Below are 115343 nucleotides of genomic sequence, written 5' to 3' on the forward strand. Positions count from 1 at the left end.
ATTATCGTAAACATTACTCATTATTTGTTATTTTCAATAAAAATCTGACTGCAAAAATACAAAAAAATAAATAATTACTAAACTTTTGTTTGATTTCTAGGGCTTAGTTCCGTAAAAAAATATTTTCCTGTTTACAGTATTAGCACGAGTTTAATCGCAAATTTTGCGCCAAATTTTTAAATTTTGTTAAAAACAATATAAAATAATATAAAAGCCTTATTTTCGCATAATTGATTTAATACTATGAAAAATTGGACTTTTAGGCAATGGAACACCGTTTTAGGATGGGTGATTTTCGTCATTGCGTTTTTCACGTACTTGTCCACCATAGAACCCAATTTCAGTTTTTGGGATTGTGGCGAGTACATTTCTTCTGCAGTAAAACTTGAAGTAACGCATGCTCCCGGAGCAGCTTTATTCCAGATTGTGGGCGCCGTGGCGGCCATGTTTGCATTAGGGAAAGGCGAAAATTACTCCATCGTAATTAACGCGATGTCTGCATTGTTCAGCGCGCTGACTATTTTATTTTTGTTTTGGACGATCACTCATTTTGTGAGAAGATTGCTGAACAAAGATTTTGAAGAAATTACAAAACATCAGGAAATCTCTATTTTATTTGCCGGAGCGGTAGGAGCATTGTGTTTCACTTTCTCAGATACGTTCTGGTTCTCAGCAGTAGAAGGAGAGGTTTATTCAATGGCTTCTATGTTTATCGCGCTTTTGGTCTGGTTGATTACGAAATGGGAAAATGAGTATCAGGCAGCAGACAGTGAGAGATGGATTATTCTTATTTTCTTCGTTTTAGGACTTTCTGTTGGGGTACACATGATGTGTATGCTGGCAACTCCTATGGTATGTCTTGTATATTATGCAAGAAACTATAAGTTTACCTGGAAAAACTTTATCTGGGCAAATCTTATTACGCTGTTAATTCTAAGTTTGGTCTTCAAAATTATCTTCCCGCTAATTATGACGATGTTCGGAAGATTGGAGATTTTCTTTGTAAACGGTCTTGGACTTCCTTTCCACTCCGGAACAATTGCGGCCTTTATTTTGATGGTTGCAATTAGTTATTTCTTAATCAAATATGCCAGAAAAACGAAAAAGAATCTGTATCAGACGATTGCTTTATCTGCAGTATATATGATTATCGGATTCTCTTGCTGGATGGTAATTCCAATCAGAGCGAATGCAAATCCACCAATGAACCTTAACGATCCGGATACGGCAATTGGTATGTTGGATTATTATAACAGAGAACAGTATGGTGACTGGCCAACTATTTACGGACAAAACTATACGGCTTTCCTTGATGCAAATGGGATTGAAAAGAATGAAGACGGAAGTTTTAAGACAAAGAAAACCGGAGAAATTTATGAAAAAGATGAGAAAACGAACACCTACAGAAAGACTGGTGACCGATTCAATTATGTTTTCAATAAATCTCAGGTAAGCTTAATGCCAAGAATGTTTAATGAGGATAAGGACGTCATGTCTAACTATATTTCAATGTATGGGGCTCCTGATTTTACATTCAATTATGCGAATGAAGATGTTGCAGATAACCCTCAGGCTAAACAAATTTTTGATGAACTGAGAGCCAAATATGATGATAAATCTATTACGGCTGCAGATTATTTAAAGGTAAAACCTTATAACCTTATTAATGTTCAGAAGCCTTCGTTACTTCAGAATATGGATTATTTCATCTCCTTCCAGAATGGATATTACTTCGTAAGATACCTGTTATGGAACTATGTGGGAAGACAGAATGATCTTGAAGGAAACATGGAAAGCACAAAAGGAAACTGGATTTCCGGAATTCCTTTTATTGATAATGTAAATGTAGGAAATCAGGATAAAATGCCTGCTAAATTTAAGAATGAAAGTACAGTAGCGTTCTTCTTCCTGCCATTAATTTTAGGATTAATCGGGTTCTTTTTTCAACTGAACAGAGATTTTGGAAGATTCTATGCTTTATTATCTTTATTCATTATTACAAGTGTTGGAATTGTTTTCTATACAGGAGTAAAACCTTTTGAACCAAGAGAAAGAGATTATGCAATGGTAGGTTCATTCTATGCATTTGCGATCTGGATCGGTTTGGGAGCGGGAGCTATTTTATGGTTTGTGCAGTCTAAAATCAAGTCTAATGGTGCTAACATTGCATTAGGAGTTGTGTTGCTAGGAGTTCCTTTCATGATGGGCTTTCAGAACTATAATGTACACAACAGAAGCAACAGATATACAGCTTATGATTATGCATATTCCGTATTAAAATCATTACCAAAGAACGATATTTTATTCGTGTATGGTGATAATGATACTTATCCGGTTTGGGCAATCCAGGAAACAGAAAGATTCAGAGATGATGTAAAAGTAGTTAACTTTACGCTGGCTTCAACACCTTGGAATCTTGACCAGATAAAAAGAAGAACTTACAATGCAATGGGACTTCCAAGTGAATTGACTCATGATGATTACAGAGACGGAGTAAACGACCAGATCTATATGATGAAGAAGGAAGATTGGGAAGGAGTTTTCAATATGTTGAAAGAACAGGGAGTTCCGGATACAGAATTCAAGGACTTCAGAAAGTACCTTACACAGGATTCTTTAACCCTGAAAGATGCGATTAAGTTTATCAAATTCAAATCTCCTGAAAAAGATCAGTTACTGAAAATGTACTTCGGAGAAGAGAAATATGAAAAGTATAATATTCTTCCGGTGAACAAATTTATTCTTCCTGTAAATAAAGAAAATGCTTTAAAAGCAGGAATTATCAATCAGGAAGATCTTCCGGATGTAGCCAATCAGATCATGATTACTTACAAAGGAAATACTTTATATAAAAACAACCTGATCTTAATGGATTTATTGGCGAACTTCGATTGGAAACGTCCGATTAACTTCTCTTCAGGGGGTATTTATGACAGTGAAAATATTTTCTACCTTAATGATTATCTTCAGTTTGACGGATTCAGCTACAGATTAATTCCAATCCAGACTTTACCGTCAGCAGATGGAGATATGGGAAGAGTAGATGCCAACAATCTTTATAATGTTGTGAAAAACTTCAGATGGGGGAACTTTAAAGATTTGAGCGCTCACTTTGATGAAACAGCAACTTCCAATATTATCAGCTACAGAATGTCAGCAAGCAGAGCAGCTTCAGCATTGGCATTAAAAGGGCAGAAAGCAAAAGCATTAGAAATCCTGGATCTTGCAGCAAAAGAAATTCCTGCTGAAAAATACAATGATCCACGTTCATTAAGCTCAATTGTAACCGGATATATCATCGCAGGACAGGAACAAAAAGGATTGCAATTGGCAGAAGTACTTAAAAAAGGAATCTTTGACGAGTATGACTATTACTTAAGTCTTTCTAAAGCGGAGCAAAGCTACGTGAGAAGACAGATGAGAACAAAACCAATGGAATATTCTCTTGTAGTAGCAGCGGTTACAGATGCTTATATGAAGATTGGACAAAAAGAAAAAGCATATGCTTATCTGGTAAAATCCATTGAGCCGATTGATAAAAAATTCAATGCTTTTGTGAAGGAACTTCAGCAGATGGGTAAAGAAAAAGCAATGAAACAATCTGAGGATGTTCAAACAATCACTCCATTCTACCAATATTTATTTGATGTAATGGAACCTTTTGACTCAACTTATTCCAAGGAAAAAGAAAATCAGATTACTTCAGCAATCATCAAAGTAACAACACAATAAAACATTTTTAAAAACGGAACTTCGGTTCCGTTTTTTTGTTATTGGCAATCCTGAATTTTAAGATTATATTTGTGGAACTAAAAATGCATAATGGCAGAAACACAGAATAGCAGGTTCCCAATCTACGCCGTAATCGTTACGGTAGTTTTTAAACTTCTTTTTTTATTGACGCATTACATTCAGGAAGATGCTTTTATCACCTGGAGGGTGGCCCAGAATTTACTGGACTACGGAGTAATTGGTTTCAATGGAGATACTAAAATTTCTGCTTCTACCACTCATTTGTATGTTTTTGTGTCCTATATTTTCAACTTTATTTTTGGTAAAGAATATTTTATAGAACCTCTTTTGATTTTTAATTCCATTCTGTTTACAATAGGAACATTATTCTTATCACATTTGGTTCTTAAAAATCCTTGGCATAAGGCCATTTTCATTTTTTTAATCGGAATTTTACCCCCGGCTATTAAGATTTCAATCCTTGGAATGGAGTATGGAATCCTGTTTTTTCTTGAAATGGTCTTGTTATATTATGGTTTCAATAAAGGGAAAAAATGGGTGTTGACGCTTCTTCCAATCCTGATTATGTTTACAAGGGTTGATACTGTTATCTTCCTTGGAGTAGTATTTCTTGTTGACCTTTTCTGGAGCAGAAAAATCAGATGGAACTATATTTTTGGCGGAATTCTAGGGGCTTTATCTACTGTTGCTTTTAACTGGTTCTATTTTGGAGAAGTAGTGAATAACACCATTACAGCAAAAAAATTACTTTACGAACAACAATTTACTTTCGGAGAACACCTTGACTATTTTCTGATTAGCTTTGGGAATTTCTGGGGAATGCTAAAGGTTCCGGGAGCTTTCAATCCTATCACGGTTATTGTTCTTATTTTTGAATTACTTTGCTTTATTTACCTTATCCGACAAAGAGAAAAGAGAAATTATTTCCTGTGGATGATCTTTATTTTCGGATGGGTAAAGCAGATTATTTTTATCTCTCAAAAAAGCTTATTCGACTGGTACTACTGGGTACCGCAACTTTTGCTTTTTGTTCCGGTTCTTATTTTTATATTAGAGCAGAAAGAGAGAAGAAACTTATGGTTATCACTGCTTATTGTATTTTATATTGTTCCGATGCTAGCTTTCCAAACCATTCATTCTATAGCAACCGGAAATGGAGAATGGAATTATAGAAGAACAATCGGTACATTTCTGAACCAATATGAGAAAGATAAAAATCAGTGGATTTTATTGGAGCCTGCGGGGTATGTGCCTTATTTTTCGGGATTAAAAACCATTGATGAAGTTGGGTTGGTAGACAAACAGATTCAGGAAGAAATCAAAAAAGATAAAACAGATTATTGGATCAACACGGTTAAAAACAGAAAACCAAAATACTTGCTTTCATATCAGAATTTATACGAAGGTAAAAATGCAGCATATTATCAAGCCCACTATAAATTATTGAAGGAATTCAGAGTAAAAGATCACCTGAAAAGTGATCATAAAATACTGGAAAAGATCTACAATCTGAAACCTTCCGGAACAGACTATAACTTATATATCAGAGTAGATTAAAATAGTTTGAAAGTATAATTTCGAGCTTTTAAACTTGGCCTCATGCAACTTATTGTCTAAAACCTAATACCTAAACTTATGAAATATTGTGCTTTTCTCCGCGGTGTCAATGTAAAAGGAACCAATATGAAAATGGCAGATGTCTGTCAGGTTTTCAAGGATGCAGGAATGAAAGATGTAGTTTCTATATTAGCTTCCGGAAATATTGTGTTTTCTTCTGACAAAAATGCTGTTGAATTAAAAATAATTCTTGAAAAAGCAATGTCAGAGCATTTTTCCTATGAAGCTTTCCTGTTTATAAAATCTCATGAAGAAACAGAGGCTTTCTGGAACAGTGTTCCTTTTGAAAAAAATGAGGACCTTCATATTTATGGTTTTGTCGGAATGTCGGGCGTAGAAAATGTTTTGATGAAAGAGTTTGAAAAAGCTGCTCAGGCGGAAAATGAAAAAGCAGAAATCGTCAATGATATATTTTATTGGCAGGTTCCCAAGGGAAATACATTAGATTCCAACTTTGGAAAAGTTTTAGGAAAGAAAAGCCTGAAGGATCAAATGACCAGTAGAAATATCAATACCTTTGAGAAGATACTGAAAAAGATGGAGTAGTTTTTATCTCCAATATAATAAGAAAATCCAATAGGAACGGGTTTAGTCCGTTTTTTGTTTTATAACAATTGCCTTGGCTTTAGCCAAAACCTATGAGAAAATCTCTGAAAATTATCATTATTGTAGATTTTTCAGATTTTTTTTATTGACCACATCGAATCTCTGATTCTGCAGGAATCTAAACCTTCATATTTAAAATAACTATACGGAGATTCTTCCTTCGTCAGAATGACAAACTGGATGGATAAAAATACTTGGAGAATTTATTGTTTTTTATTCTTACAGGTTTAAAAAAATATCCGCAATTTTTGTCATTCCGCCAGGAATATAGCTTTAAACGTTAATCAACAGTGTTTAGATCAAATTAAGTGTTGAAAAATATGAGAAAATTTTAGCATTGAATTACCATCTGAAATTTTAATTAAAACTTAATCCGAAAAATACATCTGCTTAAAATATCGTCATTACCTTCTATCATCTATCATCTATCATCTATCATCTATCATCTATCATCTATCATCTATCATCTATTATATCCAACCATCTTAAACTCTCTTTCCAAATAATTTCCAAGTCTGAAACTTTCTCAGTATTTTTACTGAACTTTTTAATTACAACAAAATGATTCAGTATTTAGATAATATTCAGCACAAAGATTCAAAGAACTTTTTCCTTATTGCAGGACCTTGTATTATTGAAGGGGAAGATATGGCACTTAGAATTGCTGAAAAAGTAATCAACATTACAGACAAGTATAATATTCCTTATATTTTTAAAGGGAGTTTCAAAAAGGCTAACAGAAGCCGTGTAGACTCTTTCACAACCATTGGAGAAGAGAAATCTCTTGAAATTCTTAAAAAAGTAGGAGAGACCTTCAACATTCCTACCACTACGGATATTCACGAAAATGAGCATGCTGCATTAGCGGCGCAATATGTGGATGTTCTTCAGATCCCTGCATTCCTTGTACGTCAAACAGACTTATTGGTGGCTGCTGCAAAAACAGGAAAATGTGTGTCTTTGAAAAAAGGACAGTTTCTTTCACCGGAATCGATGAAATTTGCGGTTCAGAAAATTACAGATTCTGATAACCAGAAAGTAGCGATTATTGAAAGAGGAAATTCTTTCGGATATACAGATCTGATCGTAGATTACAGAGGAATTCCTACCATGAGAGAATATGCGCCTGTAATTCTGGATGTTACGCATTCATTACAACAGCCTAACCAAAGCTCGGGAGTAACAGGAGGAAGGCCGGATCTTATTGAAACCATTGCCAAAGCAGGAATTGCAGTAGGAGCAGACGGAATTTTCATTGAAACACATCCAACTCCGGAAACAGCATTATCTGATGGTGCCAATATGTTAAGACTGGATTTATTAGAAGATTTATTACAAAAATTGACAAGAATTAGAGAATCAATTTTGTAATTGTTAAAAAAACATTAATTTTAGAAATTCTAAAATATTTCTTTTGAAAAAACTAGTTTTACCGCTAAGCCTTATGGTCCCTATTCTGATTTTCTCCCAACAAAGAAAAAAGGATACAGCGACCACTAGAGTGACCGATATAGAGGAAGTTGTGTTCCAGAAAAAAACAACAGGAAGAACGAATGACCTTACCAATGTGAAAATTTCTGCAAAAGAAGCGAAAGCAGTAGCTTCTATCAGTGGTGGAATTGAGGGACTTATTAAAACGCTCCCTTCCGTAAACTCCAACACTGAGCTATCTTCTCAGTATATGGTGCGTGGTGGAAACTATGATGAAAATCTTATCTACATCAATGATATTGAGATCTACAGACCTTTTCTGATCAGAAACTCTCAGCAGGAAGGGATGAGTATCATTAACCCAGATATGGTTTCAACAGTGAACTTCTCCGCTGGAGGATTTGAAGCCAAATATGGTGATAAAATGTCTTCTGCTTTAAATATCTATTACCGTGAACCTGAAAAATTTGAGGTTTCCGGTGAAGCAAGTCTAATTGGAGGTAGATTAACCACCGGTTTAGCTTCGAAGAATAAGAAATTTACAGCATTATTTTCTGGAAGATACAGAAATACCAATCTTGTTCTTAACACCTTAAAAGAAGATACAGACTTTAATCCTACCTATTGGGATTTTCAGTCTTATTTGAATTATCATGTTAACGATAAACTCTCCATGTCATTCATAGGATATTATTCCAAGAATGATTATGAGATGATTCCTAAGGCGAAAAGTGTAACTTTTGGAAGTCTTCAGCAGCCTATTACGGTAAATATAGGTTATGCTGGTAAGGAAAATGACCAATATAAAAATATGATGGGTACATTTTCCATGAACTATAAGCCGGCTGATAAATGGAAACTTACCTTGGATGCTTTTGCTTATCAGAACAGGGAAAGAGAATATTATACCATCCGCTCAGAATATGACCTGCAGACATTTGACCCGATAACAAAGGAACCTGTTTCCAGTTATGACGTGGGTGGACAAACGGAACATGCCAGAAATGACCTGTTTGTAAGAACTTACGGAACCCAGTTCAGAGCTAAGTTTTCTCCTAATGTCAATACGGATATTGAGGTTGGTTTCAAATACGAAAAAGAAAATCTTAAAGATCTTACCAATGAATGGAAATTAGTAGATTCTGCGGGATACAGTCTTCCAAGACCGGAAGTGATTGATCCGAGATCAGGAACTACAACAGGAGATCTGAGAATGTTCTATTATATTGCAGGAAAGAATAATATAGAGCCGTCAAGATTATCTGCTTATGCTCAGTATTCTCAGAAGTTTTATTGGGGAGCAAGCAAAGTCTTTTTAAATGCCGGAGTAAGAGTATCTAACTGGAGTTTCAATAAAGAAACAATAGTCTCACCAAGGGTTCAGTTTGCAATAAAACCGGATTGGGATACTGATATGTTGTTCAAACTTTCCGGAGGGATCTATTATCAGTCTCCATTTTATAAGGAAATTAAAGATCTTGACGGAAATTTCAACCCAAACATCAAGTCACAAAGGTCTATTCAGGCCATCCTTTCCAATGACTATGAATTCTATATGTATGACAGACCGTTTAAATTAACAACGGAGCTTTATTACAAAAAAATGGATAACCTGATTCCGTATTATATGGATAATGTGAGAATCCGTTACTCAGGACAGAATAATGCTAAGGGATATGCTTATGGAATTGATACCAGATTATTCGGTGAATTTGTTCCGGGAGTAGATTCTTGGTTATCGGCGAGTTATGCAAGAGTGTATGAAAATATTGATGGAAGAGGAGATATTCCAAGGCCTACAGATCAGAGATTCAGGGTGGCGATGTTCTATCAGGATTATATGCCGCAATTCCCATCTATGAGGGTAAACCTTACCTTAGTGTATGCAATGGGATTACCAACAGGATCTCCTGTCATGTTTAATGATAACGGGCAGCCGGATTTCAATTCAGCATACAGTTATCAGAAAACACTGCCTGCTTACAAAAGGGTAGATATTGGATTAACAAAAGTATTTATTGATCCAAAGGATAAAAATAAAAAATCCGGTTTCTGGGGTAATTTCCAGGAATTATCATTAGGAGTACAGGTTTTCAACGCATTTAATATCAATAATACAGTGGCTAACCAATGGATTACGGATTACAATACCAATTATATGTATCCGGTTCCGGTACGTCTTACAGGACGTTTCTTCAATGTGAAGTTAGAATTTAAACTATAAAATCTGCTCAATCAGTATCACCTGCGAGAGCAATTAAAAATAGAAAAACCTCTGAAAAATAATTCAGAGGTTTTTTATTTACCTGAATTTTATAACAACATTACAAAATTTTATAACAACGGTTTCCTGAATATTTTTAACTTTGTCTCAACAATGAAAAAGATTCTTGCCATACTGTTTTCTATTTTCTACTTCGGATTCTCTTCCGGAGCAGCATTTAGCATTCATTATTGTATGAAGGAATTTGTTTCTGTAAGTCAGAAAGTTGATGATATTTGTGGCAAATGCGGTGTCAAAGATAAAAAAGGATGCTGTAAGACAGAGATCAAAGTTGTAAAAGTTGATGACTCCCAAAAGTCTGATCTGCTTAAAGTTGATTTTTTAGGCCAGATTTCAGAAATTCCAGTGAAGCATCAGTTTGCTTTTGTAGACAGATCCTTTTCGGCTACTAAATTTACTCAAATTCAGATCAATGCACCACCGGGATACCAACCGGTACCTATCTATATTAATCATTGTAATTTTAGAATTTAGAATCCGTCTGTCGTTTTCGGTGTTATGATAACATTGTTACCAATGACATATCTTGACGCATTTCCTGTGCGTTACCCTTATTCTTTATTAAAAAAATTAATTCTAAAATTTAAAACAATGAAAAAGTATATCATTACAGCAGCCTTATCTTTATTCTCAGTTATTTCACTTTCAGCGCAATCTAAAAAAGATGCTCAGGTTTCAAAGCTCTATCAGAACTATATTGCGATTAAGTCGGCTTTAGCTTCTGATGATGCGGATCAAACTTCAAAAGCAGCTACGGAATTCATTAAAACGGCTTCTACCATCGATTATAAATTGGTTTCAGAAGGTAATCTTAATATTCTTAGAAAAGATGCTTCAGCTATTTCAGAAGCGAGAACTGTGGCAGCTCAGAGAGAGACTTTCTTCAATTTATCAGACAATATGATTGGTCTGACGAAGGAGTTCAAACTTTCTGAAAAACCGGTTTATGTACAATATTGCCCAATGGCTGACGGTAGTTGGTTAAGTGATGAAAAACAAATCATGAATCCATACTACGGAAAATCTATGCTTTCATGCGGAAGTGTAAAGTCTGAAATTAAATAATTATTGTATTAATCTCTAAGAAAGCAAGTTGTGGTGTTTAATTTGTCTTAAACTTTAAACTCTGCAACTTCTAAAAAGTTCGGAATATTATGAAAAAACTAATAATGTTTCTGGTGCTTTTGTTCTCTGTTTTTACGTTCGCGCAAACTGCAAAAATCTATTATACCTGCCCCATGCACCCTGAAGTAGTCTCTTCAAAATCCGGAGACTGCCCGAAGTGTAAAATGACATTGGTAAAGAAAACAGTTGTAGTACAGCCAAAGGTTGTGGCAAAGCCAGCGGTAAAACCTGTACCGAAAGTAGAGACAAAAGCAAAATCTGTAGAAACAAAAGTACACCAAACAAAGGTTAATGTTAAAAAGACAAAGAAGGCTGGTGAAGTTAAAAAAGTAAGCGGAGTAAGGAAAGCAGAGCCAGTTCAGATGGCTAAGCCTGCTTTAAAATCAGTTAATCAACCTCAAATTTCATCTCTATCAAAAACTAAATCTCAAACTACTTATACTTGCCCTATGCATCCTGAAATAATTTCAGATAGGCCGGGAAAGTGTCCTAAATGTGGAATGGAGCTGGTAGAAAAAGAAGATCATCAACACACGGTTGTTGAAGCTCCAAAAGAAGAGAAATCTGTTTTAAAAAGAAATTCTGAAAATGGTAAACTTACTTTTGGTGGAAAAAAAGTTCGTTACGATCTGTATGTAAAAGACACGATTGTTAATTTTACAGGGAAAAACAGAAGAGCCCTTGCAATTAACGGTAAACTTCAGGCACCTACACTATACTTTACAGAAGGTGATACTGCTGAAATTTACCTGCACAATATGCTTAAAGAAAATACAGGACTTCACTGGCATGGGGTGATTCTGCCTAATGAACATGATGGTGTTCCCTATCTTACTACAAAACCTGTAAAACCGGGTGAAACCCATTTATACAAATTTAAAATCTCTCAAAACGGAACCTATTGGTACCATTCCCATGAAGCATTACAGGAGCAGATAGGAATGAATGGTATTTTAGTCTTTAAAAAGAGAGAAGGCGAGCCCAGAACAGAATATAATGCGGAAATCCCTGTATTATTAGGAGATTGGAGTGATGATGATCCTATGCAGATCGCCCGCAGATTGCACATGGCCAATACAGATTGGTACGCAGTAAAGAAAAATGCAGTGCAGAGTTATTGGGAAGCTATTAAATCTGGAAATTTCGGAACAAAAGCACTGAACGAATGGAAAAGGATGGAAGCCATGGATGTAAGTGATGTATATTACGATAAATTCTTGATTAACGGAACTCCAAGTTCTGATTATTCTAACCTGAAAGCAGGAGATAAAGTAAGACTAAGGGTAGCTAATGGAGGGTCATCCACTTATTTTTGGCTGAATTATGGTGGCGGAAAAATAAAAGTAGTGGGAAATGATGGAAATGATGTAGTTCCGGTAGAAGTAGACCGATTGATTGTCGGAGTTTCTGAAACCTATGATATTGAAGTGACCATTCCTGAGAATAAAAGCTTTGAATTCCGTGCGACTTCAGAAGATAGAATAGGACACGCTTCACTTTGGCTGGGATCCGGTGATAAAGTAGAAGCACCTAATTTACCAAGACTGATGCTTTTTGAAGGAATGAAAATGATGAACGGAATGATGGAAATGAGCGGAAACATGAAGCCAATGACTATGACGATGGGAAATCAGATGATGGATATGAATGAAGTAATGTATCCTGAACTTTCGGAAAAGCAAAGAAAAACGACTGCAAAACACATCAATGAGATGATGGGTGTGAAGACGAAAGAAGATAAAAAGAGTGAAGATCATTCTCAACATGCAGGAATGGATATGGTTGAAGAGAAAACCATCAAACGATTATCTTACAATATTTTAAAATCTCCTGAAAAAACAATTCTTCCTACAGACAGTGTTCGTAACATGAAGTTTACGTTGGAAGGGAATATGAACCATTATCTGTGGACATTGGACAACAAAACGGTGACAGAAACAGATAAAATTCTGATTAAAAAAGGTGAGATTTTAAGAATCAAATTGTACAACAACTCTATGATGCGTCACCCGATGCACCTTCACGGACATGATTTCAGATTGATTAATTCAAAAGGAGAATACTCACCATTGAAAAACGTAGTAGACATTATGCCGATGGAAACAGTGACGATCGAATTTGCAGCGAACCAAGATGGAGATTGGTTCTTCCACTGTCATATTCTGTATCACATGATGGCCGGGATGGGAAGAATCTTCAGTTATGAGAATTCAAAACCAAATCCACAACTTCCGAACAGAAAATTGGCCTGGAAAAACTTTTTGAAAGATAATCAAATGGTAAGCTCAATGGCAATGCTGGACGTAGCAAGCAATAAAATCCATACAGAAACCATGACGATGTTTGGACCAAGATGGGCTAATCTGAATGAATTTCATACCAATTGGAACTTTGACCATTTTGAAGGAAGTGCAAAAGTAGGAAGGTTCTTAGGAAAATTCCAGTGGGCATTGCCTTATGCAGGATTCAGAGTTCAGAAAAACCATGAAATTATGGAAAGACAAATGGCAGAAGATATGGGAATGGATTTTCATGGAAAGAAAACCTGGTTCGGACAGCAGAAAGCTTCAAAAAGCAGATATGCCTTTATGGTAGGGATGCAGTATGTATTACCCATGTTGATTACGGCAGATGCAAGTGTAGATCAGAATGGAAAAGTATTGCTGGAACTGAGCAGAGAAGATATTCCACTTTCCAGAAGGCTGAGGGGGAACTTCAGTATCAATTCAGATGGGGAATTTTCAACAGGAATAAGATATATCGTTCAGAAATATTTATCCCTTTCCGGAAACTACGATAACGAAATGGGCTGGGGTGCCGGTGTTATCTTAACCTATTAAAAATAAAAGACCGTCTCATTGAGGCGGTTTTTTCATTGTGATGGATAATATAAAAAAGAATTATCTCTCGCAGATCATAGATTTCGCAAATATTTAATATAAGCAATAATCTGTGAAATCCTTGGTTAAAAGTAAGACCACAGATTATGATAAACACTATCTTTTCAATAGTTAAATAAAGCAAAAAGCCACCTCATTGAAAGGTGGCTTTGTATATTGAATATTACTGTTTATTTGTTAGGTTTAGTTTCCTTGGTCTTTTCTGCCGGAGCATAAGTAACTTTTGTGATATCAACTGTCATTTCTTTCAGACGTTTTGCTACGTTTTCAGGCATGTCTTTCTGGTATCTTCCGCCAATAACTTCGGAAAGGAACTTTTCTGTTTCGGCATACATCGCCATACTGTTTACAGGTTTTCTGAATCCATGTCCTTCATCATCAGCTAAAATATAATTTACTTTTTTACCTTTATCACGAAGAGCTATGACAATTTGATCTGCCTCAGCCTGTTTTACCCTCGGATCATTAGCACCCTGAATAATCAGTAAAGGTTTATTAATTTTATTGACACTGAATAAAGGACTCGCATCATGCATTAGCTTTTTACCTTCTTCAGTTTTTGGATCACCTACCATACCATAAAGGGAAGCACGCGCAGATTCCCAATAGGCAGGAACAGAATCCAATAGAGTGAAAAGGTTGCTAGGGCCCACAATATCAACTCCTGCAGCATATACATCAGGAGTGAATACCAACCCGGCCAGAGTAGCATAACCACCATAGCTGCCTCCCATAATAACTACTTTGTTTTTATCAGCTATTCCTTTGTCAATCAGGTGTTTTACGCCCCATGTGATATCATCCTGCATCAATTTTCCCCATTGCAGATCGCCACCGTTCTGAAATTTTTTACCGTATCCGCCACTTGCTCTGAAATTGGGTTGCAGTACAGCATATCCTCTGTTTGCAAGAAACTGTACAATTGAATTATACCCCCAATAATCCCTTGGGCCTTTTGGTCCTCCATGAACTAAAACCACAATCGGGACATTTTTGCCGGAAGAACCTGCTGGTAAAGTAAGATAAGCCGGAATTTCAAGTCCGTCACTGCTTTTGTAGCGGATTGGGGTCATGGCAGCAAGGTGTTTTTCAACTTTCTTCAGCTCCGGTCTTGGAGTATATTGGAAAATTAATTCTTTTGTTTTGGTATCGAAAAAATAAGACTCAGAAACATATTGGTCACTCCAAACTGAAATTAAAAATTTAGAATAATCTTTTGTGGAGCTTGAAAAATTAATTTCCTTACCAGGGAATTTACTCTGTAGGAATTTATAGTTAGCTTCCCAATTTTTGTCTTTCCAGTAGTATTCAGTTTTATCACCCGTGTAAGAGGTGAAAATAATTTTTCTTGTATTTCTGTCTGCAGATAAGCCGCCAAAATCTACTTTTCCTTTAGGATCGCTTTCTATTTTCGTGATCTGTTTGGTTTTTGGATCCATCAAAAATAATGCAGATTGATCGAGATCTCCTTTATTGGTTACCAGATAAAACTTTGAATTATCTTCGTTCCAGTTTGGAATATAAGCTTCTTCAGTTACTAATGTTTCATAGATGGGAGTCAGCTTATCACCGTCTTTATACAGGAACTGAGTTGTTCCTTTATCATCCGTTCTGTTTAAAATTCTAAGCTTTTCATCCCAGTCGAAATCGTATCCTGTAATACGATCTTTATTTTCGAATACCTTTTTCAGTTCACCGGTAGAGATTTTTAAAGAGTACAAATCATGCCACGCTTTATCACGGTTATTTAATCCAACCATTATCAGATCAGGATCTTTTCTGCTGACCATATAGATTTGAGCAGCCACTTCATTAAGTGGGGTGAGATTTCTCGATTCAGGAACCCCATTGGCTGCCTTAGCCATTGGATCAACTGCAAAAATATTGGTGTTTTCATCGCCATTTTTATCCTTTACATACAATATGTATTTTCCATCTTCCGACCAGAAATATCCATTTAACGGTCGCTTGCTATCTGTTAATGGTTTGGCCTTTTCAAAGGGTTCATCGAATTTTTTTACCCAAATGTTCATGATTCCACCGTATTCTTTCAGGAATGAAATCCATTTTCCATCCGGGCTCAATTGGCCACCGGTAATCTCAGGGTTTCCAAAAAACAGTTTTCTGTCCAATAATTGAACATCCTGTGCCTGAAAGGTTTGGAATCCTATCAGCAGGAGTAATACATAAAATATTTTTTTCATATTTTTTGATTTTGATATTTGTTAATTTAGTTATTAATTTATATAAATCATTGATTATATTACATTAAAGTTGCAAAAAATTAAGTTTACAAGTCCAGTTCAATAATCTTCTTGGCCATCTTTTGATTGATACTTTCAGGAATTAAACTCATCATAAAATTCCGTAATGAGTTTCCGTATTCCCATTGAGAAACTTTGCCTATGGTTCGGCTTGTATTTACAATATAATCTACTTTTCTTCTCCTGATCTTCTGAAATTCTTCAAAAACAGCATTAAAATCTTTATTTTTTTCCAATAGTCTACCGAGCACATAAGCATCTTCAATAGCCTGACAGGCGCCCTGTCCCATATTGGGCGTGGTAGCATGAGCTGCATCTCCAATAAGACATAGGTTTTCGGTATACCATTGAGGAATAGGAGTGAGGTCTGTAATTTCGTTACAGATGATATTTTCTTTTTGGGTAGCCTCAATAAGGTTCAAAACCAAATCATCAAAATCTTTAAATAGGTCTGTAATTTGGGAGTACCTGCTAAAACTTTTCTCATTGATACATGCATACCAATACACTTTTTTCTCAGAGATTTTTACAAACCCAAAACGTTTTCCTTTTCCCCACATCTCAAAAGCTTCGTGATGGTGGTGCTCGGGGAGCTCAAAATCTACTAAACCACGCCAGCATTTCTGTCCGGAGCTTCGGATTAATCCTGTTTTTAGAATTTGGTTCCGAATAGGAGATTTTATACCATCAGCACCAAAAACAATGGTGCTTTCTATCTGATTTCCATTTTCAAAGTCTAAAATATAGTTTTCTTTCTTTTCAATTTTCTGTAAAGAATGATTAAGCTTAATGGAATTTTGATCCAGATTTTCTGCAAGAATTCTTTGAAGTTCCGCCCGGTGGATCGCTACGTTACAGGACTTGTACTGAGCTTCCAGTTCAAGGATTTCCGTCTTTGAAAAAGGTTTCAGAGACTCATTGGACAAGGTAATCCTGTGAATCTTATTTCCAGCATTTTCAATTTTTTCCTTTAAACCTAACTTATCAAAAACTTGCATGGCATTTACAGCCATCATGATTCCGGCCCCAACCGGTTTTATTTCTGGTGCAGATTCGTAGATCGTAAAATTGTATCCATTTTGTTGGAGGACACTTCCTAAGGTAAGTCCGCCTATTCCGGCTCCGATGATTGAAATTGTACTCATTGTTTATTTTGTGATAATATGTTCAGTAAGAAGTTACTTTTATTTTTTGCCACGAATACACGAATAAAATCCTCTATGCCTCTTTGTGCTTTGTCATCCTGAATACAGACGAAGGTCTGCGAACGTAGTTCATAAGTGAAATGAAGAATCTAAGCTATATATGAGATTCTTCCTCGTTAGATAAAATAGATATAGGCTTTAAGCATAATAAAATTATTTGTGTATTCATGGTAATTTTCCAACAAGATTATGAACTTATAATGTCAAAATATAACTTTCAGATACCTTTTTGAAACCATATCTGTTGAAAAACTGATGGGCACCATGATTATTCACTCCGCTTTCCAGCAAAATAAAGCTGATATTCCAGCTTTTAGATTCCTCAATGGCTTTTTCCAACAGCTTACTTCCAAGAGATTGTCCTCTTACAGACTGATCCAAAAGCATATCCTCCAGAATCGCATACTTTTTAAAAGGACTGTTGATAACATTGAAAACCATCATTCCTACAATTTCTTTATTCTCATCTTCTGCGATTAAAATATTCAGTTTGGAACTCCCATCAGAGTTGAAATCTGTAAGGAGCTGTTCCGTTAAAATGACATCAAGATCCGGATTCCAATGATGAGTGTCGATAGCTCTGCCAGACATCATTTCGCCATGAGAAATATAAGTATCTGTTTTATGAGTGATAAAAAAATCTACCAATTCCTTGATGCGAGTCTTATCTGTAAGCCATTGTGTAGTATAGTTCATGAGGTGTTGTTATTTTAGTTTCTTTAATTCTTCCAGTAATTTATTCTGTTTGTTGATAAACTGATCCAGGCTATCCGTTTTTAAAGGATGGGCATTTTGATATTTTTCAATTTCCGGAAGTGTTTTTCTGATTTTAAAGGAAGTGTATACATTGCTCAGATTGACATTGTTTTTATTAATTTGAGCAATGAGGGAAGTGATATTTCCAGTTTTCAAACTGTATTGAGTGGAGCTAGCCAGAATTTCTTTTTCAATTTGCTGCTTAACCAAAGAGTCTGTTATAGATTTTGCAGCATATCCGGCTTCCCGGTAAAAAGCATCAGATTTATTAAGTATTTCATCGTATACTTTTAATAGCTCAGTACTTTCTTTTTGTACTTTAAGTATTTTATCATCAAGTGCCTTAAGGTTCTTATCATTTTTAATCAGTTCAGAATAAGTTTTATCAACCAGATTATCACCACGATAACTTTCAAAAGATCCTGAGACGGAAGACTCTGCATTATCGATAGCATTTTCTATGATAGGAGGATTTTGTTGTTTACTTTCTCTGCAGGAAAGTAGAGATAAAGCGAATGTAGCTGCAAAAAGTATTTTTTTCATTGTGATTGTATTTAATGATTATGTTTTGTTGGTGTGAGCCTTACGTTTTTAGTATTAGTTGAAGGTATTTTAGAAATTGTTACAAATGCTTATTAATAGAATGTAACTCAAAATTTTTATTTTAAAAACTCAGAGTGATAGTAATTCATTATGACAAAAATAAAAAAACGGAGCCTGAAAACAGACTCCGCTTATAAAATTGTTTGTGCTAAAATTATTTACCTAAATAAGATTTAAGGATCTTACTTCTGGTATTGTGTTTTAGTCTCTTAATTGCTTTTTCTTTGATCTGACGAACTCTCTCTCTTGTAAGATCGAAAGTCTCACCAATTTCTTCTAAAGTCATTGGGTGTTTTCCGTTCAATCCGAAGTATAATCTTACCAAATCAGCCTCCCTTGGAGTTAAAGTATTTAATGCTCTTTCAATCTCAATCTGAAGAGATTCAAGCATCAAATCTTTATCAGGACTTGGTGATTCTCCTGAACGTAATACATCATAAAGATTAGAATCTTCACCTTCTACTAAAGGTGCATCCATAGACAGGTGTCTACCGGAGTTTTTCATAGATTCTTTGATATCTTCCTCACTCATGTCAAGAACTTCAGCCAATTCTTCCGGAGAAGGTGGTCTTTCATTTTCCTGCTCAAGGTGAGCGTATGCTTTATTAATTTTATTGATGGAACCAATTTTGTTCAACGGAAGTCTTACAATTCTTGATTGCTCAGCCAACGCCTGTAAAATTGATTGACGGATCCACCATACTGCATAAGAGATAAATTTGAAACCTCTAGTTTCATCGTACCTTTTTGCCGCCTTCATTAATCCTAAGTTACCCTCATTAATTAAATCAGGTAAGGAAAGACCTTGGTTTTGGTATTGCTTAGATACAGAAACTACGAAACGAAGGTTGGCTTTAATTAATTTCTCCAATGCGGCTCTGTCGCCAGCACGTATCCTTTGTGCCAATTCTACTTCCTCGTCCGCAGTAATCAGTTCCACTTTACCAATTTCCTGCAAATACTTGTCTAATGAAGCAGTTTCCCTGTTGGTAACCTGCTTAGTGATTTTTAATTGTCTCATTTATTTTTATCCTCAAAAAAGAGTTACTATATATTATACGTATAGAAATACAAAAAGGTTACACAAGTTTTACTTTTTTATTAAATATTTTAATTGAATATGAGTAGGAGAGGTTAGAACATAGGTTTAGAAGTAAAAAATAAATTAAAAAGTAATCCCTTACCTGACATAATTCTATATAGAATGGTTGCCATTATTCCCCTCCTCGGGGTGTTAAAAATTCAAAGAATTTTTGACAGGGTGGTTCTATACTACATCATATTCATTCAACCTATAGATCACCCAACTTCAAACAAAAAAACGGAACCAAAGTCCCGTTTTATCTATGTCTGTAAGAATTTTATTTCAATTAGAATAGCTCATTCAATACTTTAGCTAATCTCAATCCTCCGTACAATAATTGTCTTTCAAGAGTATCATTGAACTTGTATTGATAGTCGTAAGATAATTTTGAATCATTAGGAGTCTGTGCATAGATTTTGTTGGCGATTTTGTGAGAATCATATAACCAATCTTCCAGAGTTCCGGATTGAATTTGGGCAACTTCTTCTTTAGATTTAATATCCAAAAGCTTAGAATATTCGGTATAGCTGTATTTTTGAGAATCTACTAATTTACCATCCCAAACAGAGTGTAAATTGGTTTTATCCCCGAAATACGTAACATTAATCTTGTTTCCTCCTAAATCCTCTGCTCTTCCTACATGTAATGGTTGTGCAAGATCTCCCATAATATGAATAAGGAAGATTAAGGCAATCTTTCTGTCTTTTGCAGATGTTTTTTCATCTTTAATCTGGCTGGATAGGGTATTAACCTGAGTGTAAAGACTTGGTCCTGCCTGCATTTTTAAGTTTTGGTCAAAAGCCTTAAAGTCAGTTTGCGGATCAATGTTTACGTAGTGCCATGATGAAGCCTGTTTCCAAGCACCTGTAGTATCAGATTTGATAAAGTCTGGCCAGTTAGCCCAATATGCAAGACGTTCCCTGCCCATTATTTTTTTGATTTCTCTCTTAGCCTTTCTGGAAAGGTGATTTTCTGCAATATCTGCAATTACTCTGTGCCCCGTCAATCCCCACGCATAAGAATAAAGTGAAGAGGAAATGAATGCTAAAATCAGAATTTTAGAATAAATACTTTTCATTTTAAATAACAATTTTCAGTCTGCAAAGATACGGTCCTCTTTCCGAATGAGTATACATTATCCCGAATTTATTCCAAAGGATGATGTTAATAAAATTTAATCTGAATACAATAGGGAATTGTGCTAGGTTTGGGACGAGTTACGGGATACGGGATACGAAGTATTTAAGTAATATAATAAGGATATGAACTGAAATTTCAACTATCCAACCTTAAACCTTGAATTCAAAACGTTAAACCCCTGATAGTGAACTTCGAACTTTAAACTTTAAACCTTGAACAAATTCTTCAATTACCGTATTTTTACGGAATTTACTGAAAATTATTCCTTTTAATGTCAATAAATTAGTATTTTTAGAATAAAATTATTGGCAAAATATTTTTTCAAACTTATGAGATATATTATCTTTACCAGTCATAATCACAGGAAACACTATGCATGAGAACAATATAGTAGATATGAACTATAATAAGCTGCAAACTGACTTTAAAGCAGAGGCTGTAGCTGTTAATCTTTTAAAATACCATCGGACGGTAAGCAATATATTTATTGAAAGAGTCGGTGTGAACGATCGTGCTTACTTAAAAGACATTAAAAGCATTTCGAGCAGTTATCTAGGTTTTGATGAGGAAGTATTCACGATAGAAAGTTATAGGGAGGGAATTTATGACTATCTTCCTGAAGGGTTGTTTCACCCACCTTCTCTCGGAGCTTCCAGAAAAAACGTAGATACGGTTGTAAGAGAAATCAGAAAGCAGAAAAGAGTAGAGGATGATGCACGAAAATTTTTCCGCCCATTTGAGCTGGAAGTTTTCTTCACAGAGATCAGTGCGCTGCTTAAAGAGTCAGAATTTGATATAACAAGCAATACGGATGCTTTATTGGAAACAGTAAGTGAACTTTGGCCGCTTATTGATATGCTGGATAAGCAGAGTGCTTATATATTTATGCATATTCTGCCGTTTTTCCATCAGATCCGTGGAGATAAAAGATGGTTTGAAAGATGTATGACTGCTTTTCTTCAGGTTCCGGTTAAGGTAACCTTTTCTCCTAATGTTATTGATGAAATCGAGAAAAATGATGATTCAATGCTGTTGGGAAATTCAAGATTGGGCGTGACTTATATTCCTAGTGGGAGACATATGGATGGACAGCGAAACTGGGTGATAAATATTGGCCCGATTCCTTATGAGGAAATGAAAAAATATATACCGGGAAGCCCATTCAGAAAAGTTCTTCAGACATTGTATGATTATTTTCTTCCTATTACAGTGGATATAGAAGAGAATTTCGTTACAGAAAAGCTGAAATACTCGTTCAGCCTTGAGGATGATGAAAGAAATGCCAGCCGCCTTGGATACTCTACATTCCTCTAAATTATTTTATTATATTTACAACTACCAACAAAGTATAAATTCGAAAAGAAACAAATGGAAATTTCTTCAGTAAAAGGTATTTTTTTAAGGTATATTTTAATGCCTTTAATCGCCATCATCATGATGTTTATCCTGGGAATTATCAGGAGAAACAAACCTGCGATCAAAATTAAAGTAATTATTGTATACGTTCTTCTGTGCAGTTTATGCCTGGCACTACCGGGTTTTTTTGGATTTGCCGGAAATCTTTTTAATCCGTATTGGTATCTCATTGCACAGGTTATTTACCTTATTTTTGGGATTATTCACGTTAATTTATTACACAAATATTTCAAAAAGCATATTGATTCTCTGGCAATGAGTATTTTGTTTGAATCTATACTTTCCTTGACATGTATTGCTTTGGGTGGATTTTTATTTACCCTGTTATTCAACTGGATGAGTAAAGGTACAGGGTATGCTGTAATGGCAGCTACAAGTATGCTGATCTTTGTGGTTCCTATGGTATTTTATTATTGCTATATCCAATTTATCAGTATTCCTTTTGATATTTATAAAACCTGGAGATATTCTCCGGAGCAAAAGCTTCCTGATTTTGAAGGGGCAGATTTTGACCGTTTGATGGTTCTGAATGTTGAATTAAGCAAAAACCTTGAAGATTCAAACCGATTCAGAATTAAAGCTAAAACGCTTCCAACCGGAATTACTTTTGGAGACTGGTTTTACAGAGTGGTTGATGATTATAACCACAAAAATCCGGGATCTATCATTCATCTTTCCGATGAAGTAAGAGAACCTTATTATTGGATCTTTTATACCAAAAAATCGTTTTTCAGCTTTAGAAAATATATAGATTTCGACCAGGACATCACTGCAAACAGCATTTCTGAAAATGAAGTGGTTATTTGTAAGAGAGTCATTCAGCATGAAGAGGAGGGAGTCGCAAGAAAATCATAAACACAAAAAATTAAAAAGTATTAAACATGATACAACCTATTAAACATTTTGCAATCAACTGGGTGGATGGGATGAAAGTTTCCCAAAGACACCTTAATGATCAGGATAATTTCTTAATTGATACCATCAGAGATTCCAATTCACTTGGGATTACTACATATAATTATGGGCTTTTGCCTATTTCTACTGAGTATACAGACCGTACTATTTTTGATGTTCATAACACTGCTACCAATGATGTACAGCTTGTTATCAAAAGATGCAGCGCTGTTACCATGGCAGGTTACCGTATCGAATTAAGTGACAGAAGAATCAGTGTAAAATCACTAGCAAAATCAATGAGTGAAGAGCAGGCAGATGGAGAATATTATATCCTTATTTCTGTAAATCCGTTTGATAAAGTTCCTTTTGGAGATATTGATCCGGAAGAAATTCCACCACGTCACCCAAGTGCACAACCTAATCACCACATTGAACTTCTTCCTGTAACGTCTTTGAACAGCAGCTATTCAGGAGGGAATTATCTGATTATCGGTAAGGTAGATTTAAAAGCGAATATAGCACAGGTAGATTCTAATTTTATTCCACCTTGTACTTCGGTTCAGAGTCATCCGGCTTTAGTAGATTATTACAGCAGTTTTGCAAAATCTATTGGAAACCTACAGCAATATGCTTTCAAAATCATTCAGAAAGCTTCTCACAAGAATCAGAATACTGCCTTAGCACAGAATGTTAAGTTTGTTTGTAATACGATGGTGACTACTTTTGGAGATATGTATTTCCAGTTCAGGAATATTACACCATACCAACCACCGGTATTTTTAATTGAATCTTTTGCAAGACTAGCCCTTCATTTATACAACTCAACGCAACTTCTGGTTCCTGCAGAATTGGAAGAAATGCTGAACTATAGTTTGGAGTGGAGTGAAATTGCACCACATACTTTACTGAACCAACTTTCTATTGTTGCAGAAACAAACTACGATCATCATAATTGCGGAGAACCTTTACTTTATATCCAACAGATGTTAAGAAGTTTAGAAATTATCTTCTCTAAACTGAGCGAGCTGGATTACATTGGTCAGAGAAAAGAAAATATCATTGTTAACGAACAGGAAGTTTCTTCAAACACCAATCCAAAAAGAGGTTGGAGTGTATTAGATTAAAAACTTCTTCCCATTATAAAAAAGATATGAAGCCGTCTCATTTTCCTTGAGGCGGTTTTTGTTTATAAACTGTCAATATTATTTTTCTAGGATGTTTTTTTTTGATTTGGAGTGCCTTTTTATGCCACTTTCTTTCTTAAGTTGTGTGCTAAAGCGTGTAAACCGAACTCAATTTCTACTTTTTTCAACGATTTTAGCATAAATCGCTTAAAATGGTGATTGTGTTTGAGGTTGGCAAACGTAGGCTCTACATCGTAACATCTTTTTTTACGTTTTTCTATCCCTTCTTCACTTTTCAGTCGCTTTCGTGTGAGTTCTTTATGACGTTCCAGATTGTGATTTCTCTCTATGCTTCGGTTTTCTTTGGATTGATGGCACATGCTTCTTAATGGGCACCCTTGGTAGTTTTTGGCCTTGTAATGCGATAAAGTCTGCTCAAAACCGGTCTTGGTAGTTTTGCTGCTTTCGTGGGTTTTCTCCATCCGTTGTCCCATTGGACAAACGTAAAAGTCTTTCTCACGGTTGTAGTGCAAATGCTCTTTGCTAAATGTTTTGTTTTTACTCTGATAGTTTTCGTCCTGCTCTTTATCAAATGTATTGTACTTTACAAAAGCCTCTATTTCAAGTTTCTCTAAAAGCTCATAATTCTCTTCACTTCCGTAACCTGAATCAGCGGTAAGGTATTGATTCTGTATCACAGTAAAATTATCATGGATATTTACTGCAGACATCTTAAATAATGTCCCGATTTTCTATAGATTATATTATTTATCCTACATCATACACCCTACATCATATTTTTTTAAAATTCCATATTCATGAATAGGCACTATGACGATTGAGTTGTAATAGACTGGTAATTAATTATTTATTTTGATAATGTATGTGTGTAGTATATTGTTTTTAACAGTTTTTTTAATTTATGATATAGTTTTGTGATAATCTATTGTCTATCGTTTGTTTTGTTTATAGAATCATCAATGATTGATATAATAAGGTTTCAAAAATAGAATTTTGATTTTTATAAAAGATTAAGTTCTATAACGCATGTGAGATTTACAGAAGAGAAAAATAATTTTAAAATCTGATATAAATATTTAAAATATAAATGAAATAACTCAAAAAAATATCTATGAAAAAAAAATTGTCTAAAATCTTTTGTCTTTGTCTTTTTTCTGCCGGAACAGTAGTGATGGGCCAAAATAAACTCAAGATAAGTCTGGATGCTGGGTATACGTATGGTGTTTTAAATTCAGATCTTTCAAATCTTGTTGATTCAAGGTACACAGGGCGGTATGGTTTCGGGGTCAACCTGTCCGGGGAGTATATGATCTGGAAATCGCTTTTTGTTTCTACAGGGGTGTCCTTTCAGCAAAAGAATTATAAGTTTGAGAGAACAGGAAACCGGGAAGGATGGTATACAGAATATAATAATAATTTTTTAACCCTTCCTTTAATGGTAGGAGGTTATATCCTGAACAATCCACATGAAACTACGGGTGTATGGATCAAAATTGCCGGAGGAATGTACACGGATTACTGGCTTAGTATGAGAAGAGAAGGGCGGTATCCGGTATTTAATGAATTGCAGGAAAATGGAACTTTCAATTATGCGCAAGTATCGGATAAATATGATTTCAAAAAGAATGAAAATCAACTTAACCGTTGGGGATATGGACTGGCAGGCCAGGCGCAGTTAGGATATTCTTTTAATAAGTTTGATGTATATGGGTCTTATAACTACCAGTATGGGCTTTCGGATATCAATATGGCGAATGATGATAAAGACCGTAAATCAACCATTCGGTCATATATGATTTCTTTAGGTATTTCCTATAAGTTTAAGTAAAAAGTTTTCCTATCAATTAAAATATATAAAATGAAAAAAAGCATCATTTATTTAGGGTTAGCACTGTTTTCAGCATCAGTGACATTCAATTCCTGTATGCAGGATAATGATTCCTCTATTACCGAGCCAACAAGATATACAAGCAATGATATAAAATCTTATGCCGATCTTTTTAAAGTATTCTGGACGGTAATGGATCAGCGGTATAATTATTTTTATGAACAGAAAGGAAAAGATGGGATGGATTGGAATGCCGTGTATAAAGAATATTATCCAAAATTTGCCGCTTTAAAATCCTATAGTGGAATTGGAGTGAGCGATGCAGAACTTCAGGCAGATGCTGAAAAAGCAAGAGAATATTTTACAGAAATCATAAATCCCATTATTGACAGACATTTTTACGTTAAAATAAAAGTACCCTTTTCAAATTCAGGAATTAGTAATACGTACACATTTTACGGAGGAATGAACGAAACAAGGGCAAATATTTATCCGTTTGATGCAAAATACGGATACATGAAAGACAGGCTTCAGGATGGAGCTGTGTTAGCGAATAATTTTTTGTTGGCGGGTAATCTAAAGTCTAATCCGGACATTTACTATTTCAGTTTCAAAAGTTTTGCTTTAGCTACAAATTATAAAATTACTCTTATTGATAAATATTTAAGTCCGGATCCGGGAAATTCGCTTGTTCTTACGCCTTCGGCTATTGAAAGCAGCACACAACTCAATGCAATTAGTGATATTAACAAGAGAAATGAAGTTAAAAATTTCACTATAAATCTATTAAACGAATGGAATTCATTTCCGAATTCAAATGAAATGAAATCCTTCAATAGCCAGATCGGAGTGTTTAAAAGTACAGAAGTTTTATCGGATCAGTTTTTAGATTTGACTCAGCAGTTACTCACTAAGTCTAATAATCTTGTGAAATATAATAGTGCTGCTACTTATTCATCAGTGTTAAATAGTGAAACTCTTCCTTATATCCAATGGTTTATCCAGCAGATGGATAATCATGTAAAATATGGATATAACTTGAGCCAGTTCCAAAATGCAGCCAACAAAATACTAACAAATGCCTCTTTTTATAAAAAGTTTCTGAATCCTTTGCACAAAGGAGATATTAAAAAAGTGATTATTGATTTAAGAGGTAATGGTGGTGGTAATATTGTTGATGCCCGTTTTTTTACAGACAGGTTTATTACTAAAAGTACTGTTGCATTTTATCAGAGAACAAAAGAAGGGAACGGACAATTTAATTATACTCCATGGGTTCCGGTACAAACACAGTCTCATCTATTTGGAATTCCTGGGAATATTCCTGTTGTTGTTTTAACGGATAAAGGAAGTGCAAGTATGTCGGAAATGTCTACATTAATGCTCAAAAGCCAGGGAACCCATGCTATTTCTATGGGAGATTACAGTGCGGGAGCTACTGCAGGCCTGGGAGGATCAGATGATTTTAACGGAGGCACCCGGGATGCTATTGCCGGTGGGATTTTAGAGTTTTATATGCCATTGATGGCCACTAAGAATCTCAATGATGAAGTCATTGAGGGGGTTGGTGTGAAACCGGATATTTATGTGACGCCTCCTTCGGATGCTGAAGTTGCACAAATGACCAATACTCCTAAAACATTTGCAGACAGGGTAATGGAAGAAGCCATTAAATATCTTTTAACCAAATAGTATTGCATAAAAAAGACCTGGCTTCTGCCAGGTCTTTTTATATCATATTGATTTATTATTTCTTATTCAGCAGTTCTAAAGTGTGTTCAACGTGTCCACCGCCTTTCCATTCATCATGTCCAGGAATAATTAATGTGGCTTTAGAATACTTGGCTTTCAGTTTGTTCATCGTCTTTGGCCATTCTTCTACATTGGCTTCTTTAATATATCCCAGATCAGTAGCTGAATTACTTTTTACAAGACATCCACCATCTAATACATTGTATTTTGGGAACCATACCACTACATTATCCGCAGTATGACCTTCTCCAAGAAAATCTACTACAAACTCTTCTCCTCCAATGCGGTAAGGTTTTCCAGTTTTGATAATTTCAGTGGATATAGCTTTTCCATCTTTTTTCAAAAACTCATTAGTTTTGGGGGTTGCATACGTTTTAATCCCTTTATTATTGAAAAAGCTAAGGTCTCCTGCACGGTCATCATGAGAGTGTGTTGCAAATACAGCAACAACAGGTAAGTTGTGACGCTTTTGGATAGTATCCATCAAGCTTTGGTATTGTACTTTTTCCCATGGAACATCAAATAAAACAACCCCTTTTTTGGTGACAAGATATACTGAATTGGCAGAATATTCTTTACCTCCAAATACTCCAAAAGTTTTATAAATATGTAAATTGTTTTTAATGGGTGGTTCAATTACAAAATCTTTTACCTGCGCACTTGCAAAAGGACTCAACAACATTGAAACAATAAAAAACTGGATGCTTTTTTTCATAATTTTAAAGGTAATAATTAAAGTTTAGGTATTTGTGAGAAGGGTGAATCTCAACGGTATATTTTGCAAACCTAGTGAAATTAATTTTTGAAGTTTTTGATAGGAAAAAGTTTAACCGTTTTTTAACAGTTGTGAATGTGAGGGAATGTTGATTGTATAATAAAAATCACTCCGTCAAAAACTCTTTAAGTTTTAAGAGCGCTTAGCTTGAAGTATTTTAAATATTATTTATAAAAGCCATGAATACACAAATATCCTTTTATTTGTGGCAAAAAATGCGGCTTCAAAAGTGAACCCGTTTTAGTATTATGATTATTTCTTTACCAGTATTTTTTCCGTAGCTTTTTTACTGAGAATTTCTTTCTTCCCATCAATCTCTATTGTCATCGATTTATCAAAACTTTCAATTTTAATAATATTTACTTTGGTATTCAGGAGGAGCTTTCTGTCATTTAAATAAGTTAAGAAAGCGTCATCAGAAAGGGTAACGGAAGCAAAGACAACGGTTTCTCCTTCTTCACATCCGCTTAGCTTCTGAAGATCCTGAGCGATAATGTTTCCATCTTTATCAGGAATAGGTTCTCCGTGAGGATCAAATTTAGGGTAATTCAGAATTTCGTCCATCTTATCAAAGAAGATTTGGGAATGAACATGTTCTAGCTGTTCAGCAATTTCATGGACATTTTCCCAGCCGAAATTCATTTTTTTTACCAGAAACATTTCAGTCAATCTGTGTTTACGAACTACCAAGGCAGCTTCTCGTTTTCCGTTTTCGGTAACAATCAGAGGTTTGTAGGTTTCATAAATAACCCATTTCTTTTCTGCAAATTTTTTCATCATATTGTTAACGCTCGGCATTTTTACATTTAAAAATTTGCTGAGTTCGTTAATCGTCACCTTTCCTTCATTGTCAACTAAATGAAACAAAGCTTTCAGGTAATTTTCTTCTGTTAGGGTTGTTTTCAAAATGTTAGATGATTTTCAATACAAATCTAACAAAATAATCTTAAAAGATTGTGGTAATGGTTGAATATGTTTGTAAGACTTTTAGCTCGTTTGAATGTGTCTTTTGTAACTAAAAGTATATAAAATTTTATTGATTTGAGTTTATGTTATCTCTTTTTGTGTTGATTTGTATATATTTAAGAAAAAAATAACTATGAAACTAAAACTCACATTCCTTTCCGTTTGTGTCTCTTTTTTTATGAATGCGCAAATATCGAATACGAATGATTTAAATACTGGGCATCTTCCCGGAACCACTTTTAAATTCAATGTGGAGAATTTTAAAAGAAGTGTAGAAGGTAATAGGAAAAAAACTGATAAAATTAGTAATCAGCCTGTTATATTAACACTAATAGATGGAAGCCAGCAGGAATTTATTTTATCCGAAAACAATCTTTTAAGTAAACGGCTTGATAATATTATCACTTTTGATGGATATTCAAAAGACAAGAAATCTAAAATAAAGTTAACATTAGCTGGAGATAAAATGACAGCTATGATTAAATCAGGCAATGGTTACTTTATTATTGAACCCTACAAAACAGGTAAGGGAGAGTATAGAATTTATAACTCTTTTGAAATGTTTGGTGAAAAGTTTAATTGTGAGGTTCATAAAGATGAATTTGAAGAGAGTATTAAAACAGTAGCTAAAAAATTAAATATCCAGAAATCTGTGACAAACTTTCCTTATGGAAATACCATGAGGGTATATAGATTGGCAGTGGCTACCACAGGGGAGTTTACTACGGCTTTCGGAAGCCAGGATACAGCATTGGGAGAAGTGGTCACTATGGTCAATCTGATCAACCAGATTTATGAATCAGAATTATCTATTTCTTTTCAACTGATTGAAAAAACACTCAATAAAACTCTCATCTTTACAGATGGAGCTACAGATCCTTTTACTGTTGATCTTTATTTTGCATCTTCTGCAAATTCACAAAGTGGATTTAACACATTGAATGCGAATGGAACACTGGTTCAAGCCGACTATGACATTGGGCATACTTTCAATATCATGCCGGGAACGATAGGAGGTTCTAGGGGGCAAGCCGGTCCACAGCCTTGTAATACTCCTATTAAAGCAAGAGCATGGAGCGAATGGGTAATTACCGCACCAAAATCAATGACTGCTAACCTGATTGTTCATGAAATGGGACATCAATTTGGAGCGGGGCACACTTTTAATGCTATGGGAGGGTATCCTTCTTACCCTGAGGCCTGTACAGATGAATGGAGTTTTAATTCCGCAGTAGAACCAGGAGCTGGATCTACAATAATGGGATATGGAACTAATTGTTCTACTCCGGTCAGCCAAACGAATTCTGGACGAAATAATCTGGATTATTTCCATGCCAGAAGTTTAGATCAGATACTAAATACATTGCAATTCTATTCAACCTGTTATAATTCAGTTATAATGCCTAATACTCCACCTCTTGCAAGTGCTGGAAATATTGCTATAAACATTCCAAAGAATACTCCTTTTAAATTGAAAGGAATAGGAAGTGATGCTGAAGACTCAGACTTATCATATACTTGGGATCAGACTGATATAGCAACTACTTATGATAAAGGAGCATTTGGAAGTACAATAAACGGGTTGGCAGGATATCCTGCAGTTAACAGTACAACAGCGCCATTATTCAGGTCTGAACAAAGTACCAAAACTACAGAGAGATATTTTCCTAAAATGAGATTTGTACTGGATAATCAGAATATACCTCCAGTAAACGCTGCTGAAGCATTATCTATGGTACCCAGAATCATTAAAATGAGGTTTACAGTGAGAGATAACAGCGTAGTTTCAGGAGGGGTGGATTCTGATCAGGTTTTAGTAACGGTGACTGATCAAGGGCCTTTAGCAGTTATTTATCCTAACTCTAATATTAGCTTAAACTCAGGGGCTAATGTAAATGTAACCTGGAATGTGAATCAGACTGATTCTTTAAAAAATACAGTGAATATTCTACTATCTACTGATGGGGGTATAACTTTTCCTCATTTACTTGCTAGTGGAATTCCTAATAACGGTTCTGCAGCAGTTGTTTTACCATCAGTTATTTATACAGATCGTGCAAGAATTAAGGTTACTGCTGTTCTTAACGAATTTGCAGAGTTTTTTGATGTTTCAGATACTAATTTCACTATTAATTCAGAGTGTAGGGCTTTCCCTTCTGTTATAATAGAAAATGCAAAAGAAGTTACTGCTATTCAGGGAAGTTCAGAGGCTAATCTGAACTTACAGTCGCAGACTCCATCTAATCAGGCTTACAATACAAAATCATTGGATTTTTTTGCGGCTAATATGATCCAGCTACCTCTTTATATTTATAATCAGGCAATAACGGCTCCTTATGCTGTTCTTGCCAGTACGAATCTACTTCCAGTAAGGTTTAAAGTGACAGAAACAGGACCTTATGCATTGAGTTGGGCTGAACCTAAAATTCTTATGCCTACAATATATAAAGGAAATCAGGTTTCAGCTGCTAATTTTATCTCTTCAACAGGTATACATTCTGGTACAGGGACTGGCTTTTCATTCTTGGGACATCTCGCAGTGAACCTTGAAAAAGGTATAGAGTATTATATGACTGTTAAAAATATATATAATGTTCCCATTGGACAAAGCGCAGAGTTAAGTATTGATGGAGTAGGACAATTCTACAATATCATTGATACCCCAACAGGAATGAATTACACATATGTTGCTATCAATACTTCCTCGAATTCTATAGTGAAAACAAGTTCTACTGCTAATTTTACAACTCTACCTGCAGGAAATTATACAATTTACGGAATTTCTTTTACAGGAGTAGAAAGTAACTTAATGAATAAGACTATAGCTGAACTTAATCAGGCAGGAATATGTTATCAATTGAGCCAGAATAGTATTATTTTAAAAATCACTTCAACTTTAGCAGCCAATGAGGTAACAAAAAGACAAATTGGGATTGTACCAAATCCGGTAAAAGATATTCTTAGTATTGAAAGTGATGAAAAAATTACTCATTATGAGATATATGATGTATCCGGAAAGTTGATAGAAAGCAATGTGATGGCGAATTCTAAGATCAGTTTTTCCAGATTAAAAACAGGCGTTTATATGCTGAGATTACTGAATAATAAAGCCTTAATTAATCAATCAAAAATTATTAAGGAATAATCAAAATAAGAGTTAAAAAAAGAGGTCGTCTAAAAAGATGACCTCTTTTGGTTATTATAATTTTTAAATACTAAATTTTAATTGTTTTTGTAAGAGATTTTTGTTTCATTTTTTTACTTTTACACTATGAAATTTTCATTCAAAAACGACTATTCTGAGGGATGTCACCCGAATATTTTACAGGCACTTTTACAATATAATTTTGACCAGCAGGCCGGATATGGTGAAGATGAATTCTCTTTGAAGGCAAAGGAATTAATTAAAACCAAAATTAATAAAGAAGATTCTGATATCTATTTTGTTTCGGGAGGAACACAGGCGAACCTGATTGTGATTTCTTCGATGTTAAAACCTTACCAATGTGCTGTTTCAGCCTCTACAGGGCATATCCTGAATAATGAAACCGGAGCTATTGAAGCAACCGGCCATAAAATCTTAAGTATTGAAACGGAAGATGGAAAGCTAAGACCATCAGACATTATTCCGGTGTTGGAAAATCATAGAAATGTACCCCATCAGGTCATGCCCAAAATGGTTTATATTTCCAATTCTACAGAGCTGGGAACGATTTATCAAGCCAAAGAATTGGAAGAACTTTCCGAATTCTGCAAGCAAAACCGTCTTTATCTGTTCATGGATGGTGCAAGGCTTGGGCATGGGCTCACTTCTGAAATCAGCGATCTTAGTTTAGAAAAAGTAGCTGAACTGACGGACATTTTTTATCTCGGTGGAACAAAAAACGGAGCATTAATAGGAGAGGCTATTGTTATCAACAATCCTGCTGTCCAGGAAGATTTTGCATTTAATATCAAGCAAAAAGGAGCATTACTGGCAAAAGGAAGATTACTGGGAATTCAGTTTTTAGAACTGATGAAGAATGACCTGTACTTTGATTTAGCTAAACATGCGAATCAGCAGGCGATGAAGATCAAACATGCTTTGCAGGAAAAAGGGATCAGTTTTCTTGCAGATACTTATACCAATCAGATTTTTCCAATTCTAAGCAATGAGCTTATTGAGGTTCTATCAGAGAGTTTTGAGTTTTTTGTCTGGAAAAAAGTGGATGAAGAGTTTTCTGCCATTCGTCTTATCACTTCATGGAGCACCGGCGATGATGCTGTGAACCGATTTATTGGATTGATTGAGAAGGAACTGTAATAAATAATCATCCCAAATCTAATCTTTATATCAACCATATGAAAGCCACTTTTCCGGCAGTGTATTCAACACTGTGCCCCACTGCATTGTCATCATTGATTACAGAAAAATACAGATTAGAAAATGTTCAGTGCAGACTTTTGGTTCGGGGAGTAGGTGATACTTACCTTGTTGAATCATCGTCAGCTCGTTTTATACTTCGGGTGTATCGCTCTTCCCATCGAAGCTTGTTGCAAATAGAGGAGGAAGTAAATCTGTTGTTAGCATTGAAAGAAGCACAGGTATCTGTATCTTATCCAATCATTGATATTTTTGGTGAGGCTATTTTAAAGATAAATGCTGCAGAAGGAGAAAGGCATGCAGTGCTGTTTTCTTATGCTCCGGGGCAAATGGTTAGGATGTTGAGTAAAAATCAGCTTTACAGATTAGGAAATGAAATGGCTCGTTTTCATAATGTGTCATCTTCTTTTCAATGGAGTGGTTCTCGATGGAATTTTGATCTTGAAACAACTTTGTTTAAACCCATCGAAAAACTACAGCCTGTTTTTAAAGAAAATCAGGAAGATTATCTTTGGCTGCAGCGTAAAGTAGAGCAGTTAAGAGATAAATTTTCACAAATTGATTCTGCAGGATTCTCAAAAGGGTATTGTCATTTTGATTTTTTGCCCCAAAATTTTCATTTTGAAAATGATTCAGTTACATTTTTCGATTTTGATTTTATGGGATATGGCTGGCTGGTGAATGATGTGATGACTTTCTGGCAACATCTTATGATAGATGTATTTACAAAGAAAATGACTTATGAAGAAGGTCAGGATGCTTACCGTATTTTTTTAGAAGGATATCGGGAATATCGATTGATCAATGAGGAGGAGCTTGAGGCTGTACCTTATCTTACTTTTGGATTCTGGCTTTTTTATATGAACTTTCATACAACACATGACCAGTTTTATGCATTTAGTCAACTTCCACATTTAAAGTCATACATTGGGATTTTAAAAAATATCGCAGAAAATTATTGGGATAAAGAACATCAATTATAAAAATAAAAACAGCTGTTCCTCATGTGAAGAACAGCTGTTTTATTTTTTTATCTAAAGAAGATTTATTTTACGCCTTTAGTAACGATTTTGCAATCTGCAGTACTTAGTTTTTGGCCATCTTTATAGCTGATCTTCTTTTCATCAGCATATTTAGATTGTCCATCTTCTTCTTTATGCTCTCCGATACCTTCCGTTAAAGCATTGTCTTTTTGAAGGAAATAAATATCTCTTTTGCTTTTTTTGCCTTCAGAGGTAAATTCATAGGTCAGCTTTAATGTATCTCCGGATTTGAAACCTGTTACATCACCTTTTGAACTGTCTTTTTCACTGTTTTTGTAAGATAATTTTCCGGTAATGGTTCCCAGATTATCATCAATAGAGGCGAAAACACTGTCTTTTCCAACCACCCCTACATAGCAGAATGATTTTGGCCCTAGTGTATCTACTACAGGTTCTTCTACTGCAATAGTGTCAGTATTGGCTTTCGGAGCAGGCGCTTCAGTTTTTTTATTGCAATTAATCATTACTGCTGAAAGAGCACCCATTAAAATTAATTTCTTCATATCCTTAGTTATTTAAAATCAAATTTTGAAGCGCTAAATTAGTGATACTATTTATATATTAATGAATATTTTTCTAAAGTTTAAAAATATCATTCACTTGGGCACGGAAAATGATTCATATTATTTTATTTTTAAATTCAATATTATGAAACAGGCTATCAGAATGCTGGCATTGGGATTATTATTTTTGGGATTAGATTTTTTGAAAGGTCAAATACCCCAAAACTATATTTATACTTCATCTGGAGATCTGCAGAATATAGAAAAAATGATTGTACGAAAAGATATTGGAGGAGTACAGATTGTCTATAACTGGAGAGCTTTGGAGACTTCAAAAGATGTTTATGATTTTTCAGGTATTGAAAAAGATTTAGAGTATTTGACTTCTTTAGATAAAAAGTTGTTTATACAGCTCCAGGACAGGTTTTTTGAGCCTCAGGCAAGATATGTTCCTGATTATATTTTGAATGGGAAGGAATATACCGGTGGGCTAGTGGCTCAATATGATAATCCAGGAGAAAATAAACCTGTTGGAAGTGGTTGGGTAACCCAGCAATGGAATCCTGCAGTTAGGGAAAGGTATCAAAAGCTGATAGGAGAGCTGGCGAAAAAGTTTGATGGGAGAATTCAGGGAATTAATCTTCCAGAAACTTCCATAGATATTGAAATGAAAAAGGACAAAACCGGATTTAGCTGTGATACATATTTTCAGGCTGAGTTGGATAATTTAAAATTTGCAAGACATGCGTTCAAAAAATCTTATGTATTACAATATGTTAATTTCTTTCCCTGTGAATGGGAAAATGATCATCAGTATATGTCCAGATTATTTGATTTTGCCGATAAAAATAATATAGGGTTGGGAGGACCGGATATTGTTCCTAATAAAAATGCTCAGATGAAAAACTCATATCCCTTTTTTAATCAATATAAAGGAAAATTATCACTGGTCGCTATGGCAGTCCAGGAGCCTACTTTAACATATAAAAATCCAAAAACAAACGAGCCTTTTACAAAAGAAGAATTTGTGAATTATGCACAGGATTTCCTAGGAGTTAATATTATATTCTGGAGTGTAGAATCTCCATGGTTAAGAGACGTTATTAATTAATTCTTATTTTTCGACTGTATTTATTGTGTAAAATAAAAGGAAGTTGATACTATATAAGTAAGATGTTATGTCATTTTTAAATTTGACTTTTTTTGGAATACTTAAAGTTTCCAGCTTTACAGATATAAGGTACACTAAAGTCTAAAAGTGAAAAAATCAAAGATTTTTTCACTTTACCCTAAAACTCTCAAACTTTCAAACTCCCCCTAAATCCTCTGGCTGCATAATAAGAATCTGCACCATTATGATAATAGAAAACCGTGTTGTAGCGTCTGTCGCAGAAAACAGCACCACCATGTTCTCTGATTGCTGAAGGTGTTTGTACCCAACTGGACGTTTTCTGGTCGAACTTTCCAAGCTCCTGAAGCCTGCGATATTGTTCTTCGGTTAAAATTTCAATGCCCATTTCTGAAGCTTTATCTATGGCATTGCTTTCCGGCTTGTTGGCTTTTCGGGATTCCCAAGCAGGATAGTCGTAGCAAAGGCTTCTGCGTTTTGGACTTTCCGGAGAGCAGTCGAAGAAGAGGTATTCGTCTGTTTTTTGGTTGTAATCTACCACATCAGGTTCACCTTCTGTTTCTTCCATTTCGTTTAAAGACCATAGTTTTTCGGGATTAGATTCCAATTTGGTCTGAATTTTTTCCCATTTCAGGCCTTTGTGGCGGTTCATATTTTTTTCAAAACGGGTTTGCAGTACTTTTAAAAGGGCTTCGCTTTGTTCGGGTGTTAATTGTTTCTTTTTCATATCAAATTTTTAAGTGATTGATTTTAGACTAAAGTTACTAAGATTGAGTGGAAATTTTTCTATCAGCAGGTCTGAAATACCATGAAATAATAACCAATACAAACAGTAAAACAGCAGGGAAGGTTCTTCCGGCAGTATCTCCAACAATTAGATGTGAAATAATGGCTCCGGACATCACAAAGAAAAATCCTGCGTAAGCCCATTCTTTTAATAGTAATCGTTTCGGGATAAGGATGGCGATAACCCCCAGCAGTTTCCAGACTCCGATGATGGTCATGAGATAAGCCGGATATCCAAGGTTTGTAAAATTGGCAAGTTCATCTTTATTTTTCATAAGTTGAACAATGGCTGTAGAAACCATGCCTAATGCCATCCAAAGGGTAAAAATCCAATAGATGATCTTTGTTTTTTTTTCTGATCGGTTTGATGTTTCCATATTGATTAAGTTTTGTGATTAGTCGTTAAGCCCTTTTCCGTTTAGGATTTGAGGGATGTATTTTTCAATTCTTGCTTCCCTGGTTTTAGACTGTTTGGCGGATGAGAAATAGAGTAGGTAAGCCCGTTGTCTTCCCTGTGTTAATCCTTCAAACGCTTCCTTTAATGCCAGATTTTCATCTAATCTTTGTTGAAATTCCTCAACCATTTCAAAGTCCTTGGTTTTCTTCATTTCAACTTTTACCCCGGACTCTTCAATTTCTACAGCTTCAAACATATAGGCCTGAAGCTCCTTTTCAAGATCATTAATCTGGTGAATATTTGTAAAACGGACTTGTCTAGCAGCCTGCACATTTTCTGATTGCTGGATTAGAATTTGATCCGGATCTTTCATGAGTGCTCCCTTAAAAAAGAGTAGTGCACAATATTCTTTAAAACCGTGAATTAAGAAAATATTTTTCCCTTCATAGGTATAACAGGGACAGCCCCATTTTAAATCTTCTACCAATTCGGTACTTAAGGCAATTGTTCTTAATTTTTCAAATTCTTCTTTCCATTGTGTGGCTTTATCGAAGAAAAAATCAACTTTTGGATTCATGATTTTTGGTTTGAGGGTTCTTGGGTTTTAGATTGGGAGAGTAAATAGCGTTCAAAGTTTGATGTTTAAAGTTCAAGGTTGTTGTCCTTTCACTGAAGATTGAGCATTCACTTGCGAAGTAAAATTCCCTATTGGCATTCACAATGTAAACTATGGTATTCATGTCTCTCATCTCTTCGTCTATTATCTCTTCGTCTCTCTAAACATTTCCTGTAAACGATTATGCGCCCTATTAATTCCCTGAGCGAATGGCATTTTCAGGTGCTGATCTCTGAAGTCTACGGATTTGTAAACAGTTTGGATGGTAATTTTGCTGGTGGTATCCGTTAGTTTTTCAAATTCTAAAAACTCAATCTGAACCGGAAAAGGCGTGTTTTCCATCTGAAAAGTTCTTATAATTTTCTCATTCTGAACAAGGTTGTGAATAGTTCCATTGGCACTGAAGACCACATCACCTTGAGGATTTAACGTTTCGAAACGGTAACTTCCGTGTTGTTTGTTTTCAAATTTTGTCACTTTGGTTCCCATCCATTGTTCGAAAAGCTCAGCTTCTGTATAAGCTTTGAAGAGCAATTCTACAGGAAGATCAAATTCCCTGATGATGAAGATTTCCTGTTTTCCGTCTTCTGCGTGAATTTTTGTTTTAAGTTCCATATTTTGAGTGTTAGGGTTTAAGGTTGTTATTCTTTCACTGGTGATTGGCGATTCACTTGCGAAGCAAAATTGACTATTGATAGTAACAAGTTAAACTTTGAAGTCATTGTCTATAGTTTCTCTGTCTATTATCTCTTCGTCTATCATCTTTTATCTCTTATTACTCATTTTTCAAGTTCTGATACGCTTTCATCACACTTTCCAGTTTATTGAATTTCTCATCCCACATTTTGCGGAAGGGCTCTATAAAATTGGCTATTTCTTTCATTTTATGGGGATTAAGGTGGTAAATGATTTCACGGCCGTTCTGTTCCGATCTCAATAGTTCACATTCTGTAAGGATCTGAAGATGTTTGGAAACTGTAGGTCTTGCGGTATCGAAATTGGAAGCAATGGCTCCTGCAGTCATGGATTGCGCAGCCACCAGCATCAAAATAGATCTTCTGGTAGGGTCTGCGATTGCCTGAAAAACATCTCTTCTTAAATTCATTGTGTAGTTATTTGACTACAAATATATGTGTAGTTATTTAGCTACGCAAGTTTTTTTTGAGAAATTAAAGCAGCTCTCAAATAAAGGGGTAGTATATACCAATAAATTATAAAATATATTTACATATTTTTGTTCGCCAAATTAAATTAACATATATTTATAAAAAGCCTTTATCTATACAATATGAAATTTACATTTAATCCACGAATACTAAGACATTTAGGATATGAATTGATAACTTCAGATGAGATTGCTATTACAGAGTTGATAAAAAACTCATATGATGCAAGAGCAGAGAATGTTTATGTTCAATTTCTTTCTACAATTGAAAATTTTGATGAAAATAAAAGTAAAGTTAAAATCCCTGAATTTATATATGACTCCGTTAAAAAACTAAACTCAAGCGGAATTATTGTAATAGAGGATGATGGTAAAGGTATGACTTACGATGTTTTAAAAAAAGGTTTTTTTGAAGTAGGTTCTACGTTGAAAAAGAATGAAAAGAATGATTTAGAGGAAAATGATAATAATATAATTTTAGGGGATAAAGGTATTGGAAGACTTGCTGCACAACGAATAGCTCCTATTATAATTGTTGAGAGTGCTGCAAAAGGTACCCATACTACTAATATTGTTGAAGTAGAATGGGATAAATTCATTAATAATATTAATTTTGAGGCCCCTGAATGGACCGGGGACTTGACTGAGGATATAGCATATACCAGGTTATGGCTAATAGGAACGGATGATAATTCAATTGACTTTAATCGATTTTCTGAACTAAAGGAAGATTTTGAAGTAGATTTATTTGGAAATATGGGTCCAAGTCTTGGAACAAGATTAATTATTAAAAGTGAGTTACAAACGGCATTAGGTTTTCTTTACTCTCCATTTGAAACTAATAAAAGCCTCATTAATATTGACATCTCTGTAAATGGAGTACCTATCAGGTTAGATTTTAATTATCAAGCATTAAATGTAGCAGAATCTATACACTCCTTTAAATCCACTTTGATTTTTGACGAATCAGGGAAACCAATTGATATAAAATTTGATTTAAGATTTGATATTCGTCCATGGTTTATTGAAAGAATACATCATAGGGAACTTGGAAATGTATTATATCAAGACTGGAAGCGTTCATCGTTAGATTATTATAAATTATATCAAAAATATAAAGACGAATATGAATTGAATCTTTCTGAAAGTTTTCTTCTATCTACAGAATTAAATAAATGGAAAAAGAAAAATGGGAATAAAAATATTGATAGTCAGCTTTTTATTGAGTCAATATTAAAACTTGCTCCTCTTGAAGGAAAAATTTATTCATTCAAAAGAGATATTTCGCTAATGAATATGGCAAGAAGATCAGCTATAGAAAATGGTTATATTGATCCGTCAACAAAAATTAACTATGATATCAGACCTTTTCTAGCTTCAAATAATGGTATAAAATTGTATCGTAATTCTTTTAGAATTGCAACAATTGGTAATAAAGATAATGATTGGTTAGAATTACAACAAAAAAGAACATCAGGTCAACAGTTTTACAGATTTGAACTAGGTAATGTAGTTGGTTACATAAAAATAAATGATAAAAAGCAAGAGTATATATATGAAACAAGTTCAAGGGAGCATTTAACTGATAATATTTATGCCGAATCATTAAGGATTACCTTAAATGAAATTTTGGAAATATTTTCTCCCAATTTTTCAAAATTAGCTGTTGAATTAACAAAACGTTTCTTGAGCCTGGAGCCGAATTGGATACCCGAAAATACGGAAGAAGAAATTCAACATGAAGTTGATAAAGCTAAGGAAATATTTGAAGCTGCTAAAAGAAATATGGCAGCAATACAAGTAGCAATTACAGCTATAAAAGATAATATTGATCTTGATTCTGAAGAGAAAATAGCATCAGTGAAGAAAGTATTTAAAACATTAGAACCTGTTGCACTCAATTTTGAACAAAATATTGAAGATACAACTCGATCTTTAAAAAGTGCAAATATGTTACTTGAGGTTGCTAAGCAAGAACAGGTCAGAATAAAAACAGAAGCTTATAATAGCTATAAATTGATGGCTAATGGTCTAGTTACAGAAATAATTACGCATGAACTTCATTCTTTACTAAATAATTCAGAGGAAGAAGGTAAAAGGTATGATGAGCATTTTCAGATTATTGAAAAATATTTCCTGGAAAATGAACTTTATGATATTAATAGAATTCACGTTCAACCCGTCAAAAAAAAATTCGAACACTTGTTTAACAAAATGGGCGACCTAGCCCAGTTCTATTCATTTCTAGATAAAACATTTATTAAGAGCGAAGGTAATAGAGCATTACTTCCAACCGATGTTAAGAGTGAATTGGAAATTATAATTGAACGATTTAAATTTAGGTTAGAAAGACATAGAATTAATATTGATGTTTCATCAGTAGATATTGTTTGGGAAGTGCCTAAAGGAGCATTATTACATGTGTTTTATAATCTTATTGATAACTCTATATATTGGATTAAACAACGTCAAAAATTATCAAAATCAAATAAAAAATATGAAAGATCTCAATCTGACTCTATTGTAATTAGATCTACTTCTTCAAATACTCTGCAATTTTATGATACAGGTACTGGAGTATTAGATAAATATCAACATATTTTGTTTAATGAATTAGTATCTGGAAAACAAGATGGTCGTGGTATGGGATTGTATATAGTTAGACAATTTCTTAAATCTTTTGGAGGGAATATTGAATTGCTTCCTTTGAAAAATGAATATGACCATCGTTATATTTTCGAAATTAATTTGAAGTAATTGTTGAAATGATGATTAAATTTAAGGAATTAATTAAAAATTTACGTGCTTTCACAATTCTTATTGTTGAGAATGATTTCACTTATATAGAAAATAGTGAGGAAATAGTTGGAAGATTATGTCTTTCAAAATCTAAAATCCCAATGATATCTGAAAAGTTGAGATTAGGGGGGTATGAAGATGTTGAAAACAAAATAAATGCTTTTTTTGATAGTCTAGATCAAATAGGAGATTCACATGATCTTACATTACTAGATAAAATTGGTCCTAGCTCATTTAACCATTATTTAGATAAAATTAATCAGTCAGGAATAGCTAATGATCTAATGTCAATCATTACGAAAGAAATTAATGACGATAATAGTAATGAATTTAAAAATATCTTTTTCAATAGTGGTATTTTAGATTTTGAATCTTTAGGTGATTATAATGATATAATTAAAACAATAAACTCAATACCTGATTGTCAGATTATTTTCAGAAAAGAATATCCATCTGAAGATAAAATAGATGAACTTTTACAAGAACTTGAAATTACCTTTAAAGAAACAAAAAGTAATTTTTGTCTTTCAATAATTGATAAGCTTTTAGGAAGAGGAGATGATGGAGGTAGAGAATTAATTGAAACAATAGTAAAAGCACATAAAGAGCAGAACGAACTAAAACATATTTGTTGCCTATACACAAGTAAGCCGGGAGAGAACTTGTCTTTGAATTTGTATGAGGAATATTTTATACAAGAAGTTAGAAAGAATTCTAATGCAGAAACTATAAATAAGATTACCAGCATATTAGCACAATGTGCTTATGCAGAGGTTTTCAATTCATTAAGAGTGAAAACAATTGAGAGTGCAGAAAAAACCTTAGAAATTGTACTTAAAAATCAGAAAAATATAAAGTATATAATTGATAAGTCACATGAAGAGGGTATACCGCCATATGATGCCATAAAATATTGGAATACACTATCTATTCAAAATGAATTTGATAGTAGAGAAATCGAAGACTTTAGATTCATTGCAAGTTTAGCCTCTTTATTTAATAAAAAATATTTAGATGACAATCCAAACCTCCCACAAGTTGGAAGAGAATTGAAACTACTTAATACTTACGAACTTTTTGATTATAATGTAAATAAAAAACATTTACCAATTGCTCCAGGTGATATTTGGGAATCTAATGGCAATTATTATATTCTAGTAGGACAGTTATGTGATCTCTTACTTAGAGGAGGAAGTAATAAGAGAAAATCTAAAATTGCGGAGTTGTTTAAAATTGAATTTGGTAGACATTCCGATCAAAAACATAAATATGATATTATAATAGATAGTGGTAAGAAAATTATATACATAGATTATTTTCTAAAAAATGGTTCTGATGTACATGAAACATTAAAAATAGATATTTCAACACCAAATATATGCTTTGCAGATCTAAGTATTTTGGATTTATCAATGTTTAATGAATCAGGAGAATGTTCTATAAATATTGATGAGTGCTTAAACGAAGATGTTAAACTTGTCCTACCTACAGGAAAAGATGTTTATTATGAAGCCTTAAGAGAGAATTATATTGAGATGAAAAAAATATCATTTGAACATATTTTAGGAATGCTAGATATTTTAGAGCCATTGGATTTTTCTAAATTTAAATTTGAAAAAGAAGGATCTATAATTAGCCATAAGATAAAACGTATTTGTAGATTGAAAGGCAGATATTTTGATTCTCTATATAATAATTACTTGAATAATAAGGGGAGAATCGATCTTAATTTAATAGACAATATAGAAGAGGAAGTTGAAGCAATTATATTAAATTTTGAATTAGGTGAAGGTATAGATTCAAAACATGAACTTAGAGATTTTCATCTGTATAAGTCAAAAAAAGATAAATATATAAAGTTGTCTGATTTAAAACTTAGACTTCCTGCATATGAAAAATTATTTTCATATGCTCAGTCTGAAAAATTAACTATGGATTCTAAATTACAATATGAGCTCATAGAAAATAATGAGGGAATTTACACATTGCAATATAAGTATCATTTCAACAATAAAGATTATAGTTCAAAATCTTTATTTAGTTTTAAAGATCTTTTTAGTAAGACTAGACCTGATGCTGAAGGTAAATTTTTAATTGAAGGTAATGATGAAGAGCTAAGCTTTATTGAGGAAGGACACCCAAAACGAAAGATAAGTATTGAAGAATTAAAGAAAGGTATTTTTGTTCCTGATGAAAAGCAAAAATTAAAACTTATAAATGGTGTTTTAGAAAGAGAAGTATATGAAGAATAAAATATTTGACATATTGTCATTGTTTTCAGGAGGAGGTTTTTTAGATATAGGATTTATTAATAATGGCTTTCAGGTATCCGAAGCTGTAGAAATTCAGCCCTTTTTTGTACAAGCTTATAATGAAGGACTTCATAATTATTTTCAAAAATCTGATAATTATTATATCAAAAAAGAACTTGTTAAGCATAACAAAGTATTAAAAACTACAGACGCATCTTGTAACAAAGAACAACAAAGGCTTTTTAAGAGTCATAAAAATATTGCAGGAATTATTGGAGGACCTCCTTGCCAGGATTATTCTGTTGGTGGAAAAAATGGGGGAATAGAAGGAGAAAGAGGGAGACTGATATATAGTTATTTTTCTATTGTTAAGAAGCTAAAACCTGATTTTTTGTTTTTTGAAAATGTAGAAGGACTTTATAGGACAAAAAAACATAGAGTATCATTTGATGCCTTTGTAGAAGATATTAAAAAAGAAGGTTATTATGTTTGGCATGATTTACTTAATGTTCTTGATTATGGATATCCACAGGATCGTCCTAGAATTGCATTAGTAGCTTTTAAAAAAAATATTTGTAATACTTTAAGGAAGGCTGGTTATGTACTAGAATTTGATAATATAATTTTAAAGTATCAGAATTCAGATAAACTAATATTTAAATGGCCGACTCCTTTAATTAAAAATCCTAAATCGTTGAACTGGCCAAAAAAATGGAAATTTGGAAATAATGTAATGCAATATGAGTTAAATGAAAATTATAATCTTTTTGTAGATAGTGTATTTAATGATTTGACAGATGACTTTCCAAATCAGTGTGAGTTTTTTGTACCAAAATCATTAAAATTCACACAAATAGAAGAGGGCGATACAAATAGAAAATCTTTTAAAAGGCTCCATAGATTTAGATATAGTCCTACGGTTGCATATGGGAATAATGAGGTCCATTTGCATCCTACAAAACCAAGACGTTTGACTGTAAGAGAAGGGTTGAGATTACAAACTGTTCCTGATGAATATATATTATCTAGTAAAATACCTTTGACCCATAAGTTCAAGTTAATTAGTAATGGGGTACCAACGGCTAAAGCTGAGTTAATAGCAAAGGAAATACGAAGAACTCTAATTAATTATTATAAAATAAAACAGTAACTCAAAATTAATTAATGTTTTAAAATTTAAATATTAGTATTATATATAAATGTAAAGAAGCTTTCTTATTTTAAGTTTCTTTACGTTTATAACATAAATAAAAGTGTACTTTATATTTATCCATTTTTCTCAATTAATTTTTCCAACTTCTCAATCATCTCCTTTTGTTGCTGAAGCATACGCTCATAAAGCTCAATCATTTTATCAAGAGGATTAAAAGTAGGATGAATATTTACAGCATTTAAAGTTGATGTATCGTTACTTGTAAAAGTATTAGAAATAACATTCACCGCCTGTTCTTCATCAAAATTTTCAATAGCTTCCGCAGGAACTTTCAAAATCTTCGCTACCTGCGCCAGAATATCAGATTCTACGGTTTCTTTCTGTTCTAAAAGGGAAACTTTCTTCTGGTTCCAGTCATCACCCAATTCAAAAGCTAAGGCTTCCTGTTTAATGCCCAGCATTTCACGGAAACGTTTTATATTTCTACCCTGATGTATTTTCTTATTTTGCATATCTGTGTAAGTCATAATAACAAATATAAAGCTTTAAAAGATAAAAGTAAAGCCCCTGTTCAAAATAAATTATCTTCTAAAATATCCATTCTACAGCATAAAATATTCATTTTTAACTGGTATAGCTGTCATGATATTTCTTGCTTTGTTGAAAAACAACAATATGAGAAAAGTAATTATTCGAGGCAAATATAAGATTGTCTCCATTCGTAACCTTACGGTTTCCCATAAATCATTTGAAAGAGCGTATAGAAAGCTGGTTTTCTTCCCGGAAATCCGGCTGGCAGGGAAGTGGTTGCTGGAGTGTGGTTTTGAACCGGGAGATAAAGTGCTGGTGACGGTTCGGAGGAATCAGATTATTTTAGAAAAGGAGATGAACTATGAAGAGATGTAAACAAAACAGGTTTCTGGCTGATATTGCTGAAATTTGTTTTTTTATAATTTCTCGATGATTTTGGAGATTACTCAGATATGTAAAGGATAAAATCTGCGTAATCTGTTTGATTTGCAGGAGAATTATTTTTTAGTTTGACGCAAAGTTTTATGAAGGTGGCTGTTATATTTTTAGGATGCTAAGAATGGACAAGTGAACTTGTCTGATGAAGGTGAGTGGATAGGTTTCGGCGGCCGGAGGCCGCCGAAACCCGTATGAGGATTAAATAAATAAAGTATTACTTATCTTTTAAATAAATGTCATCATACTCCATGATAAAATAATCACTTTTGCTGGGATTCAGATCATAAAGAATACATTTATCATTAGAGTATAAGAATACGGCTTCAGGATGCTTCACTTTGAGCTGATCTTGAAGAACCCTGAAATTATAAATGTGTTCCTCACTTCCTGTACTGATAGTATTAATAAAACCTGAAAAAATAAGAGCCATAGTTATTATATAGCCAATTTTTCCATATTTCTGATTCAGCATTTTCTTCTGATAATGATAGCAAATTATCAATCCAATGTTTAAGAATAAGTAAAATATGAGTTGTAGAATGCTTGGAATGTTATTGGTGATATAAAATAGATATAAATATAATATTATTGCCATAATTGTGAGTAGGAGTATTCCTATTTTATGTTTTTTCCCAGGGAAATTTCTAAATATATAATATAATAATAAGCCCAGAAGCATTAATGGCATATTGAGCAGAACTAAAGTACCATCCAAAACAATTTGAGTAATTGAAAAACAACTGCTTACAAGATTAGGAGAATGTATACTTATCTGAGCAATTTGCTTAATTACCCCTAAAAGTGACGGAATAATTATTAAAAATGGTAAATATTCCTTTACAAATTGTAAAGTCTTAACCTCTTCTAAAAAAATTAAAAAATCTTTCATTTGTTCGTTATTTTAATTGTGCGAATCTAGACCTAAATAGTGGAAGTTTAAATATTAATTATCACTTTTTTGTGATTAATTTTATATTTTTTTTTTCTTACAACCAGATTATTGGGGATGAAAACCAACGATATTTGCTTTATGTGTGCGCATCTTTTTATTAAGCGCAAAGTTTTATGATGCTGGCTGGATATTTTTTAAGGAACTAAGAATAGGTCTGCTTACTTTTTTCATAAGGGATTGTGAAAAAGAAGTACTTATGAAATTACCCTATCTTTGAAAATCCAATGTTTTCTAAGCATTAATCAATACTATTATAGATGAAATTTTTACTAGACTTTTTATTCCGTGTTTTACAGCTTTTTACAGAACCTTATTTTTTAGTATTTCTTGCAATAGTTATCATTGCGCTTTTGAAAAGAAAAAATAAATGTAAAAATCTGAGAATAGGCGTTTTTATATCAGCAGTTGTCATGGTTATTCTTATAGGCAACGGTTTTCTGGGCAAGCTAATCTCCGGATATCTGCAGAAAAGTTATATCAGGACTTCAGAAATAAAGAATACACCTGCTCAAAATCCTATTATTGTAGTATTGGGCGGCGGGATTGTAGATATTGACAATACAGAGAAATTGCATACTATGTCTTATTCCAGGATGGTGACCGCCTATCAACTGTATCATGAATATCAAAAAAATAATCAACCCTGTAAAATATTAATTTCAGGAAAAGGAAGAGGGCATATTAGCGAAGCAGAATTATTTCGTGAAGATTTTAAAAAGATGGGAGTACCGGATTCTGATTTAATTATGGAAGGTAAAAGCATGAATACGTATCAGAACGCAAAATTTTCCCGAGAGATATTGAAAAAGATGGGAACTTCCAACCTCTATCTGGTGACTTCAGGCTTTCACATGAAAAGATCTCTTGCTCTGTTTCATACTTTTGGATTAAAGCCTATTCCCCAGGCCTCAGATTTTATAGATACTGAAATCACTGTATTTCCTAACAGCTATAATGCTGCATTTACATTTGTTATGCTGAAAGAGGTAGTGGGAATATGGCAGGTACAGTTATATAACAGTTTGGGAATGAATAAATAATAATCTATTAAAGGATAAGGAGTTAATTTATGACTATGGAATAATCTGAAGAAATATAAGCCCAGATTTTTTTAACGCAAAGAAAAATTTATTGAATCGTATTATTTTAAGGATGCTAAGAGTTGCGATAAATCGCTGATGAAACTATAGGGCTATACGTTCGCTTATAAAGAATCAATTTCATTGATTCCATCTTTACCCTCTTAGAAATATCCAAGAAGCATTATAAAACTTTGCATTAAAAATTATTAAATCATAAAGACAGTATTTTCTTTAAAAATTCCCACAAAATCTCGCAAAAAGACCTAAAATACAGCAAAGCAATAAGAAGCCCAAATAAGCTCTTTTTTTAATCCAGTACCTATGCTATCTGACTGAAATTACAGGCGATTTATGGATGAAAACGTATTTTAGATTAAAATTTGAAAATTTTTACATTTTAAAGACATTAAACTTATGTCCATCAGGGTCTGCAAAGACAAAACCATAATAATGGTTTCCAAAACTCTCAGGTTCTGAAACAATGGTGCCACCGGCTTTTTCAACTTCTTCAACCCATTGATCTACCTGCTCATTGGTCTCTGCTGAAAGGGTGAATATAATTTCATTGGAGGCTTGGGAATCACCAAATGTTACCTGTTTTAGATTGGTTTCCAGGATGTTTTTCAGAAAGAAATGAATGACAAAATTATTTTCGCCGAAAAAGAAACTTACTAACTCATTAGAAGTGTGAGGATTGTTGGGAGTACATCCTATGGCTTCATAAAACTTTTGGGTGCGTTCCAGATTGGCAACTGCCAAATTGGCCCAGATCATTTTAGGTTTCATATTATTCTATTTTTGGGTTAGATAAAATTAGTTCCTTTTAAAAAGATACAGGTTGCCATGTGGCAAGATTTTGTATTTTTAATGAAGAAAAAACTAATATGAAAGAGGTTTACCGTAGAGTAATTTAACATAATATTTCAATAGATAGTATAACGATGAAATTGAGAGATGAAATAGAACCGGATTTTGAAACTGCTGAAAAACGATATCCGGAAGTCTTAAAGCTTATTTTAGACTATACAGACTGGTGTGATGAACATGGTGATGAAGAATCCGTTGAATATAAAAAACTGGAAGACAAGCTTCATACAATGACTGGAAAAGAGATGTCCAGGTTTAATCTTTGGGAATGGTGGGAAGGAAATGGGGCAGAGCATTTATCTTTTGATATAAGCTTACCGGATCCGCAAATTGTTGAGGATATAACAATGGACGAATTGGCTGAAATTGTAAGACGAATGAGTACTTTTGAGATTCCAGATCCTAATGACCAGTCTTTTAAAGGAATGTTTTATAATTATATATGTTCAGGAAGCGATTATTTTCCGGATTTTTTGAAGATTAATTTTAAGGGTTATCATATTAAGCTGTTTCAGTCTCATAAAGATAAAAACGGTAATTATTTTGAATATAGTCAGGAAGAAATTACAGATGCCATATGGAATGGCGGACTGAACCATCATACAGTAAAAAAATAACAGATGAATGATATTATTATAAAGAAAATCTTAGCCTTAGGTGGAAATACTGAGGCAGTAAGTCCTGATAAAAGTTTTGTTGAAAACTGGCAAAGCATCAGGTTTACTCATTATTTGTATGATAAGGATTGGGATGTTTACGGAATTGACCAATTTTATGAATCCAATAAAGAGCTTTATCATAACCATCAGGAAAAATTCTATGAGAATCTGTTGACACACTATTTTTCAACTCATGATTCTGCATATGGGCAGTATTTTGTAAAAGATTGGATGTTTACACCTTTTAAAGAAGGTTCTGAAGATCGGGAGGAATTTGAAGATTTAATTGACGAAGATTACGTACAGGAAGTTGTAGGGATTTCTAAACCGGACTTTCTGTGTATTTCATATTCCTATGGATATCCGGATCATTATTTCGTATGTACAGCAGATCCTGAGCCATCTAATCCAACAGTATACAGCACAGACCATGAAGTGTATTTTGATGAACTTGAAAATGAAGGGAATTTTGAAGACTTTCTGGATCGGTTTATGACCAAGAATGAGTTCAAAGAAGTAGTTGCAGAATACCTGAAGGGAAATTTGGAAAAGAATTAAGATGAAAGCTGGAAGAGTGAAGTAATGAGGAGCTAAAAAATAAAGTATATCTATTTTTTACATCTTTTTAAATAGCTATTTTTTATAACTAACAATAATAATAGGGCCAAAATTAACTTCCAGCTCCCAACTTATTGTCTTTCAATTTAACATAATATAAAAAAGACCCATGCTTCGCAAAATACTATACATATCGGTTCTTTGTCCCATTGTAATATTGTCCCAAACCATTGAAATGACAACAAAGCAGGTGAGGGAAGATATTGATTTTCTGATAAAAAATATTGATGAAGTAAGTGTAGATCCTTACAGCAGAATTTCCAGGAAAAACTTCCTTCTGGAGATGCATAATGTAGAAAATACAATTGTAAAACAGCCGACCATAAGCCCTGTTGACTTCTACAAGGCATTGCAGCCCGTTATTGTTAAGCTGGAAGATGGCCATACAGAACTAAATATTTCAGATTATGTAGCTAAAACCGATTATCTTATTTTTCCTTTTTCTGTAAGGGTTTCAGAAGATGGAGTTTTCATAAAATCCATTAAATCAACTTATAATGAATCTGTTACAGGAGATCTGATCGGGATGCAGATTACTGATATTAACGGGAAAAATTCATCCGAAATAGTAGAATTATTGCAGCATTATACCAGTGGTGAAAGCAAAAAAAGCAGGCTGGAACTAAGTGAGGATTATTTTAATGATTATTATAATCTTTTCCTGAAAAAAGGAAATGCAGTGGAAATAAGCCTTAATAAAAGCCAGAAGCTCAATATTCCTTTATTGAGAAAATCAGAGAAAAAATCAATAGCTTCTAAAGGTATAGTTACTAAAAGTTACTATTTTGATGTCAAAAAAGATAAAAACTGTGCGGTTTTTACATTCAATCAGTTCGCAGATCCGGAGAAATTCAGATCTTTTTTACAGAATATGTTTGCAGATTTAAAAGCTCATTATATTCAGAATCTTATCATTGACATCCGAAACAATGGCGGCGGAAATTCTGACCTTGGAGATGAACTTTTAAAATACTTAGTGGCAAAGCCATTTTCACAATATGAAAAAACGCTTGTTAAATACAGCGATATCCGTAAAGAATATTTAAAAGCCTCAGAAATCGATTCTACGGAATTAAAAAATTATTTAAGCGGAATATCCGGAACTGTAGGCGTTATAGATCACTCAAAAAATGTTATTGAGCCCAAAAATGAAAATGAACGATTTACAGGAAATGTTTATCTGCTCATCAGTGGCCAGACATTTTCATCGGCTGCAGATTTTGCCAATGCTTTTAAATTTTATAAAGCAGGAAAAATTATAGGCTCAGAAACCGGTGGATTTATAATTTCACCTGGAGAAGTTATAGAAAGACAATTGCCCAATTCAAAATTATTTCTGAACGTATCATCTACAAAAGATTTTAATATTGGTGCCACAGAGAAAGACTGGCATGGTGTAATTCCTGATATACAGGTTCAGAGCGAAGAAGCTCTGAATTATGCGCTGGATAGGCTTATAAAGTGATTAACTTGTTGATATATACTCTTTCCTGTAAATTTATATTTTTCCTATAATTTATATTATGTTAAATTGTTAATAATTGCATATTGGTTCATATTAATTAAAAGCTTAGTCGAAGAACTGCTGTTGAACTTTTCAGTTTCACTCCACTATTGTAAAATCCTTGTTGAAATAAACCTTTAAAAAGCTGAAGCTTCCTTTCAACAAACTTTTCATTGTTGGCTTTGAAAGACCAATGAAAAGTTTGTTACTAGCAATAGTTATTTCATTAGCAATTTATATTTTAAGTGAGCATCATAGTCTTCCGGCTCTTTTTCAAGGTATAACTTTAGATATTCAATCGCTTGTTTTTTTTGACCTGAAACCCTATACGCCTCACTTATATAATAATAGCCATAGGTTGAGTTTGGGAAAAAGTGATTATTTAACTTAAATAGATCTATTGCCTGATTAGCCTTTTTTTCGAACAATAGCTTACAACCATATCTTTCAATGAGATTTTCTCTTAATGAATATTTCTTTGAATTCAATTCTACTTCCTTAATGCCGGCTTCATAACCTTTATCGCATACGGTCTTGATGATATCTTTAGTGTAAAAAAAATTGTCAATGGATGGTACTGAACCTGCTAATTGTTTTTTAATCAGATTACTCGCTTCCCAATAATTTTCGACTTCTCCATTGGTTAGAATTACAACAGTGTAGCCCAAATCTGGATAAATCATTATTTCACAGGCAATACCATCGTGTCCGCCGGTATGTCCAATAATTCGGTGTCCGTTGATTATATTTTCTTCAAACCCATAGCCATACATTCCTTCTCTATACTTCACTTTACCTGATGTACAAAGAGTTACAGACTCTTTACTTAATAAAATATTATATTGTAAAGCATTGGCAAAACTCAACAAATCATCAGCTGTTGAATAGCCACCACCAGCAGGAGTTCCTTTTGCTAAATTTGAGAAAATATTATTTTTCCATTGCCCCGGTTCTTCCAATGACATTGTATAGCCGGTCGCCAAATTTGGAATCGCATTATCCAATTCGTAAACATCAGTATTGGTCATTTTTGCAGGTTTGTATATGTGTTCTTTTACGAAATCAAAATAATTTTGACCCGACACCTTTTCAATAATCAATCCTAAAACCATATATCCGAAATTGCTGTACAGGAAGTCACTGCCTGGAACAAAGGCCAGTTTTTTATCTGCAAACAATGGAAGATAATCAGAAACTGTTTTGAAGTTTACTTTTGCAAGTTTGTTGTATTCCTCCCAAAAACTGGACATTCCTGAAGTGTGCGTCAATAATTGATGGATGGTAACGGAGTCGGCAACACTTTTATTAGGATAATCTGTAAGATATTGGCCTACTTTATCCTGAAACGAAATTTTCCCAGATTCCACCAATTGCATAATGGCTATTGCCGTGAACATCTTATTGATAGAAGCTAAGTTGAACTTCGTGTCCGGTTTATTTTTAACACAGTCCGGCAAATTGGCAAAACCAAAGGCTTCTCTGTAGATTGGTTTGCCATCTTTTGCAATAAGAACAACCCCGCTTAAGTTGTTCTCATTTTCAAGATTTTTTAAGTGAGATCTTATCGGAGCAACGATGCTTTTCAAATTTTGCGCTCTTACCACGATAGGCTGTAAAACAACAATGAAGAAGATGGCTGTAATAAAGTATAATTGACGGGTTGTCATAGGATTGTCTTATATGATTAAGCAGCAAAACTACTTTAAGTATAAAAGGAAAAATTGTATAATTGTAAACCTACCTATAAAAATAGCCAATGAATTTGTTTTTTTTCTAGCATACTCGTTTTGTCAAAGAAAACCTTGGGAGAAAACCCTGTCACTGATTTGAATTCCCTGATCATATGAGACTGGTCAAAATAATCAACACCATATGCAATATCCGTTAAGTTGTTTCTTGCGTTATTTGATGCGTATTTATTAACCGCATTTCTAAACCTTAGAATCTTTTTGAATTGAGATGGTGTTTTACAGATATGTCTGCCAAAGTGTTTGTTTAATGTTGTACGCGAGATATCATTTTTTTTGCACAGTTCTGTAATGGTTACAGCGTCATTTTCATCACCCATCATTTCAGACAAAACATTCTCAAGAAAATTGTGTTTAAACCCAATTAATTTGGATAACCAATACCTTTCAACAGCTTCAATTTTTTCGGTGTCATTTTGCAAAGAAAGAATGTCAATCATCGCTTTTCTATAATCTTCAAAGGGCGAAAATTCAGAAAAGTTTGAACTGTTGTAATGGTTTAATTCGTGTTCTAAAAATGAATTAATAGCCAATGGTTTAAAATAGATCGTGATTTCGTTTATTTTCCCTTCGTACTGAACGTACACTGGCTTATTGAAATTAGACACCAAATTGGTTTCAACCTCATTATCATCACATTGTTCGATGATCAATTGATTTCCTTTAGTGATTGATTTTGATCTTTCACTGTTTGATACAATGGTGAAAATAGATGGGAACGTGATGTATTTGATGGATTCTTCTTCAGAGGTATGGGTGAGTATGTAAATACACTCCATATATTTTTTAAGTAAAGGATTGGAAGGGGTATAAACTTTTATTTTCATAGGTTGCAATTGGGAGCTAGAGCCCAACTAACTATTTGTACACATATTTTGTTAGATCTTAATTCACTTGCTGCCACCGTGCCTTTTAATTATACATGAAAAAGCCTTTCGCCTTTTTCTATTAGTGCAATAAAATGACCACTAACTTTCAAATGGATGCAATGCAATCCTACTCATTAACTTTCGTAAAGCTATATCTGACGCTAATTTAAATTTTATTTTTATTATTTTTCATTAAGAATTTGTTGTAATATTAAAGCGGTTGCCTTAGCATCGTCTAATGCTCTATGAAATTTAAAATCTTCTTTTACATTCATTTTTTCTAAAACTCTTTCTAGGGAGATTCCGGATGTAGAAATGTTTTTCTTTGCCAGCCAATAAACACCCAGTGCTCTGATATCAAAACCTCCGCCAACAAAATACTGATTATAATCTAATCCAAATTCTGTAAATTCTTTTCTCAAAAGTGGTAAATCATAGTACAATCCCCACCCTGCTAACGTTGATTTATTTTTTTCTCCATACCAATCTAAAAACTGGTGAATTGCTTCATCAAAATACTTTTCATTTTCAACCATTTCATTCGTAATGTTTGTAATATCTGTGATTTCAGGTAGAATGGGAAAATGTTTTGGCTTTATTAAAATTGAGAATTCGCTTTTTATTTCAAAAGTCTTCCTATCTAATTTTACAGCCCCTATTTCTATTATATTGGTTTCATTTATTTCATTTTTTCCAAAAGTTTTGCAACTTCCTTCTAAATCATAAATCACCAAATCACTTGAGAACTTCATATCAATGTTTATTAACAATCTCTCAAAGGTATTTTCGTACTGCGCAATCTATTAGCGTATATTGTCGTTTTTTATTTTAATTCAATAATTTCAGAATAATATTTCCTCCATTCGTTTGCTAAATCAACTTTGTCCATCATTTGTAATATACCTTCTAAATCATACTTTTTACGATTCCTTCCATCATTCAACATGCGGTTATCGCGAACTTTTTATCGTCTTCGCTTTGGGATAATAAATGCCAAAGCCATCCGAGAATATAACTATCCAAATTATCTTGATAACTTGAAGTATAAGGATATAACTCAAAATAAAGATCTACATAACATTCAGTAAATTTTTCTTTATTAACATGGAACAGAGGTTTTTCATATTCTGTTAAATTTTGTTGGATCACTACCATTAATTCCCCTTCATAATTATAAAACTCAGTTTTATAGGGAATATTACGCTTTCTGAAATTTCCATTCCTGTAAAAGAAATTATCATTTTTAAGAATAATATTTCCATCCATATCATATTCAAAACTATCACTTTTTCTACCCGGCCATTCTGACTGGGTTTTTCCGTTCAGATGCCAGGTTTTATAACTGATATAATCACCATCATCAAAATAACTTTCATTGGCTATTTGACCGTTGTCATAATATTCTACAGATTTCCCATGAGCATTGCCATTTTTAAATTGAGTTGTCATATTTCCATCGACTAATGTTCCTGTAAAGAGTTCTCCTTTATAAGACATACAAGTATAATAATCCTGAAGATTAGCTTCAAAATCGGTTTCATTATATTCTATAATTGTCTGGGTCATTATTGAATTTATCAAGGTTTACAAGATAGGTTTGCTCAAATGTAAGCACTCTCCTACTAAAATGATTATTAGTTTATTCCATCACATTAATTAAACTCAAGCTCATCAAAATCCTTTATTTCAGATAATTTGATAAGTTTTTCGACCTTGATCATTTCCCAGCTATCTTTGTATTTGACTTCATAATTATCGCCATCATCCTCTTTATTTAAATTATCTTTGGTAAGTTTCTTTTTGGTCAGAAAATTAATACTTACTTCATACTGAGGTACTGGTCCTCTGCTTGAATATGAGTCATAGCCAATGAGCTCCATATCCCCATTCTGATACCTAAAAGTGTAGCCCCAAGATCCATATCTTCCATGCCCATAATCTATATGTAAGTTTCCTTTTTCAATGCTCACACTTAACTCAGGAGCAAAGTATACGCCGCCATCCTCATTTTCAGAGGAAAAACAATTGTAGTTTTTAGAAGCCAACTCATAATAATTGCCTTTATTTAATAGTACAATAATACCTCTCCTGTTTCGGTCTAATTCCCCGCGATTTTCATCTTTTATAACTTTGCTTTTGTCTGTTCCTTTGATGATGAGTACAATGTCTTCCAATCCGTCTTTATTCAGGTCACCTTTTATTTCGTTCCAGCCTTCAGCTGAAACTCCCCCTTCATATTTGTTGATCACATACCCTGCTGGTATAAAGTCACTTGGGTTTTTCTTTTCTTCAATGCTTTGCGAGGAATGATTTACAGTAATGCCATTCTCTTGTACTCCTTGAATTTCAGTGTTTTTAGTTTCTGTTGATTTCTGCTTCTCATTTTTACAAGATGGCAATACAAAAGCAAATGCTAGAAATAGGACTATTTTTTTCATGGTTTTTATGTTGTTCCAGTTAAGATCACTTATTTATTGACGAATATAAATAATTTTGGCAACTGTATATAATTTTACATTAAAGTTATTTCGCGCTGTCATTCTGAAAGTAACAACGTGAATATTATGAGTCTGCATTCAGATTATTATTGAAATTCATAATAAAAAGCCCCAAAGTCTTACTTTGGAGCTGAATTTTGAAAATCTATTATTTCTTAACTATTTTGGTGAAAATTGTATTGCTTTTTAACAGATAATTCCCTGATGGACATTCAGTAAGGTCAACACGGTTGTTTCCTTTATTTAAAATCACATTTTTAATGATTTTACCTGTAATGTCATATAAATAAGCATTTTCATTGGCAGTGGATTCAATAGTAATTACTCCTGTTGTCGGATTTGGATAAGCCGGAGTTTTCATTTGTTTTGAAGTTTCTGCTGTTGATAAGTTAGCGTTGCAACTCGCGTTATAAGAGTCTCCATTAATATTGAAACCTTTGTTCGTCAATTGAGCTCTTGCCATAATAGCTTGCGGTGTAGAATAAGTTAATCCTGTTGCTTCTATGACTCCAATTGCGGATCCTAAGTTTGATAATGTAGGATTATTGCTGAGGGCAATTAGAAATTTATTATAATTAATACATGATAAACCAGAATTATTAAATCCGAAATATACATAGGCTGAAGGAACATTTTGAAAGCTGATATTCCAGGTAGAAATATCCTGATCAAAAAGCGAAGCACCATTGAACATCATAAAACTATCAGCACCCCAAACTTTATTAACATCCCAGTTTCCAATAGGCTGATTAAATGATGATGCATTGGTAAACATTTGGCCAAAACTTACTACTTTACTGGTATTCCAATTATTAAGAGGCTGATTAAAGGATTTAGCATTAGAGAACATATAACGGAAATTCGTTGCATTGCTTGTATTCCATGAATTTAATGGCTGATTGAACGCTACCGCATCCTGGAACATGGAAATGAAATTGGTTCCGGACGAGGTATTCCAGGCAGAAATATTTTGATTAAAAGCTGAAGCTGAAGAAAACATATCCCGAAAATCGGTTACTTTCGCTGTATTCCAGGTTCCAATATTCTGGTTAAACAATTTGGCTTTGTTAAACATACCATTCATATTCGTAATGGTGCTTGTGTTCCAGTTAGAAAATGAATCATTTCCAATCAGAGAAGGGCAATTAGAGAACATTTGTGATACATTGTTTATTTGGCTTAAATTAGGCGTATCTGTAGCCGTTACGTTAAGATTCGGACAATATGCAAAGCCCTGAGTAAATTGCTGAAGCCAAAGGATATCTCCCCATTGACTCACTTCAAAGAGTTCCGGATTTCCGCTGGCATTCATATAAGCACTGCCTTTAAATCCATAAAATAATCCATTGCCATTGGATGCTTTCACTTTGTAGGTTGCCTGGATAGGATTTGGGTTTAAAGAAGCTCCAAAAGAAATAATTGTAAAAATATTGCTATTGGAGGTAACGGAGAGAGTTCCGTTATGTTGAGGGTAGCCTACTTCTTCCCAGCTAATGGTGTAGTTGGTTCCGGTGCCACCAAAAGATATCGCATTATCGATGGTCCCATTTACATTAGGTTTCCATAAAGTAATAAATTCATTCTGTGCATAAGAAATGAAAAATAGAAAAAGAAAAATGATTACTAGTTGTTTTTTGTACATAATTTAAAATAATAATTTAAGGTTAAAATTGGGTTTGATAAGGTTGTAACTTCCCGGGGTTCTGTATCTTATCTCTAATACAAAGATATAGACGCATAGCGACAAAAGGTGTCGTATTATAATAAACTGAGTATTTTTTTTAATATTTTTTCAAATAATATTTAATTTTATTTATCTGAAAATCAATATTTTATATTTATTTATCTTGTATGGACATCTGTGAACATCTGAGCAATCTGTAGGAAAGAATATTTGAAGATTTTTAGAATATTTTAGCTCTAGTTTGGGTTATATTTTAAAATCTATTCGGGAGAAAATGTATCTTGTACTCTCCTATTGTTATTCTGTATTATAATATGCTGTTAGAAAAATTATTCAAGGAATTTGATGTAGATATCAAGACATTCAATTCGGCTGATTCTGAGCTTTTTGACCAATATTTTGAACGTATTTTGGTTAAAAAAAACACTTTCCTTATCCAGGAAGGCGAATTGGAAAAATACAGTTACTTTATTTTCAGAGGTATAGCCCGTTGTTGGACTTTAAATCATAAAGGTGAAGAACAGACGTTCTGGTTTTGCAAGGAAGGTACTTTTTCTTTATCCAACATATCCTTTACCTTGCAGGAACGATCTACTTTTAATGTGCAAACCATTACAGATTGTGAGATATACAGGATTGATTATCAACAGGCAGAAAAACTGTACAAAGCAATTCCTGGCTTAAAACCAGCTTTTGAAGACCTGACTGCCAGATTGTTGAATAAACTTCTCAACCGAAATATAGACCTGATAAAATACAGCTCAGAACAATATTATCTGCAAATGATGGCAGAATATGGCAATGCTTTCAATTATATCCCTTTAAAAGATATTGCTTCTTATTTAGGAATTACTCCTCAGGCGCTCAGTAGAATACGTAAACGCATTTTTTAACTCAGGTTCAGTGGTTGATATGGATAAATACGGATTTTTGCACCACAATATTTATGATTATGATTAGAGAAATTATACAAACAGATTACCCACAATTGATGAATATCTGGGAAAGTGCCGTCCTCAATACCCACGATTTTTTAAAAGAAGAAGATTTTAATTACTATAAAGAACAGATTCCCGGTTATTTTGAGCATGTTACTTTAGTAGGATTTGAAGTAGATAATGTTTTAGTCGGATTTATGGGCATAGCAGAAGGAAATCTTGAGATGCTTTTTATTCATAATGATTACCGTGGTCAAGGAATTGGTAAAAAACTCATCCAATACGGAACAGACCAGTTAAAAGTAAGCAAAGTAGATGTGAATGAACAAAATATACAGGCAGTTGATTTTTACAAACATATCGGATTTCATGTGCTGAGCAGATCAGAGCTAGACGGACAAGGAAAAGAATATCCTATTTTACATATGGGATTGTAATCCTATTGAAATAAATTATTATAGTCAAAAGCATCCCACGGGATGCTTTTGAATTTTTATGATATAGATATATTGTTTACTAAACGATAAATAATGAGGCAATAGCTTGTGCATCACTTCCACTCAAAATTTCATCATAGGCTGCAGAGCCTGCGGCAGCTCCAAATGCAGTTCCAGTGTTGTATCCGGCCTGATTCACGTTATCTTCACCGGCATAGACAGGATTAGTAGCTGATGGCATATTTCCTCCATTAGCAAGTTCAATCCAACCTTTATTAGCTCGCATTCTTCTAACTTGTGAAGCATGTCTTGCTTCCACAGAATGAATCTGCAAGGCCGCTTGAAGAACAACTTTATTGGACATAACATTTCCAGCCTGTCCTTTATAAGCTCTTACTCCTGTATCTTCAAAAGCCTGAGAGAGAATAAGAAATTGATTGTAATCGGTAAATGGTGAAAAATTACCGTTTGCTGTAAAATCAAAAGTTGGTTTGCTACCGGGAGTTACTCCCAGAGATGTAAGGGTGCTTTTCAGAAAACTGACATGGGCAGATTCATGTTTGGAAATTTGCATAAAAACTGCTCTGTCTGCATTGGGAATTAATCCTGAGGTGGATAATCCTATAGCGTAATATTCGTTTTCAAGGTACTCAAGTATCAGAGCAAGTTGTAAAGCGTCTGTTAAAGTACTTTTAAGGGCTGTTCCGGTAATCTTTGTATTTACTGTTTCTGCTTTTACTGACGTTGTCATTAAGGCTCCTAATCCTAGAGGAACAGCGGCTACAGCTGTTTTTTTTCCTAGTAAGGATATATTTGTAATGGTTTCCTGCCGGGATGCTTCCGTGGTGAAGAATTTATCATGAGAAAGCTTATCTAATAATTTAAGAATGTTCATAATACAAATTTTTGAAGATGAATAATTAATTAATACCTCTTTCTTTCCAGGTAAAGCGGGTTTTTATAAATCCTCCTGCTGCCATTACAATATCCTTCGGCTCTTTAGCAAGATCAAGACCATTCGCGTCTATTACATCGTCACCGGAAAAATCAGCGGTTCCGGGATTGATGAGATTTCTGATAGCAGAAGCATGTCTGGCTTCTACGGAAACTATTTTTCCTGCAATGACAAGATAGTCAGCATTAGTTATGTACTTTCCGGCACCATTGTAAGCCGCTACTCCTGTATCTTCCAATGCTTTTGCCGTGGCAAGTACAGAATTTCGGTCATTAAAGTTTACATTGGGATACTGAAAGTCAAGTTTTGGAAGTACATTTTGGGTAGCACCGCTGATTGCTGCTTTAAAAAAATCCCGGTGTATTACCTCATGATGGTAAAGATCAGTGAAGACCTCTTTTTCAATACTGGAAATTCCGGTATAAAAATTATTCACTACTTTGGTGTAAAAATCGGCTTCCAGTTGTTCAAGGGCGTAAGCATAATTTAAAATTCCTACATCTCCGGTTCCTAAATCAAAGATTTTGCTGTTATCCATCATCTGAAAGTCGTCATCATCATTACAGCCTATCATTGTGAGCCCGGCAATTGCCAGTCCCACGCCGCTCAGCTTTAAAAAGTTTCTTCTGCCTGTATCAAGAGTTGCCCCCTGATTAGAAACATGAATCATTTTTTTCATAATATTAATTTTTGAAGTGTTGGTTAAATAATCAAAAGAAAAAACAGCACCCTGAAAATATGCTGTTTAGCGTTATGTATACTATGGCATCAGAACCGTATCTATTACGTGAATAACCCCGTTAGACTGATTCACGTCTGCAATGGTTACTTTAGCACTGTTTCCTTTCGCATCTTTTATATAAAGATCTTTACCTTTCGTCCAGAAAGTAAGCTCCTCGCCCTGTACAGTTTTCATCATGCTTTTTCCGTTTCCAGCTTTCACTGCAGCCCAGATTTCTTTAGCACTGTATCTTCCTGGCAGAACATGATAGGTTAATATGCTTGTAAGCATTGTCTTATTTTCTGGCTTCACCAAGGTTTCTACTGTACCTTTAGGTAGTTTTGAAAATGCTGCATCTGTAGGTGCCAGCACTGTAAAAGGTCCTTTACCCTCCAGTGTTTCTACCAAGCCTGCGGCTTTTACGGCAGCTACTAAAGTTTTATGATCTTTAGAGTTGACGGCATTTTCAATAATGTTTTTAGATGGGTACATAGGAGCTCCTCCTACCATAACTGTTTTTTCTTTCATCATCTGTGCAGTTACCTTCCCACTAAATGCAAATGATAAAGCTACCATTGCTAAAACTGTGATTTTTGATTGTGTGTTCATTGTAATGATTTTTTTTAAATGAATTATGATTAATTTATGTTCTTAATGTCATTTACGAGTTTGGTTTTATTTTGGATTGAAAAAAGATGAAATATATTATAAGTGTCAGTTAAACAGTTACTTATTTTTATTGTCAGGTCTGAAGTCAAGACATATAGAGTTCATGCAGAATCTTTTTCCTGTTGGTTTTGGACCATCATCGAAAATATGGCCAAGGTGAGAATCACATCTTCCACATAAAACTTCTGTTCTTACCATATGATGAGAAGTATCTTTTTTGTATTTCACACTGTTTTTACGGATGGGCTGGTAAAATGAAGGCCAGCCGCAGGTAGTGGCAAATTTTGAAGTGGAAAGAAATAATGGGTTTCCACATACAGCACAATAATAGGTTCCCTTTTCATCAAGTTCATAATATTTTCCTGTAAAGGCTGTTTCTGTGGCTCCTTCTCTCGCTACCTGATACAGTTCAGGCTGTAAAATCTTTTTCCATTCAGAATTATCTACTTTCAGTATGTTTTCTGCTCTGTGTGAGTAGTAAGGATTCCGGATTTTAAAATGATCTGTCTGTGCCTTATATTTCCCGGTAGCTATTGTTATAACACCGATTAAAATAACTTTTGATAGTAAGTTTTTCATATTTAATAATTTTTAAATATTGTCTTAAAATCATTTACGAAATAAAAGATTATTTGGATTTTGTTTGATGTGTGTATTATTTTATTACATTTGAGCAGAAAAATAAAAATTATTAAAACAACCTATTCTGAAGAAGAACTTATCGTTTTACTAAAAGAAAAAAACGAAAACGGTTTTCATTATCTGTATGACCACTATTCCGGTGCGTTGTATGGAATTGTTTTTCGTATTGTTCAGTCTAAAGAATATGCTGAAGAAGTGATTCAGGATGTTTTTGTTAAAATTTGGAATTCTATTCATCAATATGATGCCTCTAAAGGGAGATTTTATACATGGATCATTAATATTGCAAGAAATACAGCTATAGATTACCTGAAGTCTAAAGGATTCCAGAACGAACTTAAAAACCAACCTCTTCCCGATTTCGTATATAATAGTACAGAACTTTCAACAGTCAATCATTCAGTTGATTATATAGGATTTAATAATGTGCTTGAAAATCTTGAAGTTGATAAACAGGAGCTCATCAATCTTTCATATTATCAGGGATATACACAGCATGAGATTTCTGAAAAACTGAAGATACCGCTTGGAACAGTAAAGACAAAAATGCGGAATGCATTAATGAAATTAAAGGACTTGTTAAAAGATTATCAATAAATTGAATACTAAAGAATACATATCATCCGGAATTATAGAATCTTATATTCTAGGTCATGCTTCTCCTGAGGAAGCAGGTATTTTGGAGTGTGTGATAAAGAATAATGCGGAAGTGAGGGCTGCTTTTGAAGAAGCCCAAAAAACATTGGAAAATCTTGCTACAGCGCAGGCTATAGCGCCACCAGATGATTTAAAATCCAAGATCTGGAATAAGATTCAAAAGGAACAGAATTTTGAAGAAGAAAAACCTTTTTCTCCAGAAATTTCTGCTACTCCTTCTCTGGAAGTGTCTGAAGTTAAAAAAAGTATTCCTTGGAAAACGTTGGGTATTGCTGCTTCTGTTTTATTTTTAGCAAGTGTTGCCGGAAATCTTTTTTGGGTCAGTAAGCAATCTGAAGTACAAAAAGAAATTGCAGTAATGAAGGCTGAGAAACAATCTCAGGACTTGGCTATGCAGAAGATGAACCAGAAAATAACCATGTTTTCTAATCCTGAGATGCAAATGGTCATGTTAAAAGGTGTAGAAAATCATAAGGATGCTAAAGCAATGGTTTTCTGGGATAAAAAAACAAAAGAAGTTTACCTTAATGCAGAGAACTTGCCTAAAGCCCCTGCAGGAATGCAGTATCAGCTTTGGGCTATAGAAGACGGAAAACCTGTAAGTGCAGGAATGTATTCAGAAGATAAGGACAGTCAGGTTGCTTTGGCTAGTATACCTAAAGCACAGGCCTTTGCTATCACTCTTGAAAAAGAAGGCGGAAGCCCTGTTCCAACAATGGAAAATATGTTTGTAATGGGAGAAATATAAAGAAATAGATTAAAATTAATAATATTTCCAGTCTCTAAATAATAAAAAAACAAAAGCATCCGATTGGATGCTTTTGTTCTTTATGGAATTGAAAATAATTAAGATGCAAATTCTACAGAAGCTTCTTTAGCAGCAGCAACCATAGCAATTAAAGCCTTTTCAGTTTCTTCCCAATGTCTGGTTTTTAAACCGCAATCCGGATTTACCCAAAGCTGTTTTGCAGGAATTACCTGTTGTGCTTTGATGAGCAATTCTGTCATTTCTTCCTTAGACGGAACTCTTGGTGAGTGAATATCATAAACTCCCGGACCAATCTCATTAGGATATTGGAAGTCTGCAAAAGCATATAAAAGCTCCATTTGCGATCTTGAACATTCTATCGTAATCACATCAGCATCCATATCCGCAATATTCTTAATAATGTCATTAAATTCAGAATAGCACATGTGGGTATGGATTTGGGTAGTGTCTTCTACTCCACTTGCTGATATTTTAAACGCTTCAACAGCCCATGTCAGATAGTTCTGCCAGTCAGTTTTTCGCAATGGAAGTCCTTCACGGATAGCGGGTTCATCAATCTGTATAATTCTGATTCCGGCCTTCTCCAGATCCTGAACTTCATCACGGATGGCCAGAGCAATCTGTTTACAGGTTTCGGAACGAGGTTGATCGTCACGTACAAATGACCATTGTAGAATAGTAACAGGTCCTGTTAACATCCCTTTTACCCATTGATTGGTTTGAGATTGGGCATATTGAGACCAGTAAACCGTCATAGGTTCCGGACGGAAGATATCTCCAAAAATGATCGGAGGTTTTACACAGCGGCTTCCATAGCTCTGTACCCAGCCATTTTTGGTGAAAATAAAACCTTTCAGCTGCTCTCCGAAGTATTCCACCATATCATTACGCTCATATTCTCCATGAACGAGAACATCAATTCCAATGTTTTCCTGCCAACGGATGGTTCTCTGGGTTTCCTCTTTTAATAAAGCATCATATTGTTCAGCTGTTAATTCTCCTTTTTTGAATTTTGATCTCCAGCTTCTTACCTCGGCAGTCTGCGGGAACGATCCGATAGTAGTTGTCGGAAACAACGGAAGCTGTAATGTTTTTTGCTGCGCTTCCTTACGGATATTGAAAGGATTCTTTCTTTGTGAATCTTGTTCTGTAACAGATGCTGCTCTTAATTTTACTTCTTCATTATGGATGAGTGGAGAAGTTTTTCTGTCCGAAATTGCCTTTTTATTATCATCAAAATCCTGTAGAATATGGCTATCTGTTGTTCCTGATGCCAATTCTTTAAGGGTAACCACTTCTTTTACCTTTTGTTTGGCAAAAGCCAGCCAGTTTTTAATTTCAGAATTAAGATTCGTTTCAAAGTCTAAATCACATGGCGAATGCAGCAGGGAACTTGATGGAGCGATAAAAACCCTTTCAGATCCAAGTTTTTCGACTGCTTTTGTAATAAAAGACAACGATGTTTCATAATCATTTTTCCAGATGTTTCTTCCATCTACCACTCCCAGAGATAAACTCAGGCTTTCAGGAATAGCATGAAGAACGTCTTCCAACTGTTCCGGACTTCTTACCAAATCAATATGCAATACATTCACAGGAAGTGAAACAGCAAGAGGTAAATTGTTTTTTAATCCTTCAAAATAAGTGGCTACAATGAATTTAAGTTTTGGAAACAGTCTTCGTAGCTCAGCATACACAAAAGTATAGGTTTCTTTTGCCTTTTCAGTAATATCTAACGCAAGGAATGGTTCGTCAAACTGAATCCATTCTGCCCCTTGAACCTGAAGTTTTGATAGTATCTCAATATAAACAGAGAGTAGATTGTGAGCAAGATCCAGTTTATCAAATCCTTCTTCTTTTTCTTTTCCTAAAAGTAAATATGAAACCAAACCGATAATCACAGGTTTTGCATTGATTCCTGCCTGTTTAGCACCTGCAAATTCATTGAGGATTTTATCTGAACTAAGCTTAAACTGTTGGTTTTTATAAAATTCAGGAACGATATAATGGTAATTGGTATCAAACCATTTGGTCATTTCCATGGCAGTGATATCCAATCCGTCTTTCTGATAGCCTCTTGCCATAGCAAAATAAAGATCCAGTTCAGAATTATTTTTTCTAAGTGCTACTTCATGATAACGTGTCGGAATAGCACCTACCACCAGACTCATATCCAGTACCTGATCGTAATAGGAAAAATCATTACATGGAATAAGATCTATCCCGGCTTCTTTCTGAAGGCTCCAGTTCTGGCTGCAGATAGTTCTTCCTGCTGTAAGAAGTTCTTCCAAAACAATTTTACCTGACCAATACTGTTCGCAGGCTTTCTTAAGTTCTCTTTTGCTACCAATACGCGGATAGCCCAGAATGTGAGTTTGCATTTTTACAAATTTTTAGATTACACTTTATTTTAAAGCTCTTTGAAATGCTTCAGAATGCATTGTAGGATAAGTAAATCTTTGAAGTCAATGATATAGGCAAAGGATACAATTCTCCGGAAGAAAATGTAAGCCAATATCATCTGTATAACTCAAAAGCTTCACACCGCGAAAGCATTGTCAATTCAGTAAAGGCAGGTCTCCTGACTTGTAACGGTTTCCGTCATCCTTCCCGCTTTTGGCAGTGGATATCTAAGGACAGAAACCTTTGATGTGTTACTTACAGTTGCGCGACAGCTCGTGATTCCCACACGATTCCCTATTAATCTACGTTAAGTAAAACCTTTCCTGTTTGATGAAGATCATAAAGAACTCATCTATTATCAATATTAAGTTCGATAATAGATTTTAATTTTGTGTAAAATTATTAAAACAGAATATATTATCAATTAAAAGTGTTTTATTCGGTTAATTTAGCTTTTAATATGCGTTTTTAAAGAATATAATTCTGTAAATTTGAATGATTTTAAACCATAAAAGAATAATATTCTGTGGAACAGCTCGATGATAAGGATATAAAACTGCTGAAACTGCTTCAGAATAATGCAAAACTGACGGTTAAAGAGCTTGCAAAGGAAATTAATCTGTCTCCTTCTCCTGTTTTTGAACGGGTAAAAAGGTTGGAACAGGAAGGTTTTGTGAAAAGATATGCTGCGGTTCTGGACGCCGAAAAGCTTAACCGTGGATTTACGGTATTTTGTCAGATCAAATTAAAGATTCATGATCGTTCGGTAGGCTATGATTTTGTAAAAGAAATTCTGGAAATTCCGGAAGTGGCGGAATGCTACAATATTTCGGGAGATTTTGATTTTCTCTTAAAGGTTCAGGTTCGGGATATGAAGCATTACCAGGATTTTGTTTTCAATAAACTGGGTTCTGTAGATTCTATAGGAAGCACACACAGTACATTTGTAATGGCTGAAGTTAAGAATAACCACGGCCTTACTTTATAGAGAAAATGTAGCTATGAACATGTAACTAATAAATAGTGTTCCGAATCTGAATCCTATTCATTTTCAAGAGATTATTCATTCCACTCTGTTTCATTTCATTGAGAATGACAACGACAAGAACTCTACAACCTGTTTGCTTAAGCTACAAAAGGAAATGTATGAAAAATAAAACCGCTCTTTTCAGAGCGGTATACTTTTTTTAACTTTTAATGGAGCTGCTGATTAGCAAGTAGAACCACACTCTAATAATTTGATGTGGATTACACCATTAACTACACACTGTGTTTGGCATAAAGCGTTTCCAACAACGGTACCTACACCGCCGATAACACCTCCTACTGTAGAACCTACACCGCCGACAACACCGCCAACGATAGTACCTACTCCTCCGATAACGCCACCAACAACGCCACCTAGACCACCTAATAATCCTCCGATTGGATCAAGTAATCCTTCTCCTGAAATAGATTTTAGTTCGTTTCTGTCTAGTTTTTTGAAATTTTTCATGATTAAAATTTTATATGATTAATACATTACAAATATATGATAATTAATAATAAACTAATATTATTTTGAATTAAATAATTAAACAATTTTATTATTTAATATTTCGTTAATATAAATAGATAATTATGTAAATATCATTTTACTTTGTATCTGATTGATTTACTAAATTTTAAAAAACATATTTCAAATTTTAAATGTTAGAGTTAATATTTTCAATGTAAATGAACTTTTTTATGATTAATATTTAAAAAATGTTAAAATGAGGTTTTGGAGGGTAAAAACGAAGGATAAAACAGGAAAAAATAGATGCGTTTTCAACCCATTTTGTCGGCTTTAGTTAATAAATGATAAAATTCTCCAAATTTTATGGTAAAAGCTGTTCCTATTATTGATAACAGCAGGCAAAATTTGTATTTTTGTGGACATACTTCTATCAATGTCAATTTTTTCAAATAATATACGCTCTCTGAGAGCCAAGAGAAAGCTTTCTCAGCAAAATGTGGCTGATGACCTTACGATTTCCCGAGTGAGATATTCTAAATACGAAAACGGAATTTCAGAACCTCCTATTGAGCTTCTTATCCGCATATCCAAGTATTTTCATGTCAGTATAGATCTGTTATTGTCTGTTGATCTTCAAAAATATTCAACAGAGGATATGCTGAAGCTTCCGGACAACAGAATAGTTCTTCCTGTAGCTGTGGATGATCTTGGAAATGATACCATAGAAATCATTCCGCAGAAAGCTTCCATGGGATATCTGGAGGGATACAGTGATGTGGGATATATTGAAAGTCTTCAGCGTATTGCCCTGCCCTTTTTAAATAATGGAAAATACAGAGCATTTCCGGCAGATGGAGATTCAATGCCGCCATTTAGAAACGGGTCGTACATTGTAGGAAAATATGTAGAGGGAATTGATGAGCTGAAAGCTGGAAAAACTTATGTTTTCATTACACAGAATGATGGGATTACCTATAAACGTTTTAAAGAGAATAAAGGAAATGCGATTTGCGTAAGCGCCGATAATTCTTTCTATGAACCCTATGATATTCCGTTTGAGGATATTGTGGAAATCTGGCAGTATGCTTCAGGAATTTTCCCGGAAGATTTTGAACCCGGAGATTATGAAAGCTATAATTTCAAAGAAATGTTCAGGGAATTGAGACAGGATATCAAAGAATTAGATAAAAAAGTTTCTACACGCCGTAGAAAGTCCTCACAATAAACGGATTAACAATTTTCAGAAAAACAAACAGGCTCTTCGATTCATTTTGGAGAGCCTGTTTTAAAACCATCTAAAAATATAAAGTATGATATGAAAATACTTTCAGTTTATATAGGACATGCTTCCAACATTAGATGATGCAGGTCTGTATTTTTAATGTAAGGCTTTAAAAGCTGACTATCTGGTCCGTAGGCAGCTACTTCTACATAATCTCCAGAATGGTCCATACTGATCCAGCCTACTGAATTTCGACTTTTCTGAATTTCTGAATAAAGTTTGAATGGTAATTTCTTATAATTATAAAGTCCTTCTTCTTTTTCGAGTCCATTGTAAAAACTTTGTAAATGTTTGGCTTCATCATCGTTCAGAATAAGTTTGTTGGCTTCATATATCCAATCTTTAATATCCTTAGCAGAATGATCTTTATGAATTTTATTCAGGATATATTCATTGGTATAGTGATAGTTTGAAATACTATTAAAGTTTTTGGTGGCATCAGTCCCATAAATGATTCCGGGATTGGCATTCCCATGATCTGTTGTGATGATTACTAAAGTGTTACCATCTTTTTCAGCAAAATCTATTGCTGTTTTCACAGCTTCATCAAATGCCAACTGATCGTGAATCAATGCAGCTATATCATTGGCGTGAGCTGCCCAGTCTACTTTTCCCCCTTCTATCTGAAGAACAAAACCTTCCGGGTGATCCTTCATCTGATCAATAGCCGTATCTGCCATCTCTGCTAAAGTAGGTGTGTTTTGAAGTTCTTTAAGATTAGCCCTGTCAATGCTGTATGGTAAAGCTCCGGTATTGAAGATTCCTAAAATCTTGTTTCCTTTTTGAATGGTTTTGAGATCTGTACGATTCTTCAAAATTTGATAGTTCTTTTTTTTGTAAACAGAATAGAGGTCTTTCTTATCTTCTCTTTTTAATGGATTAAAAAATTCATCTCCACCTCCAATCAGAATATCTATTCCCAGTTCTGCATACATTTCAGCTATTTGAGGCTCTGCATTTCTTTTGGTGGAATTAACACAAAACCCCGCAGGCGTGGCATGAGTAACGGTAACACTTGTAACACATCCAACTTTTTTTCCTGCTTTTTTATATTTCTGCCATATTGGAATATGGTTTTCCCCATTAACTCCGATATTTAACACCCCATTTTGTACTCTTATCCCACCTCCGAAAGCTGAACTGGCAGCTGCGGAATCTGTTACGATTGAGCTTGCAGAAGCTGTATCCATTAATGCCCGTGAAACTTTTTTCTGATGATATAAGCTGAGCCAATGGCTTTCCTTACCCAAAATGTTTCTAGAATAAAGATCTGCCATTGAAAGGGTTCCAAGACTCATTCCATCACTCACCATGAATATGATGTTTTTTGCTTTTCCGGTTCCTGGAGATTTAGCACTCTTTGTAGAACTCCAAAGTTCAGTGGGTGATAGTGATAATAATCCTGAAAGCAGCACTGAACCTTTTAGAAATTTTCTTCTATCCATATATTGTATAAATAATACGCTAAATTATTTTATATTCTTATTTAACGACACTTAGTTGCATTAATAAATGGTTAATTTTAAATATGTTGAGGAAAAGGATCTTCAAATTTGGCTTTTCGATCAAATAATTCTTTTTCACGACCACTGATAAGACAGCTGGTAAGATCTTGTAAGATTTGTTCTTTGTCCAGATATTGGCCAATAAAAACCAGTTCATTGATTCTGTCGCCCCAATTTTTATCCCATCTACTTTCAATAAATTCCTGATTTTCCATAAAAGAAGTATATTGTACTCTATGGCTCATAGGCATACTGCTCCACCAAACTCCCGCTTTCTCCAGACGAAATGAACCTCCTGCCTGAGAAAAGTTCAAAGCATCATCAGGTCTGGAAGCCAACCAGAAAAGCCCTTTGGCTCTTAATATACCTTCAGGATAATGATTAAGGTATTCCCAAAGCCTGTTGGGATGAAATGGTCTTTTATCTCTGAATACTAAAGAGCCTATTCCGTATTCTTCTGTTTCAGGAGTATGATGATCAGTCTGCAGTTCTTTTTGCCAGCCTGCAGAAGCCTGTGCTCTATCAAAATCAAATAACCTTGTATTTAAAATATTTTGTGGATCAATTTGACCAAATTCTGACTCCAGAATGGTAGCATCCGGATTTAATTTTTTAAGTGCAGATTTCAAAAATCCTAGAGTTTCCGGATCAATTAAATCTGTTTTATTCAAAATAATAACATTGGCAAATTCAATCTGATCGGTAAGAAGGTTAACAATGGTACGGTAATCTTCATCAATATCAGTGAGCTCACGGTCCATCAACCGTTCATTGGAAGCAAAATCTCTCATGAAGTTAAAACCATCCACAACGGTTACCATGGTATCTACATAGCTGAAGCGGGAAAGATCTATTCCACTTTCTTCATCAATATAAGTAAAAGTCTGTGCTACTGGAATAGGTTCGCTGATTCCAGTACTCTCGATTAAAAGATAGTCGAAGCGGTTTTCAAAAGCTAACCGTTCTACTTCAACCATGAGGTCTGCTCTTAATGTACAACATATGCAGCCATTACTCATCTCAACCAGTTTTTCTTCTGTTCTTGAAAGGGTGTTTTGGTTTTCAACAAGCCTTGCATCAATATTAACTTCACTCATATCATTGACTATAACGGCCACTTTTAAACCTTGTTTATTATGTAGAATATGGTTTAATAGAGTTGTTTTTCCGGCTCCTAAAAAGCCACTGAGCACTGTTACCGGGAGTTTTTTTGTCATTTTTTTCTTAATGTTTGTGATTCTTAAAATTGATAAGATGTGCTGTGATAAGTCCTGCTGCTCCTACATAAATCAAAGGAAGGTGGACTTCAAACATAAAGTCTGCAGCTACAGAAACAGCAATAAGACCAATGGATATCCAAAATAAAAACTTCAGTTTGCGATTGGTTATCTGTTTCGTTAATCTATAGACTATCAGTGCTCCAATAGCAAGAAAGCCCAGATCGATATAAGGATTATGTGATATTCCTAAGGGAATGACAAGCAATAAAGGAAAGACAATACAATGAATCAGACATAAAGCTGCTGCTGAGATTCCTACTGCATCAAGAATTTTAGACTTCATAAAAGATCAGGATTTAAATTTCTTATTGTAACTTTGTTGCAAATGTAAATATAAAAAATCAAATAAAGCAACTTTGTTGCATTAAAATATGAAACAAGTTAGAAATACCCACGCCAAAACTGAAATTTTAAACCTTATTAATGCTTCTGAGGTGGCATTGAGCCATTCCGATATTCAAAAGAAACTAGGGGAATTATGCAATAGGGTCACGATTTACAGAGTTTTGGAAAGGCTTGAAAATGAAGGAGCCATTCACAGGGTTGTTAATGTGGATGGTGTGGTCAACTTTGCAAAATGCAGTGGTAAATGCAGTCATGAACAGCATTTTCATAATCATGTTCATTTTAACTGTAAAAAATGTCATTCTGTGACGTGTATTGAGAATGCTATCCCGGAAATTAGTTTACCGGATCATTTTATTGCTGAAGAATATAACTTTATCATCAGTGGAGTGTGCCCGAAATGTACGATGAAAGCATAAATAACTGCCGGATATATATTTTAATTTCCTCTGTATGCAGAAGGTGTCATGCTGGTGTATCTTTTGAAAAACCGACAAAACAGTGATGATTCAGCAAAATGTAGTACATCAGTAATTTCCATTACTGACAGATTGGTTGTTTTCAATAAAGATTTGGCCTGTGCTACAACCGCTTCATTGATCCAAATCAGGATAGACTTTCCTGTCTGTTTACGTATTATTGTAGTAAGGTATTTACTGGTTAGATGCATTTTCTGGGCATAAAAGGAAACACTTCTTTCTTCTTTATGATGATGGTATAATAAATCAAAAAAAACAGCTGTTAATTCTGTTGCTCTTGTATGTTGTTGTCCCTGTTCAGCATTAGTATTATATACATCTTTTATTTCTGCTAAAAGGGCTAACAACAGGAATTGAAGTATATCTGTCTTACTCCTGCTTTCTTCTCTATAATAATGCATAGAAATATTCGTATGATGTTGTCTAAAGATTTCAAAACCTTCATCATTTAACCTGATACATGGTATTTGCCTTATTTCGTGAAAAAACATGTAGTTATTCGAAAGAGAATCTCTGGAAATAAAATCAGGATCGAAAAAGATAGTGTCTATATGCAGATCATCCGATATTTCTATTGGTTCCATCATAGAACCGGGCGGTACAACCATCAGAGTATAGGGTTCCAATAATTTTTTCTGAAAATTTATTTTCAGTTCTGCTTTTCCTTTTATACAGATTGCACAGATAAAACCATTGACAGTATGTGGATAATTTGTTAATCCCTTTCGTACAGAATCTTCTGCTCTGTTTACCACAATTCCTTCCACATTCTGCAACCCTATTTTCTCAGACACATAAGGTATACCGTAATTTTCAACATCTCTCCCTTTTTCCATAACGTAAATTAAATTTCAGGTAAAGAAGATATTTATTTCTCAATAAAACAAACGTATTGCACATTTATTCTTCTTCTGGGATAATATAATTCGATCACTGATCCACTTACTTTGCATCAGCTTTAATAATTAATAAAGATTGAGTTATGAAAACAAAAATGGAAATACCATTGCCTTTATCATTGAAAGAGCGTGATCGTCGTTGGGATATTGCACGCATCATTATGAGAAAAAATGAACTGGACGCTCTTATTATTTACGGAGACAGAGAATCTGCAGCACCTGCCCCGTTTTGTATTGATCATTATTTTACCAATGACAGACTTGGGTCTGTTGTGATATTTCATAAAGAAGAAAAGCCGATTGTTGTAACTTTTGCTTCTATGATGGTGGCAGATCATATGCAGGCTTCCCTTCGTGGAGATCAGCAATGGATTGAGCCTGAACAAATCTATGTTGGTAAAACTGGGTCCAATATTGGAAATATCCTTAAAGAAAAGGGACTTTCAAATACACCCAAGATTGGAATAATCGGTTTGGAGCCTTATCCACCCTTCTATTTTGACGGAGCACTCCCCCATCGTACATGGAAAGGTATCATGGAAGCCTTTCCAAATGCAGAAATAAAGGCCGTTTATATGGATTTTTTCAAACTGACTGCTCCAAAAAGCGATGAAGAACTGACTTTAATCAAACATGCTGCCCACATTGGGGAAGCAATGAGTGAAGCAATGCGCGTTACTGTTAAACCTGGAGTAAGTGAAGCTGAAGTAGCAGCAGCTATTACCTCTGCCTGTATTTCGAAGGGTGGATTTACGGCTGAAATATTAATGGGGTCAGGACCTGAATATATTGGGTGGGGGCCGCCAGCCTGGCAATATCGGTCACAGCCTCCTCGAATCATTAAAGAAGGAGACATTGTTTTATCTGAGATCTTTGCGCTGTATGGGATGTATGAAACTCAGCATCAGGCCGCAGTGGCAGTTGGAAATATACATCCAAATCTTGAACGTGCAGCTCTTGTCTCCCGTGCGTGTTATGAAGCAGGAGTTAATGTTTTGAAATTGGGGAAAACTTTTGGAGAAGTTGTGGATGCCATGGAAAGACCACTTTTAGAAGCTGGCGGATGGCATGTACATCCTTTGATACACAGTATAAACCCTTATGGTCCGATTGGATTTGGAACCGCTCCGGGGATCGAAATATTACCACAAGCAACCCGATACGGAAATGTGGGTAGGTTACCCAATCCTGGAAGAGATTTAGTACTGCAGGAAGGAATGTGCTTTGCCTTTGAACCCAATTGTGCTTTTGGAAATCATCTTGCCAATATTGGAGGAACTGTAATTGTTGGCAGTGACAGAGGGATTGAACTCAATACCAACTCTACTCATCTGATGAGGGCAGAATATTAATAAAAACAGTAAAGCAATTTCCTAAAAAATAATCCTTCCAACTGGAAGGATTATTTCTATATAATTAGAATAGCCACTAATACACTAATTATTTTATCCGTGCATTAATGGCAAAGAATAATTGTGTCCATTTAAACGGAGAAATGTTATAGGAATATATTAGGATATCAATATTAACATAAATAACATGCTTATTAACAATAATAAAGCCTCCTTAAAGTTGTTTTAAAGAGGCTTTGTTTTTTTATTATATCTGTTATAAAGGAGATATATACACTTCTATTTTAGTTCCGTCATAGTTGAAAGTTCCATCAGAATTGATCTTTCCAAGAACCCATTTCATGTCTACCGGAACAGACCATGCAGAACCTAATGCAAATCCATTAACGGATCTGATCTCATTTCCATTTCCTGTTGTAATCGCTGAATGAAACCATGTTTTGTCGATAGGTCTATAGAAACCAATGGCTTTTCCTTTAGGAATCGGAGAATATCCATCCCATTTTTTCCCTCCCGGATAGTTGAAGGTTTCTAACCACTTTTGACCTGCTGATCCTGCCAATTGATCAGGACTGATGCGAGCTCCTCTCATGTACAGGGCATAAGCAACTACATCATGGCATACTCCGCTACTGTACTTTGAAATATTTTCTGCTCCTGAAAGAACGGCATGTGCTACAGGTGCCCTTTCAGATAAAGATAGTTGAGCCTTCCTGGCTCCTTCTGGTGTTACTGACATATTAAGAATATTTTGTTTGGTTACTGTAAAGATAGTCTTTTTTACCCAATCTGGCATTCCCTAATCACCAGGTCCTTACTTGAAAGTATCTGTTATTTAATCTTTTGCCTGTGAAACCCTTGTAATATTGTCAATAATAATGTCCATTGCTGTATCTGATTTAATTTTAATAGTATACCCATTAGTAAAAGAAGAAGGATCTGCGACAGTAGTAAGATAGAAAACAAGATTGCCCGTAGTAACCCCGTTAGGTGCAACGGCTGTCTGATCTATTGAAAATGTATTATTCATATTAGACATATTAACAGTTACAAATGCTACCGAACCATTATTTTTGTTTTCATATTTGGTAATGATTCTCCAGGTGTGAACCTGCCCTGCTACTGAATTGTCAAGAAATTTACCGTTACTCTGGTCATATATATTGGCTACGGCTGGAAAAGCAATGTTTTCGGGCCAGCTTGTTGTAGGGTTTGGTGAGAAGTCTGTTGCAATATTAACCGGAGTCTGATAGATGATATTCTGATAATTGTTTAAAGAAATTCCTCCTGATGTTCTAAAGGCAAAAGATGGTTTTATTCCTGCTCCACTGTTCATTTTTACAACTCCTTCATCGGCTGTTGTAAGGGTTTGTGAAGAAATCATTGTGCTCCATTGCGTTCCATTATAGTAACGTAATGTTTTATTGGATGAGTCGTATATAATCATTCCTGCTACAGGGTTACTAATATTGGCTGGTGGATTGGTATTTCTGGGTAATATAAGTGTTGAATTTGCTGAGCTGATATCAACAATTCCTTGTGGGGCATTGGTTCCAATTCCAACTTTTCCATCTGAATCTATTCTTAGTCTTTCGTTATCATTGGTCTTTAAAACGAAAGGCTGTGCATTGGTACTTCCTATAAAGTCTGTACCAGAAAGATTATTACCTGTTGTTTTCCAACTGGTGGATAGTATTGAGTTTAAAGTAAGGGCATCAATAACTTTAGTCCATGAAGTACCATTACTCAGATAAATCCCTGGTGTTACATCATTGGTTGTAGCGGTGTTATAAAGAAACATTCCTTCACTATATATATTGGATGTGGTGGAGGTAAGCGCTACTTTATTCAAAAGCAAACCTTTATTGGAAGAACCTAAGGTAAGATCAGAATTCAGATCAGGAGTTGTTGTTCCGATCCCTACTTGAGCTAATAAAAAAGCTGAGTAAATAATACTGATAAATAAGCTAATTTTTTTCATGATTATATTTTTAATTGTTAATGGTACTGCAATCCAGCAGTTTTTTCCTATTCTTATGTTTTTTCTGTTTACACACTGAAGCCTTATGAGAGAAGTAAGATCTTCGTAATTATGATTTTCAGGAAGGAAGCGCAGGTATTGCCCTGTTATACAATCATCTCCTATTTCTCCCATCTGGAGAAACCTACCCCAGGATATTCTTGAAAGGCAGAAAAAATGAAGCTGCCTTCCAAGTAACAAATCTTTGCTTTTTCTTGAGAAGAGTACTTTAATACCCTGTAAAAAGCTCCCCTGAATCAGGGTAAACTGCAGAACCATTCGGGAACTCAGATTTTTACCAAACGAGAAAGAGGGATTTCTCCTTTGTAAAATAAACTTTTTCATTGTGTAGTTAGAATCATGTGTATTAATGTTTGGAGTATGATAAGAAGACAAAAAGCGTAATTTTATCATCTTTTCTGATCTGGTACTGGTAAGTATTCTGATACTTAAAGTTTGCTTTATTTTCCGTAGGTTTCTTTTCTTCGAAAAGGCTTTGTGTTTTGCATGAAGAAATAAGAGCAGGAAAAGTAAAATAACTGGCTGGGTATTGATTCTGGTTTCCATAGCTTATTTTTTAGAAAAGCATAGAAAAAAGACGGAAGATGCCGTTGTTTCTGTTGCCTTTATCAATTTCTTCCTGTATCTTTAGAATTCTGTTGATTGTACTCTGCATTTTCTGACATACAGTGTGATCTTTGACCAGATAATCAAAAGCCCCGTATTTCAAAGCGTCTACTGCAGTATTGATTTCCTTTTGTCCGGAAACTATAATGACATAAATATTAGAATTATACCTTTTAATCTTTTTAAGAGTTTCAAAACCATTCATGTCATCCATACTATGATCCAGAAAGATGATATCAGGCTTAAGATCAAGATTATTAAGACATTCGTCTCCGGTCTCGAAATAGATGATGTCAGTATAGTTAAGGTTTTTGAGATACTGTTCATAAGCATTTGCACAGAACAGATCATCATCTACAATAAAGAATTTTAAGGGATTAGGGTTCATTGTGTATCATTTTCAAAAATAAAATCACATACAATGCCTTGATTTATTTGTTTGATTTTCAGTTATTTATGTTTTTATATTTCCATTTTATGGAAAATAAACTGATTTTTGGAAAAATAATGAGAATAAAACGAACAAAAAAGCCTCATGTTTTCAATACATGAGGCTTCTGATTCTTTTGAGTTTATTCTGATAATCTACAGTTCATTTGCTTTTAAAAGCTCTATAACTTCAGAGAGAGTTTTTTCTATTGCGTCAGAAAGGTTTTGCATTTCTAAAAATAATTCAGGGGTTTGTTCCTCCTCTTTTGCTTTTGTTTCGAGTGTTCTGATATTTTCAACAATGGAATTAATACCCATACCTTCTATGCCGGGTCTTATTTTATGCATCAATTTAGCCACTTCATGATAATTTTGCGATTGAAAGCAGGTATGCATCTGTATAATGGCACTTTCTGTCTGACTGATGAATATGGAAATCATTTTTTTTACAAATTCTTCATTACCTCTGCTTAATGTACGGATAGCACCAAGATCATACAGACGGGAACCAGAAGTTTCCGTAGTTTTATTTTTATAACCTGATGTTTTTGAAAGCTTAGTATACTTATAAAGCATATCCAGAAGCATCTCTTCCGAAAAAGGTTTTGTAACATAGTCATTCATACCTGCTGATTTACATTTTTCAATTTCTGTTTTGAACGCATTGGCTGTAAGGGCAATAATGGGAGTGGTTAAGAGGTATTTTTTTCTGAGGATTTTAGTAGTTTCTATTCCATCAAGCTCCGGCATCTGAATATCCATCAGAATAATATCAAACTTTTCTTTCTTTAAGATTTGTATTGCCTGGCTTCCGTTTTCGGCTTCCGTAACGTTACATTTAAAATTCTGAAGGGTATTTTGGGCTACTACTCTGTTCATCTCATTATCTTCTACAAGCAGAACTTTAATTCCGGCAACAGAAGTGGTAGGGTAATTTTCCTTTTTATCAGTATTATGCTCAAGAAATTCTTTATAGAGAGTTAAAGTAATTTGTATGACCGTACCTTTATTTTTTTCACTTTCAATATTGATTTTTCCATGCATTAGCTTTACTAATTCCTGGGTAATAGCCATTCCAAGGCCGGTTCCTCCGAATCTTCTTGCAATACTCTCATCTTCCTGATAGAATTTTTTGAAAATTTTGTCAGCAAAGCCCTTGCTCATTCCAATTCCGGTATCAGAAACAGTCAATCTAATCTTCTGAGTGGATGGGTGATCTTCCAATACACTGCATTCTACTTTGATTTCCCCTTTCTGGGTAAACTTTAATGAGTTCCCGATCAGGTTGAAAAGGATCTGTTCTATTCTGAGCTGATCTCCTTTGAAATCCGAAGCCATATCCGGCGAATATTGTGAGTGGAGTTTTAGCTTTTTTTGTTTTGCTTTGGGACTGAGGATGCTAATGATACTGTTAATAGAGTCTTTTAAAGAAAAACCTTTCACCTCGAGGGACATTTCGCCTGATTCAATTTTAGAAATATCCAGAATATTATTAATAATTGATAGAAGATGCCGGGAAGCCTGAGTACTATTTTCTACCAGGACAGTCTGAGAGGAAGATAGTTTTTGTCTTTCCAGTTCACGTAAAAATCCGATAATGGCATTAAGAGGGGTTCTGATTTCATGGCTCATTGTAGCAAGAAATACTTCTTTAGCTTTTGAGGCTTCCTGAGCTTTCTCTTTTTGCTTTTGTAGGTCTTCTTCCAGCCTTTTCTGATCTGTGATATCCAGATGTATTCCTATGGAACCTATAAGATTGCCTTTATCATCATAATTGGGAGCTCCGCTTATTGCCCACCATCTCAGTTCTCCGGCTTTATTTTTTACGGGAACCTGGTAAACGCTGGAAACTCCGCTTCTCCGCAGCCGGATTTGTTTTTTTACCAATTCCATATCCTTTTCATGATGTATAAAAAGTTCTGCGGGGTTTCTGCCTACAATTTCTTCTACTTCATAACCGGAAACATTACAGAAACTCTGGTTGGCATATTGTATGACCTCATTCATATCCACCTCAAGAAGTCCCAGGTTCATATTGGCAATCATGTTCCGGTATTTCTGTTCCTGTAGTTTCATATTATGTTCGGATCTTTTTCTTTCTGAAATATCCTGAATAAAAGAACAATAGAACTCTTGTTCCTCTTGTTGAAATGAAATGATGGATATTTCCATAGGAAATTCTTCACCGGATTTTTTGATAGCCGGAAGCTGAATCTGCCTGTTAAGAATCGAGTTTTTTTCGTCTGCTACATAGTTTTTATAGTTCTCTATATGTTTTTGCGGAATAATGGTCTCAAAAATATTTCTGCCTATGACTTCATTTTTCTGCCAGCCAAATATTGTTTCTGCACTTTTATTCCAGAATATAATTTCACCGACAGAGTTTATCGTAATAATGGCATTAATGGCAGAATCCATAATCAGCCGGCTTCTTTGTTCGCTCTGCTGTAAAAGGCTCTGGTTGGTTATCTTTTCTGTAACATCTCCAAATTTCCAGATATGACCATCCTGTTTGTTCCTTGTCTCAAAAGTATAATGATCGATTTCTAAAAACCTTCCATCCTTCGTTTCAGCAAGTCTCCCTGTGACCTTCTGACCGTTGCTTTCTGCAATTATTTTTTCCGAAAGATCATTTTCTTTGAAGAGGGCATTTATTTTTATTTCATACAGGTTTTTGCCTATGATCTCTGACGGAGTTCTGTTGATTTTAAATATTTTACAGAAAAGATCGTTGGTGAAAAGAATACGTCCCTGAGGATCTTCCATCAATATTCCATACTGAAGATTAGAGATAAAGGTTTTGAGCAGCTCCACAGTCTGGGTAAGGTTGCTTTTAATTTTAAATCTTTCCTGGGCATTCACCAGAACTTTTGAAAAAAGAGTAAGTAATTCTGTTTCGGTATCACTAAAATGATGGAGTTTTCTTACCCAGTCAAAACCAATGAATCCTGTACATGATTCTTTTGACATCATCGGTATTACCATAAGGCTCTTGATATCCTGTGAAGAAAGAAGTTCTTTAAGATTTCCTTCATTTAAATCCTTTACATGGGGTATCGTAATGCTTTTTCCTGCGCTATTTGCTTCTACCCATTCAGGGATTGCTTCAAGAGGTACATTCTGCAGATCATCCATTTGGGGTATAGTTCCGGAAGAACAGTATTCATAGGTATTGGAACATATTCCTGCTTCAAAATTGTAACTGAATATATAAGCTCTGTCAGCTTTTACAAAGTCTGCCATTTCTTTGAGCGATCTGTTCATGGCAGCATCTATCATTTCGAAAGAAATATTAATATAGTCTGATGAAATATTCATCAACAGCTTTTTCAGTTTATTCTGCTCGTTCAGCGCTGCCATTATTTCTTTTTTTTCCTGTATCTGGCGGGAAATATAATTGATAAGCTGAGAGCTGTTACGTAAAGAAATGGCTTTAATATCTTTATCTAAATGTTCTGTTTCCTTATAAATATATTCAATTGACTCCTTCTGGATATCTTTTTCAATTGCTGAACTATCATCACCCTTATCCTTTTCGAAAGATTGATAAGATAGATTGACAGCCTGTATAAACTGAGTAAGAGCCGGATCTGAAAGATGATCTTGTGTAAGATACTTTTTTATTTGACTTTCAAGTAATTGATGAAATTCCATGACGTCTTTTGGGGATTGGTTATACTGTTAGAAAATCATGATCTTGAATGCAGAGATTATTTGTTCTGTAAAAGATTATAAATAGTTGATTTGCCAATATCTAAAACCTGTGCAGTTTTCATAATATCATTATTATTTTTCTTAAGGTGATAAAGAATAATCTCTGTAGTAAACTGCTTAAGTGTTTTTTCTGCAGAAATGAAAAGGTCTTCTTTATTTCCTATGGGGTTAAAATGTATGTCTTCCGGTTGTATTTCATTGTCATCTGCCATTACACAAGCCAGATCAATAACAGATTTAAGCTCACGGACATTTCCAGGAAACGGATATTTTGTAAGCTTGTCCATTGCTTCGCTACTAAGTGCAAAGGGATTCATTCCGTTTTCTTTAGCAAATAATTTGATGAAATGTCTGGCCAGAATAATAACATCCTGATCTCTGTCACGGAGAGGAGGTAATTCTATAGGCAAACCTACAATTCTATAGTACAGATCCTCGCGAAAGTTTCCTTTTTTTACTTCTTCTGCAAGGTTTTTATGGGTTGCAATAATAAGCCGGGCATCGAATTTTATTTTCTGTGTTCCGCCTATTCTTGTAACTTCTCTTTCCTGTAAAGCTCTTAGTAATTTGCTTTGGAGATTGATATCCAGTTCTGCAATTTCATCGAGGAAAATAGTCCCTCCATCTGCCTGTTCAAATTTTCCGGAACTTTTGGATAAAGCTCCTGTAAAAGCCCCTTTTTCATGGCCAAAAAATTCACTTTCAATAAGTTCTTTCGGAATTGCGGCCATATTGATGGCAACAAAGGGTTTATTTTTACGGTCAGAATTATAATGAATGGTTTTGGCCACTACTTCTTTTCCGGTACCGGTTTCACCTGTAATAGATACGTTGATATTGGTTTTTACAGCTTTACTGATTTTTTTGAAAACCTCCTTTATAGCCTCACTTTGGCCTATTATGTTTTTCTCAAAAGAATATTTTTTTTCAAGCTCTTCTTTCAGTTCCTCCACTTCTTTTTTCAGAGAAATAGTTTCTTTTACCTTGAGGATACTGTTCCATAACATTTCTTTGGTGTGTTCATTTTTCACGATATAATCATGAGCACCTGATTTTAGAAAATTGATTGCCGTCTCTATATCGTCCTGGCCGCTAATAATAATGATTGGGACAGAGGGTTGTGCTTCCTTGAGTTTTTTAAACAGAACATCTCCTTTCATATCAGGCAGACCAAAATCAATACAGATAATATCCGGATTGAGATATAAGCCGGACAAACAATCTTTTGCCGTATCAAATGCAATGATTTCATGATCAGGATTAAGGGAGAGATGATATTTTAACATTTCACTAAAAAACATATCATCTTCCACAATGAATATTTTTGTGTAATTTGGTTTCATAAGTAATTAATAAACAAATTTATCAAATAATATGTCATTTTTTTGTTAGAGACAGTCTTTTATTTAAAAAAATACATTTTCTTATTCCGTGCAATGATTTGTTTATAGCTATTGAATTGATTTTCAGATGATTGATTTGTTTGTTTTAATTCTCTATTTGGAGATTTTTATGAAAATTATCAAATATTCTGAAGAAGTTTTAACACTACCAGAACTTTATTGCATTAATAGATCAAGGCTTATATTTATTCAGCGTATATAAAAATATCAGAAGTTTACACTTCCAGTTGGAAAAGTCCCATCGTAGCATTATGATAATGATCCGGACGGCCTTCTGTATCAGTCATTTTTTTATCTCCAAGATAAGTAAATCCACACTTCACATAGTAGTCTGTTAACCTTTGATTTCCTGCGGTAGTATCCATTCTTACATATCGCTTGTTGTGCTGAGGAGCAAATTGTTTTGCCCATTCCACGATCTGTTCTACAAATTTTTGTCCACGGAAATTGGGATTGGTGGCAATTCTGTGTATATAGATGGAAGGATCTTCATTTTTTTCTTCCCAAACCTGATGATCTTCAAAGGTAATGCTCCATACACAAGCTACTTGCCCATCTACTGTAATTTTAAAATGACGATTTTCGTTGATTTCAGTTTCGATCATATGTCGATCAAATTCTGGCCATTGTATACCAGATACGGTTTTCTTAAAATCAGAAGCCATTTTGTATAAGCCAAGGACCGCCTCCATATCCTGCAAAGAAGTATTCGCTATCATTATTCCTGTTATGGCACGAAGATACGGAAAATGCACGGCACTCTTTCCTTATTGTTATTCAGAATGGGTATAAATACCGTTAGATTCCTAATGTTACGTTGGGAAACGAAAATAAAAATACTATTTTTATCGGCCAAAAAGAAAAGACCAAGTATGCCGACTGATGCTTCTCATAAGCTGATTCCGATGACTACCTTTGTGCTTGAATATTATGCCCACGAAGGATATGCCGATCTTCAAACCCTGAGTTTGATGAATAATTATGCTAATTTTTTAAAACGATCCCTTACCTTGGGAATGTTTGTTCCTGTAGACCCTAATGGAAATGTATTAAAGGAACCAAAAAATTATGCTTCATGGAAATCATTGGAGCATAATGATGGAGAAAGAACGGATATGACTGGTTTTGAAGAATATGGCGAATATCAGAAAGCAGAACAGAAATGTATGTTTGAAGGTTTTAAGGTAGATTATAATGGGTATTCAAAAGTAAGAATTGTGGCTGCCTACGATACCTCTATAGAATTATCCTTCAATAAAAATGACCTTATCCCTACAGGCTTCAATGATGTGGAATCGCTAACTGTTTTTGATGATATCTTTTTAACTTCTAATGCATTAAAATTGATTGGAATAAAGGATAGAAAATAGTCAGTCTATTATTTTTACTTTATAGAATACAATAGTTTTTTGATCTTGCTGACTTCTACTTTTATCACTCCGCAGGAATCTAAATATCATAATCATAAGGATTTTTAAAATACAAAGTTGATGTTTGATTATGTTGAATTTTAAGTGAGCAAAGAGTTCATCGATTTGATGAAGCGTGCTGCTATCATTAGCTTAGCAACGGCTTTGCGACAATCTGAAGTCAAAGATTTATTAAATAAACCTTTGCGTTGCTGTTAAATAGCTTTTTTTACTTAATACTTTTGTCTTGAAACAAAAGTATTCAAAAGTTCAAGACTGGAATCATCCACTAAAAATTTCAATGTACTCCTAAAATTCCCAAACTCGCATGGACCAATCGGTTCTGCTTCGATTCAAAATTGTAGCCATGCTCAGACAGTGGGAATTTTTTAACGGATTACATTGAAATTTTCTTAACGTTCCTGATTCCTAGGTCGATTAAAAGGTTTATTAATTAATATTCTTCGTTTAATCAACCCATTTGGGGTCTATTATTAGCTCACTGTTCCAATAGAATAGCTACTTTGATTTTGCTAACTTTTACTTTTGTCACTCCGCAGGAGTCTAAATATGGTAAACATAAGGATTTTTAAAACGCAAAGTTGATATTTGGTTACGTTAAATTTTAAGTGAGCAAAGAGTTTCATCGATTTTCAATCGATTTGATGAAGCATACTGCTACCATTAGGTTAGTCAACGGCTTTACCGTAACCTTTGCTTCCTAGAATCATAAGCTCAGAAAATAAAATCTTTGCGTTAAATTCAAATTATTATCATCTTACTTTTTATAAAACGCAAAGTTGATGTTTGGTTATGTTAAATTTTAAGTGAGTAAAGAGTTCATCGATTTGATGAAGCGTACTGCTACCATTAGCTTAGTCAACGGCTTTGCCGCAACCTTTGCTTCCTAGAATCATAAGCTTAGAAAATAAAACCTTTGCGTTAAATTCAAATTATTATCATCTTACTTTTTATAAAACACAAAGCTGATGTTTGGTTACGTTAAATTTTAAGTGAGCAGAGAGTTCATCGATTTTCAATTGATTTGATGAAGTGTACCGTTAATTGATGACTATTATAAAAAACCTTTATCAACATTGGATAAAGGTTTCTATTTCAATCATCTGACACATTCACCAGAACGACATTGATATCCTGATGGACACAGCCCGTTAATACAAGGTCCTGCAATATCGGGATAACACTTTTCATCTGCTCTACAATGGGAATTAGGCGGACATAAACTGATAAGATTTCCAATACAGACTCCTACAGGAAGAGGTAAATTAATCTCAATACCTATTGCTCCGGCAATGTTTTTTAATGTTTTTCTGTTTAATTTTTTCATGGTTTTAGTTTTAAGAAGTCATTGTTTTTTAATAAGTTTCATACTTGTTACTTAATATATGAATAGATCAAAGGTAACTATCATTTTATGAGGAGTATACAGTAGTTTTACTGAATTTACAGAAGGTAGTTAAAATGGTTTGAAGCTGGAAGAAGGAGGCTGGAAGATACTGTTCAACTTACTATTTCTGAAAGTTAATCCAAACAAATTTTTGTAAGAAAAAATAGAGCAAGTGCTTTTCTGGCTTTAATAACTTCCCTCTTCCAGCTTCAGACTTCCTTACTTTAGAAATGATTTGAATATGGTTACCAGGCTCATCAGAATAACAACTATTCCTACCACAACAAACATTTTCTTTGTAGGGAGTTTGGAAGTAAGCATAGCAGAAAACGGAGCAGTAAAAACGCCACCTAACAGAAGCCCCAAAACAATATTCCAATGGTGAATCCCAATGGTAAAGATAAAAGTGATGGCGCTTGTTAATGTCAGTAAAAATTTCGCAACGGTTGAACTTCCAACAACATAGCGCGGAATTCTTCCTTCTTTAATTAATGTTCCGGTTACTAATGGCCCCCATCCACCTCCAGCAAAGGAATCTATAAAACCACCAACGAGTCCCAGTACTCTCAGATTGGTTCTTTTTTTGGTTTTGATGCGGTTTTTACTCTTATCCTTAAAGGCATTTCTGAGAATATTTGATCCTAGATATAAGGTGTAGCAGGCAATGATAGGTTTTACAATATGAGCATAATGTTCGCCATAATGAGATAAGGTTAATGCTCCAATGATAGATCCCACGATCGCCAACGGAAACAATACCCAAACCATCTTTTTATTGACATTTCCTAATTTGTAGTGGCTAAATCCTCCTGCTGCTGTTGTAAAAGATTCTGCAGAATGAATACTTGCACTCACAACAGGTGGTGGAACGTTCAGTAATAATAATATGGTGGTACAAATTACACCATATCCCATTCCCATAGATCCGGCAACAATTTCAGCCATAAAACCGGCAAACAACATCCAGTAAAAAATATGTCCATCTTTACTGAGAAAATTCTGAATATCATCAGAAAGATCAAACTGATAAACGACCAGTCCAAATATTCCAAAAAGAAGCATAACCCCTATGATTACGAGATAAATATTGGCTTTTCTCTGTGCCATTTTAGTAATGCTGATGAGCTTTTCTATCTCTAAATCAGCTTTTGCAGGAGCAGCTTTTCCATCAGACAGATATTGTGTGGTGATCTTGTTGAGTTCCGTTACTTTATGATTAAAGTCTCCTTTTAATTGATTGCGTATACTTTGCATATTATCAAGCACAAGATCCATTTCATCCGGAATGGTTTCTGTGAATGTTTCTCTGAGTCTTTTGGCAATTGTTGGCGATTTTCCATTCGTAGAAATCGCGATTTTGAGGCTTCCTTTTTTAACAATGGAACCTAAGTAAAAATCACAAAGTTCGGGCTTGTCTGCAATATTGACCAATACATTCTTTTGATGGGCATCTTCGCGGATTTGTGCAGCTAATTCAATATCATTCACAGCGATAATTGCCACATCGGTATCATTAAAATCATCATCATGATAAGCTCTTTCGTATAATGTGAGATTGATAAACTGATGCTGTAAGGCTCTAACTTCAGGAATAATTTCCTTTGCTATGAGTCTTATGGAAGTTTCAGGAGAATTACCCAATACCGATTCCAGTTTTTCTAGGGCAATTTTTCCGCCCCCAATGATGAGTAACGATAATGTTTCAAGTTTTAAAAATACGGGATATAAGGAATTGCTCATCTTGATTACAGTTTTAAATCATAGGTAAAAGCGAGATAATATAAGCCTCCTATTTCAGGGCCGGCTGCATATTGGAAATAACGTCTGTTCAGTAGATTGGTTGCTCCAATTTTTACATTAGCATGAATCTCAGGAATTTTCCAGGTGGCTTGTGCATCAATAGTATAGTAAGCCGGAATTTGTCCGGATGCTAAAGGACTTTCCCAGGCAAAACTGTTCTGCCACCTAGCCACTACTGTAAATCCAATATTCTTGATAATTTCTCTGTTCCCAACACTTACATTGACCATCCATTTAGGCGTATTAAATGCCGTAATAAACAGGTCCGAAGTATTATTGGAGGCCAGATCGTTATAAGATACATTGGCATTGACATTGTAGTTTTTAATCACATTGTATCGGATCCCAAAGGAAGTTCCATAACTTTTATAAGTACTGTTGCTATTGGTATAAACCCTGTATCGGTCCTGTTTACTTCTGTCCAGCATGGCAAGAACTGCTGTATTGCTTCCTATCTGGCTGTTTTTAGGAACTGCTACTTCCACTTGTCCTAGGAATCCTTCATAGATATTGTAGTAAAAATCCCAGTCCAGCGCCAGTTTATTATTAAAGAAGACCGATTTATAGCCTATTTCAAATGAATTGATCTTTTCCGGCTGTAACTTTTGCAGATTGGCAATGGCTAAAAGCTGTTTATGATCCTGTGCAGCCTGACTTTGGCTTTTTCCACCGTCTACATCAGCATTTACTGCAGCAGTAAATCGGTCAATGGAAGCTAAGGTATAGGAATTTTCCAGGTACCCTAATCCATCATTCACTTTTGTCAATCCGCCTACTCTTCTTACATTTCCGTTATTGACGAAGGAAAGGGCTTCAAATAAGGATGGAAAACGGTACCCGTTTTGAAAAGATGCTCTGAAATTGTGCTGTTTAACAGGAGAATAAACAATGCTGATTCTCGGATTAAGTTTAGCTTCAAACTCAGGGTTTCTGTCGATACGGAGTGCTGCATTAATTTTTAATTTTTCATCAAAGAAAAGTTTGGTAATCTGTGCAAAGGCTCCATATTTCTGATAGATAACATCCTTACCGAAGGTTCCGTCGGATAAAGGAATATTTCTTGCAGCAACAGGTCTGTTGAAATCTACAAAGTTGTTTCCATCAGGAGTGATGCTGTACAAACGGTAATCTATTCCGGCCAAAAGACTAAAAACCTTTACAAACCTTGTGAAATCATAAGTAAGTTCACCCTGATAAAATCTGGATTTTTGTTCCAATTTGGCCCCTCCTGTTGCGGGAGCCCCGGCGACTCCTCCATTGGCTGAATCCCAATTGTTGATTCCGATAATGGTATTTTTTAACTGCTCAAAGGTTGTAGTTCCGGGTACTAGTCTATTTTTATCAGCTTCGCGGCGGGCAAGTATAAGAGCATCATTCAGGTTGGTTCCGGAATTAAGACTATTTTGAAGTGCGGTTTGAAAAATGCTTTTCCAATTATTGTTTGAAAGATTGGTCAGATCAAGATTATCAGCCAAAGGCTTCAGATTATAAGAATCTCCGGTATTTTCTATGGATACATAGGCTCTGAAAGTAAGCTCTTTGCCGGTAAGCTCTATCTTATGGTTTTGAACCGTAGCATTTTGTAAACGGATTTTATTTCCTCTTTGAAAAGTTCCATCTAGTAATCCGTAACGGTAAACGTAAGAAGCTTTCCATTGATCTCCAAAATGATAGTATAATCCTGCATCAAATTTAATATTCTTTACTTCCGGGCTTACCAGGTCTTTTTCCAGATATCCTGTTCTGGAAACATTGAATGTCGTAGGTTTTCCGTTATAATCTACTTTTACCGCTACCCTGTTGTTTCTTTCATCCCCATATTTATTCCAAAGATCTTCTGCCGGATTATTGGCTAAAGAAAAATTAGGATTGGCTGTAATCAATGAATTAGAGTTCTGATCGGTCTGATTGTTTGAAATCCAGTCCGTTCCGGTAAAATAGGAAGCATTTACTTTAACAGCAAAGTTTTTATTGAATACTTTGGCAAATCTGATAGCACTTTCACCTAGAGAACTTATTTTATGATTGTAGTTGTCTACATGATTCATTCCGCCACGAAAATAAACACTTATTCCTTCAGAGGTAAACGGATCTTTGGTCTGGAGACTTGCCAATCCGTTGATGGCATTCATACCATACAATGCGGAAGCGGCTCCCGGAGTTACTTCCATTGACTGAATATCCAGTTCTGTAGGGCCAATCGCATTTCCCAGTGGAACTCCTAAAGTTGCAGACTGCACATCTACTCCATCCACCAGCTGCATAAATCTGAAGTTGTTTGGAGAGTTGAAGCCTCTGGAGTTAGGAATTTTCAAAGTAAGGCTGGACGTTAAAAGCTGTAGTCCTTTTACATTTTCAAGTGTTTCATAAAAAGAGGCTGCTGGGCTTTCTCGGATGGTTTTAATATCAATCTTTTCAATAGCGATTGGTGATTTCAGTATTTTTTCCGGAATACGGGATGCCGAAATAACAACATCATCAATAATGGTATTCTGAGGATTCAACCCAATGGTAAGTTTGTTGGAAAGCGAAAGAATCTCCACGGTTTGGCTGGAAAAGCCGTCTTTATTAATAACCAGTCGAAAAGGGATTGTTACTCTCGTTCTTATTTTGAAATTTCCGAGTTGATCTGTTGATGCGGTGTCCTGTGTATTTTCAATCTGTACTTTTACAGCATCAAGCCCTTTTTGGGTGCCTGTATTTCTGATGATTCCGCTTAATTCTATAAGCTGTTGTGCTTCTGCCAGATTGCAGAATAAAAATGTAAATAATATAACTCCTGTTTTAGGCAGGAAATATCCCTGTCTTTTGTTTTTCATTGTTCTTCTATTTTAGGTGAGTGAGAATGGGGCTGTTTGAATGTGAGAATTACCACAAAAGGGATAAAAGATGTTAACCACCCCGTCAAAAATTATTTGAATTTTTGCCACCCCTCCTCTGGAGGGGAATATTGAGTCCTTCAATTGTAATGCTTGTAAATGTTGGAGGTTCTCACAAAGCTTTAGTGTACTTTTATACGCAAAGTATGTTACTTAAAAAATACTTAAGTGTTTAAAAGCTTTTGTGACTTTTGTGGTTTAAATAGAATTCAAACAACCTGTATATGTTGTCAGTATTGAAAATCAACAACACATACACATTCGTTCACCTGGAAGAAATGGTTGATGTTTTTTTAGTTTTTTCTGGTCATAAAAAAGGCTGGTCATATATTCAGTTTAAGGTTTGCAAGTAACGGTATGAAAAATCACCAAAAGTTTCTTCGGTATGTTTTTCATTAACATAGATTCCGAAAAGTTCATCCAGAGTAGTCAGAATTTCTTCTTCACCAATATTTTCTCTGTATTTTGTATTTAATCGCATTCCCAATCGGTCTCCTCCGATGTGAAGATTGTATTTTCCATAAGCTGTACCTACAAATCCGATTTCAGCATTAGGAGATCTTCCGCATCCATTAGGACATCCGGTCATTCTGATGGTAATATCTTCCTCTAAAAGGCCGTATTTTTCAAGAATAGGTTCTATTTTGGTCACCAAAGATGGTAAATAACGTTGTGCTTCTGCCAAAGCCAGTGAACATGTATTCAAGGCAACACAAGCCACAGAGTTTTTACGTAGGGCACTTGCTTTTTCAGTAGCATCCGAAATTCCATATTTGTGTAAAAGATTTTCTATAGTTGCTTTATCTTCTTCATTGATATCAGCAACAATAAGGTTCTGGTTACAGGTAAATCTGAAATTCACATGTGCTGTCTGAGCAATTTTTAATAATCCGGATTTCAAAGGATATCCTTCAATGTCAAGAACTCTTCCATGCTCTACAAATAAGGTGTAAAACCATTTTCCTTCATGGTTTTGTGTCCATCCGTAACGGTCTTTTCTTTGTTCGAACTTAAATTCTCTGGTAGGTTCAAAACTGAATCCTGTTCTTTGTTCTACTTCGGCCCTGTACTGATCGATGCCAAGTTTATCAATGGTGTATTTTAATCTTGAAAGTTTTCTGTCACTTCTGTTTCCGAAATCACGCTGTACCGTAATGATTTCATACACTGCTTTTAAAGCTTTTTCTTCAGAATCTACAAAGCCAAGAACAGAAGCTAATCTTGCATAAGTGGCCTCATTCCCATGAGTAGCTCCTAAACCTCCTCCGGCAGCGATATTATATCCTACGATCTCATTGTTTTCTACGATGGCGATCAGAGCTATATCATTAATAAATACATCTACATCATTATTAGGCGGAACCGCAATTCCGATCTTCAGCTTTCTGGGAAGATATCTGTCCTGATATAAAGGATCTTCTTCAGTTTTTCGGTCTACAAGCAGTTCATCATCAATCCAGACATCATAATAAGACTTGGTTTTCGGAAGGCACATTTCACTTATTTTACCTGCCAGCTCATACGTTTGCTGATGCAATGGAGATTCTGACGGATTTGCTGTACACGTCACATTTCTGTTCACATCACCACAAGCCGCAATAGAATCAAGATGATTCAGGTTGAAACTCTGAATGGTAGGTTTTAAATGAGATTTTAAAATACCATGCAACTGAAGTGTTTGTCGGGTTGTTATTTTGATGGTTCCCGTAGAATGGTCATTTGCAATATCATTCACGCCAATCCATTGGTCTGAGGTTAAAAATCCACCGGGAAGCCTTAGTCTTATCATATAGGAATACAGCCATTCCAGTTTTTTAGCTACACGCTCTTCCCTTCTGTCCCTGTCATCCTGCTGGTACATTCCATGGAACTTGATTAGGGTTTGATCGTCTTCTCTTATGGCTCCTGTAAAATCATCGGCAAGGCTTTCCTTTAAGGTTCCTCTGAGTCCGTTGCTTTGGGTTTTAATTCTTTCTACAGGGGAAAGGTTATCTTTATGGTTCATCATTATTTTTCTTTTAAGGGTACGGGTATTTTTTAATAGACATCTTTAGCATATCGGCCGTTGAGTTCCATTTCTTCCAGATAATGAGCAGCTTCTTCCTGACTGCGTTTTCCGTGATGCTGAATAATGTTCAACAGTGTGTTTTCTACATCACGGCTCATAGGTTCTTTGGTTCCGCATACGTAAACAGAGGCTCCGTTTTCAAGCCAGTAAAAAACTTCTTGTGCTTTTTGTTCCAGTTTATGCTGAACATATACTTTTTCTGCCGTATCTCTTGAAAAGGCAAGATCTAAATGAGTTAAGCTTCCTGTTTTAAGAAAATCCTGAAGCTCCGCCTGATAAATAAAGTCTGATACAAAGTTTCTGTCTCCGAAGAACAGCCAGTTCTTCCCTTCTGCTCCCACAGCATCACGCTCCCAAAGAAATGATCTGAAAGGGGCAATTCCGGTTCCGGGGCCAATCATGATAATATCTTTATCCGGTTCCGGTAATCTGAAATGGCCTGCATCCTGGATATAGAATTCAACCTCTCCGCCTTCACTGAATTCGCTGAGATAACCGCTGCACAGACCGTTGTGTTTCTGGTGGTCAATAAAGAATTCCGATCTGGCAACGGTAATATGGATCTCATTTTCTCCATGGGCTTCCGGAGAAGACGAGATGGAATACAGACGGGGTGCCTGGGCGGTTAATATCTGGATTACTTCTTCAAATTCTTCCGCGTTTTTCACGGGATAAATTCTTAAAAGATCCAAAAGACTCAAACGCACTTCCGGAATGGAATGCCCTGTAATCTTAGCATATTGAGCGACTACAGTTTTTAGTAAATAGCTGATATTTAGATGCTTTTGCAAAAGTTCTTCTACAGTATCTTTAACTTTTGAGGTTTCGATTCGTTTTCCTGGATCAATTCCCGTTACAGCAATAATTTCATCCACTACGGATTTTGAATTGAAAGGAATGACTCCTAAGGCTGCACCAGGCTTATAGCTTAAAGACTCTTCTGTTTCTATTTCAATATGATAGGTTTCCTTTTCAGACGTGATATCATTCAGATTAATAATGGCTGATACTTTTCCCTGATATTTTTTTCTTCCTGTTGAAGCTTTTTGAACAGGTATATTTTTAACACTGCTGACAGATATTTTATTTACGGCTTCCAAAACATGTTCAATCCAGTTTTGAGCATCCTGTTCATAATCAATATCACATTTTTTTAATGGAATGATTCGTTGTCCACCAAGGATTTCAAAGCGGGAATCTACGTCTTCTCCTGTTTTGCAGAATAGAGGATAGCTGCTGTCTCCCAATGCCAGAACTCCGAATTTCAGAGCACTGAGGTTGATTTCATTCTCATACATATAATCATAGAACTTCTTGGCCAGCACAGGCGGATCGCCTTCGCCCTGGGTACTGATTACCACAAAGAAAAACTCTTCTTTTGAAAGGTCTTTAGGCTTATATTGGGAAAGATCCGTTAATTTAACCTGAATTCCTTTCTTTTTGATGATTCCTGCAAGTGATGTGGCTAATTTTTTACTGTTTCCGGTTTCTGTACCATAGGCTAGTGTGATTTTCTTAACCGTATTTTGTTCCGGTAGCGTTACCTGTAAAGGTGGCTGTGCAGCGGTAAGAGGGGCTCCTGCCAATCCTGCGAGGTATCCGCTTGCCCAGATGGATTCGTCTCTGGAAAAATCACTGGAGATTTGCTTTAGAATATTTAATTTATTTTCAGACAGCATATTCGAAGAAATTTTGAGTTTTTGGTACTAAGCTTCCGTTTTCCACCGATTTAAAATAAAGGCCCTCCTGCTCTGCATTTTCCAGCCAGGAAAACTCTTCATGAAGGTTCACCACCTTTCCTATCACCACCAATGATGGCGAGGCGAAGGCTTTATCACCCAGTATTTTACTGAAATCTTCAAAGGAAGCAGTATATACTTTCTGGTAAGGCGTTGTGGCCTGTTCAATTACCGCAATTTTTTTCTCGCTGGAAACATTCAGCCTGTTGAATTTCTCTACAAGATCGGTCAGATTGCCTTTAGACATATAGAATACAAGGGTATCCTGGGTTGCCGCAAGTTCTGTCCAATAGTCTTCAGTAAGAATTTCAGACTTATAATAAGTAAGAAAACGAACAGATGTTGAATATCCTCTTGCTGTTAAAGGCATTCCCGCATAAGCAGCAGCTCCCAAGGCAGCCGTAATTCCCGGAATAATCTCAAAAGGAATATGGTTTTCTTTCAACGCTTGCAGCTCGTCCAGAATATTGGAGAAAATAGAAACATCTCCGCCTTTAAGTCTTACCACGGTTTTGTTCTGTAAAGCATAGTCTACCATTAAAGTATTGATAAGTGATTGAGGGGTAGACGCATTTTTACTGCATTCTTTGCCTACGTAAATGATCTCTGTGTCTTTATGAACGTAAGTTTCTAAAATTTCAGGGCTTACGAGACGGTCTGCAAGAACAACATCTGCTTTGGCAATGGCTTTTACGGCTTTTACTGTGATTAAATCAGGGTTGCCAGGCCCTGCACCGATAAGGTAAACCTTAGGTGATTTTATAGTTGTATTCATTGAAATCGGTCTTAGTTAAAGGATTTTAGAAGAGTCCCTCAAGAGAAAGATATCGTTCTCCAGTGTCGTAATTGATGGTAAGAATTTTAGCTCCAGTCTGTATTTGTGGTAAATGTTTTGCGATAGCGGCTAAAGCGGCTCCTGTAGAAACTCCTACGAAAAGGCCTTCTCTTTTAGCTGCATTAATGGCATATTCATACGCTTCATCCTTGCCTACTGTAATCACTCCGTTTAAAAGAGTAATGTCTAATATGGAAGGAACAAATCCGGCTCCTAGGCCTTGTAATGGATGTGGTGCAGGACTTCCGCCGCTTAATACCGGTGAAAGTTCCGGCTCTACTGCAATTACTTTAAGGTTAGGATATTTTTCCTTTAATGCTTTAGCAATCCCTGTAATATGTCCGCCGGTTCCTACTCCTGTAATCACATAATCCAACCCATCCGGGAAATCTTTTAAAATTTCCTGAGCCGTAGTTTCCACATGTATTTTTACATTCGCTGGGTTATCAAACTGTCTTGGGATCCATGAATTGGGAGTTTCTTCTGCTAATTCGTTAGCTTTCTCGATAGCCCCTTTCATTCCTTTTTCTCTCGGCGTAAGCACAAATTCAGCACCATAGGCTTCCATGATTTTACGGCGTTCTATACTCATGCTTTCCGGCATTACCAGAATAAGCTTATATCCTTTTACTGCAGCTACCAATGCCAATCCTATTCCTGTGTTTCCACTGGTAGGTTCAATGATGGTGCTGTCTTTATTTAATAACTCTTTGGCTTCAGCATCTTCTATCATCGCTAAGGCAATTCTGTCCTTGATGCTTCCACCAGGGTTGCTTTTTTCCAGTTTAATCCAGATTTCATGATCTGAACTGAATAAGTTATTGATCTTTACGACTGGTGTATTTCCAATGGTTTCTAGTGCATTCTGAAATTTCATATCAATACAATTTTTGTTTTTTCTGTTTTTATATTACAAAGGTTAATGAATCCGGCAAGGGATTGTTATCCTTTATTCTTATTTCGCTTTTGTTATAAACCAGCGAATTGGGCGGTACATCCTGGGTAATCCACACATTTCCTCCGATAACGCTTTCTCTTCCTATGGTTGTATTTCCACCTAAAATGGTTGCTCCTGAATAAATAATGACATGGTCCTCAATATTGGGATGCCTTTTCTGGTTGGCTTTTTCTTTGGAGACATTCAATGCACCGAGGGTTACTCCCTGATATATTTTCACATGATCGCCAATGACGGTAGTTTCTCCAATGACAATTCCGGTTCCGTGATCGATGAAAAAGTATTCTCCGATCACTGCGCCGGGATGAATGTCTATTCCTGTTTTGCTGTGTGCATATTCTGAAATAACACGAGGTAAAACTGGTACTTCCTGATTCCAGAGCTGATGCGAGATTCTGTAAACATACGTTGCAAAATATCCCGGATATGCAAGGTATATTTCTTCTAAAGAGTCTGCTGCCGGATCAAATTCAAGGATGGATTGTGCATCCTGAACGAGATGACTGTAGATCTGTGGCAAAGCATTAAAAAAAGTATTTACCTGTATTTCGGTAAGGTTTTCGTCTTTTGTTACTGTATTAATCAGGGTGAAAAGATGATTGTACAGTTGGGCAAAATCCTGTTTCAGCTGATCGGCAGTATTGATGGGCTGAGGAAGAAACAATACTTTATACAATTCTGTTACAAAAACTTTTACTCTTGCTCTGTCAAAGAATCCATGCGTTTTATCCTGTTTGCTCTGATGAATTCTTTCAATGAATTGGTTTGAAACTGACATTTTCTTTACTGGATTATACAGGCTGCTACTGTTGAATTAGATGTTTCATCTACTAAAATGGCAGAACCTGTTCTTTTGTTATTGATAAAACTATCATAGACCAAAGGTTGTGCCGTTCGTAGAGTTACTTTTACTACTTCATTCAGCTTTATGTCTCCTTCAGCCTTCTCCTGAGTAAGTGTATTGACATCAATCTTGTAATCAATCTCTTTTACTACGGCTCTTATCAGTCTGCTGTTTTGCTGTAGCAAATATTTGTTACCCGGTTGCAGTGATTTCTGATCCAGCCAGCATAACAGAACTTCAAGGTCTTTTTCAATGACAGGGAGCTGCTCTTCGGTAGCGAAAATATCGCCTCTGCTGATATCCACATCATCAGTTACATGAATAACTACTGGTTGTCCTTCAAAAGCTTCTTCCTTCTCAATTCCGTTGATTTCTATTTTAGCAATTTCACTTGTAATTCCAGCCGGAAGAATGTGAATTTTATCTCCTTTTTGAAACGTACCGCTTAAAACCTGTCCTGCATATCCTCTGTAGTCATGCAGCTCTTTAGTCTGAGGACGAATCACATACTGAACCTGAAAACGGCTTCCGGTATTTAATTCTTCGTTCAGTGTTACATTTTCCAGATATTCTAAAAGCGAAGGACCTTGGTACCAATCTGTCTTAGAGGATCCGGAAACGATATTGTCTCCTTTTAATGCAGAGATCGGGAAATAGCTTACATCATTTAGTCCAAGGCTTTCCGCAATTTTAGCATAATCCGCTTTGATGGTTTCAAATACTTCCTGTGAGTAATTCACCATATCCATTTTATTGATGGCTACAGCTACTTTCTTTAGTTTTAATAATGATGCTATGATGGAATGCCTTCTGGTCTGTTCAATCACTCCTTGTCTGGCATCAATCAGGATCACCATCAAATCAGAGTTGGAAGCTCCAGTAATCATGTTTCTTGTATATTGTACATGACCGGGAGCATCAGCAATGATAAATTTTCTCTTGGAGGTTGAAAAATACCTGTACGCAACATCAATGGTGATTCCCTGTTCTCTTTCTGCACGTAATCCGTCTGTCAGAAGAGCAAGGTCTACGCCGTCATCATTTTTATTTTTAGAATGTTTCTCCAGTACTTCTAACTGGTCCTGTAAAATACTTTTACTATCGTATAGCAGTCTTCCGATAAGGGTACTTTTACCATCATCTACGCTACCTGCTGTTATAAATCTTAATATATCCATCCGTTTGTAATTATAAATGATAAGTGATTGTTGATAATTGATAAAAAAACTTTGAATAATCATTCATCAATTATCTTTTATCAATGATTAAAAATAGCCTCCTTTTTTACGGTCTTCCATAGCGGCTTCCGTCACACGGTCATCAATTCTGGTTTCTCCTCGTTCGGAAATTCTGGTGGCAACGATTTCTTCAATTACGGCATCTATGGTAATAGCCTTAGATTCTACTGCAGCGGTACAGGTCATGTCTCCTACCGTTCTGTATCTTATTTTTTTTACGGTAATTACATCATCGGTTTCCAGAGTTGCATGTTGAGAATTGGCAATCCATTGTCCGTTGAGGTCTACCACTTCCCGGTCATGCGAAAAGTAAATGGAAGGAAGTTCTATTTTTTCTTTTCGGATATAATTCCAGATGTCGAGTTCTGTCCAGTTGCTGATGGGGAATACTCTTACATTTTCTCCTTTATGGATTTTTCCGTTGAAAATGCTCCATAATTCAGGGCGTTGCAATTTTGGATCCCACTGCCCGAATTCATCACGAACCGAGAAGATTCTTTCCTTGGCACGAGCCTTTTCTTCATCTCTGCGGGCACCTCCGATACAGGCGTCAAATTCAAATTCTTCAATGGTATCCAATAAAGTGAATGTTTGTAACCAGTTTCTGCTCGGGAATTTTCCTTTAGGTTCCGTTAAACCTTTCTTTTTGATAGTATCTTCTACTTTACGAACTACCAAATCAACTTCTAATTCATTCACAAGTTGGTCTCTAAAGTCCAATACTTCCGGAAAGTTATGCCCTGTATCTACATGAACAAACTTGAAAGGTATTTTCCCATAACGGAAAGCTTTTGAGGCTAAATGAGCCAGTACAATACTGTCCTTTCCACCGCTGAACAAAAGTGCCGGACGTTCAAATTGTCCTGCGACTTCCCTTAAAATGTAAATAGATTCAGCTTCCAACTGATCCAGATAATCTAAATGATATGTTGACATGTTTTCTTTTTTTTATTGATGAATATGTAGACCGCATTCTTTTTTATTGGCATCTTCCCACCACCAACGGCCTGCTCTGAAGTCTTCTCCTTCCTGAATAGCTCTTGTACAGGGTTCACATCCGATGCTTACAAAACCTTTTTTATGGAGATAATTGTAAGGTAACTGATGTTTTTTTACATAATCTGTCACCTGCTCGGTACTCCAGTGAAGAAGCGGATGAAACTTAATGATCTGATTATCTTCATCCCATTCTAATGACGGCATATTCTGTCTGTTTGGGGAATGTTCTGCTCTTAAGCCGGTGATCCAGATTTTATATCCTTTTAAAGCAGATTTCAAAGGATGTACTTTTCTGATGGTACAGCAAGCTTTCCTCTGCTCTACAGATTGATAAAATGAATTGGGTCCGTTTTCTGATACAAATTTTTTCAGTTCTTCAGTGTCCGGATAATAAGCTTTGATTTCTTTTTTGAAGAAGGCTTTTGTAGAAGCCCATGTTTCATAAGTCTGCTCGAAAAGTCTTCCCGTATCCAATGTAAATATGTCTACATTCAGATTTTTTATCAAATGAGTAATCACCTGATCCTCATAGCTGAAGCTGGTTGAAAATACTACTTCATTCGAAAATCTTTCTGTAAGTAATTGTAAAAAGCCAGCTTGAGAAGCCTCTGTGGAGATTTCTTCCTTCAGTTTTTCGAACTCGTTTTTCAGACTGTTTTCCATTTCCATTCAAATTTATTGATGCAAATATATATAAAATTCTATAACTCCTATCAAAATAGTAGAATTTAAATGAAAAAAAATTATTTTTTGTTAATAAACGAGGTCAGAGTGGCCTCCATCATGCTTTTCCTGGTTTTTTCACGAACAATGATTAACTCATTTCTAAGGTAACATTCTGCTTCATCTACACAATCATCACAGGTTTCATAGAAGTTTAAGGATACACAGGGGGTCAATGCAATAGGCCCGTCAAAAATACGGTAGATATCCGCCAATGATACTTCATCAGGGGACTTGAGGAGGTAGTATCCTCCTACTTTACCTTGTTTGCTGTTAACAAGTTTAGTTCTTTTAAGCTCAAGAAGGATTTGCTCCAGAAACTTTTTGGGAATGTTTTCATCCTGTGCAATAATAGAAGTGGACAGATAGCCTTGATTGTAATTTCTTGCTAATCTGACCATTGCTTTCAGCGCATATTTGCAACGTTTGGACATCATAATCTACGCAAGTTATAACAATTTATCTGATAAATGAAATGTTTTTACGGAATGAAAATCACAGCCGTGAAATAATCTTTATGTAAGGAATGGTTTATCAACAGAGCTTTACAATCTTTAGATGGCTTTATTTTCTTTTTTAAAGACAGACGGAGACTTGCTTCTATAAGTTTTGAATATTTTATTGAAATGGCTAACATCATTAAAACCAAGTTTATCAGAAATTTCACTGATGTTGTAATTGCTCTGAAGCAGAAGTTTTTCAGCAGCCTTTATCTTATATTGGATGATGTGTTGTTGAATAGAAAAGCCAGTTTCCTTTTTGATATAGATGCTGATATAATTGGGGGAAAGCAGAAATTCTTTAGCCAGGTTTTCTATTTTCATTTTGTCCGCATCCAGAAAATTGACATTGATGTAGTATAAGATCCTGTCTATTCTGTTAAGATTTTTAGAAACCCATTTTTGATTGGTGGCATTACTCATGGTATTTCTGGTAAGAATGGTAAAAATCGTTGAAAAGAGATCTGTTGCAATTTCTTTATTATATAAGTTTTTATGGCTGAATTCATACAAAAGAATACGGGAAAGCTGAAGAAGGTGCTCTCTGTCAGATTTATTTTTAATCCCTGATTCATACACAAAAGACCGGTCCTCCATCAGTAGCTGGAGAATTTTTTTCAGTTCATTTTTCTTGTTTATCAGAAGATTTTCCCAGATATATTCCTCCGTAAATTTTATATAGATGAAACTGGTTTTGTTTTGAATAGTAAATTCATGAGCATCACTGGGTCTTAAAAGGAATACATCTCCTTTTTGATAGGGAAATGTAATGCCGTTCAGATGATGGGAACCTTTTCCATTTTCTATGATAATCAGCTCATAGAAGTTATGGTTGTGATATTCAATGTCCCAGATTTCCTTTTCGATCCGGAAAACATTGAAGGAATTGAAATTGACAATTCTTTTCATTGATAATGGATTTTTACAAATTTAAGATTAATTTTTACAATAATAACGAACGGTTTAATAGTCAATTTTGCAGTATAAATAAATGTAAAATGAAATATATAAGACAATCAGTAATGGTACTTGCTGCAACGGTATTTTTGGGGTCTGGTTTTAAAGCTAATGACTGTGTTGGAAAAGGAAATCCGGAAGATAAAAATCGTATGGTAACAAAGAAGCATTGGCCTAATGGTGCACAGTTGGTAATTTCCGTATCCATGCAGTTTGAAACGGGAGGTCAGCCTGAAGGAGCGGAAAGTCCTTTCAGTAATACTCCACTTCCTAAAGGGCAGCCGGATCTTCCTGCAGAAAGTTGGTATCGCTACGGTGGAAATGAAGGAATTTACCGTATGCTGGATCTATGGAAAAAGTATGACATAAAAGTAACCTCTCATGTAGTGGGAACCGCTGCCGAGAAATATCCGGACATTGCAAAAGCCATTGCCAATGGTGGTCATGAGATCGCGGCTCATGGGATTTCTTGGGATAATCAATGGAATAAAAGTTATGATGAAGAATTACAGTTTGTAAAACAAGGTGTAGATGTAGTTGCGAAAATTACAGGCCAAAAAGCGGTGGGCTACAATTGCAACTGGCTGAGAAGGAGTCCGAATACCCTGAAAGTATTACAGGAGCTAGGTTTCCTTTATCATATTGATGATCTCAGCCACGATGAACCTTTCATTACCAAGGTAAAAGGAAACAACTTTGTGGTAATTCCTTACACGCTTCGTAATAATGATATTGTGAATATTGAAGGGAAACACTGGAGTCCGGATCAGTTTCTTGCCCAGCTGAAGTTTGAATTTGACAGGCTTTATGAGGAAGGAGCAACCAAAAGAAGAATGATGAGCATTAGTTTTCATGACAGGATTGGCGGAACACCTGCGATGGTTCATGCCATGGAGGAGTTTATTAAATATACCAAAGGAAAGCAGGACGTGGTTTTTATGAGAAAAGATGATATTGCTAAAATGGTCATGAACGATCCTGATACTCCGGTTGATAACAGTGAAGCAAAATTCAATAATTAACAAACTGTTTTCAAATTAAAATAATAATTCAAAAAATACTTTTATGAATAAGAATATAGCTTATTTTTTCCTTCGCTTATCGATGGGGATCAATTTCTTCGGACATGGACTGGTGAGATTAGCCAAACTTAATGATTTTGCTGACGGGATGACGAAAAGCTTTGAAAAAAGCTGGCTTCCTCAATTGTTTGTGCAAATGTTCAGTACAACACTTCCCTTTTTAGAATTCATCATCGGGGTGCTGCTTATCATTGGCTTTAAGACAAGAATTGCGGCTATAGCAGGCGCTTCACTGATTATCCTGCTGTTATTTGGCAGCAGTACAGTTGAAAATTGGGAAGCAATGGGAATTCAAATGATCTATGCAGGACTGTTTTATCTCCTGATCTCAAGAATGGATGATAATCATCTTTCTCTGGATAAAAGATAATTAGTGATAAAAAGCAAAGCAGGTTTAGAGATGATCTCTACCTGCTTTATCTTCTTTGCTTTTGTCTATACTTTTTCTTTTGAATATAAAAAATAAGCCAATTCCCTTTCATCTCTTATCAGATTTTCCTCCCTTTTAAATCCGCTTTTGAGTAATACTTTCTGTGAGCCGATATTATCAAGGTCTGTCAGGGCAACAATTTCTTTTTCCTGATCGGCTGAAAGGCAGTAATTAACAAGTGCTTTACATATCTGGGTTCCGATTCCTTTTCCCCAATAGTTTTCTCCAAGCATATACCCTATTTCTGTCTGGTTAGTATTTTCACCGAAAACTCTGGCTAAACATACTCCCACAAAATCATTATTTTCAGCGTTAAATATTCCCCATCTGCTAAGCGGCCCTTCTTTATAATCTGATAATGCTTTTTCAAACATTTGCTTAAATTCTTCCGGAGATTTGTAAGGCAGATAGCGGGTAACATTTTCATTTGTAAAGAGGTCTAAAAATAAATGGAGTTCCTGAGGAGTAAATTCCCGTATGATGATGGTATCGTTTTTATAGTACATAAGGATCAATTGAGTTTGAAATGGATGAATAAAATTACAGAAATAAACTCATAATAGTTGATAAAACCGGACAATATTCGCTATAAAATAAAAATGGACTTAAAAAATTAAGCCCATCTTGTATTCAACAAGTGAATAACTAACATATCAATACTAAATTATTTTATTAATTGCATCTGTTTAAAAAGCTTTAAACCAGTCTGCAACCGCTTTGAAGTAGTAATGTTTTGATCCTATTTTTTAATGAATTTTTGGGAAGATTTCCCTAAAGAAGTTTCAATATCAATTAAATAAGTTCCGCTTAGGAAGTGTTTAACATCAACCTTATCACCAATAACTTTAGCATTCATTTTTCTTCCAGACATGTCGTAAACAGAAATTGATTTAATTTTCCCTTTTGTTTTAATATTCAATGCATCAGAAACTGGATTTGGATAGATGGATGTTTCTGAGTTTGTTGTATCAACGTCTGAAGTGGATAATAATAATGCACAAGGCGTTGTAATACTGCCATATGGTTGTGTATTGTATGCAAACTCAGTTACAGAATAACCTGAACCATTGGCCCCAACAATCAGTTTGAAATAGCCGTTGATATTGTAGCCTTCGAATTGGTTTCTAAAACCAACATAAGCTGTTTGGCCAGACCAGTTAGTGTATGTAGGGGTGTACACGTCAAGTTGTCCGGGAGTACCAGTTGGATAACCTATATTATTTGCATTACTTATAGTGGTACAAGACGGAATTAAACTAATATTTCTTGTCCCTACCCCACATACTAATCCTTTCCAATAGGTTTCCAATTTTAATTGATTTGCTCCATAGTACCAAGCGCCATACCCTGCATCATCACTAAGCTCCGGGTTAATGATAAAATATTTCCAAGGTGCTCCGGAGTTGGTTGTTACTGTTGTTGGTGTTGGATTGGCATAACTTTCCAGAGGAGTTCCTGTAACTATTTTATAGGGATCTTTGTAAGAAAAAGTTAATGCCAAAGATGTAGTTGATCCTAATGAAGTTACGCCTCCTGTTATAGCCGGATCTAGGAACGTAATTGATGAATTCAGGACCTGACTTTTAGGATGACTGGTTGCCGCACCATTTATGGTAAGTGTAGCAGTAGTAGGGCTTGTAACTGCTATAGTTGCTGTTTGTCCTGCTGGTAATGAAGAAGTGAAATGTGTTCCTGCAATAAGAGTTGTTCCATTCGATACGGCAAATGTTGCTCCGTTTAGGGTAATGGTTGATGTAGGAGCAGATGCTACTGTTCCATCTAATGACACAGCTCCATTATTGTTTAAGTTCTCTGTAAAGGTACTGTTGCTAAGAGTTAATTTAGGTGGAGTATTGGCAACTCCGGTTGCAGCTAAGTTGGCAGGCTGCCATAAATTTATTCTTGACGGGTGATTTAATGCGGCTAACATTCTGTTAACTTGTCCATTGGTAAACATTTTATAACAACCAGCGGAACCGTTGTATCCCATATAGTTTTCAACGTTCACTTTTTGTCCAAGACAATTGTTTCCAGTTGTACATCCTAATCCGGAAGAAGTATTTTCTACAGGAGTGTCAGCAACTCCATCACCATCATTAGTTGGGTTTGCAGTTGAACATGGAATATTAAACGTGTGTTGAAGATTTAACCAATGCCCAAATTCGTGGGTAAATGTATCAGAAAACTCGTTTGAAGCCACTGTTCCTGCAGCATTAAATATATAACGTCCATTATAAACAACTCTGGCTGTATTTACTGAAGTCATGTATGAATCCGGATACCAGGCAACTCCCGATTGATATAAATCTTTATTAGCATATAGATCATTTTGTATATACACATTCATATACTTTGTATTATCCCATGCATCTGCGCCAATTTGTGCATCATATCCGCCTCCATTGCCATATCCACCTTTGAAAGGATGAAATACCACTCCGCTTGTTGCTTTTCCGGTTGGATCAATTTTAGCTAAGCGGAATTCAATACTTAATGTGTTCCTAATAGGCTGGAAGTAAGAATCTATAGTGTTTGAATCGGTATTAGTTCCATTGAAATTTAAGTTGATTTGTTGCAGCAAGTCAACTACTTTTTGGTAATTTACTTTTACATTACTCTGAGATTCTCCATACACATGAAAAACCACAGGTATGATATAGGTGGGAGCGTTGACCTTTTTATTCAATGGAGTTTTGTTTGATTCCATTTTTTTTACAAAACCTTTGGTGAATTTTTCAAAATTTTCATATTCAGCCTTAGATTCAGGGTGCAGTTCAAAATGTTTCTTCATCATTTCATCTGCTTTACACTCATGAGGTCTATGTTCTTGAGCAAAACCTATTATTGGAAATAGGGACATAAATAATAATGATTTAATTTTCATGATTTTTTGGATTTGTGTGTTAATAAATTATTTTAATAATCAAATTGTTTTGGGCTTAATCAACCTATTTAATTGGATCTAGAATGATTTTAACTTGTCTGTAAATTTTGATAGTCAATATCTCCCATGCTTTTGCCTACAACTTTGCCATCCTTTATCATAAAGTTCTGTGTGATAATGCTTATCCCATGATTGCTAATTTTCTGGAAACTCTTTCTTTTAAAAAAAATAAACAGGTTCAAATAATAATTTTGTGTGTTATGTGATGTTTTTTTAACTAAATCTTTCAGGGTTGAATATCTTTATCTCAACCGTTGGCTTTTGGTCATTGGCCAGCTCAGAAACTGTTTTTCCGAAAATAGGTCCGAGACTTAAGCCCATCATTCCACCGCCACCTGCAATAATCAGGTTTTTTAGTTTGGAAGACTGGCCCACGTAAGGAAGTCCATCTGGAGCGCAGGGTCTGTAGCCGAACCATATTTCCGATTCTTTGGGTAATTTAACCTGAAAATCAGGCATATATTTAGGAATAGAATTTACGATTCCCTCTACTCTTTTCATATTCACTTTATCATGGTGAGAAGCCAGTTCCATGGTTCCTCCAAAACGGATCTGTCCGTTCATGGGAGTTACGGCCACTCTTGCTTCCAGTAATAATGCTGCATGTTCCAGTGTATGGACTGGATTTTCAGGGGTATGCATGAAAGAATAGCCTTTTCCGGGCATCAGTTGAATTTTAATGCCTGCTTTTTGAGCCAATTCAGGCAAAAATGAACCTCCGGTCATGATGAAACGATCAGCCGAAAACTTTTTGCCATTGGCAATTACCGCTTTAATGGTATTTCCGGTAATTTCATAGCCTGTTACTTTATGCTGAGTATGGAAAATAACTCCACTATTTTTAAGGTAAGAGATCATTTGTTTCATCAGCTTTACCGGATTCATGTGGCCGTCGCATTTGTAATTAATACCTCCTATGACATCCAGTTGAACGTTTGGTTCCAGCGTCTGAATTTCTTTTTTGTCAAGGATATCAACAGGAAGTCCCAAACTGATGGCTTTATAGGCCAATTCTATTTCTTCTTCGGCTACTTTTTCTGTTTTATAGAGCATCAGAATTCCGTTTTGATTCAATTCAAAATCAAATTCAGGATTTTGGGCAATTTCATTATAAAGACTGCTGCTTGCCAGATTGAGATCCCTGATGGCTGCTGCTGAACGGTCTACATGATTCTGATTGGAATGTTTCAGAAATTTCAGTCCCCAGGATAATAACTGGGTACTGAGTGAGGGTTTCACATAAAACGGACTTTTACTGTCAAACATCCACCGAATACCCTGCGCAACAACTCCAGGTGCGGCTAATGGGGTAAAATGACTGGGTACAATCATTCCTGCATTGCCATAAGAGCAATTGTTGGTAAGATCATTTTGTTCCAGAATTTCTACCTGCCAGCCCTTCTGCAAAAGATAATATGCTGAACTTAACCCTGCGATTCCTGCACCTATAATAAGTGCTTTGCCTTTATTTTGTGTCATAAATTCGTTACAAACTTTACATTACCTGAAATCCCTGCCAATAGGGATCTTCATCATCAATAATAATCTGGTTATAGCCGGTAATTCTTGCCCAGCCTTCTACTGACGGGACAATAGCCGGTTTGCCATCAACAGTAGCGGTTCCTTCAATTCTTCCGATAAATTGTGATCCGATATAGCTTTCGTGGATAAACTCTTCGCCTTCCTTTAGCTTACCCTTTGCATACCATTGAGCCATTCTTGCTGAAGTTCCGGTTCCACAAGGAGAACGGTCTAAAGCATTTTCACCTACCAGTACTGCGTTTCGTCCGCTGGCTTTGGGATCAGTAGGATTTCCCGTCCATTGAATATGGCTTAATCCGGAGATGTGCTCATTTTCAGGATGGATGAACTCATATTTTTCATTGAGCAGCCTTCTGATGATTTTTCCATAGTGAATAAGCTGGCTTGCTGTAAAATCAGAAATATCTCTAAAATTTTCCTGAGGATCAATGATGGCGTAAAAGTTTCCTCCATAGGCCACATCGGCCTTTATCAATCCAAGATCAGGGCATTCAACTTGAAGGTCTGCGGCGTAAAGAAAAGATTTCACGTTGGTCAGTTTTACCGATTTTACTTTTTTCCCTTCCTGCATATAATCTATGAGAATAAGCCCGGCAGGGGTTTCAAGACGTAGTTTTCCGGGAATTTTAGGAACCACCAACCCTTCTTCTATGGCAATGGTAACCGTTCCGATAGTTCCGTGCCCACACATGGGAAGGCAGCCGCTGGTTTCAATGTATAAGACTCCGATATCATTTTCATCATCAACAGGTGGATAAAGAATGCTTCCGCTCATCATATCATGGCCGCGGGGTTCAAACATTAAACCTTTTCGGATCCAGTCATATTCTTTCATGAAGTGAAGCCTGCGCTCCATCATGGAATTTCCTTTTAAAATAGGGCCACCTCCTGCAACAAGACGTACAGGACAGCCACAGGTATGAGAGTCTACGCAAAAAAATGTTCTGTTCATACGGTTTCTAATTTTAATGATCCTGACTTCACTTCTCCATCTACAATTCTGCTGATCTGCAATGGATTTTCATTCTTCAGTTCTTCCGGTAAGAATTCATCCGGCCAGTTCTGAAAAGAAATGGGGCGAACAAACCGCTTAACGGCATCCGGTCCTACAGAAGTAAACCGTGCATCTGTAGTAGATGGAAACGGCCCTCCATGCTGCATGGCATAAACAACTTCTACTCCGGTAGGCATTCCGTTGAATAGTAATCTTCCGCATTTATCTTTCAAAAGATTAATAAGTTCAGTATTCTTGTGTACATCATCTGGAGTTGCTGCAACAGTAATGGTTAGCTGCCCTTTTAAATTTTGAGCAATTTGTATAAGCTCTTCCTGATTTTCACAAGTAACAACGATGCCAAAAGGTCCGAAAACTTCTTCGCTCAAAACAGAATTATTGAGGAAATTTTGAACATTGGTTTTTATAATGGCTGCACTTCCTTTTCCTTCTTCTTTTGCTGTTGAGGCGATTACTTCAATATCAGGCTGTGTTATTGCAGTTGTTTTATGCATCTCAAAGCTTTCATATATCCCATTGTGAAGCATGTGAGCGGGTGTTACCTCCTGAATTTCATTTTTTAATGCTGCGATAAAACGATCCAGAGATTCTCCTTTCACAGCAATAAACACTCCCGGATTGGTACAGAACTGTCCTACTCCTAATGTTAATGAGCTAATATATTCTTTAGCTAAAGCTTCTGCTTTATTTTCAATCAAGTTTTCAAGTGCAAATACCGGATTAATGCTTCCCATTTCTGCAAATACCGGAATAGGATTTTCGCGACGGCTGGCAATATCAAATAAAGCTTTTCCGCCACTGAATGAACCGGTAAAAGCTACTGCCTGAATATCCTGATGTTGGGTTAAATAAGCCCCGATCTCATAGGATATTCCGGTAATATGGTTGAAAATTCCTTCAGGCCATCCGAATTCTTTTATCGTATTTGTGATAGCATCAGCCATCATTTGAGAGGTCTGAGGATGAGCCGGATGTGCCTTTATAATAACAGGACAGCCCGCTCCTATCGCACTTGCAGTATCACCTCCCGCCGTAGAAAAAGCAAACGGAAAATTACTGGCTCCGAAAACAACCACAGGTCCTAACCCTATATTGTACTTTCTGATATCTGCTTTCTGTTTCTCGGGCTGAGCAAGATCAATCCTTGGCTCGGTATATATTCCAGAGGCTACCGCTTTTGCATAGTTTCTCCATTGTCCTACTGTTCTGGCTTTTTCACCTGTAAGTCTTGCCAGAGGTAATGAAGTCTCAGCATGAGCGGTGGTTAAAAGTTCTTCTCCTAAAGCTTCAATCTGATCGGCAACAGCATTCATCAATGCAGCTCTTTCTTTTATAGTTGTATTCTTCAGGAATTGGTACGCTTCGGAAGCCATCTGAATTCTTAACTCAATATTTTCTTTTGATGTTTCTTCAATCATAGCTTTTGTTTTGGTTAATCTAATGTTGGGCGATTGGCTCTGCCTTCTTTAATAATCTTATTGACTCTTTCAGCTTCTTCACCCTGAAGTTCAAGACGTGGTGCTCTTACATACGGATTGCTGATTCCTTCTGCTGTAGCTGCCAGTTTAATATATTGGATAAGCTTAGGATGAATATCAAGTTCCAATAATGGCATAAACCATCGGTAAATGGCTACCGCCTTATCATATTGACCTGTTTTAGCATAGTTGTACATGGCCATGGTCTCATTCGGAAAGGCATCTACAAGTCCTGCTACCAGTCCATCGGCACCCAGTAGTAAGGTTTCAAGGCAAATCGTATCTACTCCACCAAGAATTTTGATTCTTTTCCCAAAACGGTTAACCATTCTGGTTACATTCGCCAGGTCTCTTGTAGATTCTTTAACAGCCTGAATGGTTGGATATTCTATAAGCTCATCAAACATCTCCAACGTTACATAAATTCCATAATCTACCGGGTTATTATAGATAAGAATAGGAAGATCTGTAGCAGAGGCAACCGCTTTAAAATATTCTACCACTTCGCGGCTATCGGCTTTGTAACGCATTGGGGGAAGCAACATTAATCCGTCAGCTCCCAATTCTTTTGCTTTTTGAGCAAAACTGACTGCATTTTTGGTTGTATTTTCAGAAAGGTTAAGGATAACGGGAATTCTGCCCTCTGTAATCTTTTTGGCATATTGAAGAAGTTCAAATTTTTCTTCAGTTTCCAACGCACTGGCTTCTCCTAATGTTCCGGCAAGGATAATTCCATGAACTCCGGCTTTAATCTGGGCTTCTGTATTGACTGCAAACATTTCAAAATCAATCTTTCCCTCTTTTGTAAAAGGAGTTAATACAGCAGGATAAATACCTTCCCAGTTTAGTTTTGTACTCATATCAAATAATATTTATTCAAAACTAAGTGAATTTTAAAACGGTAAATGTTAATATTTTAATGTATTCTAACCGTATTTTAACATGTAGTTATTCGTGGTCAAAAGTAGCTTCTTTATAATGCTTCAGGTATTCTTTGGGAGAGTATTTCATAATGGATTTAAAGACCCGGTTGAAATTGGTTAAACTATTGAATCCGCTGTTAAAAGCAACAGATGAGATGCTGTATATACTGCTGGAGGTTAATAATCTGCAGGCTCTTTGTACCCGTAACTCATTAAGATATTGAATATAGGTAATCCTTGTCCGTTTTTTAAAGGATCTGCAAAAAGCCTGAGGCGTCATACAAGCTTCTTTGGCAATGGCATCAAGAGTAAGTTTATGCTGGGTGAAATTTTTCTTAATATAGTTTTGAGCATCTATTATCCGTTGATCATTATCAGAAATATGATTAGGAAGGTTCTTTTCTGAAGATAGTGGAATATGCAGATGTCTGTTCTGCATCAGGTGGCTTAAAATCTTTATAAAATCTATGATCTGTTCTACCCCTTGTGTCTTTTGCAAGGCTGCCATGCTTTCTCCTACGCTTATTTTTAATTTTGAAGCAACCTGGAATCCTACTTTTGAGTGTTCGATGAAGTTTTTAAGTTCTTCAAATTCCGGTAACTCAAAAAAAGCGGCTATTTTTTTATCAGGATCGAAGAAAATAGAAATGGCATGAACTTTCTGTTTTTCATTTTCATCAAAATCACCCTTGAAGACATGTGACTGGTTGGCTCCCAGATAGAAAATATCTCCGGGTTTAAAGGTGAAAAGGTTTTGTTCTATGGCGAGAGTACCATGTCCCTTAAGGATCCACATGATCTGTGTTTCGGTATGTCGATGGAAGTAAGGATAGAAATTAGGCATAATATCTTCCTGAATACGGATGCTTTTGTTGGTGTCGGCAGGGACTGAAAACTGAAGACTCTTCATACAATCAATACTTTATAAGATCAATGAATGGGTAGGTTAAAATATTGCCGAATTTAAGCAAAATATGAACATTACATATGATATTAAAATACAAACTTTACATCTTCATAATTTTAATGAATAAAGGACTTCAAATAGTACAAAATCGTAACTTTAAACTTTTAAAATAAAAAGTATTCATAATATATGTTTTCAGCACAGACTTATCAAGACAGAAGAGCCGTATTGCAGGGCAATGTGGCAAGTGGAATTCTATTGTTTTTAGGAAATATAGAGAATCCTGTAAATTTTGAGCACAATCCTTATTATTTCCGTCAGGACAGTACTTTCCTGTATTATTTCGGAATTCAGGAGCCTAAGATTGCCGCTATTATTGATATTGATGAAAATAAGACGATTGTTTTCGGAGATGAACTGAGTATTGATGATATTGTATGGATGGGCAGGCAGGAAACGCTGAAAGAGAAGAGCCTGAAATCCGGAGTACAGGAAACATTACCGTATGCAGAGCTTTCTCAATATCTTCTGAAAGCACAAACATCTGGCAGAAAGGTACATTATCTTCCACCCTATCAGCCTTCTAATAAAATTGCACTAACAGATCTTTTAGGGATTAAAATAGCAGAGTTACAGCCTTCTGTGGAAATGATTAAAGCTGTTGTAAAGCAGCGTTCTGTAAAAGAAGCTCAGGAAATAGTACAGATTGAAAAAGCAGTAAACGTATCTAATGAAATGCATTTGTTGGCGATGAGAATGGCCAAACCGGGTGTTAAGGAATATGAGATTGCTAATGCTATTCAATATCTTGCTGCTAACAAAGAATGTCAGATGTCTTATCCACCGATAGTTACTATAAACGGAGGGATCCTTCACAATCATTACCGTCTTAATACCCTGAAAGACGGAGATCTTTTCCTTAATGACTCTGGGGCTGAAACGGCAATGGGATATGCGGGCGACTTAACCAGAACATTTCCTGTAAGCAAAACCTTCAGTACAAAACAAAAGGAAATATATGAAATTGTTCTGAATTCATTTAATAACGCCCATCATCTTTTGAAACCGGGAGTTAAGTTTAAAGATATTTACCTGAAAGCTTCTGAATATCTGGTAGAAGGACTTGTTGACTTGGGATTAATGAAAGGAAGTCCTGAAGACGCAGTGAAAAACAATGCTCATACTCTATTTTTCCAATGTGGATTAGGGCATATGATGGGATTGGATGTACATGATATGGAGGATCTTGGAGAACAATATATCGGTTATACAGAAGAAGAACCAAAAGACACCCAAACATTCGGTCTTAAATCTTTACGTTTAGGAAAAGCTTTAGAATCCGGATATGTAGTGACGGTGGAACCCGGTATTTATATGATTCCGGAGCTGATTGATATCTGGCAGGCTGAAAATAAAAATGCGGAATTTATTAACTATGATAAAGTGAATGAATACCGAAATTTCGGTGGTGTTCGTGTAGAAGATGATTTCCTGATTACAGATGATGGCCACAGACTTCTTGGAAACGGATTGATTACTACCGTTGATGAAATTGAAAGCTACAGAGCAGAATACTTAGCTTAAGAGATATCGTATGAAGAATTTTAAAAAAATTACGGCTATTGCCCTATATTTCCTGTGTCTGTCGCCATTCGCCGCACAAAAAACACAATGGACTCCTGATGGCAATGCGTATTATTCATTTACCCAAAATGGTGTTGGGATTATTGATGTGCTGAATCCCGGAAAAGATCAGGCTTTTTTAAGCAATAATGAGCTGATTCCTTCGGGAAGCTCTACGGCTTTAGAAGTACAGAGTTTTCAGGTGTCACCGGATGGTAAAAGTCTGTTGCTTTTCACCAATACCCAGAAAGTATGGCGCGATAATACCCGTGGAGATTACTGGATCTTTGATAAAAATACCAAGAAGCTTACCCAGCTTGGGAAAGACCTGCCAACAGCATCATTAATGTTTGCCAAGTTCTCTCCTGATGGCAAAAAAGTGGCTTATGTATCTAAGCATAATATTTATATTGAAGACCTTTCCAATAGTCAGCTTACTAAAATTACCAATGATGGTACAGACAGAATGATTAACGGTACTTTCGATTGGGCTTATGAAGAAGAGTTTGGTACTCAGGATGGTTTCAGATGGTCTCCTGACGGAAGTAAAATTGCTTACTGGAAGCTGGATGCAAGGGGTACCAAAAACTTTCTGATGATTAATAATACAGATAGTTTATACTCATTTACCGTTCCTGTAGAATATCCGAAAGTGGGTGAAAATCCTTCAGGATGCAGCATCTGGTTCTATGATCTTGCTTCAAAATCTTCTAAGAAAGCAGATATAGCCGGGGATGAGGTACAACATTATATTCCCAGAATGGAATGGGTACTGGATTCTAAATCTATTATTCTGCAGCAATTAAACAGGAAAC

The 115343-nt window shown here is 35.2% G+C and carries 99 protein-coding genes and 1 riboswitch (2 of these 100 only partly in view); of the genes, 38 read left to right on the top strand and 61 right to left on the bottom strand.

What is annotated here, in order from left to right; translation table 11 throughout:
* Nucleotides 1–21, bottom strand: partial view of a PLP-dependent cysteine synthase family protein gene (locus tag J2772_RS03175; protein WP_209913199.1) — the beginning only. Its footprint begins 1017 nt before the window's first position; the window shows 21 of its 1038 coding nt (coding positions 1–21); its start codon is at nt 19–21; its stop codon lies off the left edge, out of view.
* A 222-nt stretch (nt 22–243) separates the two neighbouring features.
* On the opposite strand from J2772_RS03175, the gene J2772_RS03180 reads away from it, so the two are divergent.
* The 8 genes from J2772_RS03180 (at nt 244) to J2772_RS03215 (ending at nt 13656) form a co-directional block, all read left to right on the top strand.
* On the top strand, nt 244–3732 hold the full coding sequence (locus J2772_RS03180) for a DUF2723 domain-containing protein (protein WP_209913201.1): 3489 nt from the start codon (nt 244–246) through the stop codon (nt 3730–3732).
* Between the two features lie 90 nt (nt 3733–3822).
* On the top strand, nt 3823–5310 hold the full coding sequence (locus tag J2772_RS03185) for a hypothetical protein (protein WP_209913203.1): 1488 nt from the start codon (nt 3823–3825) through the stop codon (nt 5308–5310).
* 78 nt (nt 5311–5388) lie between these two features.
* Nucleotides 5389–5916: a DUF1697 domain-containing protein gene (locus J2772_RS03190; RefSeq protein ID WP_209913205.1), complete on the top strand. Its 528-nt coding sequence runs from the start codon at nt 5389–5391 to the stop codon at nt 5914–5916.
* 621 nt (nt 5917–6537) lie between these two features.
* On the top strand, nt 6538–7347 hold the full coding sequence (gene kdsA, locus J2772_RS03195; RefSeq protein WP_065397984.1) for a 3-deoxy-8-phosphooctulonate synthase: 810 nt from the start codon (nt 6538–6540) through the stop codon (nt 7345–7347).
* A gap of 43 nt (nt 7348–7390) precedes the next feature.
* Nucleotides 7391–9631: a TonB-dependent receptor plug domain-containing protein gene (locus J2772_RS03200; protein WP_209913206.1), complete on the top strand. Its 2241-nt coding sequence runs from the start codon at nt 7391–7393 to the stop codon at nt 9629–9631.
* Nucleotides 9632–9784: 153 nt separating this feature from the next.
* Nucleotides 9785–10165 (top strand): HYC_CC_PP family protein, encoded by a 381-nt coding sequence (locus J2772_RS03205; RefSeq protein ID WP_245365084.1) that lies wholly within the window; start codon nt 9785–9787, stop codon nt 10163–10165.
* A gap of 117 nt (nt 10166–10282) precedes the next feature.
* Entirely contained in the window at nt 10283–10756 is a 474-nt protein-coding gene (locus tag J2772_RS03210; RefSeq protein WP_209913208.1) for a DUF3347 domain-containing protein, read from the top strand.
* Between the two features lie 104 nt (nt 10757–10860).
* Nucleotides 10861–13656: a multicopper oxidase domain-containing protein gene (locus tag J2772_RS03215; protein ID WP_209913478.1), complete on the top strand. Its 2796-nt coding sequence runs from the start codon at nt 10861–10863 to the stop codon at nt 13654–13656.
* A 230-nt stretch (nt 13657–13886) separates the two neighbouring features.
* Here the strand turns inward: J2772_RS03215 and J2772_RS03220 are convergent, their stop codons facing one another.
* The 6 genes from J2772_RS03220 to J2772_RS03245 form a co-directional block, all read right to left on the bottom strand.
* Nucleotides 13887–15920, bottom strand: a complete 2034-nt coding sequence (locus tag J2772_RS03220; protein WP_209913210.1) for an alpha/beta hydrolase family protein — start codon at nt 15918–15920, stop codon at nt 13887–13889.
* A gap of 86 nt (nt 15921–16006) precedes the next feature.
* Nucleotides 16007–17125, bottom strand: coding sequence for an FAD-dependent monooxygenase (locus tag J2772_RS03225; RefSeq protein WP_209913212.1), 1119 nt, complete (start codon nt 17123–17125; stop codon nt 16007–16009).
* A gap of 255 nt (nt 17126–17380) precedes the next feature.
* Complete coding sequence (locus tag J2772_RS03230) at nt 17381–17881, bottom strand: GNAT family N-acetyltransferase (protein WP_209913214.1); 501 nt, start codon at nt 17879–17881, stop codon at nt 17381–17383.
* A gap of 9 nt (nt 17882–17890) precedes the next feature.
* Nucleotides 17891–18484, bottom strand: coding sequence for a hypothetical protein (locus J2772_RS03235; protein ID WP_209913216.1), 594 nt, complete (start codon nt 18482–18484; stop codon nt 17891–17893).
* A gap of 214 nt (nt 18485–18698) precedes the next feature.
* Complete coding sequence (locus J2772_RS03240) at nt 18699–19565, bottom strand: RNA polymerase sigma factor RpoD/SigA (protein ID WP_002979276.1); 867 nt, start codon at nt 19563–19565, stop codon at nt 18699–18701.
* A gap of 349 nt (nt 19566–19914) precedes the next feature.
* Nucleotides 19915–20706, bottom strand: a complete 792-nt coding sequence (locus tag J2772_RS03245; RefSeq protein ID WP_209913218.1) for a S1/P1 nuclease — start codon at nt 20704–20706, stop codon at nt 19915–19917.
* 458 nt (nt 20707–21164) lie between these two features.
* Between J2772_RS03245 and J2772_RS03250 the strand changes: the two genes are divergently transcribed.
* From J2772_RS03250 to J2772_RS03260, 3 genes are read left to right on the top strand one after another with little or no spacing between them, the layout of a single operon-like run.
* On the top strand, nt 21165–22082 hold the full coding sequence (locus J2772_RS03250; protein WP_245365088.1) for a type VI secretion system baseplate subunit TssG: 918 nt from the start codon (nt 21165–21167) through the stop codon (nt 22080–22082).
* Between the two features lie 54 nt (nt 22083–22136).
* Entirely contained in the window at nt 22137–23039 is a 903-nt protein-coding gene (locus J2772_RS03255; RefSeq protein ID WP_045497008.1) for a TssN family type VI secretion system protein, read from the top strand.
* 26 nt (nt 23040–23065) lie between these two features.
* Nucleotides 23066–24205 carry a hypothetical protein gene (locus J2772_RS03260; protein WP_209913222.1) on the top strand — a complete coding sequence of 380 codons (1140 nt, stop codon included), beginning with the start codon at nt 23066–23068 and terminating at the stop codon, nt 24203–24205.
* 119 nt (nt 24206–24324) lie between these two features.
* Here J2772_RS03260 and J2772_RS03265 read toward each other — a convergent pair whose 3' ends face one another.
* Nucleotides 24325–24936 carry a transposase gene (locus J2772_RS03265; RefSeq protein ID WP_209913224.1) on the bottom strand — a complete coding sequence of 204 codons (612 nt, stop codon included), beginning with the start codon at nt 24934–24936 and terminating at the stop codon, nt 24325–24327.
* Nucleotides 24937–25337: 401 nt separating this feature from the next.
* On the opposite strand from J2772_RS03265, the gene J2772_RS03270 reads away from it, so the two are divergent.
* Together J2772_RS03270 and J2772_RS03275 are read left to right on the top strand one after the other, a co-directional pair.
* Nucleotides 25338–26054 carry an outer membrane beta-barrel protein gene (locus J2772_RS03270; protein ID WP_209913226.1) on the top strand — a complete coding sequence of 239 codons (717 nt, stop codon included), beginning with the start codon at nt 25338–25340 and terminating at the stop codon, nt 26052–26054.
* Between the two features lie 30 nt (nt 26055–26084).
* Entirely contained in the window at nt 26085–27746 is a 1662-nt protein-coding gene (locus J2772_RS03275) for a S41 family peptidase (RefSeq protein ID WP_209913228.1), read from the top strand.
* A gap of 55 nt (nt 27747–27801) precedes the next feature.
* Here J2772_RS03275 and blaIND read toward each other — a convergent pair whose 3' ends face one another.
* Together blaIND and J2772_RS03285 are read right to left on the bottom strand one after the other, a co-directional pair.
* The gene (blaIND, locus tag J2772_RS03280) at nt 27802–28521 is read right to left on the bottom strand and encodes an IND family subclass B1 metallo-beta-lactamase (RefSeq protein WP_209913230.1); all 720 of its coding nucleotides are present in this window, start codon (nt 28519–28521) and stop codon (nt 27802–27804) included.
* Nucleotides 28522–28833: 312 nt separating this feature from the next.
* The gene (locus J2772_RS03285; RefSeq protein WP_209913232.1) at nt 28834–29487 is read right to left on the bottom strand and encodes a metal-dependent transcriptional regulator; all 654 of its coding nucleotides are present in this window, start codon (nt 29485–29487) and stop codon (nt 28834–28836) included.
* A gap of 193 nt (nt 29488–29680) precedes the next feature.
* Here J2772_RS03285 and J2772_RS03295 point away from each other — a divergent pair, with 193 nt between their 5' ends.
* The 3 genes from J2772_RS03295 to J2772_RS03305 all read left to right on the top strand — a co-directional run bounded on the left by J2772_RS03295 (nt 29681) and on the right by J2772_RS03305 (nt 34893).
* Nucleotides 29681–32692 carry a reprolysin-like metallopeptidase gene (locus J2772_RS03295; protein ID WP_209913234.1) on the top strand — a complete coding sequence of 1004 codons (3012 nt, stop codon included), beginning with the start codon at nt 29681–29683 and terminating at the stop codon, nt 32690–32692.
* A 126-nt stretch (nt 32693–32818) separates the two neighbouring features.
* Entirely contained in the window at nt 32819–33850 is a 1032-nt protein-coding gene (locus J2772_RS03300) for a threonine aldolase family protein (protein WP_209913236.1), read from the top strand.
* A 38-nt stretch (nt 33851–33888) separates the two neighbouring features.
* A complete protein-coding gene (locus J2772_RS03305) occupies nt 33889–34893 on the top strand; it encodes a phosphotransferase enzyme family protein (protein WP_209913238.1) in 1005 nt (334 codons plus the stop codon).
* A 62-nt stretch (nt 34894–34955) separates the two neighbouring features.
* On the opposite strand, the gene J2772_RS03310 is transcribed toward J2772_RS03305, so the two are convergent.
* A complete protein-coding gene (locus tag J2772_RS03310; RefSeq protein ID WP_209913240.1) occupies nt 34956–35456 on the bottom strand; it encodes a hypothetical protein in 501 nt (166 codons plus the stop codon).
* Between the two features lie 145 nt (nt 35457–35601).
* Here J2772_RS03310 and J2772_RS03315 point away from each other — a divergent pair, with 145 nt between their 5' ends.
* The gene (locus J2772_RS03315; RefSeq protein ID WP_209913242.1) at nt 35602–36567 is read left to right on the top strand and encodes a hypothetical protein; all 966 of its coding nucleotides are present in this window, start codon (nt 35602–35604) and stop codon (nt 36565–36567) included.
* A 187-nt stretch (nt 36568–36754) separates the two neighbouring features.
* Here J2772_RS03315 and J2772_RS03320 read toward each other — a convergent pair whose 3' ends face one another.
* The 5 genes from J2772_RS03320 to J2772_RS03340 form a co-directional block, all read right to left on the bottom strand.
* Complete coding sequence (locus J2772_RS03320; RefSeq protein WP_209913244.1) at nt 36755–37312, bottom strand: DUF4256 domain-containing protein; 558 nt, start codon at nt 37310–37312, stop codon at nt 36755–36757.
* A 37-nt stretch (nt 37313–37349) separates the two neighbouring features.
* Nucleotides 37350–37748 (bottom strand): DoxX family protein, encoded by a 399-nt coding sequence (locus tag J2772_RS03325; protein WP_209913246.1) that lies wholly within the window; start codon nt 37746–37748, stop codon nt 37350–37352.
* A gap of 18 nt (nt 37749–37766) precedes the next feature.
* A complete protein-coding gene (locus J2772_RS03330) occupies nt 37767–38345 on the bottom strand; it encodes a YdeI/OmpD-associated family protein (protein WP_209913248.1) in 579 nt (192 codons plus the stop codon).
* 183 nt (nt 38346–38528) lie between these two features.
* Nucleotides 38529–38999 (bottom strand): SRPBCC domain-containing protein, encoded by a 471-nt coding sequence (locus J2772_RS03335; RefSeq protein WP_209913250.1) that lies wholly within the window; start codon nt 38997–38999, stop codon nt 38529–38531.
* Between the two features lie 160 nt (nt 39000–39159).
* On the bottom strand, nt 39160–39489 hold the full coding sequence (locus J2772_RS03340; protein ID WP_209913252.1) for an ArsR/SmtB family transcription factor: 330 nt from the start codon (nt 39487–39489) through the stop codon (nt 39160–39162).
* 183 nt (nt 39490–39672) lie between these two features.
* On the opposite strand from J2772_RS03340, the gene J2772_RS03345 reads away from it, so the two are divergent.
* The 3 genes from J2772_RS03345 to J2772_RS03355 are packed head-to-tail and all read left to right on the top strand — an operon-like array spanning nt 39673 to nt 45750.
* The gene (locus J2772_RS03345) at nt 39673–42306 is read left to right on the top strand and encodes an ATP-binding protein (RefSeq protein ID WP_209913254.1); all 2634 of its coding nucleotides are present in this window, start codon (nt 39673–39675) and stop codon (nt 42304–42306) included.
* Between the two features lie 8 nt (nt 42307–42314).
* Nucleotides 42315–44600, top strand: coding sequence for a hypothetical protein (locus J2772_RS03350; RefSeq protein WP_209913257.1), 2286 nt, complete (start codon nt 42315–42317; stop codon nt 44598–44600).
* Complete coding sequence (locus J2772_RS03355) at nt 44590–45750, top strand: DNA cytosine methyltransferase (protein ID WP_209913258.1); 1161 nt, start codon at nt 44590–44592, stop codon at nt 45748–45750. The genes J2772_RS03350 and J2772_RS03355 overlap by 11 nt, the downstream gene beginning before the upstream one ends.
* A 116-nt stretch (nt 45751–45866) precedes the next feature.
* Here the strand turns inward: J2772_RS03355 and J2772_RS03360 are convergent, their stop codons facing one another.
* Complete coding sequence (locus J2772_RS03360; RefSeq protein WP_209913261.1) at nt 45867–46280, bottom strand: helix-turn-helix transcriptional regulator; 414 nt, start codon at nt 46278–46280, stop codon at nt 45867–45869.
* Between the two features lie 148 nt (nt 46281–46428).
* On the opposite strand from J2772_RS03360, the gene J2772_RS03365 reads away from it, so the two are divergent.
* Nucleotides 46429–46659: a SymE family type I addiction module toxin gene (locus tag J2772_RS03365; RefSeq protein ID WP_209913263.1), complete on the top strand. Its 231-nt coding sequence runs from the start codon at nt 46429–46431 to the stop codon at nt 46657–46659.
* Between the two features lie 277 nt (nt 46660–46936).
* Here J2772_RS03365 and J2772_RS03370 read toward each other — a convergent pair whose 3' ends face one another.
* Entirely contained in the window at nt 46937–47611 is a 675-nt protein-coding gene (locus J2772_RS03370; RefSeq protein WP_209913266.1) for a hypothetical protein, read from the bottom strand.
* Between the two features lie 320 nt (nt 47612–47931).
* On the opposite strand from J2772_RS03370, the gene J2772_RS03375 reads away from it, so the two are divergent.
* Nucleotides 47932–48714: a YdcF family protein gene (locus J2772_RS03375; protein WP_209913268.1), complete on the top strand. Its 783-nt coding sequence runs from the start codon at nt 47932–47934 to the stop codon at nt 48712–48714.
* Nucleotides 48715–49146: 432 nt separating this feature from the next.
* Here the strand turns inward: J2772_RS03375 and J2772_RS03380 are convergent, their stop codons facing one another.
* Nucleotides 49147–49542, bottom strand: a complete 396-nt coding sequence (locus J2772_RS03380) for a VOC family protein (RefSeq protein ID WP_209913270.1) — start codon at nt 49540–49542, stop codon at nt 49147–49149.
* Between the two features lie 155 nt (nt 49543–49697).
* Here J2772_RS03380 and J2772_RS03385 point away from each other — a divergent pair, with 155 nt between their 5' ends.
* From J2772_RS03385 to J2772_RS03395, 3 genes are all read left to right on the top strand, one after another.
* Nucleotides 49698–50240, top strand: coding sequence for a hypothetical protein (locus J2772_RS03385; protein ID WP_209913272.1), 543 nt, complete (start codon nt 49698–49700; stop codon nt 50238–50240).
* A gap of 3 nt (nt 50241–50243) precedes the next feature.
* Nucleotides 50244–50840 carry a hypothetical protein gene (locus tag J2772_RS03390; protein WP_209913274.1) on the top strand — a complete coding sequence of 199 codons (597 nt, stop codon included), beginning with the start codon at nt 50244–50246 and terminating at the stop codon, nt 50838–50840.
* 235 nt (nt 50841–51075) lie between these two features.
* Complete coding sequence (locus tag J2772_RS03395) at nt 51076–52365, top strand: S41 family peptidase (protein ID WP_209913277.1); 1290 nt, start codon at nt 51076–51078, stop codon at nt 52363–52365.
* Between the two features lie 257 nt (nt 52366–52622).
* Here J2772_RS03395 and J2772_RS03400 read toward each other — a convergent pair whose 3' ends face one another.
* The 6 genes from J2772_RS03400 to J2772_RS03425 all read right to left on the bottom strand — a co-directional run bounded on the left by J2772_RS03400 (nt 52623) and on the right by J2772_RS03425 (nt 59161).
* The gene (locus J2772_RS03400) at nt 52623–54071 is read right to left on the bottom strand and encodes a serine hydrolase domain-containing protein (RefSeq protein ID WP_209913281.1); all 1449 of its coding nucleotides are present in this window, start codon (nt 54069–54071) and stop codon (nt 52623–52625) included.
* Nucleotides 54072–54145: 74 nt separating this feature from the next.
* A complete protein-coding gene (locus tag J2772_RS03405) occupies nt 54146–54979 on the bottom strand; it encodes a helix-turn-helix domain-containing protein (RefSeq protein ID WP_209913283.1) in 834 nt (277 codons plus the stop codon).
* 224 nt (nt 54980–55203) lie between these two features.
* A complete protein-coding gene (locus J2772_RS03410; RefSeq protein WP_209913285.1) occupies nt 55204–55773 on the bottom strand; it encodes a 3'-5' exonuclease in 570 nt (189 codons plus the stop codon).
* 187 nt (nt 55774–55960) lie between these two features.
* Nucleotides 55961–56587 (bottom strand): hypothetical protein, encoded by a 627-nt coding sequence (locus tag J2772_RS03415; RefSeq protein ID WP_209913287.1) that lies wholly within the window; start codon nt 56585–56587, stop codon nt 55961–55963.
* Nucleotides 56588–56673: 86 nt separating this feature from the next.
* Entirely contained in the window at nt 56674–57459 is a 786-nt protein-coding gene (locus J2772_RS03420) for a hypothetical protein (protein ID WP_245365090.1), read from the bottom strand.
* A gap of 208 nt (nt 57460–57667) precedes the next feature.
* On the bottom strand, nt 57668–59161 hold the full coding sequence (locus tag J2772_RS03425; RefSeq protein ID WP_209913288.1) for a BspA family leucine-rich repeat surface protein: 1494 nt from the start codon (nt 59159–59161) through the stop codon (nt 57668–57670).
* 356 nt (nt 59162–59517) lie between these two features.
* Between J2772_RS03425 and J2772_RS03430 the strand changes: the two genes are divergently transcribed.
* Both J2772_RS03430 and J2772_RS03435 read left to right on the top strand, forming a co-directional pair.
* On the top strand, nt 59518–60096 hold the full coding sequence (locus J2772_RS03430) for a Crp/Fnr family transcriptional regulator (RefSeq protein ID WP_209913289.1): 579 nt from the start codon (nt 59518–59520) through the stop codon (nt 60094–60096).
* A gap of 59 nt (nt 60097–60155) precedes the next feature.
* The gene (locus J2772_RS03435; protein WP_209913291.1) at nt 60156–60578 is read left to right on the top strand and encodes a GNAT family N-acetyltransferase; all 423 of its coding nucleotides are present in this window, start codon (nt 60156–60158) and stop codon (nt 60576–60578) included.
* 79 nt (nt 60579–60657) lie between these two features.
* Here J2772_RS03435 and J2772_RS03440 read toward each other — a convergent pair whose 3' ends face one another.
* The 4 genes from J2772_RS03440 to msrB form a co-directional block, all read right to left on the bottom strand.
* Nucleotides 60658–61473, bottom strand: a complete 816-nt coding sequence (locus tag J2772_RS03440) for a ferritin-like domain-containing protein (RefSeq protein WP_209913293.1) — start codon at nt 61471–61473, stop codon at nt 60658–60660.
* Nucleotides 61474–61498: 25 nt separating this feature from the next.
* On the bottom strand, nt 61499–62212 hold the full coding sequence (locus tag J2772_RS03445) for a ferritin-like domain-containing protein (RefSeq protein ID WP_209913295.1): 714 nt from the start codon (nt 62210–62212) through the stop codon (nt 61499–61501).
* Nucleotides 62213–62293: 81 nt separating this feature from the next.
* Nucleotides 62294–62863 carry a fasciclin domain-containing protein gene (locus J2772_RS03450; protein WP_209913297.1) on the bottom strand — a complete coding sequence of 190 codons (570 nt, stop codon included), beginning with the start codon at nt 62861–62863 and terminating at the stop codon, nt 62294–62296.
* Between the two features lie 117 nt (nt 62864–62980).
* The gene (msrB, locus tag J2772_RS03455; RefSeq protein WP_209913300.1) at nt 62981–63502 is read right to left on the bottom strand and encodes a peptide-methionine (R)-S-oxide reductase MsrB; all 522 of its coding nucleotides are present in this window, start codon (nt 63500–63502) and stop codon (nt 62981–62983) included.
* A 90-nt stretch (nt 63503–63592) separates the two neighbouring features.
* On the opposite strand from msrB, the gene J2772_RS03460 reads away from it, so the two are divergent.
* On the top strand, nt 63593–64162 hold the full coding sequence (locus J2772_RS03460) for an RNA polymerase sigma factor (RefSeq protein ID WP_245365093.1): 570 nt from the start codon (nt 63593–63595) through the stop codon (nt 64160–64162).
* A gap of 1 nt (nt 64163) precedes the next feature.
* Nucleotides 64164–64970 carry an anti-sigma factor domain-containing protein gene (locus tag J2772_RS03465; protein WP_209913302.1) on the top strand — a complete coding sequence of 269 codons (807 nt, stop codon included), beginning with the start codon at nt 64164–64166 and terminating at the stop codon, nt 64968–64970.
* A gap of 98 nt (nt 64971–65068) precedes the next feature.
* Here J2772_RS03465 and metE read toward each other — a convergent pair whose 3' ends face one another.
* Nucleotides 65069–67372 carry a 5-methyltetrahydropteroyltriglutamate--homocysteine S-methyltransferase gene (metE, locus tag J2772_RS03470; protein WP_209913304.1) on the bottom strand — a complete coding sequence of 768 codons (2304 nt, stop codon included), beginning with the start codon at nt 67370–67372 and terminating at the stop codon, nt 65069–65071.
* Between the two features lie 172 nt (nt 67373–67544).
* Nucleotides 67545–67731: riboswitch (cobalamin riboswitch) on the bottom strand.
* A 189-nt stretch (nt 67732–67920) separates the two neighbouring features.
* Here metE and J2772_RS03475 point away from each other — a divergent pair.
* The gene (locus J2772_RS03475; RefSeq protein WP_045496937.1) at nt 67921–68382 is read left to right on the top strand and encodes an Lrp/AsnC family transcriptional regulator; all 462 of its coding nucleotides are present in this window, start codon (nt 67921–67923) and stop codon (nt 68380–68382) included.
* Between the two features lie 222 nt (nt 68383–68604).
* Here J2772_RS03475 and J2772_RS03480 read toward each other — a convergent pair whose 3' ends face one another.
* A complete protein-coding gene (locus J2772_RS03480; RefSeq protein ID WP_052480601.1) occupies nt 68605–68889 on the bottom strand; it encodes a bacteriocin-like protein in 285 nt (94 codons plus the stop codon).
* 436 nt (nt 68890–69325) lie between these two features.
* On the opposite strand from J2772_RS03480, the gene J2772_RS03485 reads away from it, so the two are divergent.
* Nucleotides 69326–70117 (top strand): XRE family transcriptional regulator, encoded by a 792-nt coding sequence (locus J2772_RS03485; RefSeq protein ID WP_209913305.1) that lies wholly within the window; start codon nt 69326–69328, stop codon nt 70115–70117.
* Between the two features lie 107 nt (nt 70118–70224).
* Here J2772_RS03485 and J2772_RS03490 read toward each other — a convergent pair whose 3' ends face one another.
* From J2772_RS03490 to J2772_RS03500, 3 genes are all read right to left on the bottom strand, one after another.
* A complete protein-coding gene (locus tag J2772_RS03490) occupies nt 70225–71619 on the bottom strand; it encodes an alkaline phosphatase (protein ID WP_209913307.1) in 1395 nt (464 codons plus the stop codon).
* Between the two features lie 77 nt (nt 71620–71696).
* Nucleotides 71697–72896 carry a GTP-binding protein gene (locus tag J2772_RS03495; protein WP_209913309.1) on the bottom strand — a complete coding sequence of 400 codons (1200 nt, stop codon included), beginning with the start codon at nt 72894–72896 and terminating at the stop codon, nt 71697–71699.
* A 7-nt stretch (nt 72897–72903) separates the two neighbouring features.
* The gene (locus tag J2772_RS03500) at nt 72904–73242 is read right to left on the bottom strand and encodes a MerC domain-containing protein (protein WP_209913311.1); all 339 of its coding nucleotides are present in this window, start codon (nt 73240–73242) and stop codon (nt 72904–72906) included.
* 88 nt (nt 73243–73330) lie between these two features.
* Here J2772_RS03500 and J2772_RS03505 point away from each other — a divergent pair, with 88 nt between their 5' ends.
* Nucleotides 73331–73723 (top strand): Fur family transcriptional regulator, encoded by a 393-nt coding sequence (locus J2772_RS03505; RefSeq protein WP_209913313.1) that lies wholly within the window; start codon nt 73331–73333, stop codon nt 73721–73723.
* 20 nt (nt 73724–73743) lie between these two features.
* Here the strand turns inward: J2772_RS03505 and J2772_RS03510 are convergent, their stop codons facing one another.
* Nucleotides 73744–74619 (bottom strand): helix-turn-helix domain-containing protein, encoded by an 876-nt coding sequence (locus J2772_RS03510; protein ID WP_209913315.1) that lies wholly within the window; start codon nt 74617–74619, stop codon nt 73744–73746.
* 146 nt (nt 74620–74765) lie between these two features.
* Between J2772_RS03510 and J2772_RS03515 the strand changes: the two genes are divergently transcribed.
* Nucleotides 74766–76034 (top strand): M24 family metallopeptidase, encoded by a 1269-nt coding sequence (locus tag J2772_RS03515; protein WP_209913317.1) that lies wholly within the window; start codon nt 74766–74768, stop codon nt 76032–76034.
* Nucleotides 76035–76290: 256 nt separating this feature from the next.
* Here the strand turns inward: J2772_RS03515 and J2772_RS03520 are convergent, their stop codons facing one another.
* From J2772_RS03520 to J2772_RS03545, 6 genes are all read right to left on the bottom strand, one after another.
* On the bottom strand, nt 76291–76773 hold the full coding sequence (locus tag J2772_RS03520) for a hypothetical protein (protein WP_209913319.1): 483 nt from the start codon (nt 76771–76773) through the stop codon (nt 76291–76293).
* A 96-nt stretch (nt 76774–76869) separates the two neighbouring features.
* Nucleotides 76870–78621 (bottom strand): hypothetical protein, encoded by a 1752-nt coding sequence (locus J2772_RS03525; protein WP_209913320.1) that lies wholly within the window; start codon nt 78619–78621, stop codon nt 76870–76872.
* A gap of 10 nt (nt 78622–78631) precedes the next feature.
* Nucleotides 78632–79069, bottom strand: a complete 438-nt coding sequence (locus J2772_RS03530) for a response regulator (protein WP_209913322.1) — start codon at nt 79067–79069, stop codon at nt 78632–78634.
* Between the two features lie 197 nt (nt 79070–79266).
* Entirely contained in the window at nt 79267–82764 is a 3498-nt protein-coding gene (locus J2772_RS03535) for a PAS domain S-box protein (protein WP_209913324.1), read from the bottom strand.
* Nucleotides 82765–82820: 56 nt separating this feature from the next.
* Entirely contained in the window at nt 82821–84167 is a 1347-nt protein-coding gene (locus tag J2772_RS03540; RefSeq protein WP_209913325.1) for a sigma-54-dependent transcriptional regulator, read from the bottom strand.
* 275 nt (nt 84168–84442) lie between these two features.
* Nucleotides 84443–84946, bottom strand: a complete 504-nt coding sequence (locus tag J2772_RS03545) for a GNAT family N-acetyltransferase (protein ID WP_209913327.1) — start codon at nt 84944–84946, stop codon at nt 84443–84445.
* Nucleotides 84947–85036: 90 nt separating this feature from the next.
* Between J2772_RS03545 and J2772_RS03550 the strand changes: the two genes are divergently transcribed.
* Nucleotides 85037–85597, top strand: coding sequence for a hypothetical protein (locus tag J2772_RS03550; RefSeq protein ID WP_209913328.1), 561 nt, complete (start codon nt 85037–85039; stop codon nt 85595–85597).
* A gap of 1159 nt (nt 85598–86756) precedes the next feature.
* On the opposite strand, the gene J2772_RS03555 is transcribed toward J2772_RS03550, so the two are convergent.
* The 13 genes from J2772_RS03555 to J2772_RS03615 form a co-directional block, all read right to left on the bottom strand.
* Entirely contained in the window at nt 86757–86984 is a 228-nt protein-coding gene (locus tag J2772_RS03555) for a hypothetical protein (protein ID WP_209913330.1), read from the bottom strand.
* A gap of 279 nt (nt 86985–87263) precedes the next feature.
* Nucleotides 87264–88784, bottom strand: coding sequence for a TSUP family transporter (locus tag J2772_RS03560; protein ID WP_209913331.1), 1521 nt, complete (start codon nt 88782–88784; stop codon nt 87264–87266).
* A gap of 5 nt (nt 88785–88789) precedes the next feature.
* Nucleotides 88790–91663, bottom strand: a complete 2874-nt coding sequence (locus J2772_RS03565) for a TonB-dependent receptor (RefSeq protein ID WP_209913333.1) — start codon at nt 91661–91663, stop codon at nt 88790–88792.
* Between the two features lie 391 nt (nt 91664–92054).
* On the bottom strand, nt 92055–93728 hold the full coding sequence (gene cysI, locus J2772_RS03570) for an assimilatory sulfite reductase (NADPH) hemoprotein subunit (RefSeq protein ID WP_209913486.1): 1674 nt from the start codon (nt 93726–93728) through the stop codon (nt 92055–92057).
* 32 nt (nt 93729–93760) lie between these two features.
* Nucleotides 93761–95470: a sulfite reductase flavoprotein subunit alpha gene (locus J2772_RS03575; RefSeq protein ID WP_209913335.1), complete on the bottom strand. Its 1710-nt coding sequence runs from the start codon at nt 95468–95470 to the stop codon at nt 93761–93763.
* Entirely contained in the window at nt 95460–96305 is an 846-nt protein-coding gene (gene cobA, locus J2772_RS03580; protein ID WP_209913337.1) for a uroporphyrinogen-III C-methyltransferase, read from the bottom strand. The genes J2772_RS03575 and cobA overlap by 11 nt, the downstream gene beginning before the upstream one ends.
* A gap of 25 nt (nt 96306–96330) precedes the next feature.
* A complete protein-coding gene (cysK, locus tag J2772_RS03585; RefSeq protein ID WP_209913339.1) occupies nt 96331–97242 on the bottom strand; it encodes a cysteine synthase A in 912 nt (303 codons plus the stop codon).
* 28 nt (nt 97243–97270) lie between these two features.
* Nucleotides 97271–98101 carry a serine O-acetyltransferase EpsC gene (gene epsC / locus J2772_RS03590; protein WP_209913341.1) on the bottom strand — a complete coding sequence of 277 codons (831 nt, stop codon included), beginning with the start codon at nt 98099–98101 and terminating at the stop codon, nt 97271–97273.
* Between the two features lie 5 nt (nt 98102–98106).
* The gene (locus J2772_RS03595; RefSeq protein WP_209913343.1) at nt 98107–99345 is read right to left on the bottom strand and encodes a sulfate adenylyltransferase subunit 1; all 1239 of its coding nucleotides are present in this window, start codon (nt 99343–99345) and stop codon (nt 98107–98109) included.
* An 87-nt stretch (nt 99346–99432) separates the two neighbouring features.
* Nucleotides 99433–100341: a sulfate adenylyltransferase subunit CysD gene (gene cysD / locus J2772_RS03600; protein ID WP_209913345.1), complete on the bottom strand. Its 909-nt coding sequence runs from the start codon at nt 100339–100341 to the stop codon at nt 99433–99435.
* A 12-nt stretch (nt 100342–100353) separates the two neighbouring features.
* Nucleotides 100354–101067 (bottom strand): phosphoadenylyl-sulfate reductase, encoded by a 714-nt coding sequence (locus J2772_RS03605; RefSeq protein ID WP_209913347.1) that lies wholly within the window; start codon nt 101065–101067, stop codon nt 100354–100356.
* An 80-nt stretch (nt 101068–101147) separates the two neighbouring features.
* Nucleotides 101148–101564, bottom strand: a complete 417-nt coding sequence (locus J2772_RS03610; protein ID WP_209913349.1) for an RrF2 family transcriptional regulator — start codon at nt 101562–101564, stop codon at nt 101148–101150.
* Nucleotides 101565–101681: 117 nt separating this feature from the next.
* Nucleotides 101682–102536, bottom strand: a complete 855-nt coding sequence (locus J2772_RS03615) for an AraC family transcriptional regulator (RefSeq protein ID WP_209913351.1) — start codon at nt 102534–102536, stop codon at nt 101682–101684.
* An 89-nt stretch (nt 102537–102625) separates the two neighbouring features.
* Between J2772_RS03615 and J2772_RS03620 the strand changes: the two genes are divergently transcribed.
* Nucleotides 102626–103606 carry a polysaccharide deacetylase family protein gene (locus J2772_RS03620; protein WP_209913353.1) on the top strand — a complete coding sequence of 327 codons (981 nt, stop codon included), beginning with the start codon at nt 102626–102628 and terminating at the stop codon, nt 103604–103606.
* 43 nt (nt 103607–103649) lie between these two features.
* Nucleotides 103650–104036 carry a DoxX family protein gene (locus J2772_RS03625; RefSeq protein WP_209913355.1) on the top strand — a complete coding sequence of 129 codons (387 nt, stop codon included), beginning with the start codon at nt 103650–103652 and terminating at the stop codon, nt 104034–104036.
* A gap of 65 nt (nt 104037–104101) precedes the next feature.
* Here the strand turns inward: J2772_RS03625 and J2772_RS03630 are convergent, their stop codons facing one another.
* The 7 genes from J2772_RS03630 to J2772_RS03660 all read right to left on the bottom strand — a co-directional run bounded on the left by J2772_RS03630 (nt 104102) and on the right by J2772_RS03660 (nt 112908).
* Nucleotides 104102–104602, bottom strand: coding sequence for a GNAT family N-acetyltransferase (locus J2772_RS03630; RefSeq protein ID WP_209913357.1), 501 nt, complete (start codon nt 104600–104602; stop codon nt 104102–104104).
* Between the two features lie 233 nt (nt 104603–104835).
* Nucleotides 104836–106980, bottom strand: coding sequence for a M43 family zinc metalloprotease (locus J2772_RS03635; RefSeq protein ID WP_209913360.1), 2145 nt, complete (start codon nt 106978–106980; stop codon nt 104836–104838).
* Nucleotides 106981–107253: 273 nt separating this feature from the next.
* Nucleotides 107254–108519, bottom strand: coding sequence for an NAD(P)/FAD-dependent oxidoreductase (locus J2772_RS03640; protein WP_209913362.1), 1266 nt, complete (start codon nt 108517–108519; stop codon nt 107254–107256).
* 16 nt (nt 108520–108535) lie between these two features.
* Nucleotides 108536–109534, bottom strand: coding sequence for a 4-hydroxyproline epimerase (locus tag J2772_RS03645; protein WP_209913364.1), 999 nt, complete (start codon nt 109532–109534; stop codon nt 108536–108538).
* Nucleotides 109531–111015, bottom strand: a complete 1485-nt coding sequence (locus J2772_RS03650; protein WP_209913366.1) for an aldehyde dehydrogenase (NADP(+)) — start codon at nt 111013–111015, stop codon at nt 109531–109533. The genes J2772_RS03645 and J2772_RS03650 overlap by 4 nt, the downstream gene beginning before the upstream one ends.
* A 14-nt stretch (nt 111016–111029) precedes the next feature.
* Entirely contained in the window at nt 111030–111935 is a 906-nt protein-coding gene (locus tag J2772_RS03655) for a dihydrodipicolinate synthase family protein (protein WP_209913368.1), read from the bottom strand.
* Nucleotides 111936–112023: 88 nt separating this feature from the next.
* Nucleotides 112024–112908, bottom strand: coding sequence for an AraC family transcriptional regulator (locus tag J2772_RS03660; RefSeq protein ID WP_209913370.1), 885 nt, complete (start codon nt 112906–112908; stop codon nt 112024–112026).
* Nucleotides 112909–113094: 186 nt separating this feature from the next.
* Here J2772_RS03660 and J2772_RS03665 point away from each other — a divergent pair, with 186 nt between their 5' ends.
* Both J2772_RS03665 and J2772_RS03670 read left to right on the top strand, forming a co-directional pair.
* On the top strand, nt 113095–114489 hold the full coding sequence (locus J2772_RS03665; protein WP_209913371.1) for an aminopeptidase P family protein: 1395 nt from the start codon (nt 113095–113097) through the stop codon (nt 114487–114489).
* Nucleotides 114490–114499: 10 nt separating this feature from the next.
* A protein-coding gene (locus J2772_RS03670; RefSeq protein ID WP_209913373.1) for a S9 family peptidase crosses the window boundary here: on the top strand, nt 114500–115343 show its beginning. The gene runs 1328 nt beyond the window's last position; the window shows 844 of its 2172 coding nt (coding positions 1–844); it begins with the start codon at nt 114500–114502; its stop codon lies off the right edge, out of view.

Source organism: Chryseobacterium jejuense (assembly GCF_017877355.1).
Classification (GTDB): domain Bacteria; phylum Bacteroidota; class Bacteroidia; order Flavobacteriales; family Weeksellaceae; genus Chryseobacterium; species Chryseobacterium jejuense_A.

Coding starts and splice junctions, on each gene's coding strand:
- J2772_RS03180 (WP_209913201.1), top strand. CDS start 244: ATGAAAAATTGGACTTTTAGGCAATGGAACACCGTTTTAGGATGGGTG.
- J2772_RS03185 (WP_209913203.1), top strand. CDS start 3,823: ATGGCAGAAACACAGAATAGCAGGTTCCCAATCTACGCCGTAATCGTT.
- J2772_RS03190 (WP_209913205.1), top strand. CDS start 5,389: ATGAAATATTGTGCTTTTCTCCGCGGTGTCAATGTAAAAGGAACCAAT.
- kdsA (WP_065397984.1), top strand. CDS start 6,538: ATGATTCAGTATTTAGATAATATTCAGCACAAAGATTCAAAGAACTTT.
- J2772_RS03205 (WP_245365084.1), top strand. CDS start 9,785: ATGAAAAAGATTCTTGCCATACTGTTTTCTATTTTCTACTTCGGATTC.
- J2772_RS03210 (WP_209913208.1), top strand. CDS start 10,283: ATGAAAAAGTATATCATTACAGCAGCCTTATCTTTATTCTCAGTTATT.
- J2772_RS03215 (WP_209913478.1), top strand. CDS start 10,861: ATGTTTCTGGTGCTTTTGTTCTCTGTTTTTACGTTCGCGCAAACTGCA.
- J2772_RS03220 (WP_209913210.1), bottom strand. CDS start 15,920: ATGAAAAAAATATTTTATGTATTACTCCTGCTGATAGGATTCCAAACC.
- J2772_RS03225 (WP_209913212.1), bottom strand. CDS start 17,125: ATGAGTACAATTTCAATCATCGGAGCCGGAATAGGCGGACTTACCTTA.
- J2772_RS03230 (WP_209913214.1), bottom strand. CDS start 17,881: ATGAACTATACTACACAATGGCTTACAGATAAGACTCGCATCAAGGAA.
- J2772_RS03235 (WP_209913216.1), bottom strand. CDS start 18,484: ATGAAAAAAATACTTTTTGCAGCTACATTCGCTTTATCTCTACTTTCC.
- J2772_RS03240 (WP_002979276.1), bottom strand. CDS start 19,565: ATGAGACAATTAAAAATCACTAAGCAGGTTACCAACAGGGAAACTGCT.
- J2772_RS03245 (WP_209913218.1), bottom strand. CDS start 20,706: ATGAAAAGTATTTATTCTAAAATTCTGATTTTAGCATTCATTTCCTCT.
- J2772_RS03250 (WP_245365088.1), top strand. CDS start 21,165: ATGAACTATAATAAGCTGCAAACTGACTTTAAAGCAGAGGCTGTAGCT.
- J2772_RS03255 (WP_045497008.1), top strand. CDS start 22,137: ATGGAAATTTCTTCAGTAAAAGGTATTTTTTTAAGGTATATTTTAATG.
- J2772_RS03260 (WP_209913222.1), top strand. CDS start 23,066: ATGATACAACCTATTAAACATTTTGCAATCAACTGGGTGGATGGGATG.
- J2772_RS03265 (WP_209913224.1), bottom strand. CDS start 24,936: ATGTCTGCAGTAAATATCCATGATAATTTTACTGTGATACAGAATCAA.
- J2772_RS03270 (WP_209913226.1), top strand. CDS start 25,338: ATGAAAAAAAAATTGTCTAAAATCTTTTGTCTTTGTCTTTTTTCTGCC.
- J2772_RS03275 (WP_209913228.1), top strand. CDS start 26,085: ATGAAAAAAAGCATCATTTATTTAGGGTTAGCACTGTTTTCAGCATCA.
- blaIND (WP_209913230.1), bottom strand. CDS start 28,521: ATGAAAAAAAGCATCCAGTTTTTTATTGTTTCAATGTTGTTGAGTCCT.
- J2772_RS03295 (WP_209913234.1), top strand. CDS start 29,681: ATGAAACTAAAACTCACATTCCTTTCCGTTTGTGTCTCTTTTTTTATG.
- J2772_RS03300 (WP_209913236.1), top strand. CDS start 32,819: ATGAAATTTTCATTCAAAAACGACTATTCTGAGGGATGTCACCCGAAT.
- J2772_RS03305 (WP_209913238.1), top strand. CDS start 33,889: ATGAAAGCCACTTTTCCGGCAGTGTATTCAACACTGTGCCCCACTGCA.
- J2772_RS03310 (WP_209913240.1), bottom strand. CDS start 35,456: ATGAAGAAATTAATTTTAATGGGTGCTCTTTCAGCAGTAATGATTAAT.
- J2772_RS03315 (WP_209913242.1), top strand. CDS start 35,602: ATGAAACAGGCTATCAGAATGCTGGCATTGGGATTATTATTTTTGGGA.
- J2772_RS03320 (WP_209913244.1), bottom strand. CDS start 37,312: ATGAAAAAGAAACAATTAACACCCGAACAAAGCGAAGCCCTTTTAAAA.
- J2772_RS03325 (WP_209913246.1), bottom strand. CDS start 37,748: ATGGAAACATCAAACCGATCAGAAAAAAAAACAAAGATCATCTATTGG.
- J2772_RS03330 (WP_209913248.1), bottom strand. CDS start 38,345: ATGAATCCAAAAGTTGATTTTTTCTTCGATAAAGCCACACAATGGAAA.
- J2772_RS03335 (WP_209913250.1), bottom strand. CDS start 38,999: ATGGAACTTAAAACAAAAATTCACGCAGAAGACGGAAAACAGGAAATC.
- J2772_RS03340 (WP_209913252.1), bottom strand. CDS start 39,489: ATGAATTTAAGAAGAGATGTTTTTCAGGCAATCGCAGACCCTACCAGA.
- J2772_RS03345 (WP_209913254.1), top strand. CDS start 39,673: ATGAAATTTACATTTAATCCACGAATACTAAGACATTTAGGATATGAA.
- J2772_RS03350 (WP_209913257.1), top strand. CDS start 42,315: ATGATGATTAAATTTAAGGAATTAATTAAAAATTTACGTGCTTTCACA.
- J2772_RS03355 (WP_209913258.1), top strand. CDS start 44,590: ATGAAGAATAAAATATTTGACATATTGTCATTGTTTTCAGGAGGAGGT.
- J2772_RS03360 (WP_209913261.1), bottom strand. CDS start 46,280: ATGACTTACACAGATATGCAAAATAAGAAAATACATCAGGGTAGAAAT.
- J2772_RS03365 (WP_209913263.1), top strand. CDS start 46,429: ATGAGAAAAGTAATTATTCGAGGCAAATATAAGATTGTCTCCATTCGT.
- J2772_RS03370 (WP_209913266.1), bottom strand. CDS start 47,611: ATGAAAGATTTTTTAATTTTTTTAGAAGAGGTTAAGACTTTACAATTT.
- J2772_RS03375 (WP_209913268.1), top strand. CDS start 47,932: ATGAAATTTTTACTAGACTTTTTATTCCGTGTTTTACAGCTTTTTACA.
- J2772_RS03380 (WP_209913270.1), bottom strand. CDS start 49,542: ATGAAACCTAAAATGATCTGGGCCAATTTGGCAGTTGCCAATCTGGAA.
- J2772_RS03385 (WP_209913272.1), top strand. CDS start 49,698: ATGAAATTGAGAGATGAAATAGAACCGGATTTTGAAACTGCTGAAAAA.
- J2772_RS03390 (WP_209913274.1), top strand. CDS start 50,244: ATGAATGATATTATTATAAAGAAAATCTTAGCCTTAGGTGGAAATACT.
- J2772_RS03395 (WP_209913277.1), top strand. CDS start 51,076: ATGACAACAAAGCAGGTGAGGGAAGATATTGATTTTCTGATAAAAAAT.
- J2772_RS03400 (WP_209913281.1), bottom strand. CDS start 54,071: ATGACAACCCGTCAATTATACTTTATTACAGCCATCTTCTTCATTGTT.
- J2772_RS03405 (WP_209913283.1), bottom strand. CDS start 54,979: ATGAAAATAAAAGTTTATACCCCTTCCAATCCTTTACTTAAAAAATAT.
- J2772_RS03410 (WP_209913285.1), bottom strand. CDS start 55,773: ATGAAGTTCTCAAGTGATTTGGTGATTTATGATTTAGAAGGAAGTTGC.
- J2772_RS03415 (WP_209913287.1), bottom strand. CDS start 56,587: ATGACCCAGACAATTATAGAATATAATGAAACCGATTTTGAAGCTAAT.
- J2772_RS03420 (WP_245365090.1), bottom strand. CDS start 57,459: ATGAAAAAAATAGTCCTATTTCTAGCATTTGCTTTTGTATTGCCATCT.
- J2772_RS03425 (WP_209913288.1), bottom strand. CDS start 59,161: ATGTACAAAAAACAACTAGTAATCATTTTTCTTTTTCTATTTTTCATT.
- J2772_RS03430 (WP_209913289.1), top strand. CDS start 59,518: ATGCTGTTAGAAAAATTATTCAAGGAATTTGATGTAGATATCAAGACA.
- J2772_RS03435 (WP_209913291.1), top strand. CDS start 60,156: ATGATTAGAGAAATTATACAAACAGATTACCCACAATTGATGAATATC.
- J2772_RS03440 (WP_209913293.1), bottom strand. CDS start 61,473: ATGAACATTCTTAAATTATTAGATAAGCTTTCTCATGATAAATTCTTC.
- J2772_RS03445 (WP_209913295.1), bottom strand. CDS start 62,212: ATGAAAAAAATGATTCATGTTTCTAATCAGGGGGCAACTCTTGATACA.
- J2772_RS03450 (WP_209913297.1), bottom strand. CDS start 62,863: ATGAACACACAATCAAAAATCACAGTTTTAGCAATGGTAGCTTTATCA.
- msrB (WP_209913300.1), bottom strand. CDS start 63,502: ATGAAAAACTTACTATCAAAAGTTATTTTAATCGGTGTTATAACAATA.
- metE (WP_209913304.1), bottom strand. CDS start 67,372: ATGCAAACTCACATTCTGGGCTATCCGCGTATTGGTAGCAAAAGAGAA.
- J2772_RS03480 (WP_052480601.1), bottom strand. CDS start 68,889: ATGAAAAATTTCAAAAAACTAGACAGAAACGAACTAAAATCTATTTCA.
- J2772_RS03485 (WP_209913305.1), top strand. CDS start 69,326: ATGTCAATTTTTTCAAATAATATACGCTCTCTGAGAGCCAAGAGAAAG.
- J2772_RS03490 (WP_209913307.1), bottom strand. CDS start 71,619: ATGGATAGAAGAAAATTTCTAAAAGGTTCAGTGCTGCTTTCAGGATTA.
- J2772_RS03495 (WP_209913309.1), bottom strand. CDS start 72,896: ATGACAAAAAAACTCCCGGTAACAGTGCTCAGTGGCTTTTTAGGAGCC.
- J2772_RS03500 (WP_209913311.1), bottom strand. CDS start 73,242: ATGAAGTCTAAAATTCTTGATGCAGTAGGAATCTCAGCAGCAGCTTTA.
- J2772_RS03505 (WP_209913313.1), top strand. CDS start 73,331: ATGAAACAAGTTAGAAATACCCACGCCAAAACTGAAATTTTAAACCTT.
- J2772_RS03510 (WP_209913315.1), bottom strand. CDS start 74,619: ATGGAAAAAGGGAGAGATGTTGAAAATTACGGTATACCTTATGTGTCT.
- J2772_RS03515 (WP_209913317.1), top strand. CDS start 74,766: ATGAAAACAAAAATGGAAATACCATTGCCTTTATCATTGAAAGAGCGT.
- J2772_RS03520 (WP_209913319.1), bottom strand. CDS start 76,773: ATGTCAGTAACACCAGAAGGAGCCAGGAAGGCTCAACTATCTTTATCT.
- J2772_RS03525 (WP_209913320.1), bottom strand. CDS start 78,621: ATGGAAACCAGAATCAATACCCAGCCAGTTATTTTACTTTTCCTGCTC.
- J2772_RS03530 (WP_209913322.1), bottom strand. CDS start 79,069: ATGAACCCTAATCCCTTAAAATTCTTTATTGTAGATGATGATCTGTTC.
- J2772_RS03535 (WP_209913324.1), bottom strand. CDS start 82,764: ATGGAATTTCATCAATTACTTGAAAGTCAAATAAAAAAGTATCTTACA.
- J2772_RS03540 (WP_209913325.1), bottom strand. CDS start 84,167: ATGAAACCAAATTACACAAAAATATTCATTGTGGAAGATGATATGTTT.
- J2772_RS03545 (WP_209913327.1), bottom strand. CDS start 84,946: ATGATAGCGAATACTTCTTTGCAGGATATGGAGGCGGTCCTTGGCTTA.
- J2772_RS03550 (WP_209913328.1), top strand. CDS start 85,037: ATGTTACGTTGGGAAACGAAAATAAAAATACTATTTTTATCGGCCAAA.
- J2772_RS03555 (WP_209913330.1), bottom strand. CDS start 86,984: ATGAAAAAATTAAACAGAAAAACATTAAAAAACATTGCCGGAGCAATA.
- J2772_RS03560 (WP_209913331.1), bottom strand. CDS start 88,784: ATGAGCAATTCCTTATATCCCGTATTTTTAAAACTTGAAACATTATCG.
- J2772_RS03565 (WP_209913333.1), bottom strand. CDS start 91,663: ATGAAAAACAAAAGACAGGGATATTTCCTGCCTAAAACAGGAGTTATA.
- cysI (WP_209913486.1), bottom strand. CDS start 93,728: ATGAACCATAAAGATAACCTTTCCCCTGTAGAAAGAATTAAAACCCAA.
- J2772_RS03575 (WP_209913335.1), bottom strand. CDS start 95,470: ATGCTGTCTGAAAATAAATTAAATATTCTAAAGCAAATCTCCAGTGAT.
- cobA (WP_209913337.1), bottom strand. CDS start 96,305: ATGAATACAACTATAAAATCACCTAAGGTTTACCTTATCGGTGCAGGG.
- cysK (WP_209913339.1), bottom strand. CDS start 97,242: ATGAAATTTCAGAATGCACTAGAAACCATTGGAAATACACCAGTCGTA.
- epsC (WP_209913341.1), bottom strand. CDS start 98,101: ATGTCAGTTTCAAACCAATTCATTGAAAGAATTCATCAGAGCAAACAG.
- J2772_RS03595 (WP_209913343.1), bottom strand. CDS start 99,345: ATGGATATATTAAGATTTATAACAGCAGGTAGCGTAGATGATGGTAAA.
- cysD (WP_209913345.1), bottom strand. CDS start 100,341: ATGTCAACATATCATTTAGATTATCTGGATCAGTTGGAAGCTGAATCT.
- J2772_RS03605 (WP_209913347.1), bottom strand. CDS start 101,067: ATGGAAAACAGTCTGAAAAACGAGTTCGAAAAACTGAAGGAAGAAATC.
- J2772_RS03610 (WP_209913349.1), bottom strand. CDS start 101,564: ATGATGTCCAAACGTTGCAAATATGCGCTGAAAGCAATGGTCAGATTA.
- J2772_RS03615 (WP_209913351.1), bottom strand. CDS start 102,536: ATGAAAAGAATTGTCAATTTCAATTCCTTCAATGTTTTCCGGATCGAA.
- J2772_RS03620 (WP_209913353.1), top strand. CDS start 102,626: ATGAAATATATAAGACAATCAGTAATGGTACTTGCTGCAACGGTATTT.
- J2772_RS03625 (WP_209913355.1), top strand. CDS start 103,650: ATGAATAAGAATATAGCTTATTTTTTCCTTCGCTTATCGATGGGGATC.
- J2772_RS03630 (WP_209913357.1), bottom strand. CDS start 104,602: ATGTACTATAAAAACGATACCATCATCATACGGGAATTTACTCCTCAG.
- J2772_RS03635 (WP_209913360.1), bottom strand. CDS start 106,980: ATGAAAATTAAATCATTATTATTTATGTCCCTATTTCCAATAATAGGT.
- J2772_RS03640 (WP_209913362.1), bottom strand. CDS start 108,519: ATGACACAAAATAAAGGCAAAGCACTTATTATAGGTGCAGGAATCGCA.
- J2772_RS03645 (WP_209913364.1), bottom strand. CDS start 109,534: ATGAACAGAACATTTTTTTGCGTAGACTCTCATACCTGTGGCTGTCCT.
- J2772_RS03650 (WP_209913366.1), bottom strand. CDS start 111,015: ATGATTGAAGAAACATCAAAAGAAAATATTGAGTTAAGAATTCAGATG.
- J2772_RS03655 (WP_209913368.1), bottom strand. CDS start 111,935: ATGAGTACAAAACTAAACTGGGAAGGTATTTATCCTGCTGTATTAACT.
- J2772_RS03660 (WP_209913370.1), bottom strand. CDS start 112,908: ATGAAGAGTCTTCAGTTTTCAGTCCCTGCCGACACCAACAAAAGCATC.
- J2772_RS03665 (WP_209913371.1), top strand. CDS start 113,095: ATGTTTTCAGCACAGACTTATCAAGACAGAAGAGCCGTATTGCAGGGC.